At 46.5% G+C, this 81,423-nt stretch carries 74 protein-coding genes and 5 pseudogenes; 49 read left to right on the forward strand and 30 right to left on the reverse strand.

Annotation, left to right across the window (positions count from 1 at the left end; all coding sequences use genetic code 11):
• Nucleotides 1-272 precede the first annotated feature (272 nt).
• Complete coding sequence (locus tag I8U19_RS17750; protein ID WP_152568638.1) at nucleotides 273-401, reverse strand: Dna2/Cas4 domain-containing protein; 129 nt, start codon at nucleotides 399-401, stop codon at nucleotides 273-275.
• 546 nt (nucleotides 402-947) lie between these two features.
• Entirely contained in the window at nucleotides 948-1,709 is a 762-nt protein-coding gene (locus I8U19_RS14725) for a DUF4328 domain-containing protein (protein WP_198056362.1), read from the reverse strand.
• A 606-nt stretch (nucleotides 1,710-2,315) separates the two neighbouring features.
• On the opposite strand from I8U19_RS14725, the gene I8U19_RS14730 reads away from it, so the two are divergent.
• A complete protein-coding gene (locus tag I8U19_RS14730) occupies nucleotides 2,316-3,341 on the forward strand; it encodes a hypothetical protein (RefSeq protein WP_198056363.1) in 1,026 nt (341 codons plus the stop codon).
• A gap of 674 nt (nucleotides 3,342-4,015) precedes the next feature.
• On the forward strand, nucleotides 4,016-4,537 hold the full coding sequence (locus I8U19_RS14735; RefSeq protein ID WP_198056364.1) for an SRPBCC domain-containing protein: 522 nt from the start codon (nucleotides 4,016-4,018) through the stop codon (nucleotides 4,535-4,537).
• Between the two features lie 323 nt (nucleotides 4,538-4,860).
• Here I8U19_RS14735 and I8U19_RS14740 read toward each other — a convergent pair whose 3' ends face one another.
• Genes I8U19_RS14740 through I8U19_RS14750 form a run of 3 tightly spaced genes read right to left on the reverse strand, consistent with a single transcriptional unit; the run spans nucleotide 4,861 to nucleotide 7,106 of the window.
• Nucleotides 4,861-5,418, reverse strand: a complete 558-nt coding sequence (locus I8U19_RS14740; protein ID WP_198056365.1) for a UbiX family flavin prenyltransferase — start codon at nucleotides 5,416-5,418, stop codon at nucleotides 4,861-4,863.
• A 22-nt stretch (nucleotides 5,419-5,440) separates the two neighbouring features.
• The gene (locus I8U19_RS14745; protein ID WP_198056366.1) at nucleotides 5,441-5,671 is read right to left on the reverse strand and encodes a non-oxidative hydroxyarylic acid decarboxylases subunit D; all 231 of its coding nucleotides are present in this window, start codon (nucleotides 5,669-5,671) and stop codon (nucleotides 5,441-5,443) included.
• 13 nt (nucleotides 5,672-5,684) lie between these two features.
• The gene (locus I8U19_RS14750) at nucleotides 5,685-7,106 is read right to left on the reverse strand and encodes a non-oxidative hydroxyarylic acid decarboxylases subunit C (RefSeq protein WP_198056367.1); all 1,422 of its coding nucleotides are present in this window, start codon (nucleotides 7,104-7,106) and stop codon (nucleotides 5,685-5,687) included.
• 161 nt (nucleotides 7,107-7,267) lie between these two features.
• On the opposite strand from I8U19_RS14750, the gene I8U19_RS14755 reads away from it, so the two are divergent.
• A complete protein-coding gene (locus I8U19_RS14755) occupies nucleotides 7,268-8,149 on the forward strand; it encodes a LysR family transcriptional regulator (RefSeq protein WP_198056368.1) in 882 nt (293 codons plus the stop codon).
• A gap of 697 nt (nucleotides 8,150-8,846) precedes the next feature.
• The gene (locus I8U19_RS14760) at nucleotides 8,847-9,470 is read left to right on the forward strand and encodes a LysE family translocator (protein WP_033102297.1); all 624 of its coding nucleotides are present in this window, start codon (nucleotides 8,847-8,849) and stop codon (nucleotides 9,468-9,470) included.
• 40 nt (nucleotides 9,471-9,510) lie between these two features.
• On the opposite strand, the gene asnB is transcribed toward I8U19_RS14760, so the two are convergent.
• The 3 genes from asnB to I8U19_RS14775 form a co-directional block, all read right to left on the reverse strand.
• Complete coding sequence (gene asnB, locus I8U19_RS14765) at nucleotides 9,511-11,331, reverse strand: asparagine synthase (glutamine-hydrolyzing) (RefSeq protein WP_198056369.1); 1,821 nt, start codon at nucleotides 11,329-11,331, stop codon at nucleotides 9,511-9,513.
• Between the two features lie 223 nt (nucleotides 11,332-11,554).
• Complete coding sequence (gene erm, locus I8U19_RS14770) at nucleotides 11,555-12,406, reverse strand: 23S ribosomal RNA methyltransferase Erm (RefSeq protein WP_198056403.1); 852 nt, start codon at nucleotides 12,404-12,406, stop codon at nucleotides 11,555-11,557.
• A 446-nt stretch (nucleotides 12,407-12,852) separates the two neighbouring features.
• The gene (locus I8U19_RS14775) at nucleotides 12,853-14,118 is read right to left on the reverse strand and encodes an MFS transporter (RefSeq protein WP_198056370.1); all 1,266 of its coding nucleotides are present in this window, start codon (nucleotides 14,116-14,118) and stop codon (nucleotides 12,853-12,855) included.
• 509 nt (nucleotides 14,119-14,627) lie between these two features.
• Between I8U19_RS14775 and I8U19_RS14780 the strand changes: the two genes are divergently transcribed.
• From I8U19_RS14780 to I8U19_RS14790, 3 genes are all read left to right on the forward strand, one after another.
• Nucleotides 14,628-16,223: a bifunctional metallophosphatase/5'-nucleotidase gene (locus tag I8U19_RS14780; RefSeq protein ID WP_198056371.1), complete on the forward strand. Its 1,596-nt coding sequence runs from the start codon at nucleotides 14,628-14,630 to the stop codon at nucleotides 16,221-16,223.
• 194 nt (nucleotides 16,224-16,417) lie between these two features.
• Nucleotides 16,418-17,341 (forward strand): cation diffusion facilitator family transporter, encoded by a 924-nt coding sequence (locus I8U19_RS14785; protein ID WP_370589798.1) that lies wholly within the window; start codon nucleotides 16,418-16,420, stop codon nucleotides 17,339-17,341.
• Between the two features lie 18 nt (nucleotides 17,342-17,359).
• Entirely contained in the window at nucleotides 17,360-17,521 is a 162-nt protein-coding gene (locus I8U19_RS14790; RefSeq protein WP_160173932.1) for a hypothetical protein, read from the forward strand.
• Between the two features lie 57 nt (nucleotides 17,522-17,578).
• On the opposite strand, the gene I8U19_RS14795 is transcribed toward I8U19_RS14790, so the two are convergent.
• A complete protein-coding gene (locus I8U19_RS14795) occupies nucleotides 17,579-18,400 on the reverse strand; it encodes a dienelactone hydrolase family protein (protein WP_198056372.1) in 822 nt (273 codons plus the stop codon).
• Nucleotides 18,401-18,566: 166 nt separating this feature from the next.
• Between I8U19_RS14795 and I8U19_RS17525 the strand changes: the two genes are divergently transcribed.
• Nucleotides 18,567-18,695 carry a hypothetical protein gene (locus I8U19_RS17525; protein WP_255517858.1) on the forward strand — a complete coding sequence of 43 codons (129 nt, stop codon included), beginning with the start codon at nucleotides 18,567-18,569 and terminating at the stop codon, nucleotides 18,693-18,695.
• 81 nt (nucleotides 18,696-18,776) lie between these two features.
• On the opposite strand, the gene I8U19_RS14800 is transcribed toward I8U19_RS17525, so the two are convergent.
• Entirely contained in the window at nucleotides 18,777-19,325 is a 549-nt protein-coding gene (locus I8U19_RS14800; RefSeq protein WP_033102294.1) for a DJ-1/PfpI family protein, read from the reverse strand.
• Between the two features lie 160 nt (nucleotides 19,326-19,485).
• On the opposite strand from I8U19_RS14800, the gene I8U19_RS14805 reads away from it, so the two are divergent.
• A complete protein-coding gene (locus I8U19_RS14805; protein WP_033102293.1) occupies nucleotides 19,486-20,136 on the forward strand; it encodes a TetR/AcrR family transcriptional regulator in 651 nt (216 codons plus the stop codon).
• A gap of 59 nt (nucleotides 20,137-20,195) precedes the next feature.
• Nucleotides 20,196-22,841 (forward strand): phosphoenolpyruvate synthase, encoded by a 2,646-nt coding sequence (locus I8U19_RS14810; protein ID WP_232331062.1) that lies wholly within the window; start codon nucleotides 20,196-20,198, stop codon nucleotides 22,839-22,841.
• 88 nt (nucleotides 22,842-22,929) lie between these two features.
• Here the strand turns inward: I8U19_RS14810 and I8U19_RS14815 are convergent, their stop codons facing one another.
• Entirely contained in the window at nucleotides 22,930-23,388 is a 459-nt protein-coding gene (locus I8U19_RS14815; protein WP_033102292.1) for a MarR family winged helix-turn-helix transcriptional regulator, read from the reverse strand.
• Between the two features lie 242 nt (nucleotides 23,389-23,630).
• On the opposite strand from I8U19_RS14815, the gene I8U19_RS14820 reads away from it, so the two are divergent.
• Nucleotides 23,631-24,611 (forward strand): glycoside hydrolase family protein, encoded by a 981-nt coding sequence (locus I8U19_RS14820; RefSeq protein ID WP_198056374.1) that lies wholly within the window; start codon nucleotides 23,631-23,633, stop codon nucleotides 24,609-24,611.
• 28 nt (nucleotides 24,612-24,639) lie between these two features.
• Here I8U19_RS14820 and I8U19_RS14825 read toward each other — a convergent pair whose 3' ends face one another.
• From I8U19_RS14825 to I8U19_RS14835, 3 genes are all read right to left on the reverse strand, one after another.
• Nucleotides 24,640-25,131: a GNAT family N-acetyltransferase gene (locus I8U19_RS14825; RefSeq protein WP_198056375.1), complete on the reverse strand. Its 492-nt coding sequence runs from the start codon at nucleotides 25,129-25,131 to the stop codon at nucleotides 24,640-24,642.
• 106 nt (nucleotides 25,132-25,237) lie between these two features.
• Nucleotides 25,238-26,143, reverse strand: coding sequence for a DMT family transporter (locus tag I8U19_RS14830; protein ID WP_232337293.1), 906 nt, complete (start codon nucleotides 26,141-26,143; stop codon nucleotides 25,238-25,240).
• An 88-nt stretch (nucleotides 26,144-26,231) separates the two neighbouring features.
• The gene (locus I8U19_RS14835; protein ID WP_081944021.1) at nucleotides 26,232-26,408 is read right to left on the reverse strand and encodes a DUF896 domain-containing protein; all 177 of its coding nucleotides are present in this window, start codon (nucleotides 26,406-26,408) and stop codon (nucleotides 26,232-26,234) included.
• Nucleotides 26,409-26,488: 80 nt separating this feature from the next.
• On the opposite strand from I8U19_RS14835, the gene I8U19_RS14840 reads away from it, so the two are divergent.
• A complete protein-coding gene (locus I8U19_RS14840) occupies nucleotides 26,489-27,157 on the forward strand; it encodes a YneB family resolvase-like protein (RefSeq protein WP_198056377.1) in 669 nt (222 codons plus the stop codon).
• A 3-nt stretch (nucleotides 27,158-27,160) separates the two neighbouring features.
• The gene (locus I8U19_RS14845; protein WP_198056378.1) at nucleotides 27,161-28,234 is read left to right on the forward strand and encodes a M42 family metallopeptidase; all 1,074 of its coding nucleotides are present in this window, start codon (nucleotides 27,161-27,163) and stop codon (nucleotides 28,232-28,234) included.
• A 71-nt stretch (nucleotides 28,235-28,305) separates the two neighbouring features.
• Here I8U19_RS14845 and I8U19_RS14850 read toward each other — a convergent pair whose 3' ends face one another.
• Entirely contained in the window at nucleotides 28,306-30,009 is a 1,704-nt protein-coding gene (locus I8U19_RS14850) for an aromatic amino acid hydroxylase (protein ID WP_033102288.1), read from the reverse strand.
• A gap of 387 nt (nucleotides 30,010-30,396) precedes the next feature.
• Between I8U19_RS14850 and I8U19_RS14855 the strand changes: the two genes are divergently transcribed.
• Genes I8U19_RS14855 through I8U19_RS14875 form a run of 5 tightly spaced genes read left to right on the forward strand, consistent with a single transcriptional unit; the run spans nucleotide 30,397 to nucleotide 35,317 of the window.
• Nucleotides 30,397-31,248 carry a hypothetical protein gene (locus tag I8U19_RS14855; protein WP_033102287.1) on the forward strand — a complete coding sequence of 284 codons (852 nt, stop codon included), beginning with the start codon at nucleotides 30,397-30,399 and terminating at the stop codon, nucleotides 31,246-31,248.
• Nucleotides 31,249-31,257: 9 nt separating this feature from the next.
• The gene (locus tag I8U19_RS17755) at nucleotides 31,258-31,839 is read left to right on the forward strand and encodes a DUF4129 domain-containing protein (protein WP_198056379.1); all 582 of its coding nucleotides are present in this window, start codon (nucleotides 31,258-31,260) and stop codon (nucleotides 31,837-31,839) included.
• Nucleotides 31,826-33,085, forward strand: coding sequence for a DUF4350 domain-containing protein (locus tag I8U19_RS14865; RefSeq protein ID WP_198056380.1), 1,260 nt, complete (start codon nucleotides 31,826-31,828; stop codon nucleotides 33,083-33,085). The genes I8U19_RS17755 and I8U19_RS14865 overlap by 14 nt, the downstream gene beginning before the upstream one ends.
• Nucleotides 33,043-34,002 carry an AAA family ATPase gene (locus tag I8U19_RS14870; RefSeq protein WP_309485183.1) on the forward strand — a complete coding sequence of 320 codons (960 nt, stop codon included), beginning with the start codon at nucleotides 33,043-33,045 and terminating at the stop codon, nucleotides 34,000-34,002. Before I8U19_RS14865 ends, I8U19_RS14870 begins: the two co-directional genes overlap by 43 nt.
• On the forward strand, nucleotides 33,956-35,317 hold the full coding sequence (locus I8U19_RS14875) for a DUF58 domain-containing protein (protein ID WP_198056381.1): 1,362 nt from the start codon (nucleotides 33,956-33,958) through the stop codon (nucleotides 35,315-35,317). Before I8U19_RS14870 ends, I8U19_RS14875 begins: the two co-directional genes overlap by 47 nt.
• Nucleotides 35,318-35,447: 130 nt before the next feature.
• Here I8U19_RS14875 and I8U19_RS14880 read toward each other — a convergent pair whose 3' ends face one another.
• Nucleotides 35,448-35,969: a DUF4309 domain-containing protein gene (locus I8U19_RS14880; RefSeq protein ID WP_033102283.1), complete on the reverse strand. Its 522-nt coding sequence runs from the start codon at nucleotides 35,967-35,969 to the stop codon at nucleotides 35,448-35,450.
• A gap of 231 nt (nucleotides 35,970-36,200) precedes the next feature.
• Between I8U19_RS14880 and I8U19_RS14885 the strand changes: the two genes are divergently transcribed.
• The 8 genes from I8U19_RS14885 to I8U19_RS14920 all read left to right on the forward strand — a co-directional run bounded on the left by I8U19_RS14885 (nucleotide 36,201) and on the right by I8U19_RS14920 (nucleotide 42,855).
• Nucleotides 36,201-37,613: an FAD-binding oxidoreductase gene (locus I8U19_RS14885; RefSeq protein ID WP_198056382.1), complete on the forward strand. Its 1,413-nt coding sequence runs from the start codon at nucleotides 36,201-36,203 to the stop codon at nucleotides 37,611-37,613.
• On the forward strand, nucleotides 37,610-38,911 hold the full coding sequence (locus tag I8U19_RS14890; protein WP_198056383.1) for a (Fe-S)-binding protein: 1,302 nt from the start codon (nucleotides 37,610-37,612) through the stop codon (nucleotides 38,909-38,911). The genes I8U19_RS14885 and I8U19_RS14890 overlap by 4 nt, the downstream gene beginning before the upstream one ends.
• 60 nt (nucleotides 38,912-38,971) lie before the next feature.
• Nucleotides 38,972-39,760, forward strand: a complete 789-nt coding sequence (locus I8U19_RS14895) for an SDR family oxidoreductase (protein WP_033102280.1) — start codon at nucleotides 38,972-38,974, stop codon at nucleotides 39,758-39,760.
• Nucleotides 39,761-39,859: 99 nt separating this feature from the next.
• On the forward strand, nucleotides 39,860-40,516 hold the full coding sequence (locus I8U19_RS14900; RefSeq protein WP_033102279.1) for a fumarylacetoacetate hydrolase family protein: 657 nt from the start codon (nucleotides 39,860-39,862) through the stop codon (nucleotides 40,514-40,516).
• Entirely contained in the window at nucleotides 40,509-41,129 is a 621-nt protein-coding gene (locus I8U19_RS14905) for a GNAT family N-acetyltransferase (RefSeq protein ID WP_198056384.1), read from the forward strand. Before I8U19_RS14900 ends, I8U19_RS14905 begins: the two co-directional genes overlap by 8 nt.
• A 181-nt stretch (nucleotides 41,130-41,310) precedes the next feature.
• Complete coding sequence (locus I8U19_RS14910; RefSeq protein ID WP_033102278.1) at nucleotides 41,311-41,496, forward strand: type Z 30S ribosomal protein S14; 186 nt, start codon at nucleotides 41,311-41,313, stop codon at nucleotides 41,494-41,496.
• A 120-nt stretch (nucleotides 41,497-41,616) separates the two neighbouring features.
• Nucleotides 41,617-42,381, forward strand: a complete 765-nt coding sequence (locus tag I8U19_RS14915; protein WP_198056385.1) for a threonine/serine exporter family protein — start codon at nucleotides 41,617-41,619, stop codon at nucleotides 42,379-42,381.
• Nucleotides 42,382-42,408: 27 nt separating this feature from the next.
• Nucleotides 42,409-42,855 (forward strand): threonine/serine exporter family protein, encoded by a 447-nt coding sequence (locus tag I8U19_RS14920; protein ID WP_033102276.1) that lies wholly within the window; start codon nucleotides 42,409-42,411, stop codon nucleotides 42,853-42,855.
• Nucleotides 42,856-42,872: 17 nt separating this feature from the next.
• Here I8U19_RS14920 and I8U19_RS14925 read toward each other — a convergent pair whose 3' ends face one another.
• The gene (locus I8U19_RS14925) at nucleotides 42,873-43,793 is read right to left on the reverse strand and encodes a diacylglycerol/lipid kinase family protein (RefSeq protein WP_198056386.1); all 921 of its coding nucleotides are present in this window, start codon (nucleotides 43,791-43,793) and stop codon (nucleotides 42,873-42,875) included.
• A 276-nt stretch (nucleotides 43,794-44,069) separates the two neighbouring features.
• On the opposite strand from I8U19_RS14925, the gene I8U19_RS14930 reads away from it, so the two are divergent.
• From I8U19_RS14930 to I8U19_RS14940, 3 genes are all read left to right on the forward strand, one after another.
• Complete coding sequence (locus I8U19_RS14930; protein ID WP_033102275.1) at nucleotides 44,070-44,690, forward strand: YhbD family protein; 621 nt, start codon at nucleotides 44,070-44,072, stop codon at nucleotides 44,688-44,690.
• Between the two features lie 15 nt (nucleotides 44,691-44,705).
• The gene (locus I8U19_RS14935; RefSeq protein WP_198056387.1) at nucleotides 44,706-45,431 is read left to right on the forward strand and encodes a polymer-forming cytoskeletal protein; all 726 of its coding nucleotides are present in this window, start codon (nucleotides 44,706-44,708) and stop codon (nucleotides 45,429-45,431) included.
• A gap of 112 nt (nucleotides 45,432-45,543) precedes the next feature.
• Complete coding sequence (locus I8U19_RS14940) at nucleotides 45,544-45,996, forward strand: gamma-glutamylcyclotransferase family protein (protein WP_198056388.1); 453 nt, start codon at nucleotides 45,544-45,546, stop codon at nucleotides 45,994-45,996.
• Between the two features lie 36 nt (nucleotides 45,997-46,032).
• Here I8U19_RS14940 and I8U19_RS14945 read toward each other — a convergent pair.
• Nucleotides 46,033-46,497: pseudogene (locus I8U19_RS14945) on the reverse strand (manganese catalase family protein); the annotation flags it as partial.
• A 233-nt stretch (nucleotides 46,498-46,730) separates the two neighbouring features.
• Between I8U19_RS14945 and I8U19_RS14950 the strand changes: the two are divergent.
• Nucleotides 46,731-47,916: pseudogene (locus tag I8U19_RS14950) on the forward strand (oxalate decarboxylase family bicupin).
• Between the two features lie 431 nt (nucleotides 47,917-48,347).
• A complete protein-coding gene (locus I8U19_RS14955; RefSeq protein WP_033102312.1) occupies nucleotides 48,348-48,968 on the forward strand; it encodes a histidine phosphatase family protein in 621 nt (206 codons plus the stop codon).
• A 40-nt stretch (nucleotides 48,969-49,008) separates the two neighbouring features.
• Here the strand turns inward: I8U19_RS14955 and I8U19_RS14960 are convergent, their stop codons facing one another.
• Entirely contained in the window at nucleotides 49,009-49,662 is a 654-nt protein-coding gene (locus tag I8U19_RS14960; RefSeq protein ID WP_198056389.1) for an MOSC domain-containing protein, read from the reverse strand.
• A gap of 614 nt (nucleotides 49,663-50,276) precedes the next feature.
• Between I8U19_RS14960 and I8U19_RS14965 the strand changes: the two genes are divergently transcribed.
• The 4 genes from I8U19_RS14965 (at nucleotide 50,277) to I8U19_RS14980 (ending at nucleotide 54,479) form a co-directional block, all read left to right on the forward strand.
• Nucleotides 50,277-51,431, forward strand: coding sequence for an FAD-dependent oxidoreductase (locus tag I8U19_RS14965; protein WP_198056390.1), 1,155 nt, complete (start codon nucleotides 50,277-50,279; stop codon nucleotides 51,429-51,431).
• A gap of 66 nt (nucleotides 51,432-51,497) precedes the next feature.
• Nucleotides 51,498-52,091, forward strand: coding sequence for a gluzincin family metallopeptidase (locus I8U19_RS14970; RefSeq protein WP_198056391.1), 594 nt, complete (start codon nucleotides 51,498-51,500; stop codon nucleotides 52,089-52,091).
• A gap of 83 nt (nucleotides 52,092-52,174) precedes the next feature.
• Complete coding sequence (locus I8U19_RS14975; protein WP_198056392.1) at nucleotides 52,175-53,284, forward strand: M3 family metallopeptidase; 1,110 nt, start codon at nucleotides 52,175-52,177, stop codon at nucleotides 53,282-53,284.
• Between the two features lie 175 nt (nucleotides 53,285-53,459).
• Nucleotides 53,460-54,479 (forward strand): glycerophosphodiester phosphodiesterase family protein, encoded by a 1,020-nt coding sequence (locus tag I8U19_RS14980; protein ID WP_198056393.1) that lies wholly within the window; start codon nucleotides 53,460-53,462, stop codon nucleotides 54,477-54,479.
• Nucleotides 54,480-54,531: 52 nt separating this feature from the next.
• Here the strand turns inward: I8U19_RS14980 and I8U19_RS14985 are convergent, their stop codons facing one another.
• Together I8U19_RS14985 and I8U19_RS14990 are read right to left on the reverse strand one after the other, a co-directional pair.
• Nucleotides 54,532-55,047: an SgrR family transcriptional regulator gene (locus I8U19_RS14985; RefSeq protein ID WP_033102271.1), complete on the reverse strand. Its 516-nt coding sequence runs from the start codon at nucleotides 55,045-55,047 to the stop codon at nucleotides 54,532-54,534.
• A 353-nt stretch (nucleotides 55,048-55,400) separates the two neighbouring features.
• The gene (locus I8U19_RS14990; protein ID WP_181735456.1) at nucleotides 55,401-55,973 is read right to left on the reverse strand and encodes a helix-turn-helix domain-containing protein; all 573 of its coding nucleotides are present in this window, start codon (nucleotides 55,971-55,973) and stop codon (nucleotides 55,401-55,403) included.
• A 129-nt stretch (nucleotides 55,974-56,102) separates the two neighbouring features.
• Here I8U19_RS14990 and I8U19_RS14995 point away from each other — a divergent pair, with 129 nt between their 5' ends.
• The 7 genes from I8U19_RS14995 (at nucleotide 56,103) to I8U19_RS15030 (ending at nucleotide 63,257) form a co-directional block, all read left to right on the forward strand.
• Nucleotides 56,103-56,789 (forward strand): AzlC family ABC transporter permease, encoded by a 687-nt coding sequence (locus I8U19_RS14995; RefSeq protein WP_198056394.1) that lies wholly within the window; start codon nucleotides 56,103-56,105, stop codon nucleotides 56,787-56,789.
• Nucleotides 56,782-57,102: an AzlD domain-containing protein gene (locus I8U19_RS15000; RefSeq protein WP_198056395.1), complete on the forward strand. Its 321-nt coding sequence runs from the start codon at nucleotides 56,782-56,784 to the stop codon at nucleotides 57,100-57,102. The genes I8U19_RS14995 and I8U19_RS15000 overlap by 8 nt, the downstream gene beginning before the upstream one ends.
• A gap of 644 nt (nucleotides 57,103-57,746) precedes the next feature.
• Nucleotides 57,747-58,562 (forward strand): SPL family radical SAM protein, encoded by an 816-nt coding sequence (locus tag I8U19_RS15005; RefSeq protein ID WP_033102269.1) that lies wholly within the window; start codon nucleotides 57,747-57,749, stop codon nucleotides 58,560-58,562.
• Between the two features lie 164 nt (nucleotides 58,563-58,726).
• Nucleotides 58,727-59,401, forward strand: coding sequence for a response regulator transcription factor (locus I8U19_RS15010; protein WP_033102268.1), 675 nt, complete (start codon nucleotides 58,727-58,729; stop codon nucleotides 59,399-59,401).
• Complete coding sequence (locus I8U19_RS15015; protein WP_081944018.1) at nucleotides 59,398-60,447, forward strand: sensor histidine kinase; 1,050 nt, start codon at nucleotides 59,398-59,400, stop codon at nucleotides 60,445-60,447. The genes I8U19_RS15010 and I8U19_RS15015 overlap by 4 nt, the downstream gene beginning before the upstream one ends.
• Nucleotides 60,448-60,462: 15 nt before the next feature.
• Nucleotides 60,463-62,229 (forward strand): ABC transporter ATP-binding protein, encoded by a 1,767-nt coding sequence (locus I8U19_RS15020; protein ID WP_198056396.1) that lies wholly within the window; start codon nucleotides 60,463-60,465, stop codon nucleotides 62,227-62,229.
• Nucleotides 62,230-62,819: 590 nt separating this feature from the next.
• Nucleotides 62,820-63,257, forward strand: coding sequence for a carboxymuconolactone decarboxylase family protein (locus tag I8U19_RS15030; protein ID WP_198056397.1), 438 nt, complete (start codon nucleotides 62,820-62,822; stop codon nucleotides 63,255-63,257).
• Nucleotides 63,258-63,380: 123 nt separating this feature from the next.
• Here the strand turns inward: I8U19_RS15030 and I8U19_RS15035 are convergent.
• The 6 genes and pseudogenes from I8U19_RS15035 to I8U19_RS15060 all read right to left on the reverse strand — a co-directional run bounded on the left by I8U19_RS15035 (nucleotide 63,381) and on the right by I8U19_RS15060 (nucleotide 70,901).
• Nucleotides 63,381-64,225: pseudogene (locus I8U19_RS15035) on the reverse strand (polysaccharide biosynthesis protein).
• A gap of 22 nt (nucleotides 64,226-64,247) precedes the next feature.
• Nucleotides 64,248-64,884 (reverse strand): annotated as a pseudogene (locus I8U19_RS15040) (DUF1796 family putative cysteine peptidase).
• A 132-nt stretch (nucleotides 64,885-65,016) separates the two neighbouring features.
• Nucleotides 65,017-66,153, reverse strand: coding sequence for a glycosyltransferase family 4 protein (locus I8U19_RS15045; RefSeq protein ID WP_198056398.1), 1,137 nt, complete (start codon nucleotides 66,151-66,153; stop codon nucleotides 65,017-65,019).
• Nucleotides 66,154-66,429: 276 nt separating this feature from the next.
• On the reverse strand, nucleotides 66,430-68,427 hold the full coding sequence (locus I8U19_RS15050) for a glycoside hydrolase family 13 protein (protein WP_198056399.1): 1,998 nt from the start codon (nucleotides 68,425-68,427) through the stop codon (nucleotides 66,430-66,432).
• A gap of 167 nt (nucleotides 68,428-68,594) precedes the next feature.
• Complete coding sequence (locus I8U19_RS15055; RefSeq protein WP_198056405.1) at nucleotides 68,595-69,998, reverse strand: MATE family efflux transporter; 1,404 nt, start codon at nucleotides 69,996-69,998, stop codon at nucleotides 68,595-68,597.
• A gap of 418 nt (nucleotides 69,999-70,416) precedes the next feature.
• A pseudogene (locus I8U19_RS15060) lies at nucleotides 70,417-70,901 on the reverse strand (DUF5946 family protein).
• Between the two features lie 779 nt (nucleotides 70,902-71,680).
• Between I8U19_RS15060 and I8U19_RS15065 the strand changes: the two are divergent.
• Nucleotides 71,681-71,842, forward strand: a complete 162-nt coding sequence (locus tag I8U19_RS15065) for an endonuclease domain-containing protein (RefSeq protein ID WP_370589799.1) — start codon at nucleotides 71,681-71,683, stop codon at nucleotides 71,840-71,842.
• A gap of 696 nt (nucleotides 71,843-72,538) precedes the next feature.
• The gene (locus I8U19_RS15070; protein WP_052154435.1) at nucleotides 72,539-73,597 is read left to right on the forward strand and encodes a site-specific integrase; all 1,059 of its coding nucleotides are present in this window, start codon (nucleotides 72,539-72,541) and stop codon (nucleotides 73,595-73,597) included.
• 823 nt (nucleotides 73,598-74,420) lie between these two features.
• Here I8U19_RS15070 and I8U19_RS15080 read toward each other — a convergent pair.
• Complete coding sequence (locus tag I8U19_RS15080) at nucleotides 74,421-76,088, reverse strand: alpha-keto acid decarboxylase family protein (RefSeq protein WP_198056400.1); 1,668 nt, start codon at nucleotides 76,086-76,088, stop codon at nucleotides 74,421-74,423.
• Between the two features lie 175 nt (nucleotides 76,089-76,263).
• On the opposite strand from I8U19_RS15080, the gene I8U19_RS15085 reads away from it, so the two are divergent.
• Entirely contained in the window at nucleotides 76,264-76,740 is a 477-nt protein-coding gene (locus I8U19_RS15085) for a MarR family winged helix-turn-helix transcriptional regulator (protein ID WP_033102261.1), read from the forward strand.
• Between the two features lie 213 nt (nucleotides 76,741-76,953).
• Here I8U19_RS15085 and I8U19_RS15090 read toward each other — a convergent pair whose 3' ends face one another.
• Complete coding sequence (locus I8U19_RS15090) at nucleotides 76,954-77,547, reverse strand: TetR/AcrR family transcriptional regulator (protein WP_081944016.1); 594 nt, start codon at nucleotides 77,545-77,547, stop codon at nucleotides 76,954-76,956.
• A 151-nt stretch (nucleotides 77,548-77,698) separates the two neighbouring features.
• Here I8U19_RS15090 and I8U19_RS15095 point away from each other — a divergent pair, with 151 nt between their 5' ends.
• Complete coding sequence (locus I8U19_RS15095; RefSeq protein ID WP_033102260.1) at nucleotides 77,699-78,076, forward strand: hypothetical protein; 378 nt, start codon at nucleotides 77,699-77,701, stop codon at nucleotides 78,074-78,076.
• A gap of 555 nt (nucleotides 78,077-78,631) precedes the next feature.
• On the opposite strand, the gene I8U19_RS15100 is transcribed toward I8U19_RS15095, so the two are convergent.
• Nucleotides 78,632-79,150, reverse strand: coding sequence for a hypothetical protein (locus I8U19_RS15100; protein WP_198056401.1), 519 nt, complete (start codon nucleotides 79,148-79,150; stop codon nucleotides 78,632-78,634).
• A gap of 168 nt (nucleotides 79,151-79,318) precedes the next feature.
• On the opposite strand from I8U19_RS15100, the gene I8U19_RS15105 reads away from it, so the two are divergent.
• The 3 genes from I8U19_RS15105 to I8U19_RS15115 all read left to right on the forward strand — a co-directional run bounded on the left by I8U19_RS15105 (nucleotide 79,319) and on the right by I8U19_RS15115 (nucleotide 81,268).
• Nucleotides 79,319-79,837 (forward strand): hypothetical protein, encoded by a 519-nt coding sequence (locus I8U19_RS15105; RefSeq protein WP_033102450.1) that lies wholly within the window; start codon nucleotides 79,319-79,321, stop codon nucleotides 79,835-79,837.
• An 85-nt stretch (nucleotides 79,838-79,922) separates the two neighbouring features.
• A complete protein-coding gene (locus tag I8U19_RS15110; RefSeq protein ID WP_181735477.1) occupies nucleotides 79,923-80,378 on the forward strand; it encodes a hypothetical protein in 456 nt (151 codons plus the stop codon).
• Between the two features lie 485 nt (nucleotides 80,379-80,863).
• The gene (locus I8U19_RS15115) at nucleotides 80,864-81,268 is read left to right on the forward strand and encodes a CDI toxin immunity protein (RefSeq protein WP_198056402.1); all 405 of its coding nucleotides are present in this window, start codon (nucleotides 80,864-80,866) and stop codon (nucleotides 81,266-81,268) included.
• Nucleotides 81,269-81,423: the final 155 nt, after the last annotated feature.

Below are 81,423 nucleotides of genomic sequence, written 5' to 3' on the forward strand. Positions count from 1 at the left end.
ATTGACCTCCACGCTTACCGTTTGAGGGTAACAATGGAGCAATCTTTTCCCAAGCTTCATCCGTAATTTCGTATCGCCGTCTCATCATAGATGTCCCTTTACGAAATATTATGTTAATTTCCATTTTATCATGGAATCTTAGAATATTCACCGGACACGCCCTAAATAGATGTGGCCATCTTCATGTTCAAATGACACTGTGTTATGCATCCGTCTCAGACTTCCATTGCATGTGATATAGAAAAATTGTTTTGATATTCCCTTCCTCCATATTAAAAACCAAAATAGGCACATTTACAGCACAAATGAGTATTCGTATGAAGTGGTGGCATTTGTTCTTGCTTGGCGATCTTTAAAATCTCCTCGATTCTTCGTTCGACTTTTACTCTGTTTTTGTTCATCCAATGATGTCTTCACTTGATTTGGACATAAAAATGATTGGATTTTTTAACTGTAATCAAATTCCTGTCCACTGGCTTCCCCTTCTTTGATCTCCCGGTCCGCTTCCCGCGTTTAGTTGCATCCATTTTGGTATTGAAATTCGCTGCGGGCGTAAACGTCCACAAGTTCACCTCCGGTTTAGTTGAATCCATCATAGTATTGAAAGTTGTTCAATCTTGAAGCGGAACAAGAGGTATTGGGAGTTTAGTTGAATGAAAGTTGGGCGATCTATTACATCGTCCAAGGATTGTTCGGAAAAGCACGGATAAACCCAATAAAATCAAGGGGTAAAGTGAACGACCGTAGATGTTGCATGTATCTTGGACATGTCCGAACGGAAAAAGGCACTGACAAGATGGAAAAAAGTGATTTTACTGGATGTGGAACCGGACAGGTTGGTGACGAGCAGTGTCATCTATTCCTTTCTGGAGATCCGCTGCCGCATCTGGACGTAAGTAAGGCCCAATCCCAATTTTGCGGGAATGGGCCTTTGCCATTTGTTAATATCAACCGAAATCGGAGCCGGCATTGTTGGTCTCTGGTTGTTTGAAGGTAAAAGAAGAACTTGTTTCTGTTTCCGGAATCGAAGCGGGTTGCGGCGCCAAAGAGTGGTATTTTTCTTCCTGCCTCTCCGTCAGTTTTTTCACGAGTTGAATAGCCACAATCGTAAGCACGATGTCGACCAATGCATTGATAATGGCGATAACGGCTGCACTGGTTAATTCCCCTGCCGTATGCGCCCGTGACTCGAATCGGGAGGACGATCTGCTCAAAATGGAGGAAAACACCCAAAGCATCCACCAAATTTTTATGATTGACGGAGCTGCCAACTTTTGCAGGCTGGTCCCGGATGGAGGGGCAGAAACAGAACAGGCATTCCAGGCATCTTTCATTCCTTCGTACGGTTTCCAGATGAGGGCGACGGGAATAAAATACCAGCCAACCGTCCACCCGGGAGTTTGCCGGAGACCTTGAATCCCCATCGCATAAAGATTTTGATATGTACGACGAATCCATAAACACCAAAGGATGATGGTGACGATGAAACAGATGAGATACAACACGGCCGACAGCGATGTCAAAAACGACGCGCTCAGGACCTCATCAGCACTGGGAACCGCGTTTTTTGGAAAACCGGAGTACGAACTGATTTCCTTCACTGATCCAAACAGATACAAAATATTAATGATGATAAAGGCATACAGACTGATGCGAAGCGCTTTGCTCCGTTTGTTGGCGGAACGGTAAGCCATTATGGAAGAATCCATAAACACCCCTCCTGTTGATTGATTTTTACCAAGCTATTATACTAAATGATATTTTTTTTAAAATAAATTTTATAAAAAATGGTTTTCCATTAGGCGGTTTTCCTCACGAGGGAGGAGATTCGTTTTATTGATGGCGGCTGATCTCAATTTCTCATTGGTTTGCATGTGTTGCTTCCAATCCTGGACATCCAAGGTTGTGAATATCTTTGGGATGAAATCGTCATCATTAGTGTCCGTATACTATTTCTCTAAGAGCCAGACGGAGCGGAGATATTCATCGATGGTCAGGGACCCTTTTCCCTCCCATTTGATTGGTCTAAGTAGTTGATCATGATTACCTCATCGGTTATGTATTCTGTAAAGTTTTTTTGCTGAATAACAACCCTTAGCCGATATAAAATAAAAAGTCTGTCAACCCCTCCTCAGTTTTCATCACCGGGAGGTTGACAGACATTGCCTTTCTTTAATTCTTATTTCTGATTCCCTATTAAAATATCGAGAAATTTTTTATTCTTTTCAAAGATTGATTCTTTCCCTACAATGGATAGTATGTAAGGAAAATAAACTGCTGCTTGGATCTTGTTGTACGGATGAGGAGGTAATTATATGAAATGGCGGCATGGGGTAGGGGGATTGATCTGCTTGTTTTTTCTGCTAAGTCTTCCTGTTCTGGCTTATGCAGAAGATTCTAAGCAACCGGAGAAGACTCCTACACTGGATGAATTGAACAGTCGTGTTGCCGATTTGGAAGATCATCGCGAGTTTTTAAAAGATCTTGAGGATGAAGTAAAGAATTATCGAGATCATGTACAGGCGGAAATGACCAGTTTTCAGGATTCGGTGCAGAAAGAGCGGGACTCGTTATTTACATTGTTTCAGTTCTTTTTGGTTTTGCAAACCGCGTTGTTAGGCGCTGGAGTTGCCATCATTTATTTTAGTATCGGTCAGACAAAAAACGATTTAAGAAAGCTGATGGAGTCCGAATTAAATCAAACCAAAAAAGAGCTAAATAATAAGTTTAAAGAACGCTTAGAAGAAGAAAAACGAACCCTTGAAAAACAAGTGAAAAACGAACTGGCATTGGCCCTTGAAGGTTACCAACATCAGATGGCAAAAGTGAAATCGCAGATGGAAAAGCAGTATCAGGATATGTTAGAACAATTTACTCGTGAAACTGAACAAGATTTGGTTGCGCTGAAAAAGAATATCGAGAATGAAAAAACATTTACTTCTTCACGAATTTGGGTCATGGGACCTGGAGCAGAGATTGAAAAAATGAAAACAGAAGAAGTCGATCTGATCCGTCGGCGTGGAATTAAGCATATTAAAGTGGCATTGTTTGACCGTGATCAATTGCGACAAGCGCTTGAAAATCATGAAATCGATATCCTTATTTACCGTTATGTCAAGCCAGCAGATGGATCGATGGACCAAGAATTAATCGCCATTGCAAAGTTGCTCATAGAAAGGAAGGATGAGATTCCTCTCCTCGTCTATGGTGCTAATCTCGACAAAGAAGAAATGAATGTTCTTAATGATTACAAATTCTTGACGATCTCTAACTTCCGAATGACCTTAATCAGTAATATTTTCTCCCTTGCCTATGCTTTTAACAAACAAAGCAATCAATAGATTAAAACAGAGAGTCTGTCAACCTTCCGAACATAAAAAACAGGTCAAGGTTGACAGATTTTTTGTTTAGGGGGTACTGAGGGCATTTGGATTTTTTCAATTTATATGGACTATTTGGGGGGGAGATGTTGAGAACGGTTGGGTTCCATTACGAAAAGGCATAAGATGTTTTCTCTTCCGAACGGGACCATCTAGATGAGCCCGCTAGTGGGTGATAGACAAATTCATGCAGCGGAAAAGTGTGAACTTTTTTCGCAGGTGTTTGCATAACGAACAAGGTGAATTGGTAGCCTCGGTGAAAATCCTTAAGAAAAGTACTGATAAACATAATGGAAATGGAACTTAATCTCTTTTCCAGTCATTGATCAACCCCAAAATATGCTATTTCCATGTAAAAGAAATGACTGAGTTCCGACTTTGATAATTCGGGGAAAGGAGGAGAGAACCGGTCAATCCAGGATGAAGGTGAAGCGCTGTCCGGCTTAAGAGGGTGAAGCGATTCGAAAGGAAGGATTGAGAGCGGGTGAATGAGGAAGAGCGAGAAATGGTCTCTTTCTTCGACCGCTTGGATGATTTCCTGATCTGCAAAGAAAGGAAGTGATCCATCGCGAAGAGAAGTAGTCCTGCCAAGGGGGAGCTTAGGTACTGCCCAATTCGAAAATGGAGGAATGGAAATGAATGAAAAAAATGCAACAAACAACATCACAGAGAGTGAGCTCGTTATCACACGTACATTCGATGCGCCACGTGATTTTGTGTTCAAGATGTGGACTGAGCCTGAGCACCTGAAGCACTGGTGGGGGCCGAAAGGCTTCACATTTGGTGTCTCCAAGTTAGATCTCCGCCCGGGTGGCGTCTTTCACTACAGCATGACATCTCCTGACGGGAATGAAATGTGGGGCAAGTTTGTTTATCGTGAAATCGTTGCGCCGGAGAGGATTGTCTTCATCAATTCCTTTTCCGATGTGGAAGGCAATGCGGTCCGTGCCCCGTTTAGCCCGACCTGGCCGCTGGAAGTATTAAATACGCTGACGTTATTTGAGAATGGAGGCAAAACCACGATCACCCTTCGAGGGGGTCCTGTAAACGCGACAGAGGAAGAGCGTAAGACCTATGAGGCAGGAATCGAATCAATGAAGCAAGGCTTTGCCGGAACCTTTGACCAGCTCGCCGATTACCTGGCAAAGGCAATTTGACATGCCAATTTATTGAGAAGCTGATTAATCCAAGTGGGAGGAATCTCTCTCTGATCTTTTTGGGATAGGTTCCCCCTTGTTTACGCATTTTTTCATGGAAAAAACCCCTCACTTTTTTCTCAGAATCACTATCATAATATTAATAAAACCCTCGCTAAGATCAGCGAGGGCGCATGATAATAAGAGTAGAGGTAGTGACGGCCAATTTTGGTATCCGTTGATCCATGGTAATGTGAATCTTCTCAATGCAGACGGTAACTTGAGACTAATGCTTGAGCTAGGTATTCGGGGGAAGGAAATACTCCTTCACCCGTTTATTTTTGCTATTGAGAGAGCCATCTTTTTGTTAACTGATTTTCAATTCCGAACTGATCCATGGTCCGTGCAACAACATGATTGATGGCATCGTCGAGTGTAGAAGGTTTATTATAAAACGTAAGCATCGGCGGTAAAATGACAGCGCCAGCATTCGAAAGGCTCAGCATGTTTTCAAGATGTATCCTGTTGAATGGTAATTCACGAGGAAGAATGACCAGCTTTTTTTGCTCCTTTAAAATGACATCTGCTGCCCTTGGAATTAAACTGTCTGCAAACCCTATCCGGATGGCCGCGAGTGTTTTCATGCTGCAAGGTGAAATGACCATTCCATCGACACGAAAGGAGCCGCTTGAAATTCGCGATGCTTGGTTATGTGGCTCGTACACGTATGAAGCCAGCTTTTTTACTTCATCGGGCCGGTAAGATGTTTCAATCTGCATTGTTTTTTCGGCCCATTCCGACATGACCAAATGCGTCTCCACTCCGGATTCCTTTAAGGCCTCCAACAATCTGATCCCGAGGATACTCCCGGTTGCGCCGGTCATTGCAACGATAAGTTTCATTTCTATCACCTGTCAGAGAACACTAACTTTTTCTTCTTTGGGCGATGGGTGGATGAATCTGATATTTGCCCATGTCGGACGGGTCCACTTTAAATCGTGGGTTGTACATCTCCGGATTGGTAATGGCTTCGGGCTCCGTTGATCTCCACGTAAACGTACAGACCGGACATGAGTACATGATCCAGCATCCTTTTACGGGAGACTCACACAAAACCTTTGTTTCATTCGAATCACAGCGAGGGCATGTAGTCACTGTGTATCACCTCTTATTTGTTTATTAATTCTTTTAAGATTTTTTCCCATTTTACGGTGTCTCGCGGTGGTTCCACTATTGGCGCGAATTCTTCTCCCCGACTCTCCGGTGCTTTCGGTGTAGTTGCATCGATAATGAGCTTGTGAGTTATTCCCGGCGGCTCAGAACTTGGGTCCAGAGATAATACTGATGCATTTGGAATGACTACCAAATCCTTGTCGGGCGCGACTCGGGTTGATAAAGCCCACATGACTTGAGATAAATTGAAAGGATCGACAAAATCGTCTACGACAATGACGATTTTACAATACCCCAATCCATGCGGTGTGGTCATCGCACGCATGCCCACGGCTTTGGCAAATCCGCCAAATCGCGTCTTAGTGGAGATAATGGCTATTAACCCCTGCGTAAAGTTGGCATTAACGGCCTCTACTTCGGGGAAAGCTTCTTTAAGCTGGTGGTAAAGGGGTACGCATGTGTTGATACTGGTTATAAAGTCCATTTCAGTCGGTGACATTCCCAAATACAAATTTTCAAAAATGGGATTATCTCGATAGTAGATGGCTTTAATCTGGATTACAGGTTGATGACGGGCATCTGAATAGCTGCCGGTAAACTCCCCGAACGGACCTTCCAATTCCCGGTAGCCTGCGATGATTTCCCCTTCCAATACCACTTCTGCTCCCCAAGGAATATCCAGGTTTGAATGTTTGGCGCGTACAATTCGGTAGGGTTCCCCTTGAATGGCACCGGCCATTTCGTATTCGGACTGCTCATAAGTCAGAGGAGAACCTGCAATCGTGGTAATGACAGGGTCACACCCGATGGCTATGGCTACCGGTAAATTTTCCCCGCGTTCTTCAGCAATTCTCAGATGAATGCCAATATCGTGTGTAGGAATCGGCTGAATGCCAAGACGGTCTTTACCTTTTACCTGCAACCTGTAAATACCTACATTTTGCTTTCCGAAGTGATCCGGATCATCTAAGTCCCGGCTGATAACGCAAGCCTTGTCAATGAAACACCCAGAGTCATCACGATTCAAGCGGAATAAAGGGAGAATGTCAAAAAGATTGATATTTTCTGTTACTTGATTGGCGTGAAAGGGCGCTGTGTCAACTCTTTCGACCGGAACGGGATAGTTTTTCCAACGGCGTGTGAATTCCAGAAACTGCTCTTTAACCGGAGTGTCTTTTGGAAGCCCCATCATCAGAGCATGATTGGGCCATGAACCATGGACGTTTAATGCCACTCGTCCGTTGTTATAACCGAAAATGTTGTTGAAAAGCAGGGCAGGAGCTTGGTCTCCAAGATTGTTAACTGCACGAGCTGCTGAACCTAAATCCGGTTCAGGATAAACCTGTTGCGTAATACGCACTAGTTGTCCTTCTTCTTCGAGCTTTTCCAAGAACGAACGCAAGTCCCTGTAAACCATCCGTAAATCACCTCATGCACATTGATTACAAAATGGTAGGTCTATTGGATAACCTTTCGTTTGTTACTTACATTTTTTACGTTAGCACTAGTTCGAAGATAAGTAAAATATATATAATATATCCAAATCATATATATTACATATGATAGAGGCGATTGGCCATGGATTTGAAGAAACTGCTTTATTTTGTAACGATTGTCGAAGAAGGACAAATTACACGCGCTGCGAATCGTCTGCACATCGCTCAACCTCCTCTTAGCCTGCAATTGAAAGCACTGGAGGAGGAGCTTGGCGTAACGCTGATTGAACGCAATAACAAAAAGTTAAATCTTACTCCGGCCGGATGGACTTTTTATCATAGAGCAAAGGAAATTTTAAATTCAGTTGATGGAATGATATCGGAAGTAAGGGAACAAGGGGCCGGTATTCGGGGGAAACTGTTAATAGGTACAGTAATGTCCTGTATATCTTACTTACCCAGATCTATCCAAACTTTTCAGCGAAAGTATCCGCTCGTTTCCTTTCACCTTTGGGTGGAAGATTCCTACAGAGTCGAGGAACTCTTGCAGAATAGGGATATTGAGCTTGGCATAATAAGATTGCCCTTACAAACCACAAATTTATCCATGGTTCGCTTACAAGCAGAACCTCTTGTTGCTGTTCAACCAAGGGATTGGAATATTTTCGAAAAGGAAACGATTGCAATAGAGGAGCTTGAAAAGTATCCTCTCATGGTTTTACACGGACAAGGCGGGCAAGGGATCTTTAATCAATTTATTGAGGCCTGTCAAGCATTTGGCATTAACCCAAAAATTATTTGCGAAAGTCCTGATGTTGCGACACTGCTGACACTGGCAGACTCCGGTGTTGGGATTGCCATTGTCCCAAAATTGGCGACTCGTTTAAGACCAAAAGGAACATTATCATATGCGGAAATTACACCTAACATAAAATCAGATACTGCGCTTGTATGGGTTAAAGATCGATATATGTCAAAAGCAGCACAACATTTTAAAGAAATCCTGATCGACTCTGTACAATAGCAACTATTTGTAATAATAAACCGGCTCCTGTACGGATACCTTCTCCTTTTAGGCCTGGAGGCAGCGAACGACGATTGATAAAATGGCTTGAAGCCCCATTTGGTTTCAAGCCATTTTTGCTAGTGGTTTGGAGGAGTGAAGGGGACGATACAGGAATGGAATCGGCCCCCACAGGATGATGCTTTTTAAGCAATCTTGATGGAGATGCCAGCCACGACCGAATAATCGTTAGAAAAATAAAAGTGAGATGGCCAAACCCATCTCACTTTGCTCGATAACATTTCCCAAACATTCACCTGTAATTCATTATCTGACAAGCCGTGAAGATTTTCAAAAAGAATGAGTCAGAGTATTTGGGGATATTGGCAACTATAACTTGTTAACCTTCCATTACAAGCTCATTATTTTTAATTACTTACCGAATCTCGAAATTTCGAAATCTGTTTTGAGGAAGATATGATTTTGCAGGGGATTTAATAGAAAAACAAAAAAACAAGGACAAAATTTCCTTCCAGCGAATCTCTCGGGGTGCCACGTAGAATCGCGGTCTCTCTTATTTGTTCTTTTTAATCAGATCTTGAATAACCAAATATTCATTGTAAAATTGGCAGTAGATGATTAATTTTTGCGTGGGCGGGAGATTTCCTGCAAATCCCCAGCTAAAAGATAAGGAAAACAAAAAAGGGAGAGAGCGCGAGTGGAACTTGCCAATATCCTCTATTTTCTCATGGCGTCGGTCACGCTGACACTTTTGCCCGGCCCGGATCTTCTGTTTGTGATCACCCAGAGCGTCTCCCAGGGAAAACGGGATGGCATTGCTGTTTCCCTTGGATTATGTTCAGGTTTGATCGTCCATACCTTTGCAGCGGCGGTCGGGATTTCCGCTTTGCTCTATCATTCGGCGGTTGCCTTTCAGTTGCTGAAGTATGCCGGGGCTGCCTATCTTTTGTATCTGGCCTGGATGTCGCTGAAGGAGACCGGCCGGTCGGGCTTATCGGCAACTGAACCAAAAAGGAGTTTTTTCTCATTGTATAAGCGCGGCATACTGATGAACGTGCTCAATCCCAAGGTGTCCATTTTCTTTCTCGCGTTTCTGCCTCAGTTTATTTCTCCCGCTGTGGGGAAAATTCCGCTGCAAATGATTACGCTCGGCGGGTTGTTTTTTGTCCAGGCCTTGCTGATTTTTTCCCTCGTCTCTGTTTTTTCCGGAATGGCGGGAGAAAAACTGTTGAAAAAATCAATGGGTTCCAAATCGATCAGCTATGTCAAGGCGGCTGTTTATGCTCTTTTGGGTGTGCGGCTGGCCCTGCTGGAAAAATGAGAGATGCCCCTTTCCCGCAATGGAGGCAGGGGCATGTTCTTTAAACGAGGGTGATCCGGTATTCTTGCAACCAGAAGTTGACCTGAACCAGATATTCCATCATTTTTCCCACTTCAAAGGGAGCTTCGGAAAACTTATGTTCGACGATGTCGTCTACCAGCTGCTTGTTGATCAGCGGCAGGATCGGCGCATTGGGATCATTTAGCACTTCTTTCATCCATTCGCGCACCGAGCGGTAATAGGTGGGGTCTTGTGCTGTCGGATATGCGCTTTTTTTGCGCCACCGCACTTCTTCAGGCAGATAGCCTTTGAGGGCGCGGCGCAAGATGCCTTTTTCAATCTCACCGATACTTTTCACTTGCCAAGGCATATTCCACAAATATTCAACCAGTCTGTAGTCGCAGAAGGGAACGCGTACCTCAAAGCCGGTGTACATGCTCATGCGGTCTTTGCGGTCGAGCATAAACGGGAGAAAACGGGTGATAAAGAGATAGGACATTTCGCGCTGCTTGGCGGCGATTTCTGATTCTTCGTCGAGGCGGTCGAACTCATTGAGCGCTTCTTCATAGCGGGCCTGACGGTACTCCTGCGGCTTGATTTTCGCCTTTGCGTCTTCATTTAAAACTTCGGCAAAAAAGGCGATGCTCTGATTCCAAGGGAAGGTTCCCGAATTTAAAAATGCTTCCTGGTGGAACCAGGGATAACCGCTGAACACTTCATCGGCTGATTCACCGGATAAAGAGACGGTTGCTTCTTTTTTCATTTCGCGAAAGAGGAGGTAGAGAGATGCTTCCATTTCGCCGATTCCCGGGAGGTCACGCGCCCGCGTGGGAATGGAGAGATGGTCGATCAGGTCAAGATGGCTCAACACGATCGAATGGTGACGGGAATGGACAAAGTCGGATACCATCTGAACATAAGGTGCATCCAAACTCACATGCAGCAAATCCTTTTGGAAATGCTGATCACTGCCGACAAAGTCGATTGAGTATGTATGCAGTGTTTTGCCTGACTCGCGGAATTCCTTGGCGGCAATGGCTGTCAATCCGCTGGAGTCCAAACCGCCGGAAAGCATGGAAACGACTGGCATGTCGGAAATCAATTGCCGTTTTACCGTATCTTCCAACAGATGGCGAATATAGTCGATTGCAGTTTCCACATCATCGGTAAAGGGTTTGCTTTTCAATTGCCAATATTGCGTAACCCGGGTTTGCTCCTCGGTGATGGAAACGGCATGTCCGGCACGAACTTCCTTAATTCCGCGAAAAACACCGACTCCCGGGGTGCGCATCGGGCCGAGGGCGAAAATTTCCGCCAAACCGTCGGCATCCACTTCGGGCCGGATCTCCGGATGGGCCAACAGCGCTTTCAGTTCAGAGGCGAACAGCACCATGCCGTCACGCTGGGCATAGAACAGCGGTTTCACGCCGAGATGGTCCCGCCCCAAAAACAGCTTTTGCGTTCTCTCATCCCAGATGGCAAAAGCAAAAATTCCGTTCAGGCGCCGTATGCAATCTTCTCCCCATTCCAGATAGGCGTGAAGCAAAACTTCGGTATCCGATTTGGTTTGAAAGGTATGTCCGAGCGTTTCCAACTCCTCGCGCAATTCACGGAAATTGTAGATTTCTCCGTTATAGGTGAGAGCAACGGTGTTCTCTCCGGTCCGGTAAAGCATCGGCTGCGCACCGCCAACAGGGTCGATCACGATCAGACGACGATGAGCGAGCGCCGCACGCGGGGATAACCAAAAACCTTCAGCATCCGGCCCGCGGTGACGAATGGCATCGGCCATTTTTTGCAAAACGGGACGCTCGTTTGACAGATCCCTTTTCCAATCAATCCAACCGGTAATGCCGCACATGAGTAATCATCTCCTAAATAAAAATTAGTTGATTTATAAATAAAAGAATTAACTACCCAATGATTATTATAAAAAAGTGAAAATCAAAAGCCAAAAGTAAAATTTCCAATATTACCAACTGATTGAAATTGATTTGTGCATGTTCTGCGAGAGAAGAGGGCAAGAAAATAGCCGGCTTCCCGCATATAGCAGGAGAAGCCGGTTGTTTTTTGGGCTGAGGTATTTATTTTTTCTTTTTAATTTTTGGCCAGAGCGGACGCTGAACATACCGGGTCATGGTATTGAAAAGAATCCCCCATTGCGATTCCGTTAAAAACCCGATGGACGTCTCATTTTTGATTCCCAAGTTTTTTCTCAGATGCTTCATTTGCGTCGGTGTGAATATGCCTCTTAACGCGGTTTCGACTGCCGCTTTCGGTTCTCTGAGCGCATAGTCTGCAAGTCCCAAAAAAGCGGAATGGTCTTTCTTTGCGATAATGGGTTGCTTTTTTCTCGTGATCATGACCATGGCGGAATCGACGCTTGGCGGAGGAGAAAAATTTTCTCGGGAAATCTCTTTGATGAAACAGAGATCAAACCACATTCTCCAAGCCAAAACATAGGAGTTTTTTATGAATGTTGATGTGAATCGCTTGGCTGCTCCTTTTTCCATCACGATGATCCCTCTTTGCAGGCTGTTTGAAGGATTGTTAAGCAGCATTTTTAAAATAGGCGTCGTAATGGAATATGGAATATTGGACACAACCACAAACGGTTTTTTTGGCAGGTGAATTTTCAAAATGTCTTGATGAATGATTTTGGTATTTGGATTTTGCGCTGTTTTTCGTTTCAGGACATCGACAAACCTGGCATCATATTCTACCGCCAGTACCTTTCCGGCCCGTTGATTGAGGACGGTTGTCAATGCTCCTTTTCCGGCCCCCAATTCCAAAACGGTGTCTGTCTCGCTGATATTCGCCATTTCTACCATTTCTTTGAGCAACTTTTTATTAATCATTAAATGTTGTCCAAGAAAATTGGGAGGTTCTCCCCGGGTTATTTTCCCCCGGCGGGATTTACGATCTTTTTTCATCAGACTCTCTTCCCTTCAAAAGAAAAAATCACAGACCGGCTGCCTGTGATTGAGAGTAAAGGGAGAATCTGTCTTTATCCCTGTACGGGTTGAAGAGAGAAATAGCGATGAGAAACCTTCGTCTGTTCAGGAAAAGTCCGTTATCACATTAAAAAAGAAAGGCAGATCCGGCTCTGCCTTTCTTCATATCAGACTTCTCTATGCAAAAACGAAGACTTAAAAAAGGGCAGACTGATCCCGTTTACTCTGCAAACACAAGCAGAGCCTTTGAACGTATGAAATTACTTGTTCAAAGTTGGGAATCGCAGTCTGACATGATACATCTTTTTAATAGTCCTCCCAAAATATCGATTTGGAATACATTGCACATTGTAAACAGGCGGACGGTATAAAGTCAATACCGAGTCCGTCAAGTTGTATATTCTCTGTTGCCGCGGATGCGGGCCCTCTCAATTGGTTTCCGGCGTGGACGAGCCTTCCGGAGACGGGTTGGCCGGCAGCCGGTAGAGGGGGAGAATCGTGAGTGCACCTGCGATAAACAGAATGGCTGCGATTTCATACATCACCACGACCGACCACATGTTTTTAAGCGAACCGGCGATGCTCATGGTGACCACCATCGCCCCGGTGAAGAGGGGACTCAAAATCCCGTTGACCCGGCCGACGAAGGATTCATCGGAATTCTGCAAAATCATCGTGTTGATCCCGATCTGGATCATCGGTAACACCAGCCCGGAAATAAATTGGACCAGCAACGTCAGCCACAAGATGGTCGACCATCCCGAAACGGCCATGCCCAATGCACTGATCAGCATGCCCAGCATCAATAATCTCTGGGGCGCAACCGTCTTGGACTGGCTCATGGCGACACCGCCGCCGAGAATCATGCCCAATCCGCTGGCGGTCATTAACCATTGCAGTTGTTCTTTCGGCAAGCCCAATTGTTCCGTGACGAGGAAGATCCCCATCGGCTGGATCAAGCCCAGCGCCAATCCGGCCGCCAGAAAGCAGGCTCCCAGTAGTGTGAGCGTCCGTTTGGACAATACATACCGAACACCATCCATCATTTCCTTGAGCAGGGATGTTTCTGTTTTATTCCCGTCTTCCATCGCGCGGTCCGGCGGGAGGAGGAATAGCACGCAGGCTGACAGCAGGAAGCAGATTCCCATAATGCCGATCGCCACGACGATCCCCCATTGCTGATAAACGAAGGTGCCCAATGCAGGGCCCAGAATCATGAAGACGGCAAACATGGTTTGGTAAATCGACATTCCCATCTGAATCAGTTCGCCGGGCACATGCATCTTAAACAGCTTCATCCCTGACGGCTGGGAAAATTGGGATAAAATCGCCGATACGAGCGTGGCAAAAAAGACAGCTCTCCAGGTGCCAAACACGAGTGTCAGCAACACGGCAAAAATGGATGCCGCACTTAAAAAATCGCACCAGATCATGGTCCTTTTGGGGCGCCAGCGGTCGGCGAAAGTGCCGCCGATAAATGAAAAGATAAAGATCGGGGCAAATTCGGCCACAGAGATCATCGAGATGGCAAACGCATCTCCGTGGGTTTTGTCCATTACAAACAACAATACCGCGAAATTCCGAACCCATATGCCAATTTGCAAAAGCAACCCGGACAACAGGATGACCTGAACAAACCGGTTTTTCAATAAATCTGACCGATTGGGACTGTTTTGCGTCGATTGAACGGGCATCGATATTCCCCCTTGATCCTTGAATCATGACAGTTCCTTTTCGTTTCGCCTCTTCATGCAAAAAGCCGTGAATGCAGTTGCACCCACGGCTAATCAGGCAGATTCCGTTCCGGACGAGAAAGGGAGGAATCTGACTGGACAAAAGATCTCAATACATGGGCACATTCAAAGAGAGCATCGGAAAGGGTTTGAAGACCGCTTTCCAATCCCCGGTTGCTTTTATGCAAGCAGTGTCTGCATTCACCTTCTTCTCTTTGCCTGAAGAGAACCTAGAATACAAACAGATGGCCCATGATTGAGATTAATACCACCTTTCTCCTGTTTGACTGTTTTTGGATTTTAGCATATTCTTCATGCACTGTCAATTTATTTTTGAACCTTTCGATCTGCGGCAAAGTAAAGATGTATTAGCACATTTGCGATTTTGATTTACTTTTCTTATTAATTTAAAATATTAATGGATGCATGAAACTATTCTTATTTTTTATGAATTCAGGGGAGGGAGAAATATGCTGCGAATGAAAACATGGCGGATTTTGCTGTCGATGGTTTTGGCCATTGGCTCAATTTCACTTATGACCGCTTTCCGATTCCCGGCGAAAGAGCCTCATTCCTTGCATGTTCAATTGCTCGGCATCAATGATTTCCACGGGCAGTTGGATAAGACGAACATGGTGGACGGCAAACCCGTCGGCACGGCCGCAGTTCTGGCTGCTTACCTGAAAAAGCGGGAGCAGGAAAACCCGAATACACTGCTGGTTCAAGCCGGTGATATGGTGGGAGCCAGCGCACCTGTATCCGCTCTTTTGCAGGATGAGCCGACAATCCGGATCCTGAACGCCTTGGGGTTTGATGCAGGAACCATCGGAAATCACGAATTCGACGAGGGCATCCCGGAAATGATGCGGCTGATCTACGGGGGATACCATGAGAAAACCGGGGATTTTGAAGGGGCTTCCTTTCCTTACACCTGTGCAAATGTTTTGGATAAACAGACACATCAACCCATTCTTCCTCCATACACCATCAAACGTGTCAAAGGAATACCGATTGGTTTTATCGGGGTGGTGTCCAGGACGACTCCCTCGATCGTCATTTCGGATCACGTCAAAGATGTGGAATTTATCGATGAAGCGACCGCTGTCAATCGCTGGGTAAAAGTTTTGAAGCAAAAAGGAGTTCATACCATCATCGTCCTGGCTCATGAAGGCGGAAATCAAAACCGGGATACAGGAAAGATTGAAGGGCCGATTGCAGATATTGCCCGGAAAATCGATCCGGAAGTGGATGTGATCTTTGCCGGTCATACCCACACTTATCTGAACGGAACCGTTGCCGGAAAATTAATTGTACAAGCTTACAGTTATGGGACTGCTTTTTCTGATGTGGATTTGACGATTGATCCTCGCAGTAAAGATGTGACAAGCAAACATGGAGAAATCGTCACTACGTACCAGGAGGGAATCAAACCCGATCCTCAGGTAGCCAAAATGGTAGCGGAGGCGGAGAAAAAAGTGGGTCCGCTGATCAACCAGGTGATCGGGAAGACAGCTGCCGCCATCACACGGACGCAAAATGAGGCAGGGGAGTCGGCGCTGGGCAACTTGATTGCCGATGCGCAACGTTCGGCCATGAATACCGACTTTGCCTTTATGAACCCGGGGGGGATTCGTGCAGATTTGCCTGCCGGGGATGTGACATGGGGCGATTTGTACACAACACAGCCTTTCGGAAACCAATTGGAGAAAATGGAATTGACCGGAGAACAGATCAAGCAACTGCTCAATCAACAATTCCAGGATCCCGACCGCGTCCATATGTTGCAGATATCCGGTTTGAAATACCGTTGGGATCCCAGCCGCCCGGCTGATGACCGGATCGTTTCCATGACGGGAGCGGACGGTACACCGATCGATTTGAACCAGACCTACACCGTCACGACCAACAATTTTCTGGCAAGCGGGGGAGACAGATTTACGGTTTTCACCGGCGGGAAAAATGTCGTGATCGGACCAACTGATTTGGATGCTCTGATTCAATATATCAAACAATTGCCGCAACCTTTCCATGCGGAGATTGAAGGGCGCATCCAATCAGCTCCTTGACCGGAAAGGCGGGCGGATTTACAACTTTACACAGAGAAGCTTCAACCAAGTATTTTTTCAATAAACGGGAGAGCGGACACGGAGCCGCTCTTTTTTCTTTCCGTCGGGAGTCGGAAAACATTGTCCCCGACCGGAGACCGGGATTTTTTGTTTAATTTTTGCGAAGAAGTAAAGAGTATAAATGGGTGAATGATGTGAACAAGCGAATGAGATCTCCCATGGCTGTCGCATGGGTCAGCCTGGTCAGCAATATTCTTCTCACGTTGGTTAAATTTATGGTCGGTTGGTTGTATCGCAGTCCCTCGCTAGTCGCCGACGGAGCTCACAATGCTGCGGATGTGGTCGCTTCCGCTGCCACGCTGGGTTCCATGCGCGTGTCAACCATGCCGGCCGATCGTGAACATCCTTACGGACATGGAAAGGCGGAGGTGATTGCTTCGGGGATCGTGGCGGTGATTCTTTTTCTGGCTGCCATCTGGATGATTTATCAGTCGATCGAAGCGTTGTTCCTTCCTCCGCCAAAAGCTCATGCCATCTCGTTGATTGCGGCCGTTTTTTCATTGCTGTTTAAACTGGTCTTATATATTTACACCATCCGGATCGGCAGGAAAGTAAACAGCAAAGGATTAATCGCCACCGCCTATGATCATCTGTCAGATGTCTATTCCTCTCTGGCTGCGGCGATCGGGATCGGCCTTGCTCTTTTGGGACGCCAAGCCCGCATTCCCTATCTGGAATACGGGGACCCGCTCGCCAGTATTGTGGTTTCTCTGTTGATCCTCAAAGTGGCCATCCATATGGGGAGGGAAGCGGTCGATATCCTGATGGAGCGCAATGTGGCCCAGGAAAAATTGGATCAATTTGCCGCGATCATATCCGCCGTGCCGGGAGTGAAGCGCATTGACCGGATCCGGGCCCGGGAACACGGGCATTATATTCTCGTGGATGTGCGTGTCGGCGTTCCGGGAGAGATGACGGTTCAGGAAGGGCACGATATCTCCCGTGCCATCAAAAAGAACGTGATGGAGCGTTTTGATGACGTGCAGGAAGTATTGGTGCATATCAATCCGTGGTATGAAAATGAATCGGCAGTGAAAGCAAATGAGGTCGATTACTGAGTAAAGGAGGATTTAGCGATGAGTGAAAACAAACAGGGCAAAAGAGGAGAGAATAACCATCCGCAAACGGCAAAGGTGCAAAAGGGGGAGCATAAAAACGGGAGGTTGAGCCAATTTAAAAACCACCACCCCGAAGGAGAGCCTTATCCGAGCGAGTATCTGAGCCGGGAACGGGATTAAGGAGTGGGAAGGCATCCGGCCTGGGATTGGTAATGATCCTCAGGCCGGATGAATAATTTATTGACCGAGCACGTCATTGAAAAACGAGAGGGTTTTTGCAAAGGCATCGCGGGCGGCATCCGCGTGGTAAGAGGGGCGTGTATCATTGAAAAAAGCGTGTTGTGCCCCTGGATAAACTTTATAGTTAAATGATTTCCCCGCTTTTTTCATGTTTTCCACAAACTGTGGCAGACCGGCATTAATGCTCTTATCCAGTTCGCCGAAAAAGCCGATGACCGGACATTCAATTTTGGCAATCCTTTCTTCATCCGGAAAGCGGCCGTAAAAAATGACTGCCCCGCCCAAATCCGGAACTTCCGTTGCCAAAAGAGCGGAAAGGGCACCCCCCATGCAGAAGCCGACGGATCCGATTTTTTTGACGAGACGGTATTCCCCGGAAGAAAGGAACCGAACCGTCGCTTTTAATTGAGCAATGAATTTCGGGAATTTTTCCAGGCTGCCAAACACATTTTGAAACGTCTCGTCAATTTCGCTGCGTACCGCTTCGGGCAGTTTTTTCAACTCCGCTTCACGCTTTTCCGGACTGTGCCAGGCCGTTGGCGGAATTGTATTCAGAAACTGTTTCACCTTTGTGATGCGCTCATTTGTCATCGAAGGCGGACGTTGTCCATTTTCGGCAAACAAATCGGGGGAAACGGCCAAATAACCTGCTTTAGCAAAACGCTCAGTCACGTCCAGGATGTGTTCATCAGTCCCCCATATTTCCTGAATGACGATGATCGCCGGGAGCGGGCCTTCAGCCAGTGCCGGCCTGGCGGTGTACAGTCGGTACGTTTGATCACCATCTTGAAATTGAATCCATTCCTTATGTAAGCTCATGCTAGCACTCTCCTTAAAGTAAGTTATTCTTCCTTCTATTATTTCAAACTTTCCTTCGGTTTGCCACTAATTCGGGAGATTAAATATTTATTTATAAAAAGGTTTGCTTCACAAACAAAGATTTTTCTCTTATAAGAAATACAACAACAGGATGAATTTATCCGAAATGAAAAAAACAAGTCAGCCGATCGGTGCCGTCTTTCATCCAACAAATGGATTGCCCGCAACTCATCCGCCAACCCCGTTTCTGCCGGTCGGAAAACAGCGTATTAGACGAAGCGATCCGGGAAAATGATCACAAAACAATGAAATAAATGCGAAAAACCTGATCACAACCTCTGATCGAGGTTAAAATCAGGTTTTTTCGCAAGGATGTCTATGGCAACTTCTTCAGAAATTCCCTCATGAATCCGGGAAGATCAGGCCATGCATGGGCGGAGACCAAATTTCCTTCAACATGTAATGGTTCCTTTATATATTGTCCGCCTGCACTTTCAACTTCAGGACGGCAAGTGGTATAGGCGGTCAACTGGCGTCCGCGCACGCTATCCGGAACGACGCTGAATACGAGCGCAGCATGGCAAATAGCCGCAACAGGTTTATTTGTTTCAAAAAAATGTTGCACGATGGCCGGTACTTCCTTTTCGAGCCGGATATATTCAGGCGCTCTTCCGCCAGGGATGACAAGACCGTCATACTCAGCCGGATTAATTTCGGAGAAGGAGGCATGCGCATCCAGACCGTATGCTAATTTTTCCGTGAATGTATCCATCCCCGGTTCAAAATCATGGACCACCGTTTGCAATTTCTTTTTGGTCGGAGCGGCAATCGTGACTTCATGTCCTTCCTCAAGCAGCCTGTAATAGGGGTAAAAGATCTCCAGCGCTTCGACCGCATCGCCGGACAGAATCAACACTTTGGCCATGTCAATCCCTCCATTTATTTCGTTCCATTTCATTACTACGATGTCGGTGTCCGATTTTCCTGCAACACTCAAATTATCCTATTGACCAAGTGGTCGATGGGAATTAAAATGGATTTATCAATCGTGTTGACCAAGTGGTCAATGGAGGGGATATACGAAATTGAATGATCTTTACCAGCAGATTCCTGCAGAGAAAAGAGAAAAAATTCTTCAGGCGGCGATTCGCGAATTTGCGGAACGCGGTTATGAAAATGCATCAACCAATCGGATCATCCAGGAAGCCGACATTTCCAAAGGACTGCTGTTTCACTACTTTGGCAGCAAGAAACATCTTTTCCTGGCTACCTTTGACCATTGTGTGCAGCAGTATATCAGTCAAATGAAGGAGGTGGTTCCGGCATCAGCGGACTGGCCGGATGACATTTTCGACCGGATCCTGTATCTGGGAGAAATCAAGTATCGTTATTTTTTGCAACAACCGCTTCTTTACTCTTTTTTGCTTTCGGCTTACAACGAGATTTTGGCAAAGTTCCCGCGCGAGGCGGAGCAAAGCATCGCTTATTTCCAAAAGATCGCCATGCCGTTTCTGATGGAGGGAGTCGATTGCTCGAAATTCCGCGAGGATCTGGATGTGGAAAAAGCGATTTACCTGATCTTTTTAAGCTTGAATGCCATTGCCCAGCAACTGGTGAAACAGGCTTTGGAACAGCCCGGGAAGGGCCTCGATCAATGGGAAGAGTTGTTTAATGATTACAAACAGATGCTCGATATCCTCAAATACGGCGTTTACCGAACCAGCGAAAAGGCTTGAACAGCCAGGCTGAGTGATTTGGGTGAATATAACCATACAGATTGGGGACGTGAATAGTGATGAGCTATGTTCTTCGCTTTGATGAGATCGATCGCCACTGTTTGCCGATGGTCGGCGGAAAGGGTGCGAATCTGGGGGAAATGGCCAAAGCGGGTTTTCCTGTTCCGCCCGGATTTTGCGTCACAACAGAGGCCTATCGCCAGTTTATCGCCAAAAGCGGGGAGTTGGATGAATGGCTGGACGCGTTAAATCGCTTAAAACCGGAACAGCTTGATGAGATCCGCATGTGGGGGGAGAGAATCCGCAACCACCTGCTTGAGCTTCCGTTAACGGAGGAAATACAATCGGCAATCGTCGGAGCTTGGGAGGCGCTGGGCAAAGAGCACGCTTATGCCGTCCGCTCCAGTGCGACCGCCGAGGACCTCCCAACTGCCTCATTTGCCGGGCAGCAGGAAACATATCTGAATGTAAAAGGGGAAGAAGCACTCCTCGACGCCGTCAAAAAATGCTGGGCGTCCCTGTTTACCGATCGGGCCATCACTTACCGGGCCAATAACGGATTTGACCATCGCTCCGTCTTCCTGTCCGTCGTCGTTCAGCAGATGGTTTTTCCGGAAGCATCCGGCATTATGTTTACGGCAGACCCAGTCACCGGACATCGGCGCACCGTTTCTATCGATGCCGGATTTGGTTTGGGAGAGGCGCTCGTTTCCGGCATTGTGACGGCAGATTTGTACAAAGTCCGGGACTATGAGATTATCCAAAAACAGATTGCCAAAAAAGAAAAAGGGGTTTTTCCGGTTCAGGAGGGCGGAACGGAAATCCGTGAACTGCCGCCTGAACTTCGCCAGGAACAAGTGCTCCCGGACCACAAAATCTTGGAGTTGGCGGAACTGGGACGAAGAATCGAAAATCATTACGGTTCCGAGCAGGATATCGAGTGGTGTTTGAAGGGCGATGAACTCTATATTCTCCAAAGCCGCCCGATTACTTCCCTCTATCCGGTCCCTCCGTCAAAGAATGGCGAATATTGCGTCTATCTTTCGGTTGGCCATTCGCAAATGATGACCGATTATATGAAGCCGCTCGGGATCTCGGTTTTTCAATCGCTCATTTCCCTTGATGATGTCACCTCTCAGTTTCCTGAGGTGGGCGGGCGTCTTTACTGGAATTGTTCCGGTTTCCTGTTCCTGAAGCCGGTTCAACGAAAGATTCTCAAAAGCACGGTTGCCGACGATAACCTGGTGGCGCTGAAAAAAGTGATCCAAAGCGAAGATTTTCAAAAGCTGGCACCAAAGCGGGGCGGGATGCGAAAAGCATTCGGTACATTGAAATTGATGTTGGGCCTGTACCGGAAGATCATTCCCCGGTTGATCCAGATTTGGTATTGGGAAGATCCGCAACTCGCGCTGAAAAAGGCCTTTGCCACATATGAACAGGATTTGGCCCGGTTCAGACAGGCATTGTCCCAACGCACCGGATCGGAACGGATTCGGTTGATCCGCGATCAAGCCGTTTTTGAGACGATCGTCGATCCCTTGGCCTACACCTATGCCGGATTCATTGCCTTGCCGGTCATCAATAGAAAACTGAAAAAATGGCTGGGAGAAGAATTGAGCCCCTCCATTCAAAAGTCTCCACCCGGAAACATCACCAGCGAAATGGGGCTGGCGATCGGGGATTTGGCAGATGCGGCCAGACCTTATCCCGAAGTCGTCCGGTACCTGGAACAGGCAGAAGACCGCACGTTTTACGAGGGGTTGAGCCGGGTGGAAGGCGGTGACGCATTCCGGGCGGAATTGGAGCGGTTCATGGAAAGATTCGGCATGAGGGCTCCCGGAGAAATCGACATTACACGGGTTCGTTACAGGGAAGCGCCCACCATGCTCGTCCCGTCCATTCTCAGCCATATGAGAAGCAATGCCCCCGGAGAGCACCGGGAAAAATTTAAAAACGGAGAACGGGAAGCCCATGAAGCGATTCAGGACTTGCTTAAACGGGTGAAGGAGCGCTGCGGCAACAGGAAAGCGAAAAAAATGTCCCGGCTCATCTCTCTTTACCGAAATACAGTGGGCATCCGTGAACTGCCCAAATATATCATGATTCGTTATTTCTCTCTTTATCGGGAAACCATTTTGGAAGAAGCCCAAACCCTTGTGAAAAAAGGGGTGTTTGAGCAGAAAGAGGACGTTTATTATTTGCGGCTGGACGAATTGATCGCCTTGCTGGAAGACCGCCTGAAAAAGGATGAAGTTCATGAACGGATCCGTTCCCGCAAGGCATCGGAAGAGATTTACCGAAAACTGACTCCTCCGTTCGTCATCACCAGTGAAGGGGAAACATTTTCAGCGGTCATCCGCAACGAGCAGGCACCGCCTGGGGCTTTGGTCGGCATTCCTGCTTCCGCGGGTGTTGCGGAAGGCTATGTCAAGGTTGTTCGCAGATTGGAAGAAGGAAAACTGAACAAAGGAGACATCTTGGTCGCTCCCTACACAGATCCCGGTTGGACGCCCTTGTTCCATTCGGCCAAGGCACTTGTGACGGAAGTCGGGGGCATGATGACCCACGGTTCCGTCGTGGCCCGGGAATACGGCATTCCCGCCGTTGTCAGTGTGGAAAATGCGACCCGGATTCTGAAGGATGGTCAGTATGTCCGTGTGGATGGAACCAACGGATATGTGGAGATCCTTGATGAAAATAATTGACAGGAATCCCCGCTGATTGCTTTCCGTTTGATAAATGATTGTTTACCCCGCCAGCATCAGGTGGGGTAATTTTCTTGATCATGCCGGATTACTCCATTTTTTGAAGGATGCGAAGAAGCTTGTGGATTGCGTAGTCCAGATCAATCCTTTCATCTTCACCAAGTTGATTGATCCGGTTGATCAGCAAAGAATGTATATCTTCCCACCGCGTTTTCACCAGGTTTTTTCCTTTTTCAGTCAACATGAGCTTGACATATCGCCTGTCGCTGACATCCTGCCTTTTGATGAGATATTCCTTTTCCTCGAGCTTATTGACCAACGGGGTTAATTGCTGTTTGGAAATATTGATGTTTTTGGCCAATCGGGTCATCGAAATTCCGTCTTCAATCGGGAACAGTTCCTCCAAAATGTGAAATTGCAGATGGGTTAAATCGGACTGTTTTTTAAGATTTGATGCATTCTGCAATGCAGGTTTGAACAGCTTGTCCTGAAGCAAAGGAAGAAGCTGAATAATATTAGCTGCGAGTTGTTCGGTTTTGGCAGGCACCGCTCAACTTCCTTTCCTCTGACTCTGTTGACAATCAGTCAACGATAATTTATGATTGAGTTGATCAGATAGTAAATAATTATTTATTTTTTTATGGGATTTATCGCACTGATCAAGGGTTAAAGGTTAATTTATGTTTACTGTTTGTGCAGATGAGAAATAAGGAATGATTTCTTAGTTTACCACAACAGAGCAGGTTGTTCCATGTGGGGCAAATTTCAAGTGAGAAGGAGAGATTTTCAATGCATTCACCAGGGTTGAAGTTCGGAATTTATCCGCTTGGTGTGGCCGGCACGCCCGCCGGCTTGGCTGTCGGGCCTGAGGACGACTATGAGCAGATTCAACTTGCGTTAAAACGTCTTCGGGGAAAGGCAAAATCACTGTTGCCCAGAATGTATCTCGTTTATACAGGACCGGCTGACACGGATGAGAAACTTTTATCCATTGTGGATAAATATGTACGGTCGGGATTGATCGGAGACTTGACGGTAGGTTCTTTGGCTCCGGACATAGAGATGGAGCGCTGGCTCGGGCTGATCCGGAAAATCATCAGACAGTACGGTTCCGAGATCGCTTCGCTGCAAATTACCAATGAACCCAATTTGACCTTCATGGACGGAGCAAATCCGAATATTGTGCAAATGTTGGTGCAGGGGGTTATTGCGGCAAAGGAAGAAACACAAAAAGCCAATGTGGGAGTGAAGATTGGTTTTGGCTCCGTACCGGACAACGGCCCAAAAACGGCTGCTGATTTCTGGGAGAAGTTGGCCAGGATCGGAGGGGAGACATTTACAGATTCATTGGATTATGTCGCCCATAATTTTTATGTCGATGTATTTGAAGAGCCACTCTCCGCAGATGAGATTCCCGGTTCAGTAGAGCGCTTGCTGCGTCGTTTGCGCGAAGTGAATCTCAGAACAGCCGGAATTCCCGACACCATCCCGATCCACATCGCTGAAAACGGATGGCCCACCGGCAAAAATCCCTTTACCGGCCATGACCGAACTTACGAAAGGCAGGCTGAAGTGCTTGAGCTGATCATCCGCACCGTTTATCAATTGCGCCATGAACTCAATATTACTCATTATAAGCTCTTCGGCCTGCGGGATGCGGACAGTTCCAAGGATGATCTCTTTCATCAATTTGGCATTATGCGGGATGATTACACGCCGAAACCGGCATTTCATACATTCCAACGTCTGGTGCAGGAGCTGGGGGAATAAGAGAAAGGCAGGAATGCAATCGAGGACGTCATAGGGTCCTCGATTTTTTGGTTTGCGGAAATTTCTTGTGAGCAAGAAACAATTCCATGAATTTGTCGAAACGTTCCGGGTCTTCCAGGCGTTTAAAGCCGAATTGGGCGTACAGGCCGTGCGCATCTCTTGTATATAACGTAAATTGATGAATATCTGCCAAACAGGGGCAATTGAGGATGGTTTCAAGCAGCCATTTTGACAGACCCTGTTTGCGGTGTTCCGGGAGAATAAAAACATCCGCCAGGTAGCCAAAAGTTGTATAGTCGGTGACCACACGGGCGAATCCTGCCTGATTGCCGTCTGTTGTATAGAGCCCAAAACAGAGAGAGTGGTTTATGGTACGTTTGATCTGTTCCAGTGTGCGGTTTTGCGCCCAGTAGGATTGATGATTGAGAAATTGCTGTATAACGGAAAGATCCAACCGTTTCCGGTCAGTGCTGATATAGTATTGCCCCTTTTCCACGCGATAGGGCCGGGTGAGATCCATCTGTATCACCTTCGCTGGATTGTTTTTAGTAGAAATATGTTTTTTATATCTTACTGTATTGAAACCTTTGAAAAAACAAAAATAAAAGAGAAGTTGCTACAATTTTTTACATCATTTTTGACAGGCTGTGACGCTTATCCGATTTTTTCAGTGCAGACAGATAAATGCCGCCAGCGATGAGCAGTGCCCCCAGATAGAAGTTCCATGAGAGTTTTTCCCCTAGGGTGAATGCCCCCAGCAAACTGCCGACAATCGGTTGGATGAAGAAAAAGAGCGAGCCGGTGGCAGCATCCGCATATTCAAATCCTTTGTTCCAGAGATAAAAGGCGAGAGCAGTCGAGATGATGCCGATGTAGAGAATGCCGATCCAGATCCAGAGACTGTGGGGAACGGTAAACGGATGGTTCCGGTATTCCCAGACGAAGAACGGTGCGGTAAATATCACCCCGAATGTGTTTGCCCAGAAGGTAACGGTCAAAGAGGTGTAGGTGACGGTTTTGAGTCGGGATAAAACGGTGTAAAGCGCCCAGGTCAGCGCTGCGCCGATCAGAGCGAGATTTCCTGCAAAGGAAGGGGATGAAGCGGTGAGCCCGGTCAGGTCGCTGACGATCAGCACCCCGATCGTCGCGAGGAGAAGGGCACTTGTTTTGGATAAGTTCAATTTTTCTTTCAAGATCCACCATGCGAACAGGGAGATGAGGGCAGGGGAAGCGGAGGTGATCAATGATCCCATCGCCGCACCTGACAGGTGAGTGCCGATGAACTGCAGTCCGATTGAACCTGTATAGCCGACGAGCCCGATCAGCGCAAACAGCCAAAGATCCCCGGGTTTTACCCGCCATTCCCGTTTGCGGAGAGCCCATAGCCCGAGGATGAACAGGGCGATCACAAATCGCCATTCCAGTAAAATCCACGAGGGAATGCAGGCCAAAACCACCTTGCTGACCACATACATCCCTCCCCAAATGGCAGCGGCAGCCGATAAACACAGGGGCCCGAGCCAATGTTTCAATATTTCCACTCCTTTTGCCAATCCACCGTCAAAAACGAGGTGGATTTGTATGATGATCATGCGTGCTATATAATGGATATGATGTGCTTCATTGCTTATCCACGAAACGGATTTGCGATAACTGCTGTTTGACCTGTCCGCGGATCGCTTTCAGGTAGACTTGATATAATCTGGCTTGTTCCTGCTTTTCCTGGTTTGTCAGTCCTTCTGCTTTTTTCTTGCGGGCCAGCTCATTAATGCGCTGGATCAGTTGTTGATCGATCATTTCGAATCACTCCTTCTAAGACACTTTACCCAAATCTCTGTTTTTGTGCAAGAACTTGAGAGGATGATGGTTTTTACTTTATGAAAGCTTTGATCTATGCGAGGGTCAGCACCAAAAAAGAGGAACAGGAAACAAGCCTGGAAAGGCAAATCGAGGAGTTATCGGAATGGGCGCGGGAATTAAACATGGAGACTGTTCAGACCATCGCGGAACAGCACAGCGGATTTGACCTTGATCGCCGGGGGCTGTATGAAATGCTGGAGGCGGTCAAAAAAGAGAAAATTCAGGCGCTTCTGGTTCAGGATGATACAAGGCTCGGCCGCGGAGAAGCCAAGCTGGCGATCATTCACCAGTTGTCCCGTCACAATGTACGCATCTTCTGCAAACAACAGGGAGGGGAACTGGAACTCGATGCCGGCGAATCGACCGTTCTCTCGATCATCGCCAAAGTTGAAGAATTGCAGCGCAAAATGATGAACCAGAAAATCAGCTGGGGCATGCGGCGGGCCATTCGGGAAAAAGGATTTAATCCGGCCAAAAATCTGAAAAACCAGGGGATGGGAGGAAGAGAGAAAAAAGAAGTGCCGATGGAGCAAATTGTGGCCCTGAAAGAAAAGAAACTGACGTTTGAAGAGATTGCTGCCACACTAAAAGGATTTGGCTATGATGTGTCCCGTGCGACCGTTCATCGCCGTTATCAGGAATGGAAGAAAGAGATGGCAGAATCAACGATAGAGTTGGAGGAGTAAAGGATGGCAACGATTCAATGGGAACGTTTTGAAAAGTTAACGCAGACTCCCGGTGCGCCGGGGTTTGAGCATGAAGTGAGAAAAATCATGCGTTCATACATATCCGAATATACGGGAGAGATCATCCAGGACCGGCTGGGCGGCCTTTTCGGGGTGAAAAAAGGTGATCCAAACGGCCCCAAGGTAATGGTCGCCAGTCATATGGATGAGGTTGCCTTCATGGTGACCAAAATCACCAGTGAAGGATTTCTGAAGTTTCAACCCCTCGGCGGTTGGTGGTCCCAGGTGATGTTGGCCCAGCGCGTTGACGTGATCAACCGCTCCGGCAAGCGCATTCCGGGGATCATCGGCTCCATTCCGCCTCATCTTTTGAGCGAGGAGCGAAGACGGAAGCCGGTGGAAATCGGGCAAATGTTTATCGATATCGGAGCGGAAAGCGAAGAAGAAGTGAGAGAATGGGGGATTCGCCCCGGGGATGTTGCCGTTCCCCATTTCCCGTTCGTGGAAATGGAAGGCGGGAAACGCTTGCTGAGCAAGGCCTGGGATAACCGGTTCGGCTGTGGCCTTGTCCTGGAGCTGCTGGACGGCTTGAAACATAATCATCATCCGAACGTGATCTATGCCGGGGCCACAGTGCAGGAAGAAGTCGGTTTGCGCGGCGCAGGAACAGCAGCCACGTTGATTGACCCCGATATCTTCTTTGCAGTCGATTCCGGACCGGCCGGCGATATTCCGGGCGTGAATGACGGCCTTGGCAAGATTGGAAAAGGAGTGGTTATTCGGCTTTACGACCGTTCCATGATCACGCTTCCCGGGATGAGGGACTTTTTGCTCGATACGGCGGAATCGGAAAATATTCCATACCAGTTTTTCGTCTCCCAAGGTGGTACAGACGCGGGCAGGGCGCATCAGACGGGCATCGGGATTCCCTCGGCAGCGATCGGCATCTGCGCCCGCTATATCCACTCTCATGCAGCAGTTGTGGACAAAGAGGATATCGAAGCGGCTAAAGCATTTGCGATTGCTCTGATGAAGCGGTTGGATCGCGCTGCCTTTGAAGCCATTTTGCCCCGTTAAATTGAAAAGACCAGATCGGAAGGCAATCATTTTGCCGCGATCTGGTCTTTTCTTTTCTCCGCACGATTTTCTTAACTGTTTCCCCGGTTTAACAAACGCATTCCGTTGGTGATCAGGGAATGGAGAGATGGGTCATCCTGCCCCAACTGTTCCAGTTCATGTTGGATCCGGTCGGCGAGAAGGCGGTAAATTCCTTTATCCCTGCAAATTTCAAGGATTTCGAGGCGGAGGAGCCAATCGCCGGGGCAGATATCATCCAGGGTGCGGGCAATTGAGGGCAACGCCTCAACCGATGTTTTGCCTTCGCGGATTTCACGCACCGCCTGGTATAAGTGATCCAGGGTAGAATAGGAAGGAACCGGTTCCTCATCCAGCTTCGGCTCTGCTTCATCGGCATAGTATTTTCCAGGATCAGCAGCTCCGGCAAACACGGACACAATCTCCCGGCCAATTACGAGATCGTATTCGCCCCAATCGGGATGAAAAAGCGTCTCGCCTCTGTAAGTGACTGTGCAGTCGGTCAGGGTGAGCAAAAGCGGATGGGAATGTTCTTCGATCCTGTCTGATACTCTGCCGGTTACCCGGAGACCGCTTTCCCAGTGCCAGTCGATGGTACTTCCCGGCTCCCCGCTTCCATTTTGCTTCACTACTCTTCCGATCGGCGCACCGAATCCGGAAGCATGGCGTTTCGTACCCTGACGGGGTAATTCGTTCCCATGAAAGGCGAGAGCGGTCGGTCCTGTCGTTTTCATGTAAACCGCTTCTCCTCTGTCGTCCCGGATCATGTGTGTAAACACGCCGCTCACTTGTAAACCGGTGTTGTACTCCACCGTTGCCACATCGCCGGAAGCGATCGCTTTTTGCAGTCCTTCCGTTCCGCCTGTGCGAAAAGCCATGCGCGCTGAGAATGTTTCCACCGCATCAATCAGTTGCTCAAAATCCCGGCAGACGAACAGCTGCGGCTGCGGTCTGGTGACATCATAGTCCGTCGCGATGCATGTTTCCAAATCAAACGGAAGTTTTCTGACCTGATCGGAAAGGCAATGCTGCCCTTCGCCGATCGACGAGAGAAGGCCTGCGCCGTAAATTTTGGGATTGTCGCAATCACCGATCAAACCGTATTCCACTGTCCACCAGTACAAGCGGGAAATGAGCGTTGCTTCTGATACGGTTGTGGCGGCGGCCCGTTTTTCCTGCAGTTCCTGTTCGGCTTTCCTGATATCATCGGGAGTGGATTCAGGATTTTCCATTACCTGGGTTAACCGTCTCGTTGCCTGAAAAACCTCGTTTTCTTCCCTGCTGGCCAACGCTTTGGCACCGATTTTCCCAAATGTTTTCACATAACGGGCATAGGTCTCATCGCTGAGAATGGGTGCATGTCCGGCTGCCTCATGAATAATGTCCGGAGCAGGCGTATAGGCGATATGCCCCAATGTGCGAATGTCGGTGGCGATGGGCAATAAGCCGTTCGCCTGAAATTCAAAAAAGGCCACCCCGGGAATCAAGCCGTCAATCGGGACAGCGCCCCAGCCAAACGGGGACAGGCATTGATCCATTTCTTCAATGCGCGGAATCCGTTCGATTAAAATGCCTGTTTTCGCCAATCCGTCCTGGTATGCGGCATGAGCCCGCTCCTTGAAGAAATGAACGTTTTGCCTCATTACATATCGCCAAACGGCCTGATCGATCGGAGTATAGCGTTCATATTTTTGCCGGGCGATATAACGTTTCAGGTGAGGCGGGATTTTCTTCGTTTGCAGTGAGACAAAACTCATCGCATTCACTCCTTTACAAAATAAAAAAAGCTCCGTCACCATAGGGACGAAAGCTCCGCGGTACCACCCTATTTGACAAATCGCCTGATTTGCCCACTTTTATGGTTGCCTCATCTTTGACGGCAAGTTGTAATTCACCGGCAGGGCACCCGGGTTTGCACCAACCCACCCGGTCTCTGTTTGCTGTACGTACTGACGGCTACTTTTTTCTTGCAGATGAGAAAATATACGGTTTTCTTTATTGCTTTTAAGCTTATACGCTTTTAAGCGATAAAGTAATTGTAAATAAGCATGCGTATTTTGTCAATCCTGTTAAAGAATTTTCCAGTATGACACAACCTTTAGGCAATGAATTCAGTTATAATGTTTTCGTTGGGAGGTGAGGCAGTGAAGGAACGTTCATACCATGCTCCATATGGGAAGCGGGAGCTGTTGGATGGCGCATTCCGCATACTGCGCCGTCATCTGAAACCGTACTGGTTGTTGTCATTTTTGGGGAATCTGCCGTTTGCCCTGTGGTTTAACTGGATGGATGTGAAACAGATGGTTTCTCCAAGCGCAGTATCGGCAATGGAAATGATCGGCGTTGAAGTTGCCGAAATATTGGTTTTTCTCCTTTTTCTTTACCCATTTTTGCAAAATGCAATATATCAGTCAGTTCAAAGCGGGGAAGCTGGCCTCCGATTTTTGTTTCGCGCCGCCTGGCGAAACGGTCGAAAAGTGTGGCTTGCCCAGCTGATTTTATGTTTGTTCTATTTTGCCCTTTTTTTGGTGATTATCGGGATCATCGGTGTTCCGATTGCTGTTTTGACACAATCCGGCGCGGATGCGGATTTTTCGGTCTTGGCCGCTTCTTTTGTTTCTTTCCTGGCCATTTGCGTGCCGGGGCTTTATTTCTTTGCCAAATTTTCTTTTGTCATCCCGGTGATCCATGAAGAGGGAGGGACGGTTCTGGGGTCCCTGAAGCGGAGTTGGTCTTTGACAAAAGGCTCAGCGGGGATGATCGCCTTGCATATATTTATTCTTTCCTTCATCCTCTCCATTCCTTATCTCGTGCCCGCGGAACTGTACGGAGTGGCCGTTGTGTCATCGCCAGACTGGCTGCTTTTGACCGTTGTGTACGGATATCAATTGCTCATCGCGCCCTTCCTTTATCCGGTGATCCCGATTTATCTGGCATTGGTTTTTGTGAATGAACGAATCAAGAAAGAAGGGCATGACATTTTGCATCACCTTTGATGGGGGTGAGTGTTTATCGCTGCAGATTTTGAGAAGGCCCACCGGCAATTGGAAGAGATTTTGGCAAAGCCCGAATACGGCAGGCAAACCACGACTTTGCCGCAATTTCACCTTCCCGGCTGGATGAATTCGTCTTTGCTGGAAGACACGATGCTGGGAATTTTCATTCTCTTCCTCTGTTGTCTGGTTCTCGGTATTGGATGGATTTTGCTCCGCTATTGGATGAAGCGGGTGAAAAAAGGACCGGTCCATGAAGAAACTCCGGAACAGGAGATCCCTTGGCTTGAAAAAGCAGAGCGTTATGCCGGTCTGGGCGATTACCGTTTCGCTGTTCGCGCGTTATATCATTATGTGTTGTTTTATACATATAAACGGCGGAAATTGGAAGAACTCCCCGGTCAGACCAATGGGGAACAACGGGATCAGATCAGTCAAACGTGGCCGGAAAAAGCGTCTCTTTTTTGCCGGCTGAGCCAGCGGTTTGATGAAATCTGGTATGGACACATGCGGATTGAACCGGCTGAATATGAGCGCTATTTAGAAGGTGCGATGAAGTTTGCAGAGAGTGGGAACAAAGATGCGGAAGAATAAAATCGGGATTGGAATCGTCTTGGCCATCATTGCCTGCTTCCTCGCCGGTCTGATCTGGCTTGAGTGGTCGAATGTCGCGGAAAAAGTTCCTTGGTCTTCGCAAAACCCGGAACCGACAGGGGTAAAAGCATTGTCGGAGTTTTTGTCTGAACGGGGTGTTCCGGCGAAACCGCTGGAAACCGAAAATAACCTGCCCTCCGGTTCCGGAAATACGTTGATGTTTGTCAATCCGCAAACAAATAAACCGAATCCGGAGCGCCTCCGCGCATTGCTGAACTGGGTGAGCCGGGGAAACCAGGTGGTGTTATGGTCTGCTCCTGATTCGGATTGGAGCAAAGCTTTCCGGTTCTCGGGGCAATCCTGCCGATTCGGTGAGGAGTATGTCAGGGTAAAACCGCAATTTCATCAGGAATGGCTGGACGAAGTTCAATTTCTGAGCTGGAAAAGTGCCACGTGCATTGCTCCCAGACAAGGAATTATTCCGGTTCTGAAGGATGATCAAAACCATCTGTTGGTTGGGTATAAACAGTCAGGTCAGGGGCGGATTGTTTATGTCCCGGACCCCTCGATAATCGCAAATAAAAATATTGATAAGGCCGATCACATTGCCCTGTTGCTGTGGATGGTATCCAATCCCTTTCAGAAGGCGGTTTGGTTTGATGAAACGAGTCACTCCTTGCTGGGACAAGGTGAAGCACCCTCCACGGAAACGGACGAGCTGCCTCCGATTCAGGATGAAGGGATCCCGGAGCCGTCGGCAGTCACTTTTTTGGTCGCATTGGGGATCAACGGCGGATTTGTGCTGGTGCAGATCGTTTTGCTGACACTTTTATGGCTGTTTGCCCGCGGAAAACGATTTGCTTCTCCGCGAATGGAACAAGTGGTCGAAAAACGCGATTCGATGGAATATATTGATGCAATGTCCAGATTGTATCGCCGTTCCAATCTGAGAATGGAAGCACTGCTTTTTATGAAGGAACAGTTGCATTTGGCGATATTGCAAAAACTGCGGATGCGGGGGCATGAATCGGAAGCGGAGTTGCTGCATCAGCTGGAAGTCGCGATGGGATCGGAATTTCGCCGAAACTATGAAAACATTGCCCGCCTGATTCAGGATGCAGCCGATGCAGACCGAAAACTGACCTCCTACATTTTTGTGGAGTGGAGTCGGACATTACGGAAATTGAGAAAGGAGATTGAGCAGTGGGGAGTTACGTCATCAACGTTGACCGCATCCAAAAGGTGAGCGAACAGGCGATGCAAGCCATCAATCAGGTTGTGCTCGGACAGGAAGAGAATATCCGTTTTCTGTGGGCCAGCTTTTTGGTCGGGGGACATGTCCTCTTGGAAGGAGTTCCGGGACTCGGAAAAACGTTGCTCGTCCGGACGCTGGCCCGAATCGTCGACTGTTCCTGTTCCCGTCTGCAGTTTACTTCGGATCTGATGCCCTCCGATGTGACCGGAACCAAAGTGTATGATATGCAATCGGGAAAGTTTACGTTTCGGAAGGGCCCGATTTTTGCCGATATCCTGATTGCTGATGAAATTAACCGTACACCGCCGAAAACGCAATCGGCCCTGTTGGAAGCGATGGAAGAAAAACAAATCACAATTGACGGGGAGACTTACACCTTATCTCCACTCTTTTTTGTCGCCGCAACACAAAATCCGATTGAATATGAAGGTACGTATTCCTTGCCCGAGGCGCAGTTGGATCGCTTTGCCGTCAAGCTGGTTGTCGATTATCCGGAGGAAAAGGAGGAGGAGCAGTTGCTCGCCGGCCACCGGATCGGGGGAAGAGAAGAAATAACCTTGAAACCGATCGTCGGGATGGAAGAGATATTGGCGATACGTAATGACTTGGAGCAAATATCTGTTGATCCTTCGGTCGTTCAATATTTGTTGCAAATGTTGCGCGCCACCCGCCGACATCCCAAAGTGATGCTGGGGGCCAGTCCGCGTGCGGGCCTAGCCATTCTGTCCCTCAGCAAGGCGGAAGCTGCGATGAGCGGACGGACCTTTGTGACACCGGACGACGTAAAGAGATTGATCAAACCGGCGCTCAGGCATCGCATCCTTTTATATCCTGAGGGGGAACTGGAGGGATGGAAAGCGGATGATGTTTTGGCAGAAATTATGGAAGCTTCAATGGTTCCAAGGTAGAGCGGTCATCCCGGCCCCCCGCTTTCTGCGGCTGGTTTTTTTCAGTGTTTTGATCACCGGATTTGGTGCTTGGTGGGGGCTTGGCGGTCTGTTTTTCCTCCTTTCAAACGGAATCCTGCTCGGGCTGGTGGCGATCGAATTGCTCCAATTAAGGAAAATGCCGAAGTTCGGGGGGAAACGGGAAGCAAAGGCTCTGTTTGAACTCGGAGAAGAGAATCAGATCCGCCTGTCGCTCCATGCTTCAGCTCCCGCGGTCGGAACGATGTGGGTGCGGGATGATTTCCCCCATGGGTTTTCGGTCAATCAGCGGACATTTCAAATCGAGTGGAAAAGAGAGACAGAACAGGCGATTGTTTATACGGCCCGGCCACATCGCCGGGGAAAGCATTTCTTTCACGATTTGCATGTGCGCATGGAAAGCAAATGGAAGTTGTTTCATTATGAAGAGCGGATTCCGGCGCGGCTGGCCGTCGATGTTTATCCCCGTTTGGAACCGGTTCGCCGGGTAAAACAGGGATTCTACCGGAGCATGCCCGCCTCTGAAGGGCAGCCGATTGCGCGGGTTTTTGGCCGGGGACAGGAGTTTTCCCATATCCGGGAATACCGTCCGGATGATGATCCGCGCCAAATCAACTGGATGGGCACGGCCCGGCGCGGCAAACTGGTCAGTAATGTCTATCAGCCGGAAACAGGGCAACAGGTTGCGATTTTTATCGACTGCGGACGGCTGATGGGGGTGCGGAATGACGGGGAATCCCGTTTGGATCGCGCTTTGGAAGCTGCTTTGGGCTACGCGGCGATTGCCCTGGACCGGGGGGAGCAAGTGAGTGTGATCGCTTTTTCAAACCGGATGTTGCGGATGATTCCGCCGGGAAAAGGGATGGCCTATCTCAATAAAATCATTGAAGGCGTCTATGATTTAGCGCCGGATGATGTCGAGTCGGATTACTTGGCTGCATGGGAGGCGGCCGCCCCTTTCCTGAAAAAGCAGACCTTGGTCACGTTGTTTACCGATGCGGCAAACGTTGCTTTTGCCGATTCGTTGTACCGCATGGTAACCCTGGCGAAAAAACGCCACCTCGTTTTGACTGTTTCGATGCAGGAACCGAAGTGGACCGAGATTTTGCAAAAAGAACCGAATCATGAACTGGATGTCTACCGGCAAATTGCCGTGGAGGAACTCATGTCCGAACGGAAAAAGGCGCTCACACGATGGAATCATAAGAAAGTGATTGCCCTCGATGTTGAACCGGAGCGATTGGCAAGCAGCGTCATTTATTCTTTTCTCGACATTCGCTGTCGCATTTGGACGTAAAACAAAAGCCTGTTCCCGATTTTGCGGGAATGGGCTTTTCCGTTAACGGCAATCGAAATCGGAAGCGGAGTATGGCTCTCGTAGACAAAAACCGCCCGGTTTTCCAATGGGGCGGTTTGGCCAACATCATTTATTTTTTATGAACGTAAATTTCTTTGAATGTTCCGGGTTTATTGTTTTCATCATAATAAAATACGAATTCAAGTTGATATTTTCCTTCTTTGTATTGAAAGTAAATCCCGTCCTCCCCGTAAACGACCTGCTCAGGTTTTCCGGCTGTTTCTTCTACGTCGGTGACCGTGATGTTCTCCAGTCTTTGATCAAAAGAAGTAATCCAGGTGACCCGGTTGTTTTCGAGTTGAAAAGATATTTTTCGATCATTGTAGTAAAGATATGCTTCATCTGAGCCTTGATCAGGCTGTCCCCAAACCTTTTGAATGCAAGTTCCTTTTGAACCGATGCCAAATCTTTCACTGTTGATGGTTTTTCCGTGAGAAGCCAGCTTAACCGTTTTGGCGACAACCTGTTTCGGGCTTTCCGACAAGGCTTTCATTTGTGCCCCTGTTGCAGCATGAGCGCCGGCAATGGAGGTCATGAAAATGGTTCCGGTTACAAAAACGGAGAGTAAAATCAGCTTTATCAGCCTGTTCATGCAACTTCCTCCTTTTAATGCTGTTCAAATATATATTCGTAACGAATGGGGAAATTACTTCTATTTTAATTGAGCGGAGGACAAAAAATATTAAAAACAGATAGGATTATCGCTTTATTAATAGAAAATTACTAAATAGACATCTGATTATATGACAAGTGTGGAAGGATTTTGGCCTGGGTGAAGCGGCAGGTTCTTCGTTTGGTGGAAGCAGGAAGGAGGGGAGAGGAGATGGGGTTGGATCCAAGTATTGTAAAGGAGCTGATTCGCATCACGGATGAGGAGCGAGTTTTGCTTTCGCTCGATGAGCGTTACACCTATGCGTTTGATGCGTCTTTTGGAACCTATCTTCCGGATGTTGTCGTCTTTCCGCAAAGCGCGACGGAAATCGCGGAAATTATGAAGCTGGCCAACCGGGAACAAATTCCCGTGACGCCGAGGGGAGGAGGGACTTCCCTCAGCGGCGGCCCTCTTCCCGTGGCCGGCGGGATCGTCCTGGCGATGACGCGGATGAATAAATTGCTCAGGATTGACCGGGACAATTTAATCGCCTTCGTCGAGCCGGGGATTACGACGGCAGAACTGCAAAGGGAAGCGGAGAAAGCAGGGCTCTTCTACCCGCCCGACCCCAGCAGTTCCAACGTTTCGACAATCGGTGGGAACCTGGCCGAAAATTCCGGGGGCCCCCACGGGCTCAAATACGGGGTGACCAAGCATTATGTTATCGGGCTGGAAGTGGTTACTCCGCAGGGAGAGATCATCCGCACCGGAGGGATGACGGTCAAAAATGTAACCGGATATGATCTCACCTCCTTGATCGTCGGTTCGGAAGGAACGCTCGGCATCATTACCAAAGCGGTTCTCCGCCTTATTCCCAAACCTCCGGCCCGTAAAGCGCTGATGGCCATTTTTGATGAGATTGTCGATTCCGGGCGGGCCATCAGCGGTATCCTGAAAAACGGCATCCTTCCGGCAAAGCTGGAGATGATGGATCAAGCCTCGATCCGGGCCGTGGAAAACTATCAACCGTCGGGGTTGCCGCTTGATGCAGCAGCAATTCTTCTGCTGGAAGTGGACGGGCACCCGGCGGCGGTTGACGAGGAAATCCGAAAAGCAGCGCAAATTTGCCGGCAATATGCAGCCAGGGAGGTGCGGCTGGCCGCGGATGAAGCGGAACGGGCGGAACTTTGGAAAGCGAGAAAGCTGGTATCTCCGGCAATCAGTCAGGTAAAACCGACGAAAATCTCCGAGGATGCGACGGTGCCGCGCAGCAAAATTCCGGAGATGCTGGAGCGGCTCAGGCAAATCAGGGAAAAGTACCAGCTCCATCTGGTCGTGTTCGGGCATGCGGGAGATGGAAATTTGCATCCCAATATTATTGCCGACAGCAGGGATCGGGATGAGATGAAGCGGGTTGAAGAAGCTGTTGCAGAGATTTTCAAAGCCGCGGTGGAATTGGGCGGAACCTTGTCGGGAGAGCACGGCATCGGAACCATGAAGCCTGCCTTTATGGAGATGGAGCTCGGTCCCGCCGGTCTGGATATGATGCGCCGCATCAAACAGGCATGGGATCCGAACAATATTTTGAATCCGTTTAAAATCTTTCCGCAGCCGGGTCAAACGCGGGTGGTGTTGACCGAGTGAATGAATGGCAAAAGCTCCTTCCTCATGATGAGACATTCAAGTGTGTCAAGTGCGGGTATTGCCTTCCGGTTTGCCCGACATACAAGGTGTTGGAAAAAGAATCAGCCTCACCCCGCGGCAGGATCGCCTTGGTAAAAGCGGCGGCGGAGGGGAAAATCGATGTGTTGCAGCATCTGGCCGGGCCGATTGACCTGTGTCTGGGCTGTCGTGCCTGCGAAGTGGCCTGTCCGGCGGAAGTGAAGTACGGCGTAATTTTGGAAGGCGCCAAACAGGCGATTCACGGGGCCAAACAGGAGAAAAAAGCGGAAACGCCGCTGTTCCGCTGGTTGGAGAAACTCATTTTTCAGTGGTTGTTTCCATATCCCGGCCGTTTAAAAGCACTGAGCGGGATACTGTGGTTTTACCAAAAGACGGGGTTTGCCAGATTGGTTGAAGTCTTGGGGTTCAGCCGGTTCTTGCCATACCATTTGGGGGAGTTTGCTGCGGCGTTGCCTGCGGCCCCCTTTCCTCTCTCTTTTTTTGGAAGGAAAGAGAGGCTCGCTCCACGCAAGGGGAAAAAAGCCCGTGTTGCTTTTTTTACGGGTTGTATCATGGACTCGCTCTTTTTTGAGACGAACCGAAAGAGTATCGAATTGTTAGCCGCAGTCGGATGCGAAACCATTCTGCCCAAAGGGCAAACCTGTTGCGGGGCGCTTCATGCTCATGCAGGTAAAATCAGTCAGGCCAAGAAGCTGGCCAAACGCAACATCGAAGCGTTTGAAAGGTCCGGTGCCGATTGGGTGGTTACCAATGCGGGAGGATGCGGAGCAATGCTGGCCGAGTATCACCACTTGCTGTCGGATGAGCCGGAATGGGCGAAAAGAGCGCAGGCCTTTGCCGCAAAGTGCCGGGATCTCAGTACGCTGTTGGAGGAATGCGGGCCGCTCCCCTTTAAGAAGAAGATTTCCTGTCGTATTACCTATCAGGACTCCTGCCATCTCAGAAATGTACAAAATGTTATTTCCGCTCCCCGAAAGTTACTTCACTCCCTTCCGGGGGCCGAAGTGGTTGAACTATGCGGAGCCGGGGAATGTTGCGGTTCAGCCGGTATTTACAATTTGATCCAATATGAGACTTCCATGAAGGTGCTCGACCGGAAAATGGAGGCGGTCAGAGAAACCGATGCGGAGATTTTGGTCACTTCCAATCCGGGTTGTTTGCTGCAGATGCGTCTGGGGATCAGGAGGGCCGGTTTGGAAAACCGGATGAAAGCAGTCCATCTCGCCGACTTGCTCCATGAAGCCTGCACGGGGGAATAAGTGAGTGGCAGGAAGATAACTTTTCATTCTATGATTAGAAAGAGAAGGAGGAATGAAGCAATGGATTTGGGATTAAAGGGAAAATCAGTTCTGGTTACAGCAGCAAGCAAAGGACTGGGGAAGGCAAGTGCACTTGAGTTTGCGCGGGAAGGTGCCAAGGTGACCATCGCGAGCCGCAACCTGGAAGAACTGAAGCGGGCGGCGGGGGAAATTGAATTGGCGACAGGGCAAAAAGTGACTGTAGTACAAATGGATGTGACGCGGGAAGAAGATATCGAGCGGGCGGTGAAGACGGCAGCGGAGGCCGGAAACGGTCTGGATGTGCTTGTGACCAATGCCGGTGGTCCTCCGGGAGGGACGTTTGACGACTTTGCCGATGAGGCATGGATGGGGGCATTTGAACTCAATTTGCTCAGCGCGATCCGGCTCATTCGGACCAGCTTGCCTTATATGCGGGCCAAGGGAGGCGGAAGGATTGTTACGATCACTTCGACCTCCATCAAACAGCCGATCCAGGGGCTGATTTTGTCCAATACGATCCGTGCCGGGGTAAATGCCCTGACGAAGAGTTTGTCGGTGGAACTGGCCAAGGATCAAATTTTGGTCAATACAGTTGCTCCCGGACGGATCGCCACAGACCGCGTAGCCGAATTGGATCAGGCCAAAGCCGAAGCAAGCGGGAAATCCGTTGACGAAGTGAAAGCGGAAATGAGCGGACAAATCCCGCTCGGCCGGTATGGACTGCCTGAAGAATTCGGCAGGGCCGTAGCTTTCCTCGGTTCCTTCGCCAATACCTATATTACCGGCCAGGCTCTGCTCGTTGACGGCGGAATGGTCAAAGCGCTTTAAGCAACACTGAGTGAAAACCCTTCCCGCTTGATCAAAATAGATGAAGCGGGAAGTCCTGCTTTTTTTAATAAAGATGACAGAAGAAAAGAGGTCCCGGTAATGGAATCGATTCGCAATATTTACTGTGTTGGCCGCAATTATGTTTTGCATGCAGCGGAACTGGGCAATGAGGTTCCCAAATCTCCGATGATTTTTTCCAAACCGACTCATGCGCTTATCCAAGCCCGGGGGCAGGTGATCGATTTGCCCGGTGACCGCGGGGAAATTCATTATGAAACAGAGTTTGTCATTCAGATCGCCAAACCGTACGAAACGGGAATGAAAGCGGAGGATGTGGTGGATCGTTTTGCCCTCGGCATCGATTTTACCTTGCGCGATGTACAGAGCGAATTGAAAAAGAAAGGCCATCCCTGGCTTCTGGCCAAAGGATTTCCCAACTCTGCCGTCATCACGGAGTTTCGGGAATTTCCCGGGACGGAAGTGTGCAAAGCCCGCTCTTTCTCCCTGATTAAAAATGGCGAAGAAGTTCAGCGCGGCAGCCTCAGCGACATGATTTTCGACCTGGATACAATCATTTCATTTTGCGCCGACCATTTCGGCATCGGGCCCGGCGATCTCATCTATACGGGAACCCCGGCCGGCGTGGGAGCAGTTAAAAACGGGGATGAGTTGCAACTGAAGTGGGACGGGGAGATCCTCGGACATTGTTCGATTCACCTATCTGAAAGAATAGAAGGGGCCGTACAATATGAATGACACACTCTTTGAAAATCCGCCTGTTTTGGAAGGGAAAAGAATCCGGCTTGTCCCGATGGAATTCGAGCATGTAAAGCCGCTTTTCAAAATCAACGACCCGTCGATCTGGACCTATACGCTGACCGAGATAAGGACGGAAAAAGAGATGGAAGACTGGGTGGCAGAAGCGATCCGACTGCGCCTGGAAAAGACGGCCTTACCGTTTGTCGTCATCATCAAGGATACAAACCAGGTGGCCGGAGCGACCAGGCTTTTTAACATGAACGGAAAGCAACGATGCTGCGAACTGGGATCGACTTGGTACGGAGTGGAGTATCAGAGAACGTTTGTCAATTCCGAAGCCAAGTTTTTGCTGTTGCAATTTTGCTTTGAAGAACTGGGATTGATCCGGGTTCAGCTGAAGACCGATGAGCGCAATCTGCGGTCTCAAGCGGCGATCGAGCGTCTGGGTGCCGTTAAAGAGGGCATTTTGCGCAATGAACGTATCCTACACAATGGATATATCCGAAACGCCGTGTTGTATTCAATTACCAATCAGGAATGGGAAAAAGTGAAACAAGGGCTGCTGGAACGGGAAAAGCGCTATGCTTTGAGTCTGGTTCATGGCAGGTGATCGATGAAAGCGCCCATCCCCAGCGCACGGGATGAAGTGCTGAACTGCGAGGATATTTTAAAAGGAGCCTTTTTACAGAGGGTTCCTTTTAATTTTTTGGTTGTATCACATAATAAAACAAGGCTTTTCCAAAATACGGATGGATCACCACGTTGATTTCCGTAAAAAAGGAGGGAATCTGTTGGCGAAAAAATCAATGATTGTGAAGTCCGAGCGTCAACCGAAATTCAAAGTTCGCGCCTATACGCGTTGCAAACGTTGCGGACGACCGCATTCGGTATTGCGCAAGTTCGGGCTCTGCCGCATCTGCTTCCGTGAATTGGCTTATAAAGGGCAAATTCCCGGTGTCAAAAAGGCCAGTTGGTGATGGAACGGATCCGGATGCGGGAAAAGAGCGAAAGGCTCCTGCTTTCAAGGCAAGAGCCTTTACTTGATTCCAATAAACGGAAAAACGATCCTACCAAAAGGGGAGAAAGCGGGATTACGAATGAAACACGCTCATTCCATAAGCGAAATGATGGAGATCTGTTTGCTGGCGGGAAAGTTGCTGCTGGAAAGCGGAGCGGAAACCTATCGGGTGGAAGATACGATCGCAAGATTGGCATCGAGCGGCGGGATTGAATCGATTGAGGTTTTTGTGGCTCCAACGGTGATTATCCTTTCGATGAGGAAACCGGGACAAGCGGAGGATTACACCAAATTGGTTCGGATAACGAAACGGTCGACCGATTTGCACAGGGTTACCCTCGTTAACGATCTGTCACGAAAAGTGAGCCGGGAATTTTGTACATTGGAAGAAGCGAAAGAGAAATTGAAACAGATGGAACGGGATTCGTCGCCCTACCCGCCCGGTATGAGAATCACGGCAGCCGCGTTGGTGAGCGGTTGTTTTACCCTGATGTTTCAGGGGAGCTGGAAGGATTTTTTGCCGGCTTTTATCGATGGGGGACTCGGTTATTTTCTTTTTTTGTTTTCAAAGCGATTTGTTTCTGTTCGATTTTTCTCCGAACTTCTGGCGTCCTGCCTCATTGGGGTGGTTGCGAAACTGGCGGTTTTGTTCGGATTGGGAAAAGAGGTTGACCGCATTATCATCGGCTCGGTCATGCCCTTTGTTCCGGGGGTGCTGATCACCGATGCCGTCAGTGATCTCATGAAAGGCCATTTGTCTTCGGGAATGCTGAGGGGAGCTGAAGCTTTTTTAACCGCGTTTGCGATCGGAACCGGCATTGCAGTGGTGATTGCCGTCTGGTAAGCAGTGAAAAAGGAAGGGATATGTTGAATGATCGTTGCGTTCTTAGTCAGTTTCATGGCTTCAGCAGGCTTTGGCATCCTTTTCAATGCTCCTAAAAAAGCGTTGGTTCCCGGCGGGCTGATCGGGGCGATCGGTTGGGTGCTTTATATGGGATTATCGAGCCGGAACCATTTGGCCCAGGTTTTTGCCACGGTAGTGGCCTCGTTTGCGGTAACAGCGATCAGCCAATGTCTCGCCCGGATTTACCGGATGCCGGTTCTCGCCTTTAATGTTTCCGGGATTATTCCTCTTGTGCCCGGGGGGATCGCCTATCACACCATGAGACAACTGGTGGAAAGCAATTACATTGCCGCGATTCAATCGGCGTCGCAAACCTTTTTGATTTCGGGAGCGATCGCGTTCGGGCTTGGGTTGGGTGGAACCATTATCCCGATTATGATCAATAAATGGTGGCCGGTTGCAAAGCAAAAGTGACGTGTCTTTTTAACGGTTTACGGATCCTGGTACCCTTTTCGCTCATTCAGGGCCTTGTCATCCCCGACCACCATCCGCAGATGGCCGGGCAAGATGGAGAGGGTTACAGGGGTATAACTGTTTTTTTCGCCGTCACAGTCCACTTTCAATGGGGGAGTCGTTTTTACACGGACTTTTTTGGCGTGAAAATAAACCAGATCTTTTCCTTCCGGCTCTTCCGTAGTCAGGTAAGATGTGAGCATCGACCAGAAAGAACTGAAGGAAACCTCCTTGAAAATCAGGACATCGAGCCAGCCGTCGGTGACGCTGCTCTGCGGGAAGTAAGCATTTACCCCTCCGATAAAAGAGCCGTTTCCAACCAGCACCATCGTTGCTTTTCCTTTAAAAGCGGCAGTATCCGCTTCGATATCCAGTTCAAACGCTTCCTGATGATTCAGTGTTTGCACGGCGCTGAGATAGTAGGAAAGGCGCCCGAACTTCTCTTTTAAATCACCGCGGATCTCTTCGGAGACCTGCGTGATGAGTCCGATTCCCCAAAAGTTGAGAAAATAGCGGTCTCCGTGTTTTCCGATATCGACTTTCCGCTCTTTTAAATGGATGATCTGTTCAACCGCTTCCCGGTAGTCCTGGGAGATGCCCAGTGTTCTGGCGAAGTCGTTGCAAGTGCCGCCGGGCAGCATGGCGAATAAAGGCGGATTCCTTAACTTTGCCAGCGCATTGACGCATTCATGAACGGTTCCGTCCCCGCCAACAGCAATTACGAGATCCGCACATGCCCCCTGTTCACCGATAATTCTCGCACTGTCCCCCGGCCTGGAAGTATGACAAATCTCGATTTTATCGGCGATCTCTTGAAAGCGCCGGGATACTGCATCGACATTTGTGATCAGTTCTTTGTTTCCGGCGTTTGGATTTACCAGGAAAATGATTTTGTCCATTCGCATCCCCCATCAGAATCGGGCGCCAAGGAAAGCCCCGTCCGGATTAGTAAATCAAGCGTGGTTTCTTCCAGAATAGCAAAAAATGGTTGCACTTGCGAGGGCGGTCACGCTTTGTTCCTGATTCACTTTTTTCAGATTCATGAAGGGCCTGGATCGTGGAGCAGCCCCTGTCGAGAGGGTTATCGTCGTCCGCATCAGGTTTTTTAAAGATGAAAAACCTCTTCTCCAACGTAACAGTGTTATGTTACAATAAAAGCGGAGGGGGTGTTCGCGATGGAGCAAGAGTTGATTTCCAAAAAGGAACTGCTCGAGATGACCGGGATTTCGTACGGCCAGCTATACCGTTGGAAACGAAAAAATCTGATTCCGGAAGATTGGTTTATCCGCAAATCTACTTATACCGGACAGGAAACATTTTTTCCACGTGAAAAGATCCTGGGGCGGATCAACAAAATCAAAAGCATGAAGGATGACCTTTCGCTGGATGAAATCGCCCGCCATTTTATGCCTGATCTTAAACAAGTTACGCTGTCAAAAGAAGAATGTTTGAAACGAAACATTGTTTCGGAGTTGGTTGTCCGGATTTTTACGGAGCAGAACGGGGAGAAGAATGTTTTCACTTTTGATCAAATCTTTCAGTTGTTTGTGCTGGAAAAGGCGTTGCAAAGCGGGCAAATAAGCTTGGAAGAAGGGAAATTGCTGCTTAAAACTTTGGTTCTGCATGCCGGCGGCTTGAAAGGGAAAAACGGAGAACTCGTTTTTATTCGCAAAATGGGGGTTTCGGCGTTTATTTTGGCGGGGGCAACGGAGATCTTTTTTGATCCCGAAGTGAATGTTCTGCTGCGCTTGAGTTTGGCTGATCTCTTGGAAGAATTGAGATTAAGGATGGAATAGAACGGGGGATGCAGAGTGGAACGGGATAAGATGAGAGACCTGGTGATCTCCGGGAGCGGGAGTGCTTCCGGAGGAACGTTTGATCACGTGAAAATCAGTGGGACGGGCAAGATTGCAGGAGATTTGGAGTGCAGCCATTTAAAAGTTAACGGTGCACTGAAAGTGGATGGGAATGTAAAGGCAAAGAAAGTAACGATTAATGGAACAGCAGAATTCTCGGGAAGGTTGGACTCTGAGGAAATTCATATCCAGGGTACAACCAGCAGCGATGACCTGAAATGCAAAACCTTGAAAATATCCGGTGCTGCCAAAGTGAACGGTTGCCTGAGTGTGGAGGAATTGAAGCTGAAAGGGTCGATCGATGTGGAGAAAGATTGTGAAGCTGAAGTTTTTGAGGCCTCCGGAATTTTTACGATCGGCAGATTATTAAACGCCGGCACAATTGATGTGAAGCTGTACGGGACCTGCCGTGCGAAGGAGATCGGTGGAGAAAAGATCAGCGTGAGGAAAGGCGGTTCCCGTTTTAACCGCTTGATCAAGTCGCTGTTCCTTTTGGCTGATGACACCCTGAAAGCGGAAGTGATTGAAGGGGATGATCTCGATCTCGAAAATATCAAGGCCGATGTGGTGCGGGGAAATAATGTCATCATTGGGGAAGGATGCGAAATCGGCTTGGTTGAATACAAGCAAAACTATAGCGGAGAAAATGGGGCAAAGGTAACAGAGGCAAAAAAAATATAGGTTCAGTCTCACTTGGTTTGGAATCTTAACCGGCGTCAACCCTCGGATCGGGGAGCCGGTTTTTTCTTTTTTGCCGGTCTGGTAGAGTAATGGTGATGAAGGAGATGATGAGATGAAGAGCAAAGATGAGATGACAAAGATCCCTGTTTTTGTTTACGGAACATTACGTCCCGGCTTGGAAAATTATAAACGGATTCTGCAAAATAAAACGGCAAGCGAAATACCGGCTGCGATGAAAGGAAAGATGTACAGTGTAAATACGGAATTAAGTTATCCGTGCGTGATTGAGGGAGAGGATACGATTCAGGGGGAATTGATGGTGATTAAAGAAGAGTACTATTGGGATGTATTGAAAGATTTGGATTGGCTGGAGGATTATCAGGAGGATGATGAAGAAGGCAGTCTCTATTTACGGCGATTAAGGGAAGTGAATTTGCAAAACGGAGAAAAAGCGATCGCCTGGGTTTATCTTTGGAATCGGGGAGTCTCGGAGGAATTATATGTAAAAAGCGGAGACTGGAAACGATATATTCACCAAATCAAAAGAGATCCCGACAAATCCTGAATTTCGTTTTGATTTTTTATTTTGAAGAATAAAACACCGGCCTTGAGATTCCGCGTTGAGATTGGCCCGGAAATCGGCGAGCAGATTCCCGCTGGCGATGGTGTAGCGGGCATTCCACGGATAACCGACGCTGTCGGTGGGGGAGGCGCCCAAACCGGAGACGATGACATGTTGCGGGTTCATTCCACCCATAGCTGCTTCGATCACCGGATTTTTGGCGGCTTCTTCCTGTTCTTTGACCGGAGCTTTATCCAACAAGCGCGCAATCATCGTGGCGATCATTTCCACATGCGCCAGTTCTTCTGTTCCTGTATCCAAGAGCAGGTCCCGGTATTTCGATTTGGTTTTGCAGCGACAGTTCCATCCCTGAAACAAATATTGCATGGCGACAGTAATCTCACCAAATTGTCCGCCCAGAATTTCCTGCAATTTTTTGGCGTAGACCGGATCGGGACGTTCCGGCTTCGCTTCATACTGTAGTTCCTTAATATGAAAAAATATGGAGATCCTCCTTGCTCCTCATTTTTTGTACCAACATATGTGATGAAAGCCCAAATGGAGCCAGTCTGGGCCCGTATTATTTCCATGCAGCGAAAGTGTTTTGCTAGATTATGATCCCCCCTGAACTTTTTGGCCGAATGCGTATCCAATCAAACCCCTGTTCCACATATTTGCGAATTTACATAATAGATTAATTTATAAGAATTATTAAATAAATAAAGGGGGGAGTTTTCATGGTGAGACGACCTGAGAATTACCCATATATTTATGCTCCACAGCCTATCCGAAAAGATGGCGCCGGTGGGGTTGATTTAGGCCCGCGAGATGTGATGCGCGACCTTGAGAATCCTGACATGCTCGTTCCACCGTCCACGGATGCCGGGACGATCCCTAACTTGAAGTTTTCTTTTTCCGACACCAATATGGTGTTGGATCATGGCGGCTGGTCCCGGCAAATAACAGCCAGAGGGTTGCCGGTCGCAACGACGCTCGCAGGGGTGAACATGTATCTGACGCCGGGCGGGGTACGGGAGTTGCATTGGCATAAACAAGCGGAGTGGGCTTTCGTGCTTTGGGGTCGTGCGCGGATCACTGCGGTTGATCAGAACGGTCGGAATTTCATAGCCGATGTCGGTATGGGTGATTTGTGGTACTTTCCCCCCCGGAATTCCACACTCGATTCAAGGGCTGGAGGAAGGATGCGAGTTTCTGCTCGTCTTTGATGACGGCAACTTCTCAGACCTCGATACGTTCACCATCTCCGATTGGTTTGCGCACACACCGAAGGACGTGCTGGCGGCAAATTTCGGTGTGCCGAAAAGGGCATTTGCCCATATTCCGAAGAAGCAGCGTTACATATTCCAGTCAAAAGTGCCCGGCCCATTGGAAAGGGAGAAGGTATCAAGTCCATATGGGACAGTTCCGATAAGCTTCACACACCGGCTGCTCGCGCAGAAGCCAATCGTAACGCCGGGAGGAACCGTGCGCATAGCTGATTCCACCAACTTCCTCATTTCACTCCGGATCGCGGCTGCTCTGGTGGAAGTCAAGCCGGGAGGAATGCGGGAAATGCATTGGCATCCGAATAACGACGAATGGCAGTATTACATCGCAGGAACAGCACGCATGACGGTATTCGCGGCCAATGGCACGGCCCGCACTTTCGATTACCGGGCTGGTGATGTCGGATACGTACCGTTTGCATTCGGGCACTACATCCAGAACACCGGTGATCAAAGCCTGTGGTTTTTGGAGATGTTCAAAAGTGACCGTTTTGCTGATGTGTCGCTGAACCAGTGGATGGCGCTGACTCCATGGGATCTGGTAGAGGACAACTTGCATGCAGGGCCGGAGTTGATGAACGCGCTGCGGAAGGAGAAGTGGCCGGTTGTCAAATACAAGCACAGATCCAAACGGTAGTGCGTCATATCACGGATTGGAGCAGTATCCCCTAAGCTGCCCGAATACCTCGTGGTGCGATCCATCCCGGAGAAGGAAATGCGATGACTGTCGCAACCTTGGTCGTAAAAAGGGTGACCGGCCAAAAGATTGACGTTTGGCACGGTCACCTTTATAATCATCGGCATCCGGGAGGCTGTTGGATGCCGGGGGCAAGGTAAACAGTGGATATGTTTCCTTTTCGGATTGACCCCCTTTCTGCTTCCGTGTCTTTTGCTGCTAAGCTGGAAGGAGTCGCGTTTATTGAACGTTATGCCTGCGGGATATCGAGAATTTATCGGGGGAAGAGGTTGCTGCAATTTATACTGCCGCGGCGCGAGCCATGTTGCTTCAAATACGTTACTTACCATGCTTTTATCGATCAAAAGGATGTTTCGGTGGGAGGGAACGGATTGACCAGAGTCTATTTGCTGAGGCATGGAGAGACAGAATGGAATCATGACGGTAACCGGTACTGCGGGCGGACGGATCTCAATTTATCCGCGACAGGAAAAAGACAAGCCGAATGGGTGAGTGAGTATTTGCAAGGGGTTCCTTTTACGGCCGCTTATGCCTCCACTTTAAAACGCGCGCGTGCGACTGCCGAAATCATCGCCCGGCACCATGATCTTCCGGTTCGGAGCGATGAGCGAATCGTTGAGGTGGATTTCGGAGAGTGGGAAGGGAAAACGCGGCCGGAGTTTACAAAGACCGACCCTGAATCCTGGGAAATGTGGTGCCTGAACCCGGCAGTATTCAGGGCAGGTCGTACCGGGGAAACAGCCTGTGAGGTATTGGAGCGGGGCAGGTCCTTTTTTGCCGAACTTGCGCAAAAGCATCCGGATGATACAGTTTTGGTGGTTGCTCACAGTTCGTTTAACCGTATTTATCTCGCCGGTATGTTGGGGATGCCGCTGAGCAACTATCGCCGTCTCAGCCAGGATAATACCGGAATGAACATTTTTGAATTATCCCCTGATCACGAACTGATTTTGATTCAGATGAATATAAACCAACATCTGGTTCATGAATAACGGACCGTGAAAAAAGGCCCGTCTCCGGTAAAGGCAGAAGTCACATGCGCGCGGCCAGCTTGGTTAACATGTTCCTCCAACTTTCAGCCAATGCGGGACAAGCAGCCAGCTCCAGGAACGCTTTCTGATCACCTTTCTTATGGTGGAGAAGATCATTGCATTTGGAGACTGTCCATTCGGAGTGGGGGCGATCAAGCAATCTCACTTGTTCCCCGGCTTGAACCTCCCCTTCCTGCAGAACGCGAAAATACCAGCCGGTCCGCCCGGTTGTTTCCATCCGCTTGGTCAGGTCATCGATCCCCCAAAGGCGGGCAGGTTTCCAACATGGAATACGCGGTTGGGAAATCTGCAAGATGGCCTTTCCGATTTGATAGATATCTCCGATGCATACGGTTTCTTCCGTTTGATCAGTGATGACAAAATTTTCGCCAAATGCGCCGTAGGTAAAATCGCTGAGGTTCAATTCCTGCCGCCAAAGGGGATAATGGGAGTCAGCATAACCCAGTACTGCCTTTTCCGGTCCGCCATGATGCTTCAAATCCGCTTGATCATCCCCCTCAAGTTTGGTCTTTCCAAGCCAGACGGCACCTTCTGTTTCTGTTTTGTTAATTGCGCTGTGCCACGGTTTTCCCTCAGGAGGAAAAAGAAAGGTTTTTGTCTTTCCAACCAGAACGGTTTTTAAAGTCGCCGGCATGGGACCGCTCCTTTCTCTATCAGCGTTTATATATTATATTCGATGTCGGGGTGATCCGAATATAAAAACAGGGGTCACCGTACCGAAAAAAGAATCATTCACTTCTCGTTCAGAGAATTATTATGTATAATAAAAATTTTGATTAGTATTATTGTTTGTATTAGTATAAGATATCCTTGAAGGGAGGAATTAGGATGAGAAACCTTTCATGTCCATCTCCACTTTATCTCTCTTAATGCTTGTTATGGTTGGCTGTTCATCGACAGAACCACGAAAAAATCATGGTGATCTTTCGCCGAATGTAAAATGTATGGATGAAAAGGGCATTAAATATGAGAAAAGAGCAGATGGTTTTTATATGAGTGACAATGATTGGGATCACTTTATCAAGTTTTGCAGTTAAAAGATTTGACCTGAAGTTAGGAATGGTATGGGGAAAAATCGTTTCAGCGGAGAATTTATCAGGGGATTTTAAAAAACATTGACCAGAAAGTTTATACCCATCTGTTTATCCAGTATCCTGAATAATAGGAATTTATTCATTGACAAAACAAATTAGGTGCTCTTATTATTTTATAAGGTTAACTAATTTTTTTGGAAAGGAGTTTTGGATCATGACATTGCAAGATAAGTCAATTGCGATCATCGGTGGCGGTCCGGGCGGCTTGATGTTAGCCCTGATTTTACAGCGTAACGGAATAAAAGCGACTATTTATGAACGTGAACCCGATGATAAAAATATGGAGAGAGGTGGATCTTTGGATATTCACGAAGATACTGGGCAGTTAGTTTTAAAAGAAGCAGGTGTATATGAACAATTTCTGAGCAAAGCCCGTTTTGAGGGTGAAGACTTTCGTTTGTTTGATAAAACAGGAAAGATTTATTTGGATGAGGATGCAGATGAAGAATATGGGGCCAGGCCGGAAATAGATCGGGGGGAATTATGTGCATTACTATTAAATGCGTTAGATAAAGAGTGCATTCAATATGGATATAAACTTGATAAATGCATCCCATTGGAAAATGGCAAAACCGAATTGCATTTTGAAAACGGACAGATTGAGATTGCAGATTTGGTGATCGGTGCAGACGGTGCATTTTCCCGGGTGCGGCCAATACTGGCTTCTGAGGATATTTCTTATTCAGGTCTTACGATGTTGGAAATGAATGTGGTAAACGCAGCTGTGAACCATCCTGATTTGGCGTCATTTCATAAACGTGGTACAGTATTTGCTCTTGATGAAGGAAAAGGCATTATTGGTCAGTTAAACGGAAATGGTACGATTAAGGTGTATGTTGGCCTGAAAGTGAATCGGGATTGGTTGGACCGTTGCGGTATTCCTTTTAACAAACCGAAAAAAGCAAAAGAGGCCATTTTGGACTTATTTGGCGACTGGGATGAACAATTGAAAAATTATATTCGTTATGCAGAAGATACAATAATTCCCCGGCGAATTTATATGTTACCAGTCGGATTTAAATGGCAACGCCATCCAAGGATCACGCTGATTGGAGATGCTGCACACTTAATGTCTCCGTTTGCCGGTGAAGGCGTCAATCTGGCGATGTTTGATGCTTATCATTTAGCGTTAGCGATTATGGATAATCAAAACAATGTTTCAAAAGCAATCGAAATATATGAGGAAAAAATGTTTGCTTATTCATCTGAAGCAGCTGCTGAATCAAAAGCAAATTTGGAGTTATGTTTTGGCGATCATGCAGCTGAAAGATTGATGAATGTGATGAATTCATATAAAAATAAGATTTGAAGGGAGGATGTCTGAATATTAAAACAGGTAGCCTTTAAAGTCAGGACTTAAGGAGGGATTTGCATATTGAAACCGATGGCAGACGGACCAACACGCTGGGATCTCCACTCCCTGTATCCTGGAGAAATCGAAGTCACACTTTCCAAAGAATTGAAGGAATTAGAGGTTGCATTGACTTGTTTAAGCGACCGTTTTCAAACATCATCCGCTGATTTTGACTTGATCAATGAAGACCAACTTCTGTTTTTATCTCAATCAGTCAGACAGATTGAAAAAGCAGACTCATTTTATTATTGCCTTTCTGCTGAAACCCCTGGACATCCCATTCTTACCTCATTACAAAGCCGTGTCTCCTCTCTGAAAGTCAGAATACGTACCCTATTGTCTGATTTGGGGCACCGTCTCGCCTCCATGAGCGATGATCAGTTCGAACAACTGATTCATCAACCTGCCATTCGCCCTTTTATTTCAGAAATTTCCGCACTTCGCGAGACAAGAAATTCCCCTTACCGAGTCTTGGAGGATTTTGCAGCGGAGCTTGCCGTGGATGGGTTGAAAGCATGGGAGGATTTGTATATCCAGCTTCGGAACAAACTGGAAGTCACAGTCCATGACGAGGCAAATCAAAAAAAATCGGTGAGGCGAATCGAATTGCCTTAAACGATCCAGATCCATATCAGCGCGAACGACTGTTCAAATCGCTTACGCAAACCTTGGAACGGGATTCCGGGTTATTTGCGTCCGTGTTGAATCATATTGCCGGCTTTCGATTGACACTCTGCGGTTCCGCCAAAAAAGATTTGTTGGAAGAATCATTAAAATCAAATCGCATTGCCCGGTCCACGCTGGATGCAATGTGGAAAGCAATTGATGGATATCTTCCTCAGCTTATTCCATATCTCGGTTTGAAAGCATCCGAATCCGGAGAAAGTCAACTCTCATGGCACCAACTGATGACGCTATCCCCCGACGATCATCAGGAATCCATTCCTTTCCCCAGTGGGGTAGAATGGATCATTCAAGCGTTAAACGATCTGAGTCCGGATATGGGTGACTTTGCCCAATATGCCCTTGCCAACGGGTGGGTGGACGCCGTACCGTTTAAGCACAAGCCCTCAAATGGATTCTGTGCTCCATTTATCAGTGATAAGGAATCCCGTATTTCCCTTCGCTATGACAGTAATATGGAGAGCGTTCGGATTCTGGCTCATGAACTGGGACACGCTTGGCATTATCGTCAACTGGAAGACCGCCTCTCCTTATTCTTGCTGGAAGACCAATTTCCAATGACGATTGCCGAAACCTCTTCCATTTTCTTTGAATTGGCTTTGGTGGATACCGTGATCCGGGAGTCAAAAGATCGAAAAACGAAAAAATCCTTGCTCAATTGGAAAATGCAAAGGAGTATCAATTACCTGATGGCCGTCAGGGGAGCTTATTTGTTTGAAACCCGTTTCTATGAAAAAAGGAAATCTGGGCCCTTGAGTGCCAGTCAAATTGAGGAATTGTCGATGGAAGCTCAGAAGGAAGCTTTTGGAGGCAGTCTCAGTCAATATCAGCCTTTTCAATGGATAAAAGCAATACAGTTTTACAGAACAGATGTACCTTTCTACAACTATCCTTATACTTTTGGTTATTTGTTCAGTGTAGGTCTTCTGGAAACAGCAAAGAAAGAAGGAAAGCAATTTGCCCAAAAGTTTACGTATTTTCTAAAAGAATCAGGAACAAAACCCATAGAAGAATTAGCTGACGATCACTTTCATATAAAGCTTTCCCGGCCGGACTTTTGGCATCAATCCATCAATCGAATTGTTAAAGATATCGAGCAATACACTATTTTATCCAAAAAATAATATTGAGATAAAATGATCCCTTCACGATATAGACCGGCTCCTTAAGCAGGGATGAACATCCTTTTTTAATTTTTGCCAAAACGGGGACAAACACGAAGGAAAAGGAACCTTTTTTAAACGTGATTCCCTGATACAATCGATGTTGAATCGCTCTTATCGGATAGTGGAGGGGAATATGAGAGGATCTAACAGGTTAGGGAAATTTGCTAAAAAAGTGCTGAAACGAAAAAGTTTTTGGATCTGCTTCGCGATTCTCATTTTCATTTATGTTAACAACAGCTCGCTGTTTGCAAAAGCGCCCGCCGGGCAGCCGCATCTTCTTGCGCACCGGGGGTTGGCCCAAACTTTTAACATGACCGGACTGACAAATGACACTTGTACCGCACAGCGCATTTACCCGCCGGAACATCCCTATCTGGAAAACACGATAGCTTCGATGCGGGCCGCTTTTAACAAGGGAGCCGATATGGTTGAATTTGACGTGCAACCGACGAAGGATGGTCAGTTTGCCATCTTTCACGACTGGACCCTTGACTGTCGCACCAACGGAACCGGGGTGACCCGCGACCATACGATGAAAGAGTTGAAGTCCCTGGATATCGGATACGGCTACACGGCTGACGGTGGCAAAACCTACCCATTCCGGGGCAAAGGCGTTGGTCTTATGCCATCGCTCGAGGAAGTGTTGGAGGCATTTCCGAACCGGATGTTTTTGATCGATGTGAAAAGCAATGACCCGACAGAGGGGATTCAGCTGGCCGACCACCTGGCCAAACTGCCGGTTGAAAGACGTGAGCAGTTGGCGGTATATGGTGGTGACGAACCGATCGCAGCGCTCAAGAAAAAGCTGCCCGATATGCGGGTTATGTCCAAGGCGACGGAAAAGGGATGCCTTTTGCGCTATTTGGCGATCGGCTGGACAGGGGTGGTACCGGAAGCGTGCGAAAAGACGGAATTGCATATCCCGGAGAAGTTTGCCCCGTTGTTGTGGGGATGGCCCACCCGTTTTCTCGACCGGATGGATCAGGCCGGAACCCGGGTGATCCTTGTCGCGGGGAGCGGAGATTTCTCCCGAGGATTTGATACGGCAGGGGATTTAAAGCGAATCCCGCCGGACTATAATGGATGGATTTGGACTAATCGCATCGACCGGATCGCTCCTCTTATTAAAGGAAAAGAAGACGTGGCAAAATAACCAGATCCCCTCCTGTACGGTTCATCCCGGAAGGAGGGGATCTGTTATGAAGCTATTTCAATTTCATTTTCTGCGATTTTCCCTTATGTGAATGTTCACGATCGATCAGCAGCCATCTGCCGGTTGTGGTGGCAATCATGGTCGGGGTGAATGATTGAGACGGATTTTTTTTCAGTTGGTTTAATTCATTGACCTGAATATGAGGAAAACTTAACTCCTTCAACAACAACCGATAACATTGCTCGCGGGCTTCGCGGGGAACCCCTTCGCTTTTGATCCAGCGGATCGCCTCTTTGAATTTTCCCTGTCCAACCAAACATTGAACATAGAAAGGCAAAATATCGTTTAAGGATCGCCTGAATTGCAGTTTGGACCGATTTCCCCGTCCTCCGCCCGGTTTCCAATAGATGAGTCCTTCATTCTCCATGCTTTTTAACAATCGCTTTGCATTGCGCGGGGTGCAATAAAGCAAATCTGCCAATTCGCTGATGCTCATATAGAACGATTGATATTCTTTAATATCTTTGAGTTGTAGACGTAATTCCAAAAAGTATTCGATTGTTTTCACATGAATCACCTACAAAATCATTATAGCGAATTTTATACGAGCAAAGATAGAAAAGAAGCAAAATGAGTAAGTATGAGAAATACATCCTTTCGCAAGGAGGGGGAGATGGATCACAATGTCATAGGTGATTATTCAAGAGAAGGAAATTGATTTTTTATACAAATTGGTTTGTTATACAAACCAACTACGTATACGCAAAACAATGCATAAACCGTTCCTGTTGATGAGCAAAAAGGAAGGGAGATGATGGTTTCCCTCTGTCCGCCAAGAAATAGACGAGGGAAAAACCGTTTCAGATCTCCTGAATGAAGGGATGGAGGCTGTTGGCAAAGAGCGAAAGCCTCTTCGTTCCTCTAGGGATGAGTATAGGAAATGACAAAGTGAAGGATCGTCAACGCAGAGGATGGATTGATATATTTATGGGGACGATCTCCTTTAAAACGAATGGAATCGTACTCATCCAAGCAGTAAGTTTCCCGGTCCACTTCGACCGTTAACCGGCCGGACATAACGGTTACAAATTCCATCACCCCTGGCCGGTGCGCTTCCGACAGATATTCCCCTCCCGGCTGCAAGTAACCCCGATAAAGTTCAAACGAGCCATAAGAAGAAAACAATGGTTCAGCGACAAACACCTCGTTTGAGCTGCTCAGCTTCAGTCCGTCCTTTTTGCGGGCGATGGAGACATCCGCTTCAATCGACAACAGCGCGGTAATCGGGATATTCAGGCCGTTTGCGATTTTCCAGATGACGGACAGGGTAGGGTTCCCTTCGCCGCGTTCGATTTTGATCAATGTTAATTTGCTGACATTGATTTGCTTGGCCAAAGCTTCCAGGCTGATCCCCCTGTTGATTCGTAATTGCCGCAGATTTGCGCCGATGCGCTTTCCCACGGATCCTTCTTCCCACGGACTTTCGATGTCCATTTTTTCCTCCTTTGATTAAAAAACAAGGTATTTTATCCTTTTATATATTATAATAAACTATAAGTTAATTATAATATACTTTTGGTTTTTCGTTTACATCCTTAAAAAAGAGAAAGGGATGTGTGCAAAGTGGATGAAAAAAAGAGCGTAAGATCCGGTTTGATTGAAGCTTTGCCATTAGCAATCGCCATTGCCGCCTACGGTTTATCTTATGGTGTACTCGCTTCACAAGCCAAATTCGGTTTGGCGGAGACCGTGGGAATGTCCCTGCTGGTTTTTTCCGGGTCTGTCCAAATGGTTACCGTGGCAATGTTGGCGGCGGATGCAAATCTGACCAATATTCTTTTTACCACCGTTTTGTTAAATCTGCGCAATTTGCTCTATGGTGCCGCCTTGGCCCAGGGAATTGCGCCTGCCGGGAAGTGGAGATGGTTATTATCATTTGGAGTTACAGATGAACCGTTTGTTTTAGGGAGCGCCAGGTTTAAAAGATACGGACCTGACCCGTTGTATTATGCGATTGTGACAGGCACTTTGTATTTGGCTTGGATCATTTCTTCGCTCAGCGGGGCTTTGATCGGAAACCGGATGGATCCGCAGCAATGGGGATTGGACCTGGCATTTCCGGTCACCTTTATGGCTCTTCTCATCCCCGGTCTCAAGGAAAATCCGGTCATTGCAACGGCACTCTCCGCGGCTGTCATTGCCGTTGTGCTTGAATATTTTTTTCCCGGTAACAATTTTACACTCATCCTGACGGGCGTTTTATCACCGCTTATCGGTCTTTATGTGAAGAGGAGGTTCCGGCATGATTAGAAACTGGCTTTTAATCGGTTTGCTGGCGGCTTCCACTTATCTTTCGCGCATCATCGGGCTCGAATTGATGGCCGGGCGAAAGATGAGTCCTGCTTTGCGTTCATATTTTCATTATGTTCCTGTCGGAATTATTTCGGCCCTGATCATCAAACAAATCTTCGTGCCGACGGATGGGCGGATCGTCATTTCTCTTCCGGTTCTGGTCGCCTGTTTTATTACTTTCGTGGCAATGAAGATATTTAAAATGTTTCTTCCTTCTGTTGTGGTCGGAGTAATCGCCGGATTATTCATCCGTTATCTTTTAAATGCCTGACATGGAGTATTTTTAATTTGGATGAGGAATGGACTGTTCAACAGCCCGACCGTGAGAATTGCCCCGATTCCGTCAAAGCTCTTATTGGTTGAAGCGGACAGGGGAATGCTCTGTAGCGGTGGTTCCTTTCAGATGCTTTTTCGCTACATTGAGGCTTTTGGATAACAATACCGCCTGCTCGGGCGGTTTTTTTATTGGATCGTGATATTTGTTTTCGATTGAGCGCAATGTTCTCCAGTTCAGATCATTTGGTTTGCTTTAAGAGTGTATTTTCTGATTTCGAAGACGGCGGATGAATTTTCCCTTCTGTCCTGTGCAGCACCTTACATAAAATAAGTTCCGATAATCTTACATTATCGGAACTTATTCTTGAAGGTGATAAATCAGGCTGTCTACATACCAAAAAAAGGAATCATGCTTTTTGTGAATGAGGAATTGGCCCGAAGCGCAATGGGGAGTGAAGTCCGAAAGGGCGAAGAATAAGGTCGCATCGAAGCTGTCCTGATATAGCTTCAGAAGTAAAGATCGGACCCTTTCGGCCGTGATCCGGGTTATACTGTGTAGAGGTGATCATCAATCCGCGGGAACGCATGAGTGTGAGTGTATACAAATAAACGCTGTTTCCGTTATATGGAGGATTCGGTATGAAGAGTGATTTTTTTTACAAATACCCAAAAAGGCTTTTGAATAAAGGAACAGGGTTTCTTTCGGATTATAGTTATTCTCTCAATCCGTATACTGGTTGTGCATTTGGCTGTTCCTACTGTTATGTGCGTCAAATGCCTGTTTCGTTGTTCCGTAAAGAGGAATGGGGAAGCTGGGTGGACATCAAGAAAAATGCTGCAGACTTACTGCACAAAGAGCTTAAGAGGGCCAAGAAACAAGGAAAAGTGACCATTTTTATGTCATCCAGCACAGACCCTTATCAGCCGATCGAGTACAAGGAGAGAGTAACGAGATCCTTGTTGGAAGTAATGGTGGAAAATAAACCGGATTTTTTGTTTGTGCAGACCAGGAGCCCTTTGGTACGCAGAGATATTGATTTATTTCTTCTTTTAAAAGACAGAGTCCGAATCAGCATGACCATTGAAACAGACAGGGAAGATATGCGTAAACATTTTACGCCCGATGCCCCGCCGATCAGCGCCAGGTTAAAGACGCTGCGTCTTTTATCCGATGCAGGCGTACCGACCCAGGCGACAATTGCTCCGGTGTTGCCCAGCAGCGAGGAGTTTCCGGAAAAGTTGCGATTGGTCGATCGTGTCTGTGTGGATGATTATTTCATGGGAGACGGCAGCGGAGGGAAGCGAACCGGGAAATTGGGGATTTTTTCAGTGTACAAAGAATTGGGTTTGGAAGAATGGTATGATCCTTCAGCATATCGCATCGTATATGACAGGCTGAAAAAAGTATTCTCAAACGACCAAATCTATTTGAGCAAGCAAGGGTTCTCGCCTTGATTAAGTCAATTTGCCAAACATGAAAATAACCGCAAATTTGTTTGCTTCACAAATCGAATCAAAGCAATATCAGAAAACTTCTCCTCAAGTCCATTCATATTGAGTTCATAAACTTGATATATCCTCTTAGTGTCCAGCAAAACCAAGAAGGTGATGGATTAAGGATGATCAAAATTTTAATCGTGGATGATGATCCTCACATTCGGGAACTGATTAAACTTTTTTTAAGTAATGAGGGTTTTTCCCTTTATGAAGCAGCGGACGGGTGCGAAGCGCTCAAACTGCTGGAATCCGTAAAAGTAGACTTGGTGATTCTGGATGTCATGATGCCAAACATGGATGGATGGGAATTGTGCAGGGAACTGAGAGAGCATTATGATATTCCTTTGCTGATGCTTACCGCCAAAGGGGAAACATCGCAAAAGGTAAAAGGGTTTGAGTTGGGAACGGATGATTACCTGGTAAAGCCGTTTGAACCGCTTGAATTGGTGGTAAGAGTAAAGGCGCTCCTCAGACGGTATCAAATTAATATCTCACAAACCGTCCAGGTTGGGAAAATGCTTCTTAATCGCAAAACTTATGAAGTGGTTATGGATGGCCGCAGTATGGTTCTTCCCTTGAAAGAATTCGAACTCCTTTTTAAGCTGGCCAGTTATCCGGGAAAAACGTTTTCCAGAGATCAGCTGATCGAAGAAATCTGGGGATACGATTTCATGGGCGATGAGCGAACCGTTGATGTTCATATCAAGCGGCTGCGGGAACGGTTTCCCGAAGAAGAATCTTTGTTCAGAATCCGGACGGTTCGGGGATTGGGCTATCGGTTGGAGGATGATTCATGAGCAGGTGGCGAATCGTCTCTAATATCGCGAAAGTATGGATGCTGATCCTCTTATGTTCATCCGTCGCTTATGCAATCACTTTCGGTCTCTTTGGTTTTATCCCGCAGCCCGGTGACTTCATCCGATACATTCTGAGTGAAACGCTTGCCTTTTTGATTTTCGGATTGACCGTATTTTTGATTGGCAGGACTAAAAATTCGAAGCGATCTGACGTATTAAACACGATGACCGACGCTTTGCGGCAGATCGCCAAAGGCAACTTCCGAGTCAAACTGAATGCACAAAAACTGACGGAACAAAATCATCCGTTTGGGAAGATCTTTGACAGCATTAACCATATGGCAGAGGAACTCAACCGGATGGAACAGATGAGGCAAGAGTTCATTTCCAATGTCTCGCACGAAATTCAATCCCCGCTCACTTCAATCCGCGGCTTTGCCAATGCCCTGCAAAACGATCAGCTCAGTCCGGAAGCACGCTGGCGTTATCTCAAAATTATTGAAAAGGAAAGCACCCGGTTATCCAAATTAAGCGAGAACTTGCTCAAACTGACCTCGCTGGAGTCAGCAAATCATCCGTTTGATCCCAAACCATATCGTTTGGACAAGCAACTGAGGCAGGTCATTCTCTCATTGGAACCGCAATGGGAAGAAAAGTCAATGGAGATGGATATATCCCTTGATGAGCTCCGCATCGTGGCGGATGAAGATTTGATGAATCAACTGTGGGTGAATCTGATCAGCAACAGTATTAAATTCACTCCGGAAGGTGGTTGTATCAAGATTCAATTGCGGCAAAAAGGAAAATTTGCCGAGGTGATCCTCGCTGACACGGGAATCGGCATTGCCGAGGAAGACCAGGCGCATATATTTGATCGGTTTTATAAAGCTGACAAATCCCGGAATCGTTCCGTCGGGGGCAGCGGTCTCGGTCTGGCCATTGTGAAAAAAATCATCGATATGCACGGCGGAAAAATCGAGGTCGAGAGCAGACTCGGTGAGGGAACAAAAATGATCGTCACGATTCCTTGCGGTTATGAAATCTAGTTTGGAGGTTTATGGATGGAACAAACAAGACCCGCTGTGAAAGTAACATTAAAGCAGTTTATCGATTTGGTCGATCTACGCGCATTACCCAAATTTTTAGTCGTTCTTATCTTGGGATTGAGTCTGGTTTCAACCATTGCCAGCCTGGTCGTGCCATGGTTCACCAAAAATATCATTGATGTGATGACAGTCAAATCATTGGATCTGAAAACGATCCTGCTTCTGCTCGGATCTTTTATCATTCAGGCGGCTTCAGCCGGTTTTTCCACCTATTTTCTGGCTTTCCTCGGGGAAAAAGTGGTCGCCAATCTGCGTAAACGCCTGTGGAATAAAACTTTGGTACTTCCTGTTTCCTATTTTGATCATCATCAGTCCGGGGAAACAGTGAGCCGCATCAATAACGACACAGCCGTGATCAAAAATTTAATCAGTGTGGAGTTGGTTTCGATTTTTACCGGAGTCATCTCTCTGATCGGCTCATTAGTGGTTTTGCTCTATCTGGATTGGTCAATGACGCTGGTCATGCTTACTTCTGTCCCGATCATTTTTTTCATTATGCGGCCGATCGGGAGGAAAATGTATTCGATTTCCAAGAGTTTGCAAGGGGAGATGGCCAGTTTCACCAGCCTGCTCACACAGGTTGTTTCGGAAATTCGCCTGGTTAAAGCGTATGTGGCTGAGCAGGTGGAAAAGAAAAACGGAGAACAAAAAATTGATCATCTGTTTCAAGTCAGCCTGAAAGAGGCAAAATGGACGGCGGTCCTGCAGCCGATGATGTCCTTTGTGATGATGTTCATGCTCGTCGTGATCATCGGTTATGGGGGATATCGCGTTGCATCTGGTGCTTTGAGTGCGGGAGACCTGGTCGCCTTTATTCTGTATTTGTTCCAAATCATCATGCCGCTCACCATGATGACCCGCTTTGTTACCAGTGTGCAAAAAGCGATGGGGGCCACCGAACGGTTGATGCAAATTTTGGATCATGAGCAGGAAGAAGTGAACTCCGGGAACAAAAAGATTGATCTGTCCCAGCCGATCCATTTTGATCAGGTCAAATTTGCTTATCCAGACCATGAAACGTTTATTCACGGTGTGAGTTTTACCATTCATCCCGGCAAGATCACGGCGATTGTCGGTCCGAGCGGAAGTGGGAAAACAACGCTCTTTGCGCTGTTGGAGCGGTTCTATCAGCCGACAGAAGGAGCAATCCGCCTCGGCGATACGCCGCTTTCCGAATTCGGGCTCCGGCAATGGCGCAGTGAGATCAGTTATGTATCCCAGGAAAGTCCGCTTTTGGCAGGAACGATACGGGAAAATATCTGTTATGGGATGGATCGCGAAGTTTCGGATGAAGAGCTGGAAAGAGCGGCCGAACTTGCTTATGCGGATGAGTTCATCAGGCAGTTGCCCAACGGGTTTGATACAGAAGTAGGCGAACGGGGGATCATGTTATCCGGAGGGCAGCGACAGCGGATTGCCATTGCCCGGGCGATTCTGCATGATCCCAAAATCCTGATGCTGGACGAAGCGACATCGGCTTTGGATTCCACTTCGGAGAAAGTGGTTCAGGAAGCACTGCAAAATCTGATGAAGGGGCGGACCACGCTCGTCATCGCGCACCGTTTATCCACTGTGGTTGATGCTGACCAGATTTTGGTTCTGGAAAAAGGAAGGGTGACAGGGATGGGCAACCACGAACAGCTGCTCAGAGATCATCCGCTTTACCGAAAGCTGGTGGAACAACAGTTTAAGTGGGAATTGCAAAACGGGAGGGCCAGTTAGGTTTTATTGCAAATTAATGTTGTTTGTCATGGCATGAAAGGATATATTATAGATAGATGTTATCTATAATAGCAACTGGAGTTGTCCCGAGATGCATTGCAGTGTTGGGGTAGAATATGCCTTGCATGGTTTGGTTCGTCTTGTGAATCCACCAGTGAACCAACCGGTCGGGATCAAGGGATCAAGGAATCAGCCAAATATCAAGGTGTATCTGAATCCTATTGATCCAAAATCTTCACGAAGCTGGCCAAAGAGGAGATCATCCGTTCCATCCCGGGAGCAAAAGGCGGTTTTGAGCTGGCAAAAGTGCGAAATCCATCTCTTTTTGGGATGTCGTTGTTGCAATCGAAGGATCAAAACCCATTTTCCAGTGCAGAAATATCACCAGCGAGTGTATTTTGTGTCGGGAAAATGGGATTCCTTCCTGCTTGAATTCAGCCCCCTGCCGGATCAATTTGGTCATGTTGGAAGCGGAGATCCCGAAAGAAGTAAGAAGAAAACGATGGAGTGGTTCAAATCGGCCAGTAACATGTCATTTTTTTCAATATAATTATAGATAATATCTATCCCCGATATCCTTTGAAAGGAGAATGACCATGCGAATAAAGGCCCAGGAGGTAAGTCCTGAAGCTTACACTGCCATGTATGGACTGGAGAAATTCGTCAAGCAAAGTGGATTGGACCCCAAACTTTACGAACTAATCAAAATCCGTGCCTCGCAAATCAATGGCTGCGCTTTCTGTTTGAATATGCACACGCAAGACGCTCGAAAAATGGGAGAATCTGAACAAAGGATTTATATGTTGAATGCCTGGCGTGAATCCCCCTGTTATACAGAAAAAGAACGCGCAGCCTTGGCCCTGACCGAGGCAGTTACTCTGATCTCTGAACAAGGGGTTCCGGATGATCTATATCAAGAAGTACGAAAATATTTTGATGAAAAAGAATTTGTCGCTCTGATCATGGCCATCAACACGATTAATGCCTGGAACAGACTGGGGATATCGACCGGTTTAACACCTCAATAACCACCCCGAGACGGATGAAAAACGGTTTTTCCCCTTTGTAACATGCTTTTTTGACCAAATTAAAAAAGCTGCTCGGATTTAAATGACCGGGCAGCCACAAGTGTTTTCGTCCATTCACCTTCTTCACTTGAGAAATCCGCTCTCTACCAGCATTTGCTTAATTTCTTCTTTGGTCATCAAAAAATCGGTAGAACTGAAATTTTCCATCTTTGCCAGAACTTCATGGAGCTTTTCTCCTGCTCTGGCGCCGATTTCAACAATCCGGACATTCTTTTTTCCGGATGCTTCGATCAAGACTTCGGCCAAGTCGAGAATCCTGCATGCGGGTGAGTTCATAATAAAAATCTCTCCCCCTCTTCCGTCGATGGCTGCTTTGAGCAGGGGTATCTTTTGGAGGCAAAAAGAATCGGGTCATTCTTTTATCAGTAATTTTAATCTTTAAATAACTGAAGGACACTCCCGTTGGTTCCCAGGATATTGCCACTTCTTACATTGATGGATTTGGTTTGCGAACAAATTTTATTGGCGTAAACGGTCAGTTTTTCCGCGATGGCCTTCGTCATCCCGTAAAAGTTGACCGGATTTGCAGCTTTGTCGGTCGAAATATTGATTACCTTTTTCACTTTGTTTATGATCGCTGCCTCAATCACGTTTTGAGTACCGATGACATTGGTTTTCAGGGCCTCGAGCGGTTGCTCTTCACAAACGGGGACATGCTTCAGTGCTGCCAGATGAAATACATAATCGACCCCTTTGCAGGATTTGATCAATGCTTCCCGATCCCGGATGTCGCCGATGCAAAAGCTGAGTCGGGGATCTTCCATCATTCTTTTCATTTGTACATGGCTCGTTTCATTTCTGGAAAAAACGATGATTTTCTTGGCCTTCAGTTCCAACAGTTTGCGTACCAGTTCAGTTCCGCATGAACCGGTCCCGCCTGTCACTAAAATAACTGCATCCTGAAACATTGGTTTCCCCCCCCTTTCCTTTTCAGACAAGTTGAATTCCGGATAAAATCGTTCGCCAGTGATGGTCATTTCCTTCCCATATCTCCTTATTGGGTAATTCCAATGCACAAACTTTTTCCAGTGACCAGTTTTTCTCGACAATGCCGTTTACATCAGTATGATTGATCAGGAGAATGCGAAAATCATGGGTGACCATTCCCGACAAAACAGTTTGAAGTTCTTGAGCTTGTTGCAATGTACCTTCAGTCCTTACAAAGAGAATTCGCTTACAGGTAGCGGTCTTCTCCAAAAATCGTTGAATCCGCCGGTTCAATTTCTCTTTCACTTCGGGATAGGTGTTTAATTGGGTGAGCGTATTTCTGTCTGCTTTAAAATCATGAGAAGAAACGATGTTATAGGCATCATCTGATATGCAGATATGCGGTTCTTTCGAATCCACTCCCGTGGAATACCCGATAATTCTCAAATTGGGCAACTCCATAAAACCGATAAAGCGATTCCGCAAAAGGCGGTTGATCAGATAAAGAAGGGGAAGCCATCCAATCCAACACGCCCGAATACGGCCGTAAATTGTTTTTTCTGAGCTGCAGGGCCGCCAGGCAAAGATCGCCCAAACTAAAAATTGCGTCATACTTCCCATATAAATCTTTCAATTTCATTCTCCCAACCCCTTAAGCCAAAATCTAATTTTCCTGAAATTCAGGAATCACCATCGTTTACGCTTATTGGAAATGGCGCTGTTGTAAACTGTCAAGACTCTGTTCTTTATCCTGATCCCAATGAATCAATCCTCAGTTTCTTGCGTTTGTTCCGAGTCGCTTTCGGTATGCTTCGTCTTCCAGCAATAAATTCATTTGCGCGCACAAAGCATTTGTATCTCCCGCCGGAACTATGATCCTCGTAACTCCATGCTCAACCATTTCGGGCAATCCGCCTGCATCCGTTACAATCACGGGCTTTCCGGCGAGTTGTGCTTCAATCACGGACAACGGCTGGTTATCAAAGAGAGAGGGGAACACGAAGAGATCTGCACGAGCCAACAAACTGGGGACGTCATCCCGTTTCCCGAGAAAGAGAATGTCTTTGTCCAATCCCGATGTCATGCTTTGTACCTGCAACTCCGCCTTCTTTTCACCGTCCCCGACAATCCAGCAAACCCAATCATCCCGCAGCTGTTTCAATTGGCCCAGAGCGGAAATCAGATGGTGAATTCCTTTCAGTTCGACCAGCCGGCCCGTATAAAGAATCACTTTTTTGTTGGCCGGAGTCTGAAGCGAGCATGGCTCCCCGATTCGCCTGATGAAATCCTCTGTGTTGTATCCATAGGGAAACACTTTTACCTGTCCTTCTGGAACCAGAAATTCATTGGTCAGAATTCGTTTTAACCAATTGTTTGACACAATCGTGTATTCGGCGGACGTCGCTCCGATATATTCGAGTTTGTCAAAGTACTCTCGGGCCAGGTGGGAAGTGGGAGATTTATGAATGGTCTTTAACTGGTACCTCATCTCATGAGCGACAGAACCATGCAGAGTGGCTACAAGAGGGACTTCTTTTGGTTTCGCCCCGTTGATGCATCCGGTTGAAATCACATCTTGCGTATGGATGACATCATAGTTTTGCAAACCAAAGTGAAAGGCGGCGATCTGATAACAGTAACGTTGAAGTTCGGTGTATCTCACAACTTCATTTTGACTGTGAATGAGCGAATTTTGTTGGTTGAGTTTGGAATAAACCAAAGGCAGAAGCATCTCTTTTGCCAGTTTGCGGTCTTGGGTAACCATGTGAATATAGTTATTGTCATGCCCATATCCGAGTAAATCTACCTGATGGCCCAGAGAATCAAGCTTGTTTTTAAGTTGAGTCATATAGTTCCATACTCCACCCAAATGCGGAACCGCCCAGAACGTAGCGAGTAGTATTCTCATCGCTATAATCCTTTCTTTGGATTTTGTAATATATTAAGAAATTGAAACTATGGTATGGGTGGTTGTTAGTTGTGATCAGCACAATATCTATAGAAAAAGTGATTGAAAAAACCGGCCGGAAAGGTTTCGCACATCTTTCTCGTTGCCAAGTTTGTTTATCATGGTAAATGGGATTGAATATTATGTATATGAAATGTTAATGTTGCCCCTGATCAAAAAAGAGCACCGATCCTTTTGTTTCGGAAATCGGTGCTCTCCCATTTCTGCAAACCACGCTCACTGGGCTAAAATCGCGCCGTAGTGTCCATTTATCGTGATGGTGACGGTACCATTTTGCACTGTATAAGTTTTGCCGCTGATTTTGTCCGTGACCGTGCTGCCGTTGGTCATGCTGAGCTGCCAGACGGGGACTGTAACCGTGTGGCTGACGGTATCGTTATTGAGGACGACTGCAATTCGGTTCTTGGCATCAAAACGGCCATATGCGTAAATTTTATTTGGATCATCTGTCAGCAAGGTCATAAAGGAACCGGTACGGAGCGCAGGATACTCATTGCGGATGGAAATGAGCTTCCGCGTAAGGGCGACGGCGCTGTTGGAGGACGTGCCCTGGGACCAGTCAAAGGTACGCCGGTTGTCCGGGTCGGCCCCGCCTTGCATCCCGTATTCATCGCCATAATAAATCGTCGGAGTGCCGACATATGTCATTTGGAAGAACAGGGCCAGGTAGGTTTTCCATATGTCGCCTTCTGCCCGCGTGCCAAAACGGGGAATATCATGGTTGGAAAGGAAATTCATCATCGATTGCTGGACATTTGTCGGATAGTTAGCCCGCGTTCCTCTTAACCAACTGTCAAACTGCGAAGTGCTGAGCGAAGCGGGATTATTTTGATAATCTTTTCCGGTGATCCATTCGGAAACGGGTTGAGTGAAACCATCAAAATTGGTGGCTGCATCCCATTGGTTTCCCTGCGCTGTCCAGGGATTGGCGTTTCCCCAATATTCTCCAATGATGGCTGCGTTTCTGTTTACTCCTTTCACGGCATTGCGGAATTCGCTCCAAATCTGGTGATTGGTTGCATCGCTTCCGTTATTTCCGTTGGCATCCACATATTGAGCGGCATCCAAACGCCAGCCGTCAATGGAGTAAGGAGAGTTCAGATAACTTTTGGCGATTGAATCGGTGTTGTTGTAGATGATCCCCCGAACCGCCGAACCGCTTTGGCCGTAATTCAACTTGGGCAAACTGCTGAAACCCAGGAAAGAAGCGTAGGAATTGGGCCAGGCGGTAAATGTGTAATAATTAAACCACGGACTTGATTTGGACTCGTATGCGCCTTGCGTGCTGAAGTTGTTGTATTTGTCAAACCAGGGATGGCTGTCTCCCGTATGATTGAAAACGCCATCAAGAATCAAATAGCCTTTTGGCCCGTTTGCCGAGCTGTGGATGTGGCTGGCCAGCGTTTGCAAAGTGGAATTGGTGCCGAATGCCGGATCGACCGTCATATAATCTTGCGTGTCGTATTTGTGGTTGGTCGGAGCCTTGAAGATGGGATTGAGATAAAGGATATTCGCTCCCACTGTATTCTTGATATATCCCAGTTTTTGGTCGATTCCCTCGAGGTCCCCGCCGAAGAAGACCAGGCTGTTATTATAGCCGGGATCTGCGTAAACACTGTTTCCCCAAGCCTTTTTTTCGGTGGGGGTGCCATTGTAGGTGTATTCACCGGTTTGCACATCATTGGAAGGATTTCCATTGTAGAAACGATCGGGGAAGATCTGGTACATAACCCCGTTTTTCAGCCAATCCGGTGTCTTGAAGTCGGGGATAATGAAAAAGTCACCGGAACTGGGTTCGCTGGAAGAAGGGCCGTAGGCATTGTACCATACAGTGCTGGAACCATCATTGATCTGAAAACGGTAATACTTGATGGAAGAGCTGGCAGGGATCGTTCCTCTCCAGTAATCGAAAGTTCCGGTCGGATCATTGGAATCCCAGACCATCGGGATCCAGTGAAATGCATTGTCCGCTGTATCCCAATATTTGATATTGGCGCTGGTGATATCGCCTTTGAAGGTACGCAGCTTCAGCGTGACACTCTGGGTGGAGGTGGGCTCGGGCGCAAGGTCGAAAAGAGGGCCCTGGTCATGAAACAATCCGTCCCATTCGACATTGTTGTCGTTGGACGCAGCCTTGGCAACCGGAGGTGAAAAAGAAAGAGGCAAAATCAACAGCAAGAGCAGGGAACAGGTGAGGAAACGGGTAAAACGCATGTGTAAACACCTCAGATGCAGTAGAGATTTTGTGCAAGCGGTTGCATAAAACGCTTACAACATCATTATAAACGATAAAAGAAAGAAATTGTCCTGATTATTTTAAAAAATCCGGCGATCTTACCATGAAAAAAGCAGCCCATCCGGTTGGACGGGCTGCTGTCGGGTTACGTTCCCGATTCCTCAGGTCTGTCAAAGAAACGCTGGTGTGTTTTGCGTTTCCAGAACCTGTGATAGTACACATATTGTCCGATCAGAGCAACGGTGAATGAAACGGGATAGGCGAGCCAGACCCCATACAATCCCACTGTCCGCGAAAAAATGTAGGCTGCAGGGATTTCCGCAAGAATGACAGATAAAATAATCAGCGATGTGGGCCAGAAAACCGTTCCGCTCGAACGCATCAAACCGGACAAAATGATCACATGCCCGAGGAGGATAAAGGCCCATAAAGTGAGGTACAATGACTTTTGCGCTACAGTGATGGTAGACGGGTCGGTTAAAAACAAAGAAAAAATCTGCCGGCTGAATATATAGATCAATCCCGACAAAACAATCCCGATCAAATAGTTGAGACTGACAGTCGTTTTCACCAATTCTCCCAGGCGATCTTGTTGATTGGCACCGATCATCTGGGCCCCGAAAATACCGATGGCAATTGCCAGGCTCATGGCCGGGATCTGCACATAGTTGATCACCTGATTAATAGCGCCGTAAGCGGCTGTTGCTTGTGCACCGAAATGGTTCACAAAAGTGACAATGGCGATCTCTGATAACGAAATGACAATCATCTGGATACTCGTCGGCAAACCGATCTTGATCATCAGGCGTAAAATCTGCGGATCAAGTTTCAGCTTCTTCAGCGTGGTTTTATCCAGTGCGAGTGGATGGCGGGTTTTAAGCAGGTAGAGGATCAAAATGATGAATGTAATGAAACTGGCCAAGATTTGCGCTAGAGCTGCTCCTTCCAATCCCATCTCCGGCACACCCCACCCGAACAGGAATAAGGGGGTGAGCAAAATCGTCAACCCTGTGCTGATGACGAGAAAGTAGAAAGGCGTTTTGGAATCGCCCGTACCGCGCAACAAGGTGGTGTAAATCACATAGAGAAACAGCATGGGCAATCCTGCAAACAGCATCTGCATATATTTTTCCGAATCTGATTTGATCTCTTCGGGAATACCGATCAGGTTCAGCAATTGGTCTGAAAAAACAAGCCCGATTGTCAAAGATAAGATCCCCAGCAAGAAGCTGAACGAAAGAGAGGTTCCTACTGTTGCCTTCATCCTCTCGATATTTTTGCTGCCGAAGGCCTGACCGATGAGAACCGAGCTTGCACTCCCCAATCCGATCACAAAAGAGATGAGAAAAAAAGTGAGCGGAAATACTGCGCTGGCCGCTGCCAAAGCATCCTCCCCGATTTTTTGGCCGATGAGAACCGAACTGACCGTGCCGCCCAAAGATTGTAAAACATTACTGAATACTAACGGGATTAAGAAGATCACAAGCGTCTTCCACAAAGGTTGTGAGGAGTCGGCGGGAACTTTCTTCTTTTTTTGTTCCGAATCCATTTCCGTTATTGCCGGATTTTCCTGCGACAAAATACATGCCCCCTTTTGGATTTATTTAGGTGAAGCTCCAGATCTCTCTATGAAAATGCATAGTCTATTTTATATTTCAAAATCAATCTTGATAAGTATTGAATTTTATTTTGTTTTCCCTTCAATATTGATTTTTGGATTTATATAAATGATTGTATGTTCCTCTTTATTCTTGGCATGATGGGCGGTTGGAATACGACGAAGCGTAGCTTGCTTTGCTTGGGAAGACTCAAGACCGGTTTCAACGGCAAGTATTTCGCAAGCGCTCGCAATAGCTCGATATCATTTCTGCCTCCTGCAATTTATGACTGTTTTCGCTATACTTCAAATGAAAGTCTGATCGCAATCCATCAATGCTTTAAAAAACAGTTTTTATGAACAGAAACCTTTATTTCAAGAGAGTACGGCAGATGTCTTTTACCCAATTCTGTTGATATTTCCAACTTTCCCAGACATCATGCATCCATTTTCGAAGCATTACATCTCGAATTTCTCCCGGTTTTTCTTTCAAAACATCACAAACAGTTAGCGAAAAGGATGATTTATCTGGAGGTTGCAAAGCTGTACTAGTTTTCCGCTGTAACCATGTTCAATGGCATAATACAATCCAATTAACGCAAAAGCAGTGGTGATATTTTTCATTTCATTTCCGGAATGCTGAGCAGCGTATGCATCGACAGCATGTTGATGAATGAAATTGATGTCTTGCTTGCTAAGTGTATAATAGGTAAGTTCAGTGTATTTTTGATAGCATTCACTTGTTGCATTGTAACTGTGGGTCAGTTCAAAATGTTGATTGGGCAGCTTGAGCCCGCAACCTGGGCATTCGTCTATCTGTTTGCTTGATTTTTCCATTGCTCCGTCCCCTCTCATGAAATGGACAATAAGCCTTGGTTCGCTATCTTTATGTCAAGCGAATCATTGTGCGAGTTGTTGCATTTACATTGGAAGAAGCAGTGGTCAATAGATAAGCCCGATTCCCTTCAAATCATCGCTCGTCTGAATTTTTTGAAATGGGGTTAGTCAGGGAGTGGGACTGCTGTGATTAAATTACACGAATTGATGGAGACTGGCAAGAGTATTCGGGAGATTTCGAGCTGAAACAGGAGATGCCCGCAATGCTGTTTTGAGAATATATAAATCTGGCATGTAAGAAGACCAAACATGGAAGAAACTTTCTTCCGGCATCCTCCTTAAGGGGATGCTGTTTTTTAATACACATATTCGCTTTTCACGCAATTTGGTTAAACCGACACTTCATTCTCATTCCGCTGAATCAAAATTCCTTTTAAAAATATTTAGCAAGCGATTCTTGAAATTACTATTTTTTTAGTATTCTGAAATAGAGAGGGGTTTTTCTTATGGAAAAGCGAAAGAATTTGCGGAATAAGGCAGGAATTTGGCGGTCGGCCATTAAGAAAACATATTGGCGTGTCAGACGAAAATACATTGAGTCTAAGAAGTCTGTTAAACAAATAATAAGATGGATTTGTTCGCCTTTCTTGGCGATCCGGTTTATCATTGAGCAAATCGCATGGGGGCACTTCCCCGCGCTCGATAAAAATATGTTTATGACAGACAGCATTTTGGAGCGATGGCTGTAATATGATATTCGTACTAGCTACAAGGGAAAGATTATTCCGCAATATCCAATCGGTTCTTATTGGGCCGATTTCGCCTTGCCGGATTATAAACTCGTCATCGAACTGGACGGAAAGAAATACCATGAAAACCGCAAGGATCATGACCGCCGTCGCGATGCCTACACGCACCGAAAGGGATGGAAAGTCATGCGTTTTCTTATGATGATGTGAAAAAGAGACGAGCCAAAACGATTGAAAAAATATTGACCTTTACACGAAAACAGGACGAAACAAAGAAGATTCGTTTAAGAAAAAACGGATCATATGAAGATATGAATCAGCCCCGTTAAATTAGTGGTAAGTGAAGTAAAAAGCCTGGGTTCCGTCTGTGGTCAGAGGGTTACCCGGGCCTTGCATTTATCCTGCCGGTTTTTCTTTGGCGGCTAATAGTATCCTGCTCACCGGTATATTTTTGTTGAACCATCGCAGCACCAAGGAAGGCAAAAGCCAGCATCAACTCCACATCCAAGGATTTCAAGCCTTGTCGAATCCGCTCCATGCTGGCACCGGAATACATAAGCAGGGAACCGACTGTTGCAATCAGTTTACCAAGGTGAGTTGTCACTCTGCGTCCTGTAATTCATAACTCACCTTGATCAAGAACCGATTCTTTTGACTGAGCAAAGTCATCTCATGAATTCCCAGGGGGGATCACCGTAATCATTAAATGCAATCATAGAATATTCCTTACAGCAGAAAGATGAATGCCAAAAAATGAAGCGGACGGATTTGCATAATATTCCCATTTGACTCCTTTCCTTAAATATAATAAAACAAATCAAATTACTATACTTTACATTCTATAGTATCAACGATAATATAAGGTTATCGTTGGTACTGAAAAAGAGAGAAAAAGGAGAGAGAGAGATGGCCGACGAACATTATCACTCCCTCATCGTACCCCGGCACGACAATGCATTAACGCGGGAAATGGTCACACTGAATGATGCTGCGATGGAATACATTGAGCATGCAATGGCTCACAACACCCGCAAATCGTACTTATCCGATTGGAGGCATTTTGAGGAGTACTGCCAAAAACGGAATCTTCGACATCTTCCGGCCGAACCGGAAACGGTGGCCAATTATCTCTCCGAACTGGCAAAAGGCACGGCTGATGAAACAGGAAAGAAACGAAAGACTTCAACTATCCGGAGACGCATCATCACCATTCGAAAGTTCCATGACTTGTGGATGTCAGTTCAACGTAGCCAGGCAAAGGAGAAAGGGATTTCTTTTCAGGAAATGCTCAATCCAGCTGATTCGGTTGCGGTGAGAGAGACCTGGAAAGGGATTCTGCGAAAAGAAGGAGAGAGGGTGACGAAAAAACGCCCCCTGACCGCCGAGATCGTCACTGCGATTTGCAGGGAGATCCCCAATGACTTGCAGGGGATTCGGGACAAGGCGATTTTGACCTTGGGTTATGCAGGAGCTTTCCGTCGTTCAGAGTTGTCTGCTCTGGACGTGGAAGATTTGGAGGAAACCGGTAACGGGTTGTGGATTACCATTCGTCAATCCAAGACGGACCAGACCAAGAAGGGGGAGCGGATTCTGATTCAATACGGGCAAAGTAACGAAACCTGTCCCATCAGAAATTTGCGGCGCTGGTTAAAGGCGGCAGGCATCCGAAATGGAGCCGTCTTTCGCCGGATAGACACTTCGCGAAAAGAAGTATGGCCCCATCGCTTGAGTCCGCAAGGGATTAAAGACACGATCAAGCGGGTTGCCAAAAAGGCCGGGTTTGACGAAGAGGATTTTGCCGGACATAGTATGAGGAGAGGGTTTATCACGACAACCTATGCCTTGGGGCATCACGAGCGTGACATTATGGAACACACCCGGCATAAATCGTTGCAAGTGTTCCGTGGCTACATTGATGACCTCAAGAAGACCGAGAACAATCCGACATCGAATATGGGGATTTAGGGTCACTTCATGATCCGATTTGATCACCAGTTGTGTACCATCCCATCCGGAGACCACTCAAAATCATAAACGCTCCGATATGGGATGTTCTTCACATGATCGATCACATTATGAATCATATGAAATATGATTTGATCGATGATATCAAGGATGAAAGTTAAATCTCTGATTTTCTTTGTCTCGTCTGTGTTGCTACCATTTCTGACAAATCCAAAGTGACTCGCATTTTCAAACCTTCCATCATGATTGGTACGGCTGTCCTGCCAAAATCAAGCGACAGGTTTTAATAGAGAAGTGATTGGGGAACATCAATAAAAATCCGAGCACATCCAAGAGTCTGTGAACCTCCCGGGGATTTTGCAGGATTGGAGGTTTACAGACTGATTTTGTTTTTTATAAACTGAAAATAATTGATATTATCGATATTCACACACGGGTTTAGTTGTATCCATATTGGAATTGAAACATTTTCTCCATGTCCTGACGCATTTCTCGTGGTATGGTTTAGTTGTATCCATATTGGAATTGAAACTAAACTCCAACTTGAAGGTAATCATCAACAGCAAGAGTTTAGTTGTATCCATATTGGAATTGAAACGGATGGAGCCGATCTCATGAAATCCCTTTTCCGTGTATGTTTAGTTGTATCCATAATTCCAGGTGATATGTGGTGATTTAGTGCGGAGAAAAACGATTGAGCGAGTTTTTGCCGATATGAAAGAGATGCATGGAATGCGTTGGACGACGCTTCGTAGGAAGCGTCGTATTCAGATGTACAGTCTGACTCCTACCAGTAATATACAATGGTAGGAGTCATCAGCTCCTAACAATATTTATTCTGCTCGGCAAACAATTTTCCAAGCTCTCTTAATAACGCTGGTGAATCGAGTCGTCCCATATGAACTTCGATAAACACCAGTTTATTTGCTTTTTCAGCTTTAGAGAGCACTTCTTCCAGTTCTTCTTCAGTTTTAATTTGAAAGCTGATGCTGTTCCCATTTAGATCCAGCACATCCGGTATGCGTCTATAATTCCACCTGTTTATATCGTTATACCTCTGCTCGGCACCATGAATCATTCGTTCAACGGTGTAACCGTCATTATTGATCAAGAAAATAATCGGTTTCAGGTCATGAAGAAGGATCGTAGACAATTCTTGAGCAGTAAGTTGGAATGATCCATCCCCGATGACCAGGATATTGCGTCGATTTTGATCTGCAAGCTGTGTTCCGAGCAGTGCTGGCAATGTATAACCGATGGAACCCCAAAGCGGTTGCCCTACAAACGTTGTTTTTTCCGGAAGCTTGACAGTAGACGCGGCGAAGAATGAGGTTCCTTGTTCCGCCAAGAGTACATCGCCCGGTTTGAAAAACGATGCAAGCCGTTGCCAGAAGCGTTCTTGGGTAATTGATTCTGATGACGGAATAAACGGGCTTCCATTGCCTGCTGGACGAGGATTCAAATTCCATGTCCGATGTTGAACGTGTTCCGTTAATTGTTCTAATGCTTCGCGCATAGAAACGGCTTGGAACACTTCATTATTGATTCGAGCATACGAAGGATGGATTTCAATAATGTTGGTCTTCTCAAGATCGTGAATAAAACGGAAGCCGCCTGTAATTGAGTCTGTCAGCTTAACACCAATTAAAATAAAGCAGTCACTCTCTTGAATGCATTGTTTTAAAAAGTCCTCACTTAATTGTCCTGTATGAACTCCAATGAACTGAGGGTGAGTTTCATCGATTACCCCTTTCCCCATACTAAAGGACGCTATGGGATATCCGGATGCTTCTACAAATGTGCGCAATTGATCATATAAGCGGTAACGATTCACTTCATAATCAGCTAAAATAAACGGTGAATTTGCTTTATTGAGCTCTTCTGCCGCTTTTTGTACAAATTTATTTAATTGTGTAGGGTCGCTCACAGGTTCAGGTAAGGCGAGAGAAGTTTGTGGTGCATCAATTTCTTTATAGCTTATATCCGCTGGGATATTGATGTGAACCGGTCTTTTTTGCAGCCAGCATTCACGGAGAACACGGTCGATTTCTTCAGCTGCATTCTCTTCGGTCAACATGGTTTGGGCAACAGTAACCTCTTTGAACATATTCATAAAATGCGTAAAATCGCCATCGCCCAACGTGTGATGAACCAATGCACCCTTTTTCATCACTTTCGTCGACGGCGTACCGGTAATTTTGACCACAGGGACTTGTTCAGCATAAGATCCGGCGATCCCGTTGATCGCACTCAGCTCGCCGACACCAAATGTGGTCACAAGGGCAGCGATGTTATTCACCCGTGCATATCCGTCTGCAGCATACGCTGCATTTAACTCATTACAATTCCCGATCCATTCCAAACCTTCCATATTAACAATTTGATCGAGAAATCCGAGATTATAATCACCGGGCACACCAAAGACATGCCGGACGCCCATCTCTTTAAGCCGAAGAAGTAAGTAATCGCCAACCGTTATTTTTTTGCTCATCTATCTCATCCCTCTCGATAAACGATGGTTATAATAGAAATAAACACTTATAGCACTGTCGCAAAATAGGTCAATCACATTGACCTATTACAGAATACATCACTATCCAAAAAAGGTCAAGTATATTGACTTATATTGGGATGTATTGTTATTCACTTAGAAGGAAGGAAATGAAATGGATAAAAATCAAGAAGAGCAATTAAATCAAGTCTTAGTCATGTTTTATTTCGCTTACAAAACTTTTACGGAAAAACCTGATGAAATCATAAAAGAATATGGAATCCAACGCTTACATCATCGCATTATGTTTTTTGTCGCCCGATTTCCTGGATTAAGTGTCAATGAATTACTATCGCTGTTGGAAATAAGCAAGCAAGCTCTTAATAACCCCTTGCGTCAACTGATTAAAAAAGGACTGATCACAACCAAGTCCTCTGATCAGGACCGCCGCATTAAACAACTGATTCTGACAAAAGAAGGTGAAAAACTGGAAAAAAAACTTAGTCAGGTGCAAAGAGGGCAAATGAAAAAAGTGTTTACTGATCTTGGAGAGGATTACCAAAATGCGTGGTTAAAGGTAATGACAAAGCTGTCAAATGACCGCGCTGGTTATCGAGTATGGTCGGATAAACAAAACGATAAATCAAAATGATCATAAAGCCATATAAAAACCCTGCGAATGAAAATGATTAATCGAAGGGTTTTTCTTCAGTCTGAAACCTCCACTGATTCATTCAGCGGAGGTTTTCTTGTCTTGAGGCGAAGAAAAAGAGATAGAAGAATATTGACTGGAATAGTAAAAGCTGCCCCCGACAAAAGGGCAGCTTTTTCATTAGCTTTTGCACTGAAAAACGGATACCGGCCATTATTTAGGCGATCGAATTTGCAACATCTCGTAAAATACTTTAATGGTTCCCATAATATCAATTCGGTCATCGATGTAATGCTGCATGTTATATCCGTTAAACAGAGCCATTGCAGCGGTCGCCAAGGTTCTTGCATCAAGCGGACTGCCAATAAGCCCCTCTTTTCTCATGGCTTCAATAAACTGCGTAAGGTCCTGTCGCCACTCTTCCATCTGTTTGGCCAATTCTTGTTGAACTTGAGGCAAGTATTGACACGTCATGGCTGAATGAAGGAGAACGGCGGAAAAACCCTTTTCGTATGTCTTGACCACCATATCAGTGGAAAACTTTACAAAATCATCAACCAGGTCGCGGTTTTCTTGGGTCAAAAGCTCCCGCAAATCCTCAAAATAAAAGCTAATCCCATCCCGGAGAACCTTCATCAAGAAATCCTCTTTGGTTGCAAAATGAGCGTAGAATGCGCCTTTGGAAAGTCCTGCTTCCTTTACAATCTGATCGACACTGGTGTTGCTGTACCCATATTTGGCAAACAAAACAATTCCTGCGTCTACCAGCTTTTGAATGGTACGTTCTGTCATCTCTTGTTGTTTCATGAAATATCCCCTATTTTCAGAAATTTTTTAATTAACATATTGATTATAACATGGAAAATGTTTAAAATAAAGATACACCAACCAGTCGGTTTAAATACACTGACTAGTTGGTGTGAAAACAACCTAAAGGTTGCTCAAAGGAGGAGATTTGATGTTAAAACGATTTTTGATGGGTCTCTTCACAATTGTGGCTGTAGTAAGTTTTAGTACTCAAACTTTCGCAGCTGCGCAAACAAGCCGCCATATTTATGTAGATTCTATGTCAGACAATTCCGCGCCTTTGTCAGATGCATCCAGAGTGTATGTATACAAAGGTCAAGTGCTTGATGCAGATGTATCTTCTCTTGGAAAGCAACCAGTTTGGGTACACATTTATTCGGGTGGGAAAACCTTATTCAAAGGGTACGTAAACTTAAGCATAGACTGGAAAAACAAGCATGTACCCGTAGGGTATGTGAACATCGAAATGTCTTGTAGTTGGTTAGATGATTTTTGTGCTGGTGAAGGTATGTTAAGAGCTCATAACTAAAAATACTGTTTAGAAATCCCATCCTGTACAGGATGGTTTTTTATTTTAGGTGGCTATTGACGTTGATTTTAGGGTTAGAGGTAGAGATCGTCCCACAGTTTTTCAGGATTTTGTTAGCTTTCGTTAGACTGTCACTGCTTCCAGAGTGGTAGGGAATTATGATCCATATTGCGGATTAAGTCTTTAAGAAAAAGGAAAAGGTGGCCTTTTGAGATTTCAGGGGATTCTTTGGTAATCCCTTTGGCCCAGAGGTAGCGACCGTCAAGCAAAATAAAAACAGGTGCTCCAAGAAACACCTGTTTTTACCGAAGAACGGGACAAATGAATAATTTCCATGTTAAGAACCAACGTCCGTTATCTGTAACATGTAACTTTGTAACCAGTTATCTGTTATCCGTTTCCGAACATTTCATCATAATAATTTCATTCTACTGATACGCTCAGAGAAAGCGGTGTCCACAATTCTTCTGAACCATAGGAGATAACTGCCTACGGTCTTGGTAAAAAAAGAGACAATGTTTTCACCTCTTTTCTTACCGAGACCGTACGCAGGTCTCATTCACCTAAATAAATAGTTGCTGGGGGAAAATCAAAATTCACTTGGTGATTTTCTGCCTCAATTAAGTATGATAGGCGGTTAACCTTACGTTCCAGCTTCTTCGCCTTTTCTTGATATTCGGCTGGATCATACAAAGCGTGTTCAACCATTACGACTTCTCCATAGTGAGAAGAATACTCCTGCTTTTTCCGGGAACCAAATCTCTTTAGCTCCTGAAGCTCTCCCCGCATTTGCTTGGCTAATTCAATTGCTTCCATGATGGTTATATCCTGATCATCCCAATGGATTGTATGATTTAAGTTGGCTGTAGCCATCGCAACGTCCAGTTGACGAAAATGAGAGCGAACCTCATTGATTTCTTCTGTTAATGATTCGATGGTTTTATTGGGGCGTTCAAATTGTTCGCCTTTTGGAACAGAAATGATAGCCACTTGAGACCGTTCATTAATAAGTTCCTGAATCTTGCGAGCTAGGATGTTTCTTAATGCTACTGCTTGTGCTAGCGAAATTTGCATTATCCCGCCTCCTATTACTATGTGGGAAATATTATAAATTATTATAATTAGACAGTAAAGAAGATGATTTCGGGGTCCGAGATAACTTGGAAAACGGCCATACAGATAGAAAAAATGTAATATACTTTGCCCCTGGTTGAAGGAACAATTAGATGGGGGGACAGGTAGTTGATAAAACGAAAATTGGTTGCTGCATCTATCACATCTTTAATATCAGCAACCGTTTACGGACTAGTCATGACTTACCTTGATATGAAAGATGGTGCATATCAGGGGCCTTTACTCAAAAATGCGAGTGGAAATATTCTTGTTTATGGGATGTTTATTTATCTGGTAGTCTTAACCTTTGGTGTTCTCTCTTCGGTTTTCAGTGAATTGATTTCAGAAAAATTGAACGGGAATCGGTTAACGGCCAGAGGAATTGCCCATGTAGTTTTTGGGATTTTGGGAATCCTGATTCTGGCTGTCAGTTTTACTGATTATCGTGTCCGTTCATTGAAGGAAGCTGTCAAGGATATGATGCTGCCTGCACCTTGGTTTGCTCCAATCCTGATTTCGCTTCTTTTCTTTGGAATCGATGAGTGGTTGAGAAACAGCCCTGTGTTCAAGAATCGCTCCATTTGGTTTTCAGGATTCAGTCTTATTTTGTTACTGATCGTAATTTGGAGAGTATCTTTAGCTTTTTAAGTCTTTTGGAGAAGACGAAAAAAGATGAGATTGTCCAACGAAAACAATATACGAAAGGGCCAAGAAAGGCATCGAAAATAGAAAAATGACTAAGTGGCTGTTGAAAATAAATCGCGATCCTTATATTGAAAATCCTGACTGGGAACTTGTTCAAAAATATTTGAAACAGATGGACGGGAAAAGCATCTCGATGGTGTTACTACGGCGGAAAGCAAAAGGGGAAATCGTTGTTCACGGTGGAAATTTGGTTGATGGCCAGAATATTTACTATGTGAATTATTGGTATGAGTTGACAGATCCGCTTTTTGAAGAAGAGGATGAAGAGGGGATTGAAGGGCTGTATCCTTCTGATACTTATTTTGAATTGGTTGATCAAACAAGGTCGGAAGAAAAAGAATACTGTATCACCATTTCCCAATTATCGATTATGCCGGAAAAGGTTTGTGTATCTTGGGATTATATGCTTAAGGCGATCAAGTACTTCTATGATCATGACGGAAAATTAAATCCAGATCAAAAATGGCGTGAGTTTGAAATGTGATTTTTTTATATATCTGTTCCCTCTTGAAAAAGTTCAACAAGAACCAGAGCCAACGAACGAAACGTCGATGACTCCGACTCCATTCAAGAACACCAAACCCGGTCTTTGGGATCGGTTTTACCACTACCTGTAAAAATCTGTGGAATAAAGCAAAACAAACCACTGTTCACGGCTAATATAAAACCTGGGGTCGCTGTCACACCCCGTGCAGTCAAAAAAAGCGATTAAGCAAGCACTTTCTGAGTCATGGAATCGGGATGTCGTCCATGGAAATGCGAAAAGCAGAGCGCATTGGCTTGGATATGCTATCATTCAGGTTGCTTCGATCTTTGTGGGACCGGGTACAAGAAGGATTACGAAAACTCCATATCTCCCAAACCGTCTCCAGAGTAAGAAGCAGCCTTTCCTCATTGTTCTAGCGAAGGATATGGAAAAGTTAATGAGGATTTATTTAATGCAATTCAATAGATAAAAGGGTGAGCGAGTTGACTTTACTTGATGAATGTATTGAATCCTTGGGTGAAGACAGCAACATTTTAACGAATGATGAAAAAAGTAAAATACTCAATATTTTTGAGGGTTCGTTTTCATTAACTGAATGGGGGCGCATTGATTGGGATCAAATTAGTAAGAGAGAAAAGGTGAATACTGTTAATGATATTTTTGCTTTTCTGGAAAAGCATTACGAAAATCTCAAGACGAAAATTTATATCATTTGGGATGCGGTAACTTTACCAATCATTCAGTCAGATTTAAAAAAGGTTTTTAGCGTCATTGATGATGTGACTGCTGTTAGCTTTGATACATGGATCTTTTCTCCAGAGTTAGGTTATGTAGTAGAAATATATCATGAGGGGGAAGTGATCGTTGGTATAAACAAGAAACCCTGAGAATGATCCAAGATTGGCGGAAGATTCCACCCGTCGAAATTGTGAAACGCAAAAGGTGTCAACGCCGGGATTAAATTGACCCACTTCAGCCGGTTTAAAATTGACCCACCCCGGTGCCTCATTTAGCCTTTGAAGGTTCCCCGTAAACTCCACTC

The sequence above is a fragment of the Thermoactinomyces sp. CICC 10523 genome (assembly GCF_016055105.1).
Classification (GTDB): Bacteria; Bacillota; Bacilli; order Thermoactinomycetales; family Thermoactinomycetaceae; genus Thermoactinomyces_A; species Thermoactinomyces_A daqus.

Excerpts from the sequence above, each read along its gene's own strand:
- I8U19_RS17750 (WP_152568638.1), bottom strand. The coding sequence starts at position 401 with ATGAACAAAAACAGAGTAAAAGTCGAACGAAGAATCGAGGAGATTTTA.
- I8U19_RS14725 (WP_198056362.1), bottom strand. The coding sequence starts at position 1,709 with ATGGATTCTTCCATAATGGCTTACCGTTCCGCCAACAAACGGAGCAAA.
- I8U19_RS14730 (WP_198056363.1), top strand. The coding sequence starts at position 2,316 with ATGAAATGGCGGCATGGGGTAGGGGGATTGATCTGCTTGTTTTTTCTG.
- I8U19_RS14735 (WP_198056364.1), top strand. The coding sequence starts at position 4,016 with ATGAATGAAAAAAATGCAACAAACAACATCACAGAGAGTGAGCTCGTT.
- I8U19_RS14740 (WP_198056365.1), bottom strand. The coding sequence starts at position 5,418 with ATGAAACTTATCGTTGCAATGACCGGCGCAACCGGGAGTATCCTCGGG.
- I8U19_RS14750 (WP_198056367.1), bottom strand. The coding sequence starts at position 7,106 with ATGGTTTACAGGGACTTGCGTTCGTTCTTGGAAAAGCTCGAAGAAGAA.
- I8U19_RS14755 (WP_198056368.1), top strand. The coding sequence starts at position 7,268 with ATGGATTTGAAGAAACTGCTTTATTTTGTAACGATTGTCGAAGAAGGA.
- asnB (WP_198056369.1), bottom strand. The coding sequence starts at position 11,331 with ATGTGCGGCATTACCGGTTGGATTGATTGGAAAAGGGATCTGTCAAAC.
- I8U19_RS14775 (WP_198056370.1), bottom strand. The coding sequence starts at position 14,118 with ATGCCCGTTCAATCGACGCAAAACAGTCCCAATCGGTCAGATTTATTG.
- I8U19_RS14780 (WP_198056371.1), top strand. The coding sequence starts at position 14,628 with ATGCTGCGAATGAAAACATGGCGGATTTTGCTGTCGATGGTTTTGGCC.
- I8U19_RS14790 (WP_160173932.1), top strand. The coding sequence starts at position 17,360 with ATGAGTGAAAACAAACAGGGCAAAAGAGGAGAGAATAACCATCCGCAA.
- I8U19_RS14795 (WP_198056372.1), bottom strand. The coding sequence starts at position 18,400 with ATGAGCTTACATAAGGAATGGATTCAATTTCAAGATGGTGATCAAACG.
- I8U19_RS17525 (WP_255517858.1), top strand. The coding sequence starts at position 18,567 with ATGAAAAAAACAAGTCAGCCGATCGGTGCCGTCTTTCATCCAACAAAT.
- I8U19_RS14800 (WP_033102294.1), bottom strand. The coding sequence starts at position 19,325 with ATGGCCAAAGTGTTGATTCTGTCCGGCGATGCGGTCGAAGCGCTGGAG.
- I8U19_RS14810 (WP_232331062.1), top strand. The coding sequence starts at position 20,196 with ATGAGCTATGTTCTTCGCTTTGATGAGATCGATCGCCACTGTTTGCCG.
- I8U19_RS14820 (WP_198056374.1), top strand. The coding sequence starts at position 23,631 with ATGCATTCACCAGGGTTGAAGTTCGGAATTTATCCGCTTGGTGTGGCC.
- I8U19_RS14825 (WP_198056375.1), bottom strand. The coding sequence starts at position 25,131 with ATGGATCTCACCCGGCCCTATCGCGTGGAAAAGGGGCAATACTATATC.
- I8U19_RS14835 (WP_081944021.1), bottom strand. The coding sequence starts at position 26,408 with ATGATCGATCAACAACTGATCCAGCGCATTAATGAGCTGGCCCGCAAG.
- I8U19_RS14840 (WP_198056377.1), top strand. The coding sequence starts at position 26,489 with ATGAAAGCTTTGATCTATGCGAGGGTCAGCACCAAAAAAGAGGAACAG.
- I8U19_RS14845 (WP_198056378.1), top strand. The coding sequence starts at position 27,161 with ATGGCAACGATTCAATGGGAACGTTTTGAAAAGTTAACGCAGACTCCC.
- I8U19_RS14850 (WP_033102288.1), bottom strand. The coding sequence starts at position 30,009 with ATGAGTTTTGTCTCACTGCAAACGAAGAAAATCCCGCCTCACCTGAAA.
- I8U19_RS14865 (WP_198056380.1), top strand. The coding sequence starts at position 31,826 with ATGCGGAAGAATAAAATCGGGATTGGAATCGTCTTGGCCATCATTGCC.
- I8U19_RS14875 (WP_198056381.1), top strand. The coding sequence starts at position 33,956 with ATGATGTTTTGGCAGAAATTATGGAAGCTTCAATGGTTCCAAGGTAGA.
- I8U19_RS14880 (WP_033102283.1), bottom strand. The coding sequence starts at position 35,969 with ATGAACAGGCTGATAAAGCTGATTTTACTCTCCGTTTTTGTAACCGGA.
- I8U19_RS14885 (WP_198056382.1), top strand. The coding sequence starts at position 36,201 with ATGGGGTTGGATCCAAGTATTGTAAAGGAGCTGATTCGCATCACGGAT.
- I8U19_RS14895 (WP_033102280.1), top strand. The coding sequence starts at position 38,972 with ATGGATTTGGGATTAAAGGGAAAATCAGTTCTGGTTACAGCAGCAAGC.
- I8U19_RS14900 (WP_033102279.1), top strand. The coding sequence starts at position 39,860 with ATGGAATCGATTCGCAATATTTACTGTGTTGGCCGCAATTATGTTTTG.
- I8U19_RS14905 (WP_198056384.1), top strand. The coding sequence starts at position 40,509 with ATGAATGACACACTCTTTGAAAATCCGCCTGTTTTGGAAGGGAAAAGA.
- I8U19_RS14915 (WP_198056385.1), top strand. The coding sequence starts at position 41,617 with ATGAAACACGCTCATTCCATAAGCGAAATGATGGAGATCTGTTTGCTG.
- I8U19_RS14920 (WP_033102276.1), top strand. The coding sequence starts at position 42,409 with ATGATCGTTGCGTTCTTAGTCAGTTTCATGGCTTCAGCAGGCTTTGGC.
- I8U19_RS14925 (WP_198056386.1), bottom strand. The coding sequence starts at position 43,793 with ATGGACAAAATCATTTTCCTGGTAAATCCAAACGCCGGAAACAAAGAA.
- I8U19_RS14930 (WP_033102275.1), top strand. The coding sequence starts at position 44,070 with ATGGAGCAAGAGTTGATTTCCAAAAAGGAACTGCTCGAGATGACCGGG.
- I8U19_RS14940 (WP_198056388.1), top strand. The coding sequence starts at position 45,544 with ATGAAGAGCAAAGATGAGATGACAAAGATCCCTGTTTTTGTTTACGGA.
- I8U19_RS14960 (WP_198056389.1), bottom strand. The coding sequence starts at position 49,662 with ATGCCGGCGACTTTAAAAACCGTTCTGGTTGGAAAGACAAAAACCTTT.
- I8U19_RS14965 (WP_198056390.1), top strand. The coding sequence starts at position 50,277 with ATGACATTGCAAGATAAGTCAATTGCGATCATCGGTGGCGGTCCGGGC.
- I8U19_RS14980 (WP_198056393.1), top strand. The coding sequence starts at position 53,460 with ATGAGAGGATCTAACAGGTTAGGGAAATTTGCTAAAAAAGTGCTGAAA.
- I8U19_RS14990 (WP_181735456.1), bottom strand. The coding sequence starts at position 55,973 with ATGGACATCGAAAGTCCGTGGGAAGAAGGATCCGTGGGAAAGCGCATC.
- I8U19_RS15000 (WP_198056395.1), top strand. The coding sequence starts at position 56,782 with ATGATTAGAAACTGGCTTTTAATCGGTTTGCTGGCGGCTTCCACTTAT.
- I8U19_RS15005 (WP_033102269.1), top strand. The coding sequence starts at position 57,747 with ATGAAGAGTGATTTTTTTTACAAATACCCAAAAAGGCTTTTGAATAAA.
- I8U19_RS15010 (WP_033102268.1), top strand. The coding sequence starts at position 58,727 with ATGATCAAAATTTTAATCGTGGATGATGATCCTCACATTCGGGAACTG.
- I8U19_RS15015 (WP_081944018.1), top strand. The coding sequence starts at position 59,398 with ATGAGCAGGTGGCGAATCGTCTCTAATATCGCGAAAGTATGGATGCTG.
- I8U19_RS15020 (WP_198056396.1), top strand. The coding sequence starts at position 60,463 with ATGGAACAAACAAGACCCGCTGTGAAAGTAACATTAAAGCAGTTTATC.
- I8U19_RS15030 (WP_198056397.1), top strand. The coding sequence starts at position 62,820 with ATGACCATGCGAATAAAGGCCCAGGAGGTAAGTCCTGAAGCTTACACT.
- I8U19_RS15045 (WP_198056398.1), bottom strand. The coding sequence starts at position 66,153 with ATGAGAATACTACTCGCTACGTTCTGGGCGGTTCCGCATTTGGGTGGA.
- I8U19_RS15050 (WP_198056399.1), bottom strand. The coding sequence starts at position 68,427 with ATGCGTTTTACCCGTTTCCTCACCTGTTCCCTGCTCTTGCTGTTGATT.
- I8U19_RS15055 (WP_198056405.1), bottom strand. The coding sequence starts at position 69,998 with ATGGATTCGGAACAAAAAAAGAAGAAAGTTCCCGCCGACTCCTCACAA.
- I8U19_RS15070 (WP_052154435.1), top strand. The coding sequence starts at position 72,539 with ATGGCCGACGAACATTATCACTCCCTCATCGTACCCCGGCACGACAAT.
- I8U19_RS15080 (WP_198056400.1), bottom strand. The coding sequence starts at position 76,088 with ATGAGCAAAAAAATAACGGTTGGCGATTACTTACTTCTTCGGCTTAAA.
- I8U19_RS15085 (WP_033102261.1), top strand. The coding sequence starts at position 76,264 with ATGGATAAAAATCAAGAAGAGCAATTAAATCAAGTCTTAGTCATGTTT.
- I8U19_RS15090 (WP_081944016.1), bottom strand. The coding sequence starts at position 77,547 with ATGAAACAACAAGAGATGACAGAACGTACCATTCAAAAGCTGGTAGAC.
- I8U19_RS15095 (WP_033102260.1), top strand. The coding sequence starts at position 77,699 with ATGTTAAAACGATTTTTGATGGGTCTCTTCACAATTGTGGCTGTAGTA.
- I8U19_RS15100 (WP_198056401.1), bottom strand. The coding sequence starts at position 79,150 with ATGCAAATTTCGCTAGCACAAGCAGTAGCATTAAGAAACATCCTAGCT.
- I8U19_RS15110 (WP_181735477.1), top strand. The coding sequence starts at position 79,923 with ATGACTAAGTGGCTGTTGAAAATAAATCGCGATCCTTATATTGAAAAT.